Source organism: Vibrio salinus (assembly GCF_021272385.1).
Lineage (GTDB): Bacteria > Pseudomonadota > Gammaproteobacteria > Enterobacterales > Vibrionaceae > Vibrio > Vibrio salinus.
In genome coordinates this window covers 115084-230426 of sequence record NZ_JAJSDZ010000010.1, presented here as the reverse complement: position 1 = coordinate 230426, position 115343 = coordinate 115084, and the positions used below count along the sequence as shown (strand labels likewise).

At 42.4% G+C, this 115343-nt stretch carries 115 protein-coding genes (2 of these 115 only partly in view); 55 read left to right on the top strand and 60 right to left on the bottom strand.

Annotated elements, in window-relative coordinates; translation table 11 throughout:
- Positions 1 to 2209, bottom strand: the 5' portion of a protein-coding gene (locus LRQ06_RS14565; protein WP_232767583.1) for an EAL domain-containing protein. It extends 23 nt beyond the left edge of the window; 2209 of the gene's 2232 nt are visible here — the first part of the coding sequence; the start codon lies at positions 2207 to 2209; the stop codon falls past the left edge of the window.
- Positions 2210 to 2694: 485 nt separating this feature from the next.
- On the opposite strand from LRQ06_RS14565, the gene LRQ06_RS14560 reads away from it, so the two are divergent.
- Together LRQ06_RS14560 and LRQ06_RS14555 are read left to right on the top strand one after the other, a co-directional pair.
- Entirely contained in the window at positions 2695 to 3015 is a 321-nt protein-coding gene (locus LRQ06_RS14560; RefSeq protein ID WP_232767580.1) for a hypothetical protein, read from the top strand.
- 517 nt (positions 3016 to 3532) lie between these two features.
- On the top strand, positions 3533 to 4933 hold the full coding sequence (locus LRQ06_RS14555; protein WP_232767577.1) for a diguanylate cyclase: 1401 nt from the start codon (positions 3533 to 3535) through the stop codon (positions 4931 to 4933).
- A gap of 17 nt (positions 4934 to 4950) precedes the next feature.
- Here LRQ06_RS14555 and LRQ06_RS14550 read toward each other — a convergent pair whose 3' ends face one another.
- On the bottom strand, positions 4951 to 5517 hold the full coding sequence (locus LRQ06_RS14550; RefSeq protein ID WP_232767575.1) for a DUF2975 domain-containing protein: 567 nt from the start codon (positions 5515 to 5517) through the stop codon (positions 4951 to 4953).
- Between the two features lie 463 nt (positions 5518 to 5980).
- Here LRQ06_RS14550 and LRQ06_RS14545 point away from each other — a divergent pair, with 463 nt between their 5' ends.
- The 3 genes from LRQ06_RS14545 (at position 5981) to LRQ06_RS14535 (ending at position 8853) form a co-directional block, all read left to right on the top strand.
- Positions 5981 to 6673 carry an aspartate/glutamate racemase family protein gene (locus LRQ06_RS14545; protein ID WP_232767573.1) on the top strand — a complete coding sequence of 231 codons (693 nt, stop codon included), beginning with the start codon at positions 5981 to 5983 and terminating at the stop codon, positions 6671 to 6673.
- Between the two features lie 234 nt (positions 6674 to 6907).
- A complete protein-coding gene (locus LRQ06_RS14540; RefSeq protein ID WP_232767571.1) occupies positions 6908 to 7246 on the top strand; it encodes a hypothetical protein in 339 nt (112 codons plus the stop codon).
- Positions 7247 to 7449: 203 nt separating this feature from the next.
- On the top strand, positions 7450 to 8853 hold the full coding sequence (locus LRQ06_RS14535; protein WP_232767560.1) for a sensor domain-containing diguanylate cyclase: 1404 nt from the start codon (positions 7450 to 7452) through the stop codon (positions 8851 to 8853).
- 310 nt (positions 8854 to 9163) lie between these two features.
- On the opposite strand, the gene LRQ06_RS14530 is transcribed toward LRQ06_RS14535, so the two are convergent.
- Both LRQ06_RS14530 and LRQ06_RS14525 read right to left on the bottom strand, forming a co-directional pair.
- Complete coding sequence (locus LRQ06_RS14530; RefSeq protein ID WP_232767559.1) at positions 9164 to 10039, bottom strand: DMT family transporter; 876 nt, start codon at positions 10037 to 10039, stop codon at positions 9164 to 9166.
- A 106-nt stretch (positions 10040 to 10145) separates the two neighbouring features.
- Entirely contained in the window at positions 10146 to 11093 is a 948-nt protein-coding gene (locus LRQ06_RS14525) for a cyclase family protein (protein ID WP_232767557.1), read from the bottom strand.
- 264 nt (positions 11094 to 11357) lie between these two features.
- Here LRQ06_RS14525 and cyaB point away from each other — a divergent pair, with 264 nt between their 5' ends.
- Complete coding sequence (gene cyaB, locus LRQ06_RS14520) at positions 11358 to 11909, top strand: class IV adenylate cyclase (RefSeq protein ID WP_232767545.1); 552 nt, start codon at positions 11358 to 11360, stop codon at positions 11907 to 11909.
- Between the two features lie 121 nt (positions 11910 to 12030).
- Here the strand turns inward: cyaB and LRQ06_RS14515 are convergent, their stop codons facing one another.
- Together LRQ06_RS14515 and LRQ06_RS14510 are read right to left on the bottom strand one after the other, a co-directional pair.
- On the bottom strand, positions 12031 to 12813 hold the full coding sequence (locus LRQ06_RS14515) for a sulfite exporter TauE/SafE family protein (protein WP_232767543.1): 783 nt from the start codon (positions 12811 to 12813) through the stop codon (positions 12031 to 12033).
- Between the two features lie 313 nt (positions 12814 to 13126).
- Positions 13127 to 13855: an AraC family transcriptional regulator gene (locus LRQ06_RS14510; RefSeq protein WP_232767541.1), complete on the bottom strand. Its 729-nt coding sequence runs from the start codon at positions 13853 to 13855 to the stop codon at positions 13127 to 13129.
- A 100-nt stretch (positions 13856 to 13955) separates the two neighbouring features.
- Here LRQ06_RS14510 and LRQ06_RS14505 point away from each other — a divergent pair, with 100 nt between their 5' ends.
- On the top strand, positions 13956 to 14345 hold the full coding sequence (locus tag LRQ06_RS14505; RefSeq protein WP_232767538.1) for a nuclear transport factor 2 family protein: 390 nt from the start codon (positions 13956 to 13958) through the stop codon (positions 14343 to 14345).
- A gap of 112 nt (positions 14346 to 14457) precedes the next feature.
- On the opposite strand, the gene LRQ06_RS14500 is transcribed toward LRQ06_RS14505, so the two are convergent.
- Positions 14458 to 15396: a LysR family transcriptional regulator gene (locus LRQ06_RS14500; protein WP_232767531.1), complete on the bottom strand. Its 939-nt coding sequence runs from the start codon at positions 15394 to 15396 to the stop codon at positions 14458 to 14460.
- 134 nt (positions 15397 to 15530) lie between these two features.
- Here LRQ06_RS14500 and LRQ06_RS14495 point away from each other — a divergent pair, with 134 nt between their 5' ends.
- The 3 genes from LRQ06_RS14495 (at position 15531) to LRQ06_RS14485 (ending at position 17226) form a co-directional block, all read left to right on the top strand.
- Entirely contained in the window at positions 15531 to 16166 is a 636-nt protein-coding gene (locus LRQ06_RS14495; RefSeq protein WP_232767528.1) for a LysE family translocator, read from the top strand.
- 472 nt (positions 16167 to 16638) lie between these two features.
- Entirely contained in the window at positions 16639 to 16848 is a 210-nt protein-coding gene (locus tag LRQ06_RS14490) for a cold-shock protein (protein ID WP_232767525.1), read from the top strand.
- Positions 16849 to 17061: 213 nt separating this feature from the next.
- Positions 17062 to 17226, top strand: a complete 165-nt coding sequence (locus LRQ06_RS14485; protein WP_232767522.1) for a hypothetical protein — start codon at positions 17062 to 17064, stop codon at positions 17224 to 17226.
- A 298-nt stretch (positions 17227 to 17524) separates the two neighbouring features.
- Here the strand turns inward: LRQ06_RS14485 and LRQ06_RS14480 are convergent, their stop codons facing one another.
- Genes LRQ06_RS14480 through LRQ06_RS14470 form a run of 3 tightly spaced genes read right to left on the bottom strand, consistent with a single transcriptional unit; the run spans position 17525 to position 18734 of the window.
- The gene (locus LRQ06_RS14480) at positions 17525 to 18007 is read right to left on the bottom strand and encodes a DUF4865 family protein (protein ID WP_232767519.1); all 483 of its coding nucleotides are present in this window, start codon (positions 18005 to 18007) and stop codon (positions 17525 to 17527) included.
- Positions 18004 to 18408, bottom strand: a complete 405-nt coding sequence (locus LRQ06_RS14475) for a tautomerase family protein (RefSeq protein WP_232767516.1) — start codon at positions 18406 to 18408, stop codon at positions 18004 to 18006. The genes LRQ06_RS14480 and LRQ06_RS14475 overlap by 4 nt, the downstream gene beginning before the upstream one ends.
- Positions 18399 to 18734 carry a carboxymuconolactone decarboxylase family protein gene (locus LRQ06_RS14470; protein WP_232767500.1) on the bottom strand — a complete coding sequence of 112 codons (336 nt, stop codon included), beginning with the start codon at positions 18732 to 18734 and terminating at the stop codon, positions 18399 to 18401. The genes LRQ06_RS14475 and LRQ06_RS14470 overlap by 10 nt, the downstream gene beginning before the upstream one ends.
- 108 nt (positions 18735 to 18842) lie before the next feature.
- Here LRQ06_RS14470 and LRQ06_RS14465 point away from each other — a divergent pair, with 108 nt between their 5' ends.
- Complete coding sequence (locus LRQ06_RS14465) at positions 18843 to 19712, top strand: LysR substrate-binding domain-containing protein (RefSeq protein ID WP_232767495.1); 870 nt, start codon at positions 18843 to 18845, stop codon at positions 19710 to 19712.
- A 152-nt stretch (positions 19713 to 19864) separates the two neighbouring features.
- Here LRQ06_RS14465 and LRQ06_RS14460 read toward each other — a convergent pair whose 3' ends face one another.
- The gene (locus tag LRQ06_RS14460; protein WP_232767494.1) at positions 19865 to 22006 is read right to left on the bottom strand and encodes a methyl-accepting chemotaxis protein; all 2142 of its coding nucleotides are present in this window, start codon (positions 22004 to 22006) and stop codon (positions 19865 to 19867) included.
- Between the two features lie 388 nt (positions 22007 to 22394).
- Between LRQ06_RS14460 and LRQ06_RS14455 the strand changes: the two genes are divergently transcribed.
- The 3 genes from LRQ06_RS14455 (at position 22395) to LRQ06_RS14445 (ending at position 24581) form a co-directional block, all read left to right on the top strand.
- Positions 22395 to 23189, top strand: coding sequence for a helix-turn-helix transcriptional regulator (locus tag LRQ06_RS14455; RefSeq protein ID WP_232767493.1), 795 nt, complete (start codon positions 22395 to 22397; stop codon positions 23187 to 23189).
- Positions 23190 to 23262: 73 nt separating this feature from the next.
- Complete coding sequence (locus tag LRQ06_RS14450; protein WP_232768984.1) at positions 23263 to 23919, top strand: LysE family translocator; 657 nt, start codon at positions 23263 to 23265, stop codon at positions 23917 to 23919.
- A 116-nt stretch (positions 23920 to 24035) separates the two neighbouring features.
- Positions 24036 to 24581: a CD3072 family TudS-related putative desulfidase gene (locus tag LRQ06_RS14445; RefSeq protein WP_232767492.1), complete on the top strand. Its 546-nt coding sequence runs from the start codon at positions 24036 to 24038 to the stop codon at positions 24579 to 24581.
- 25 nt (positions 24582 to 24606) lie between these two features.
- Here LRQ06_RS14445 and LRQ06_RS14440 read toward each other — a convergent pair whose 3' ends face one another.
- Together LRQ06_RS14440 and LRQ06_RS14435 are read right to left on the bottom strand one after the other, a co-directional pair.
- A complete protein-coding gene (locus LRQ06_RS14440; RefSeq protein WP_232768983.1) occupies positions 24607 to 25389 on the bottom strand; it encodes a helix-turn-helix transcriptional regulator in 783 nt (260 codons plus the stop codon).
- Positions 25390 to 25403: 14 nt separating this feature from the next.
- Complete coding sequence (locus LRQ06_RS14435; protein WP_232767491.1) at positions 25404 to 25934, bottom strand: YbhB/YbcL family Raf kinase inhibitor-like protein; 531 nt, start codon at positions 25932 to 25934, stop codon at positions 25404 to 25406.
- Positions 25935 to 26164: 230 nt separating this feature from the next.
- Here LRQ06_RS14435 and LRQ06_RS14430 point away from each other — a divergent pair, with 230 nt between their 5' ends.
- On the top strand, positions 26165 to 27040 hold the full coding sequence (locus tag LRQ06_RS14430) for a DUF808 domain-containing protein (protein ID WP_232767489.1): 876 nt from the start codon (positions 26165 to 26167) through the stop codon (positions 27038 to 27040).
- Between the two features lie 14 nt (positions 27041 to 27054).
- Here LRQ06_RS14430 and LRQ06_RS14425 read toward each other — a convergent pair whose 3' ends face one another.
- The 10 genes from LRQ06_RS14425 to LRQ06_RS14385 form a co-directional block, all read right to left on the bottom strand.
- A complete protein-coding gene (locus tag LRQ06_RS14425; RefSeq protein ID WP_232767487.1) occupies positions 27055 to 28059 on the bottom strand; it encodes a substrate-binding domain-containing protein in 1005 nt (334 codons plus the stop codon).
- 9 nt (positions 28060 to 28068) lie between these two features.
- The gene (rbsK, locus tag LRQ06_RS14420; protein WP_232767486.1) at positions 28069 to 28986 is read right to left on the bottom strand and encodes a ribokinase; all 918 of its coding nucleotides are present in this window, start codon (positions 28984 to 28986) and stop codon (positions 28069 to 28071) included.
- Positions 28987 to 29115: 129 nt separating this feature from the next.
- Complete coding sequence (gene rbsB / locus LRQ06_RS14415) at positions 29116 to 29997, bottom strand: ribose ABC transporter substrate-binding protein RbsB (protein WP_232767484.1); 882 nt, start codon at positions 29995 to 29997, stop codon at positions 29116 to 29118.
- Between the two features lie 53 nt (positions 29998 to 30050).
- Positions 30051 to 31034, bottom strand: coding sequence for a ribose ABC transporter permease (gene rbsC / locus LRQ06_RS14410; protein ID WP_232767482.1), 984 nt, complete (start codon positions 31032 to 31034; stop codon positions 30051 to 30053).
- Positions 31031 to 32536 carry a ribose ABC transporter ATP-binding protein RbsA gene (gene rbsA / locus LRQ06_RS14405; RefSeq protein WP_232767481.1) on the bottom strand — a complete coding sequence of 502 codons (1506 nt, stop codon included), beginning with the start codon at positions 32534 to 32536 and terminating at the stop codon, positions 31031 to 31033. The genes rbsC and rbsA overlap by 4 nt, the downstream gene beginning before the upstream one ends.
- A 32-nt stretch (positions 32537 to 32568) precedes the next feature.
- On the bottom strand, positions 32569 to 32988 hold the full coding sequence (gene rbsD, locus LRQ06_RS14400) for a D-ribose pyranase (protein ID WP_232767480.1): 420 nt from the start codon (positions 32986 to 32988) through the stop codon (positions 32569 to 32571).
- Positions 32989 to 33259: 271 nt separating this feature from the next.
- Complete coding sequence (locus tag LRQ06_RS14395) at positions 33260 to 34309, bottom strand: AbrB family transcriptional regulator (RefSeq protein WP_232767479.1); 1050 nt, start codon at positions 34307 to 34309, stop codon at positions 33260 to 33262.
- Between the two features lie 28 nt (positions 34310 to 34337).
- Entirely contained in the window at positions 34338 to 34586 is a 249-nt protein-coding gene (locus LRQ06_RS21230; RefSeq protein ID WP_373054852.1) for an isochorismatase family protein, read from the bottom strand.
- Positions 34587 to 34721: 135 nt separating this feature from the next.
- Complete coding sequence (locus LRQ06_RS14390; RefSeq protein ID WP_232767477.1) at positions 34722 to 38171, bottom strand: acyl-[ACP]--phospholipid O-acyltransferase; 3450 nt, start codon at positions 38169 to 38171, stop codon at positions 34722 to 34724.
- A 294-nt stretch (positions 38172 to 38465) separates the two neighbouring features.
- The gene (locus tag LRQ06_RS14385) at positions 38466 to 39635 is read right to left on the bottom strand and encodes a pectate lyase family protein (protein ID WP_232767475.1); all 1170 of its coding nucleotides are present in this window, start codon (positions 39633 to 39635) and stop codon (positions 38466 to 38468) included.
- A gap of 603 nt (positions 39636 to 40238) precedes the next feature.
- On the opposite strand from LRQ06_RS14385, the gene acuI reads away from it, so the two are divergent.
- The gene (acuI, locus tag LRQ06_RS14380) at positions 40239 to 41225 is read left to right on the top strand and encodes an acrylyl-CoA reductase (NADPH) (RefSeq protein ID WP_232767473.1); all 987 of its coding nucleotides are present in this window, start codon (positions 40239 to 40241) and stop codon (positions 41223 to 41225) included.
- On the opposite strand, the gene acuR is transcribed toward acuI, so the two are convergent.
- Both acuR and LRQ06_RS14370 read right to left on the bottom strand, forming a co-directional pair.
- On the bottom strand, positions 41216 to 41875 hold the full coding sequence (gene acuR / locus LRQ06_RS14375; RefSeq protein WP_232767471.1) for an acrylate utilization transcriptional regulator AcuR: 660 nt from the start codon (positions 41873 to 41875) through the stop codon (positions 41216 to 41218). The two genes, acuI and acuR, sit on opposite strands and share 10 nt — an antisense overlap.
- Positions 41876 to 42028: 153 nt before the next feature.
- Positions 42029 to 42985 carry an AEC family transporter gene (locus tag LRQ06_RS14370; protein ID WP_232767469.1) on the bottom strand — a complete coding sequence of 319 codons (957 nt, stop codon included), beginning with the start codon at positions 42983 to 42985 and terminating at the stop codon, positions 42029 to 42031.
- 377 nt (positions 42986 to 43362) lie between these two features.
- On the opposite strand from LRQ06_RS14370, the gene LRQ06_RS14365 reads away from it, so the two are divergent.
- The 4 genes from LRQ06_RS14365 to LRQ06_RS14350 all read left to right on the top strand — a co-directional run bounded on the left by LRQ06_RS14365 (position 43363) and on the right by LRQ06_RS14350 (position 48573).
- Positions 43363 to 44748 carry an SLC13 family permease gene (locus LRQ06_RS14365; RefSeq protein WP_232768982.1) on the top strand — a complete coding sequence of 462 codons (1386 nt, stop codon included), beginning with the start codon at positions 43363 to 43365 and terminating at the stop codon, positions 44746 to 44748.
- A gap of 235 nt (positions 44749 to 44983) precedes the next feature.
- Positions 44984 to 46870, top strand: coding sequence for a methyl-accepting chemotaxis protein (locus tag LRQ06_RS14360; protein WP_232767466.1), 1887 nt, complete (start codon positions 44984 to 44986; stop codon positions 46868 to 46870).
- A 205-nt stretch (positions 46871 to 47075) separates the two neighbouring features.
- Positions 47076 to 47810, top strand: coding sequence for an IclR family transcriptional regulator (locus LRQ06_RS14355; protein ID WP_232767464.1), 735 nt, complete (start codon positions 47076 to 47078; stop codon positions 47808 to 47810).
- A gap of 7 nt (positions 47811 to 47817) precedes the next feature.
- Positions 47818 to 48573 carry a hypothetical protein gene (locus LRQ06_RS14350; protein WP_232767463.1) on the top strand — a complete coding sequence of 252 codons (756 nt, stop codon included), beginning with the start codon at positions 47818 to 47820 and terminating at the stop codon, positions 48571 to 48573.
- Between the two features lie 59 nt (positions 48574 to 48632).
- Here LRQ06_RS14350 and LRQ06_RS14345 read toward each other — a convergent pair whose 3' ends face one another.
- From LRQ06_RS14345 to glgX, 3 genes are all read right to left on the bottom strand, one after another.
- Positions 48633 to 49334, bottom strand: a complete 702-nt coding sequence (locus tag LRQ06_RS14345) for a DUF445 domain-containing protein (RefSeq protein ID WP_232767462.1) — start codon at positions 49332 to 49334, stop codon at positions 48633 to 48635.
- Between the two features lie 76 nt (positions 49335 to 49410).
- On the bottom strand, positions 49411 to 51240 hold the full coding sequence (locus LRQ06_RS14340; RefSeq protein ID WP_232767461.1) for an ABC transporter ATP-binding protein: 1830 nt from the start codon (positions 51238 to 51240) through the stop codon (positions 49411 to 49413).
- 105 nt (positions 51241 to 51345) lie between these two features.
- Entirely contained in the window at positions 51346 to 53316 is a 1971-nt protein-coding gene (glgX, locus tag LRQ06_RS14335) for a glycogen debranching protein GlgX (RefSeq protein ID WP_232768981.1), read from the bottom strand.
- Between the two features lie 272 nt (positions 53317 to 53588).
- Between glgX and LRQ06_RS14330 the strand changes: the two genes are divergently transcribed.
- A complete protein-coding gene (locus tag LRQ06_RS14330) occupies positions 53589 to 54833 on the top strand; it encodes a tetratricopeptide repeat protein (RefSeq protein WP_232767460.1) in 1245 nt (414 codons plus the stop codon).
- Between the two features lie 17 nt (positions 54834 to 54850).
- Here the strand turns inward: LRQ06_RS14330 and sstT are convergent, their stop codons facing one another.
- The 5 genes from sstT to LRQ06_RS14305 all read right to left on the bottom strand — a co-directional run bounded on the left by sstT (position 54851) and on the right by LRQ06_RS14305 (position 61361).
- On the bottom strand, positions 54851 to 56077 hold the full coding sequence (gene sstT, locus LRQ06_RS14325; protein ID WP_232767458.1) for a serine/threonine transporter SstT: 1227 nt from the start codon (positions 56075 to 56077) through the stop codon (positions 54851 to 54853).
- A gap of 324 nt (positions 56078 to 56401) precedes the next feature.
- Positions 56402 to 57331, bottom strand: a complete 930-nt coding sequence (locus LRQ06_RS14320) for a polyprenyl-phosphate transporter (RefSeq protein WP_232767456.1) — start codon at positions 57329 to 57331, stop codon at positions 56402 to 56404.
- Between the two features lie 102 nt (positions 57332 to 57433).
- Positions 57434 to 58183: a flagellar brake protein gene (locus LRQ06_RS14315; RefSeq protein ID WP_373054836.1), complete on the bottom strand. Its 750-nt coding sequence runs from the start codon at positions 58181 to 58183 to the stop codon at positions 57434 to 57436.
- A gap of 119 nt (positions 58184 to 58302) precedes the next feature.
- A complete protein-coding gene (locus LRQ06_RS14310) occupies positions 58303 to 59886 on the bottom strand; it encodes a GGDEF domain-containing protein (protein ID WP_232767455.1) in 1584 nt (527 codons plus the stop codon).
- Positions 59886 to 61361 (bottom strand): tetratricopeptide repeat protein, encoded by a 1476-nt coding sequence (locus LRQ06_RS14305; RefSeq protein ID WP_232767453.1) that lies wholly within the window; start codon positions 61359 to 61361, stop codon positions 59886 to 59888. The genes LRQ06_RS14310 and LRQ06_RS14305 overlap by 1 nt, the downstream gene beginning before the upstream one ends.
- A gap of 281 nt (positions 61362 to 61642) precedes the next feature.
- Between LRQ06_RS14305 and LRQ06_RS14300 the strand changes: the two genes are divergently transcribed.
- Genes LRQ06_RS14300 through LRQ06_RS14285 form a run of 4 tightly spaced genes read left to right on the top strand, consistent with a single transcriptional unit; the run spans position 61643 to position 65697 of the window.
- Positions 61643 to 62590: a YbgA family protein gene (locus LRQ06_RS14300; protein WP_232767451.1), complete on the top strand. Its 948-nt coding sequence runs from the start codon at positions 61643 to 61645 to the stop codon at positions 62588 to 62590.
- A complete protein-coding gene (locus tag LRQ06_RS14295; protein WP_232767449.1) occupies positions 62580 to 63395 on the top strand; it encodes a MerR family transcriptional regulator in 816 nt (271 codons plus the stop codon). The genes LRQ06_RS14300 and LRQ06_RS14295 overlap by 11 nt, the downstream gene beginning before the upstream one ends.
- Complete coding sequence (gene phrB / locus LRQ06_RS14290) at positions 63392 to 64807, top strand: deoxyribodipyrimidine photo-lyase (RefSeq protein WP_232767448.1); 1416 nt, start codon at positions 63392 to 63394, stop codon at positions 64805 to 64807. Before LRQ06_RS14295 ends, phrB begins: the two co-directional genes overlap by 4 nt.
- Positions 64807 to 65697, top strand: a complete 891-nt coding sequence (locus LRQ06_RS14285) for a L,D-transpeptidase family protein (RefSeq protein ID WP_232767447.1) — start codon at positions 64807 to 64809, stop codon at positions 65695 to 65697. Before phrB ends, LRQ06_RS14285 begins: the two co-directional genes overlap by 1 nt.
- Before the next feature lie 83 nt (positions 65698 to 65780).
- Here the strand turns inward: LRQ06_RS14285 and LRQ06_RS14280 are convergent, their stop codons facing one another.
- Positions 65781 to 66044, bottom strand: coding sequence for an Lpp/OprI family alanine-zipper lipoprotein (locus LRQ06_RS14280; RefSeq protein WP_232767446.1), 264 nt, complete (start codon positions 66042 to 66044; stop codon positions 65781 to 65783).
- 249 nt (positions 66045 to 66293) lie between these two features.
- Between LRQ06_RS14280 and LRQ06_RS14275 the strand changes: the two genes are divergently transcribed.
- On the top strand, positions 66294 to 67613 hold the full coding sequence (locus LRQ06_RS14275) for a DEAD/DEAH box helicase (protein ID WP_232767445.1): 1320 nt from the start codon (positions 66294 to 66296) through the stop codon (positions 67611 to 67613).
- Positions 67614 to 67696: 83 nt separating this feature from the next.
- Here LRQ06_RS14275 and LRQ06_RS14270 read toward each other — a convergent pair whose 3' ends face one another.
- The 8 genes from LRQ06_RS14270 to LRQ06_RS14235 form a co-directional block, all read right to left on the bottom strand.
- Positions 67697 to 68050, bottom strand: coding sequence for a hypothetical protein (locus tag LRQ06_RS14270; RefSeq protein ID WP_232767444.1), 354 nt, complete (start codon positions 68048 to 68050; stop codon positions 67697 to 67699).
- A gap of 68 nt (positions 68051 to 68118) precedes the next feature.
- The gene (locus tag LRQ06_RS14265; protein ID WP_232767443.1) at positions 68119 to 68460 is read right to left on the bottom strand and encodes a gamma-glutamylcyclotransferase family protein; all 342 of its coding nucleotides are present in this window, start codon (positions 68458 to 68460) and stop codon (positions 68119 to 68121) included.
- 26 nt (positions 68461 to 68486) lie between these two features.
- Positions 68487 to 68897, bottom strand: coding sequence for a C-GCAxxG-C-C family protein (locus LRQ06_RS14260; protein ID WP_232767442.1), 411 nt, complete (start codon positions 68895 to 68897; stop codon positions 68487 to 68489).
- Positions 68898 to 68922: 25 nt separating this feature from the next.
- Positions 68923 to 69573, bottom strand: coding sequence for an HD domain-containing protein (locus LRQ06_RS14255; RefSeq protein ID WP_373054835.1), 651 nt, complete (start codon positions 69571 to 69573; stop codon positions 68923 to 68925).
- 139 nt (positions 69574 to 69712) lie between these two features.
- Complete coding sequence (locus LRQ06_RS14250; RefSeq protein ID WP_232767440.1) at positions 69713 to 70579, bottom strand: metal ABC transporter permease; 867 nt, start codon at positions 70577 to 70579, stop codon at positions 69713 to 69715.
- Entirely contained in the window at positions 70579 to 71451 is an 873-nt protein-coding gene (locus tag LRQ06_RS14245; RefSeq protein WP_232767439.1) for a metal ABC transporter permease, read from the bottom strand. The genes LRQ06_RS14250 and LRQ06_RS14245 overlap by 1 nt, the downstream gene beginning before the upstream one ends.
- Positions 71445 to 72332, bottom strand: a complete 888-nt coding sequence (locus LRQ06_RS14240; RefSeq protein WP_232767437.1) for a metal ABC transporter ATP-binding protein — start codon at positions 72330 to 72332, stop codon at positions 71445 to 71447. Before LRQ06_RS14240 ends, LRQ06_RS14245 begins: the two co-directional genes overlap by 7 nt.
- Complete coding sequence (locus LRQ06_RS14235; protein WP_373054834.1) at positions 72325 to 73215, bottom strand: metal ABC transporter substrate-binding protein; 891 nt, start codon at positions 73213 to 73215, stop codon at positions 72325 to 72327. Before LRQ06_RS14235 ends, LRQ06_RS14240 begins: the two co-directional genes overlap by 8 nt.
- A 335-nt stretch (positions 73216 to 73550) precedes the next feature.
- Between LRQ06_RS14235 and LRQ06_RS14230 the strand changes: the two genes are divergently transcribed.
- The 11 genes from LRQ06_RS14230 to pstB all read left to right on the top strand — a co-directional run bounded on the left by LRQ06_RS14230 (position 73551) and on the right by pstB (position 84859).
- Positions 73551 to 73787, top strand: coding sequence for a FeoA family protein (locus LRQ06_RS14230; RefSeq protein WP_232767435.1), 237 nt, complete (start codon positions 73551 to 73553; stop codon positions 73785 to 73787).
- A gap of 21 nt (positions 73788 to 73808) precedes the next feature.
- Positions 73809 to 74039 carry a FeoA family protein gene (locus LRQ06_RS14225; protein ID WP_232767434.1) on the top strand — a complete coding sequence of 77 codons (231 nt, stop codon included), beginning with the start codon at positions 73809 to 73811 and terminating at the stop codon, positions 74037 to 74039.
- An 11-nt stretch (positions 74040 to 74050) separates the two neighbouring features.
- Entirely contained in the window at positions 74051 to 76393 is a 2343-nt protein-coding gene (gene feoB / locus LRQ06_RS14220) for a Fe(2+) transporter permease subunit FeoB (protein ID WP_232767433.1), read from the top strand.
- Between the two features lie 15 nt (positions 76394 to 76408).
- A complete protein-coding gene (locus LRQ06_RS14215) occupies positions 76409 to 76627 on the top strand; it encodes a FeoC-like transcriptional regulator (RefSeq protein WP_232767430.1) in 219 nt (72 codons plus the stop codon).
- 782 nt (positions 76628 to 77409) lie between these two features.
- A complete protein-coding gene (locus LRQ06_RS14210) occupies positions 77410 to 78405 on the top strand; it encodes a sugar ABC transporter substrate-binding protein (RefSeq protein WP_232767428.1) in 996 nt (331 codons plus the stop codon).
- 63 nt (positions 78406 to 78468) lie between these two features.
- On the top strand, positions 78469 to 79962 hold the full coding sequence (locus LRQ06_RS14205) for a sugar ABC transporter ATP-binding protein (protein ID WP_232768977.1): 1494 nt from the start codon (positions 78469 to 78471) through the stop codon (positions 79960 to 79962).
- Between the two features lie 71 nt (positions 79963 to 80033).
- Positions 80034 to 81083, top strand: a complete 1050-nt coding sequence (locus LRQ06_RS14200) for an ABC transporter permease (protein ID WP_232767426.1) — start codon at positions 80034 to 80036, stop codon at positions 81081 to 81083.
- 255 nt (positions 81084 to 81338) lie between these two features.
- Entirely contained in the window at positions 81339 to 82160 is an 822-nt protein-coding gene (locus LRQ06_RS14195) for a phosphate ABC transporter substrate-binding protein (protein WP_232767424.1), read from the top strand.
- 88 nt (positions 82161 to 82248) lie between these two features.
- Positions 82249 to 83202: a phosphate ABC transporter permease subunit PstC gene (gene pstC, locus LRQ06_RS14190; protein ID WP_232767422.1), complete on the top strand. Its 954-nt coding sequence runs from the start codon at positions 82249 to 82251 to the stop codon at positions 83200 to 83202.
- A gap of 5 nt (positions 83203 to 83207) precedes the next feature.
- The gene (gene pstA / locus LRQ06_RS14185) at positions 83208 to 84071 is read left to right on the top strand and encodes a phosphate ABC transporter permease PstA (RefSeq protein ID WP_232767420.1); all 864 of its coding nucleotides are present in this window, start codon (positions 83208 to 83210) and stop codon (positions 84069 to 84071) included.
- Between the two features lie 38 nt (positions 84072 to 84109).
- Positions 84110 to 84859 carry a phosphate ABC transporter ATP-binding protein PstB gene (gene pstB / locus LRQ06_RS14180; RefSeq protein WP_232767418.1) on the top strand — a complete coding sequence of 250 codons (750 nt, stop codon included), beginning with the start codon at positions 84110 to 84112 and terminating at the stop codon, positions 84857 to 84859.
- Between the two features lie 161 nt (positions 84860 to 85020).
- On the opposite strand, the gene LRQ06_RS14175 is transcribed toward pstB, so the two are convergent.
- Positions 85021 to 85203 carry a hypothetical protein gene (locus tag LRQ06_RS14175; protein ID WP_232767417.1) on the bottom strand — a complete coding sequence of 61 codons (183 nt, stop codon included), beginning with the start codon at positions 85201 to 85203 and terminating at the stop codon, positions 85021 to 85023.
- A 308-nt stretch (positions 85204 to 85511) separates the two neighbouring features.
- On the opposite strand from LRQ06_RS14175, the gene LRQ06_RS21120 reads away from it, so the two are divergent.
- The 3 genes from LRQ06_RS21120 (at position 85512) to LRQ06_RS14160 (ending at position 88265) form a co-directional block, all read left to right on the top strand.
- Positions 85512 to 86678 (top strand): GGDEF domain-containing protein, encoded by a 1167-nt coding sequence (locus tag LRQ06_RS21120; RefSeq protein WP_232767415.1) that lies wholly within the window; start codon positions 85512 to 85514, stop codon positions 86676 to 86678.
- A 74-nt stretch (positions 86679 to 86752) separates the two neighbouring features.
- Positions 86753 to 87592, top strand: coding sequence for an AraC family transcriptional regulator (locus LRQ06_RS21115; protein ID WP_232767414.1), 840 nt, complete (start codon positions 86753 to 86755; stop codon positions 87590 to 87592).
- A gap of 43 nt (positions 87593 to 87635) precedes the next feature.
- Positions 87636 to 88265, top strand: coding sequence for a LysE family translocator (locus LRQ06_RS14160; RefSeq protein WP_232767412.1), 630 nt, complete (start codon positions 87636 to 87638; stop codon positions 88263 to 88265).
- Between the two features lie 72 nt (positions 88266 to 88337).
- On the opposite strand, the gene LRQ06_RS14155 is transcribed toward LRQ06_RS14160, so the two are convergent.
- Positions 88338 to 88553, bottom strand: coding sequence for a DUF1127 domain-containing protein (locus LRQ06_RS14155; protein WP_232767411.1), 216 nt, complete (start codon positions 88551 to 88553; stop codon positions 88338 to 88340).
- A gap of 100 nt (positions 88554 to 88653) precedes the next feature.
- Here LRQ06_RS14155 and LRQ06_RS14150 point away from each other — a divergent pair, with 100 nt between their 5' ends.
- The 4 genes from LRQ06_RS14150 to LRQ06_RS14135 all read left to right on the top strand — a co-directional run bounded on the left by LRQ06_RS14150 (position 88654) and on the right by LRQ06_RS14135 (position 91088).
- Entirely contained in the window at positions 88654 to 89604 is a 951-nt protein-coding gene (locus tag LRQ06_RS14150) for a LysR substrate-binding domain-containing protein (RefSeq protein ID WP_232767409.1), read from the top strand.
- A gap of 37 nt (positions 89605 to 89641) precedes the next feature.
- Entirely contained in the window at positions 89642 to 89998 is a 357-nt protein-coding gene (locus LRQ06_RS14145) for a MerR family transcriptional regulator (RefSeq protein WP_232767407.1), read from the top strand.
- Positions 89999 to 90056: 58 nt separating this feature from the next.
- The gene (locus tag LRQ06_RS14140) at positions 90057 to 90437 is read left to right on the top strand and encodes a carboxymuconolactone decarboxylase family protein (protein WP_232767405.1); all 381 of its coding nucleotides are present in this window, start codon (positions 90057 to 90059) and stop codon (positions 90435 to 90437) included.
- Positions 90438 to 90665: 228 nt separating this feature from the next.
- Complete coding sequence (locus LRQ06_RS14135) at positions 90666 to 91088, top strand: DsrE family protein (protein WP_232767404.1); 423 nt, start codon at positions 90666 to 90668, stop codon at positions 91086 to 91088.
- A 164-nt stretch (positions 91089 to 91252) separates the two neighbouring features.
- Here LRQ06_RS14135 and LRQ06_RS14130 read toward each other — a convergent pair whose 3' ends face one another.
- Entirely contained in the window at positions 91253 to 92107 is an 855-nt protein-coding gene (locus LRQ06_RS14130; protein ID WP_232767402.1) for a helix-turn-helix transcriptional regulator, read from the bottom strand.
- 183 nt (positions 92108 to 92290) lie between these two features.
- On the opposite strand from LRQ06_RS14130, the gene LRQ06_RS14125 reads away from it, so the two are divergent.
- On the top strand, positions 92291 to 92926 hold the full coding sequence (locus tag LRQ06_RS14125) for an HAD-IA family hydrolase (protein ID WP_232767400.1): 636 nt from the start codon (positions 92291 to 92293) through the stop codon (positions 92924 to 92926).
- Positions 92927 to 92968: 42 nt separating this feature from the next.
- On the opposite strand, the gene LRQ06_RS14120 is transcribed toward LRQ06_RS14125, so the two are convergent.
- Together LRQ06_RS14120 and LRQ06_RS14115 are read right to left on the bottom strand one after the other, a co-directional pair.
- Positions 92969 to 93553: a VIT1/CCC1 transporter family protein gene (locus LRQ06_RS14120; RefSeq protein WP_232767398.1), complete on the bottom strand. Its 585-nt coding sequence runs from the start codon at positions 93551 to 93553 to the stop codon at positions 92969 to 92971.
- 39 nt (positions 93554 to 93592) lie between these two features.
- Positions 93593 to 93868 (bottom strand): DUF211 domain-containing protein, encoded by a 276-nt coding sequence (locus LRQ06_RS14115; RefSeq protein WP_232767397.1) that lies wholly within the window; start codon positions 93866 to 93868, stop codon positions 93593 to 93595.
- Positions 93869 to 94084: 216 nt separating this feature from the next.
- Here LRQ06_RS14115 and LRQ06_RS14110 point away from each other — a divergent pair, with 216 nt between their 5' ends.
- On the top strand, positions 94085 to 94474 hold the full coding sequence (locus tag LRQ06_RS14110; RefSeq protein WP_232767395.1) for an ASCH domain-containing protein: 390 nt from the start codon (positions 94085 to 94087) through the stop codon (positions 94472 to 94474).
- A gap of 52 nt (positions 94475 to 94526) precedes the next feature.
- Here LRQ06_RS14110 and LRQ06_RS14105 read toward each other — a convergent pair whose 3' ends face one another.
- The 5 genes from LRQ06_RS14105 to LRQ06_RS14085 all read right to left on the bottom strand — a co-directional run bounded on the left by LRQ06_RS14105 (position 94527) and on the right by LRQ06_RS14085 (position 97759).
- Positions 94527 to 94937 (bottom strand): DUF2000 family protein, encoded by a 411-nt coding sequence (locus tag LRQ06_RS14105; RefSeq protein ID WP_232767394.1) that lies wholly within the window; start codon positions 94935 to 94937, stop codon positions 94527 to 94529.
- A gap of 360 nt (positions 94938 to 95297) precedes the next feature.
- On the bottom strand, positions 95298 to 95693 hold the full coding sequence (locus LRQ06_RS14100; RefSeq protein WP_232767392.1) for a DUF2391 family protein: 396 nt from the start codon (positions 95691 to 95693) through the stop codon (positions 95298 to 95300).
- Positions 95694 to 95922: 229 nt separating this feature from the next.
- Entirely contained in the window at positions 95923 to 96309 is a 387-nt protein-coding gene (gene gloA2, locus LRQ06_RS14095) for an SMU1112c/YaeR family gloxylase I-like metalloprotein (RefSeq protein ID WP_232767390.1), read from the bottom strand.
- A 110-nt stretch (positions 96310 to 96419) separates the two neighbouring features.
- The gene (gene fabA / locus LRQ06_RS14090) at positions 96420 to 96911 is read right to left on the bottom strand and encodes a bifunctional 3-hydroxydecanoyl-ACP dehydratase/trans-2-decenoyl-ACP isomerase (protein WP_232767388.1); all 492 of its coding nucleotides are present in this window, start codon (positions 96909 to 96911) and stop codon (positions 96420 to 96422) included.
- A 38-nt stretch (positions 96912 to 96949) separates the two neighbouring features.
- The gene (locus LRQ06_RS14085) at positions 96950 to 97759 is read right to left on the bottom strand and encodes a helix-turn-helix domain-containing protein (protein WP_232767387.1); all 810 of its coding nucleotides are present in this window, start codon (positions 97757 to 97759) and stop codon (positions 96950 to 96952) included.
- Positions 97760 to 97872: 113 nt separating this feature from the next.
- Between LRQ06_RS14085 and LRQ06_RS14080 the strand changes: the two genes are divergently transcribed.
- The 7 genes from LRQ06_RS14080 (at position 97873) to LRQ06_RS14050 (ending at position 104832) form a co-directional block, all read left to right on the top strand.
- A complete protein-coding gene (locus tag LRQ06_RS14080) occupies positions 97873 to 98355 on the top strand; it encodes an NUDIX hydrolase (protein ID WP_232767386.1) in 483 nt (160 codons plus the stop codon).
- Between the two features lie 201 nt (positions 98356 to 98556).
- Positions 98557 to 99882 (top strand): MATE family efflux transporter, encoded by a 1326-nt coding sequence (locus LRQ06_RS14075; protein ID WP_232767385.1) that lies wholly within the window; start codon positions 98557 to 98559, stop codon positions 99880 to 99882.
- 25 nt (positions 99883 to 99907) lie between these two features.
- The gene (locus LRQ06_RS14070; protein ID WP_232767384.1) at positions 99908 to 100849 is read left to right on the top strand and encodes an ABC transporter permease; all 942 of its coding nucleotides are present in this window, start codon (positions 99908 to 99910) and stop codon (positions 100847 to 100849) included.
- The gene (locus tag LRQ06_RS14065) at positions 100849 to 101670 is read left to right on the top strand and encodes an ABC transporter permease (RefSeq protein WP_232767383.1); all 822 of its coding nucleotides are present in this window, start codon (positions 100849 to 100851) and stop codon (positions 101668 to 101670) included. Before LRQ06_RS14070 ends, LRQ06_RS14065 begins: the two co-directional genes overlap by 1 nt.
- 52 nt (positions 101671 to 101722) lie before the next feature.
- Positions 101723 to 103252, top strand: a complete 1530-nt coding sequence (locus LRQ06_RS14060) for an ABC transporter substrate-binding protein (RefSeq protein WP_232767382.1) — start codon at positions 101723 to 101725, stop codon at positions 103250 to 103252.
- Positions 103245 to 104054, top strand: a complete 810-nt coding sequence (locus LRQ06_RS14055; RefSeq protein WP_232767381.1) for an ABC transporter ATP-binding protein — start codon at positions 103245 to 103247, stop codon at positions 104052 to 104054. Before LRQ06_RS14060 ends, LRQ06_RS14055 begins: the two co-directional genes overlap by 8 nt.
- Positions 104047 to 104832, top strand: coding sequence for an ABC transporter ATP-binding protein (locus LRQ06_RS14050; protein ID WP_232767380.1), 786 nt, complete (start codon positions 104047 to 104049; stop codon positions 104830 to 104832). Before LRQ06_RS14055 ends, LRQ06_RS14050 begins: the two co-directional genes overlap by 8 nt.
- Here LRQ06_RS14050 and LRQ06_RS14045 read toward each other — a convergent pair.
- A complete protein-coding gene (locus LRQ06_RS14045; protein WP_232767379.1) occupies positions 104821 to 105729 on the bottom strand; it encodes a LysR family transcriptional regulator ArgP in 909 nt (302 codons plus the stop codon). The genes LRQ06_RS14050 and LRQ06_RS14045 overlap by 12 nt on opposite strands.
- Positions 105730 to 105850: 121 nt before the next feature.
- On the opposite strand from LRQ06_RS14045, the gene LRQ06_RS14040 reads away from it, so the two are divergent.
- Positions 105851 to 106468 carry a LysE/ArgO family amino acid transporter gene (locus tag LRQ06_RS14040; protein ID WP_232767377.1) on the top strand — a complete coding sequence of 206 codons (618 nt, stop codon included), beginning with the start codon at positions 105851 to 105853 and terminating at the stop codon, positions 106466 to 106468.
- A gap of 50 nt (positions 106469 to 106518) precedes the next feature.
- On the opposite strand, the gene LRQ06_RS14035 is transcribed toward LRQ06_RS14040, so the two are convergent.
- The 3 genes from LRQ06_RS14035 to LRQ06_RS14025 all read right to left on the bottom strand — a co-directional run bounded on the left by LRQ06_RS14035 (position 106519) and on the right by LRQ06_RS14025 (position 109102).
- Entirely contained in the window at positions 106519 to 107007 is a 489-nt protein-coding gene (locus LRQ06_RS14035) for an Lrp/AsnC family transcriptional regulator (protein WP_232767376.1), read from the bottom strand.
- Between the two features lie 55 nt (positions 107008 to 107062).
- Positions 107063 to 107722, bottom strand: coding sequence for a hypothetical protein (locus LRQ06_RS14030; protein WP_232767374.1), 660 nt, complete (start codon positions 107720 to 107722; stop codon positions 107063 to 107065).
- Positions 107723 to 107806: 84 nt separating this feature from the next.
- Entirely contained in the window at positions 107807 to 109102 is a 1296-nt protein-coding gene (locus LRQ06_RS14025; protein ID WP_232767373.1) for an aspartate aminotransferase family protein, read from the bottom strand.
- A gap of 288 nt (positions 109103 to 109390) precedes the next feature.
- On the opposite strand from LRQ06_RS14025, the gene LRQ06_RS14020 reads away from it, so the two are divergent.
- Positions 109391 to 110326 carry a 2-hydroxyacid dehydrogenase gene (locus tag LRQ06_RS14020; RefSeq protein ID WP_232767372.1) on the top strand — a complete coding sequence of 312 codons (936 nt, stop codon included), beginning with the start codon at positions 109391 to 109393 and terminating at the stop codon, positions 110324 to 110326.
- Between the two features lie 23 nt (positions 110327 to 110349).
- Here LRQ06_RS14020 and LRQ06_RS14015 read toward each other — a convergent pair whose 3' ends face one another.
- The 4 genes in view from LRQ06_RS14015 to LRQ06_RS14000 are tightly spaced (at most 22 nt apart) and all read right to left on the bottom strand, a layout consistent with a single transcriptional unit that may run on beyond the window.
- On the bottom strand, positions 110350 to 111819 hold the full coding sequence (locus LRQ06_RS14015; RefSeq protein ID WP_232767370.1) for an NAD-dependent succinate-semialdehyde dehydrogenase: 1470 nt from the start codon (positions 111817 to 111819) through the stop codon (positions 110350 to 110352).
- Positions 111812 to 112984: an acetylornithine deacetylase gene (gene argE, locus LRQ06_RS14010; protein WP_232767367.1), complete on the bottom strand. Its 1173-nt coding sequence runs from the start codon at positions 112982 to 112984 to the stop codon at positions 111812 to 111814. Before argE ends, LRQ06_RS14015 begins: the two co-directional genes overlap by 8 nt.
- Entirely contained in the window at positions 112984 to 114141 is a 1158-nt protein-coding gene (locus LRQ06_RS14005) for an NAD(P)/FAD-dependent oxidoreductase (protein ID WP_232767366.1), read from the bottom strand. Before LRQ06_RS14005 ends, argE begins: the two co-directional genes overlap by 1 nt.
- Positions 114142 to 114163: 22 nt before the next feature.
- Positions 114164 to 115343, bottom strand: the 3' portion of a protein-coding gene (locus LRQ06_RS14000) for an NAD(P)/FAD-dependent oxidoreductase (RefSeq protein ID WP_232767364.1). 215 nt of this gene lie beyond the right edge of the window; the window shows 1180 of its 1395 coding nt (coding positions 216-1395); the start codon falls outside the window, past its right edge — the gene reads right to left on this strand; its stop codon occupies positions 114164 to 114166.

The following is a 115343-nucleotide window of genomic DNA, read 5'->3' as shown; positions in this document are numbered from 1 at the left end:
GCCATACGAGCAGTTCATCGATGGGCATCGGTCTGGCGTAAAGGAATCCCTGACCTATATGGCAGCCCCGATCAATTAATTCCTGTTTTTGCAATTCAGTTTCGATGCCTTCTGCAATGACTGAAAAGCCAAATATAGAAGCCAGGTTGATAACCATCTCGACAACCTTCTGGCTGGCTTTATCTTTATCAAGATGCGTGACGAAAGCGATATCAATTTTAATCGTATCCGCGGCAAGTTGTGAAATATGAGATAGTGAAGAATAGCCCGTGCCGAAATCATCAATACTGATATGTATGCCGGCATCATGCAATTTTTCCAGAACCGGGTGTATATCCTGATACGATTCCATTGCCTGAGTTTCAGTAATTTCAATGTCGAACAGTTCTGAACTGATGTTTTCTGTTTCAATCAGATCCATAACTAGCTGAATATATTCCGGGTTAGAAATGTCTTTGACGGTAGCATTGAATGAGATAGGTAACTGATATCCTTCACGTTTCAGATGATGTATTGCATCGGCGACAAGACGGACGACAATTGGATCGATTTTGGAAATCAAGCCGGTTCGTTCCGCTAATGGAATAAACTCACCCGGTAATATGACTTTGCCGTTTTTTTTCCAGCGGATAAGCGCTTCAAGACCCACCGGATGATTATTGTGGATATCGACCTGAGGTTGGAAGGCAAGATAAAACTCCTGATTCTCAATAGCCGTCATTAAGTCGCTCAGGTATTGATAATCTCTGACCAGATGATCCCTGTACCCCGGTTGATAAGAAATGACACCATTCCCCTGTTGGCGGGCGTAACAGAGCAGACTTCTGGCAAGGTGAAGTTGCTGCAGTGCCGGTAAATCCTGAATCAGGGCCAGTTCTATTCTGGCAATCGTAAAGGAATAACGGATGGTGTAGCCGTTAATTTCGTAAGTCTGATTGATAAGGCTTATCAGGGTGGAATCCGTGGGGGCTTTTTGTTTGTTATACAGCACAGCGAAACCGTCAACACTTATCCGTGCTATGGCTAACGAGTGTTTTAACGTGTTGTTGATATTAAGGTAGATCGCTTTAATGGCTTCACATAAAGAGTGCTCATCAAAAGATAAAACGCGGGAATCGTACTGATCAATTTCCAGAATGATAAGTTCTGACTCATTTAAATCACTCGTATTCATTGTGTTCAGTTCCCGTAATAGCCAGTTACGGTTATTAATACGAAGTTCGGTATCCTGATAAGCAAGTTTTGACAGTTGATTCACCAGAGAAAGCTGCATAAATCCAGAGCTGATATTTTCACTGAAGACTTGTAAAAGGTGAATGTGGTAGTCACTCAGATTCTGTCGGGCTTTGACCAACACCATATAACAATAAGAGTGTTCGTTGTTTCCGCAGAAATAAAGTACGGAGCGGTTATGATTAAACTGATGGTTCTCTTCTCTTAATGCATGCTCGCATAGCTGACCGAATTCATCGCAAAGAGAGTCAGGCAGATGTTCGCCCGGTCTGACACCAGAGATGCCGACCCCGGCAATAAAAGACGCTTTCTCATAAGAATTGTCGGAGTCGACCTGTGCTACGCAAAGTGTCAGTTCATTTTTACCGCCAATCAGGTAACCGATTTCTTTTAAAACGACCTGTATAAACGATTTTTTGTCGTACTTACTTGCTAAGTGCCGGGATGCATCAACAACCATCTGCAAGCCAATACGGGCTTGTTCCAGTTCATACATCGAATGCCATGAACGTAGATTGGCCGCAATAACGGACTTCAGCGTATCGTGATCGATTTCGGATTTGTTCCAGTACTCATTGATATCATATTTATGCATGACTTCTTTTCGTGGGGCAACGCCTGGCTGGCCGGTCAGCAGAATGATCCGGATTAATGCATTGCCCTGTACATAACGAATGGTATCAACCAGTCTTAATCCGGCATCGTCTTGTTCCATAACCACATCCAGCAAAATGATAGCAATATCGTCATGCTGAGTCAGAACTCGTGCAGCTTCTGCTGCTGAGTTTGCTGTCAGTATTTCAACCGGTTTCCCTTTTATGACTAAATCACGCAGGCTGTAAAGCAGCGACTTCTGATAGTTAATGTCATCATCGACTGTTAAAATTTTACCTGGCTTGTACGAATCTGTATTGAACGGGCTTTCAGGTGGAATGTTGTCTGATTCTTCCTGAAAAACGAAGCGATCATCTGACATAATGAGTAAGCCTTAATTATATTTTTATGCCATCAGTTATGGGTCCCTTTTTGTAATGGGAGCAGAAACCAACTAACAACTTATAGTATAAATTTAGTCGTGCTTATATTTCGTTGCAAGATACCGGATGAGGAAATTGAAAAGGATTTCTGACAAATAACGATTCTATTTTTATTTCAGTCTGATTTTTAAGACAAATAAATTCAGAAAATTAGATATGGATATATCATAATAATTTTGTATTGATGCATGTTTTTGTATAGGGCTAATAAAAGGAAAAATAACGGTTTCCTTTTAAAGTGTGATGTTATTACTGTTATATCTCATGTTTTTCAGATAGTGGCCTTGAGCAGCGTAAGCGAATATGAAATCTTTATATTAAAGTTTCACTATAACCGGAAAGGAAATAAGGACAGTTTATCGGTATCAGAGAAAATAATCCGGCAAATTTTGCATAACAACTATTAGGCATGGGGAGGAACGTTATGATTCCATACGCAATAATAGGTATTCTGTTTGTCTTATATGTGCTGAGTGATGTCATGCCCAGTGTATTTGACCGTAAATGGGACGAACTGAAAGAAACATTACCAAGTGTGCTTTTTTTCCCATGTGTTGCTCTGGTTTTTTTATCTATTTCGTTGATTTTTGGTCTGACCAGCCCGCAAAGCTTTCCGGAAAAGATGACGTTAAATTATTTGTTTTATGATGCACATATTCTTATTTTATTGCCATCAACACTTATTTCACTCTTAATTTTGATTCCGTTGCATCACCACATAGAAAATTACTTTACTGATAAATGAAATCGGTTTGGTAAATCTCTGTTCTAACAAATGACAAAAGGACACACAGGATGAAAGCCTCATTTATTAAGATGAGGTTTTTTTATCAATGTGCATTACTAAGGTCTATTGATTTTTTGGGGTTAATTTTTGTTCACTCTGAGCGGGTTTGATTGCGGCACAGGGCATGTAGATTACAAATGGCCTGCAACAAAGACAAAGCCTGTTCAGATGACCCCTTCGCTGTAAAACAATCACTAAAAATCAGCAGACTCTAATGTTTGGCATAACATTTGATTTTTTGTAGAAATTAAAATTAAAGTTATCAGTAAAATGGCAGATATCAGTAATGGGTTCTTAAATAACCTTACCGTAATCAGGTGTTGGTTGTGGTTCAGATATTCGTCATTTATCTGTGAAATTTATAGTGTAAATTACTCAACCGTTGCTATTTGCTATGGTATGACTGTTAGTAGAGGTTTATAACGTGGGTCCAGACAATCAGGGAAGAGTGTTATTAACACTCAAGAAATGGCTCATGAGATCGTTTGATCTAAAAGTCTGGGCATTTATTTTTATATGGCTTGGCGTCTGGATACTCAGTTATATCGTTGAATATGTGCATCATGCCAGCGTCTGGTTTCCTCCGGCTGGTCTGACATTTGCGGCATTGTTGGTCATCGGAAAGCGTATTCTTCCCGCGCTGTTTATTTGTGCTGTCGTATCCACCATGTGGACAGGTGTGTTGTATCATCTTGATGAAACTGCCATTCAACTTATCGTTCCTGGGGCCGTTTTTGCTGTGACGCATATTACGCCTTATTATCTGGGCACGTTAATTCTTAAACGTCTGGCGCATATACCTTATAGCGACTTGCCTCGTCTGGTTCTTGCTTTTTTGGTGATTGCAGTTGTGTGCAGTTTTGTGACTGCTTTTCTTGTTCTCTGGGGATTGGAGTTAACCAATTTGATTCCGGAAGCAGATATAGCTGGTACGTGGTTACCTTTCTGGATTGGTGATATGACCGGTGTGATTGCATTAGGGCCTGTTTTTATAGGGCTTCTTTTGAAATATCATCCTGTGCCAGAGATTGATATCGGTGAACTCAGAACCATGTCAAATCCGGGTAATGTTAGTCAATTTGTTTGTAAACTTTTTCTGTGCGGTCTGCTCATTACCGCGATTATGTTCTTTTCTTATTATGTTCCGGTCAAAGAAAGCTATTTTGCTATTTTCTTTGTTCTGATTCCTATTATGTGGATTTCCTATACCGAAAGCCCAACCCGTATTGCTATTAGTATTGCCCTGTTTAGTACTTACGTCGTTTTTCTGGTGAACCTGCTGGGGCTGATGCAAAATGTGATGGTTTATCAGTTTGCTATCTGTTCTATATCGGCCAGTGCCTTTTTTTATATTTCCATTCCGACCCTGCTGGCTCACAATCAGGACTTACAACAGAAAACGCAGACGGATGCACTGACGGGGGTGGCTTCCCGGCATTATTTACTGGAGAAAGCCACAGTGTTGGTTAGAGAATGCCAGAACGCGAATCGTCCACTGGCTTTGATTATTCTCGATATTGATAAATTTAAACAAATCAATGATACCTTTGGTCATTCACGAGGTGATGAAGCGTTGAAAGAAGTCACGCTTCTTGTTCGTAGTCACCTGAGGGACGCTGATTTTCTGGCCCGTTATGGAGGCGATGAATTTGTTATTCTGCTTCCAGAAACGGCATTGCAGAAAGCCAGAAATATAACCGAACGAATATTAAATAATATTCTCCTTGCTAATATCCTTCCAAACCAATCTCTGAGCTGCAGTTTTGGGATTTCTGAACTGCGTGAAAATGAGGATTTCGGACAATTGTTTGAACGGGCCGATCAGGCTCTGTACCGGGCAAAAGAGTCCGGACGCAGTCAGGTTCAGTGTGGCTGATTGACTCAGTTCCGTTTTTAAACCGTGTAGGCATTTTCGTTAGCCAGTGCGTAGCCTTCTTTCATTACCCAGGAAATTATCAGACAAATACAACCTAAGACAAACATTAGAATATCGGTATCCTGAACCTGCATCTCGCAGACTCGTTTTCCTACAGGATTGTTAAACGACAAAATGACAGACATAAGAACTCCGTTAATAATGTCGCCAATAACCCAGTAAAAAATACTGTAGCTTAGCTTTTGATAGCATTTAACATTGTCGCGTATAAAAATTTCGCACCGTTCATAATTACGGAATAAATGAATGAGTACGGCCAATGAGTACATAACGATGGCATCTTTCAGCAGATCGGCTAATGCAGCTAATATCCGGGTTGTATAAGAGATCGGAAGAGTTGTGTAAGGCGCAGTCTCGATATCGACAGTAAAAAAACCACTGGATGAAATAAAGTCGTAGGGGGTTTTACTCACCATCCATGCATAACATGTGGTAAGCGGTATTACGATAAAAAGAACCTGAAAAATGATCCGGACGAAACGGCTTAATTTTGAAATATGGCTTGGGTTGTGTCTGTTGTGCATAATCGGTAATCCTGTTCTTTAAGATTTTTTGATTATAAACTTGAATGCACATTAATCAACAATAAATTATCGTTTTGCGATAATTTATTGTTGATTAAGATATTATTAAGAGGCTGTAATACCGTTTATTATTTGTTTTTTGTTATATGCTGACTTGGATGATCTGGCATTATTATGTATTTACGCCTTTCATACCTTCCGGGGTATAGCGATCACCTGCTGGCATAAAATCAGCTATTGCGGGTTGTAATTTAAGAGTGACTCGCACCTTAATTGGGTTGGGTTTTACAGATAAGACATTCTATGACTCCTATGGGAACGATCTACGATAGCTAAAAAGCCATAAGTCCGGCACCAAATCAGTTTGCAAAATAGTTTTAAAATAAGTCAAAAACGTACAATCTCTTTGATCCTAAAATATGAGTTAATACAGTTATCGGGTTTAATACGAAAAGGGAAATACATGAAAACGATTGGTTTGCTTGGAGGAATGTCGTGGGAATCCACACTGAGCTATTATAAATCAATTAATGAAGGAGTGAAAAAGCAGCTTGGAGGCCTCAATTCAGCGAAAATTTGCATGTATAGCGTCAATTTTGAAGAAATTGAAAAACTACAGCATTTGGGACGTTGGGATGAGGCGGCAAAAATCTTATCCGATGCTGCGGTTTGTATCGAAAAAGGCGGTGCTGATTTTCTTTTAATCTGTACCAATACAATGCATAAAGTAGTGCCGGTCATTGAATCAAATATTACCATTCCGATTTTGCATATTGCGGATGCGACGGCAGAGCAATTACTTTCTCAAGGCATTAAGAAGGTCGGACTACTGGGTACCTGTTTTACGATGGAACAGGATTTTTATAAAGGCCGCCTGACAGACAAATTTGGTATTGATGTGGTTATTCCGGAGGAAGACGACAGAATGAAAGTTCACGATATTATCTATCAGGAACTTTGCCGGGGGGAGATAAAGGAAAAATCCAGAACCGTTTATACTCAAGTTATTGATAAATTACGGGAGCAGGGGGCGGAAGCCGTGATTCTTGGATGTACGGAGATCGCCTTGCTTATACAGCAACAACATACGGATGTGCCTTTGTTTGATACCACAGTCATTCATTCAGACGCAGCGGTCCGGGAAGCAATCGCTTAAGGTATTTTCAGCTTTTATTTGCCCATTTCATTGGCGTCAGAGGTATACCTCTGACGCATCAAGCTTCTTCAGAAAAATTTTATCATCCGTCATGTTTTTATTATCTTCTGCATGACCTGCACTTGAGCATTACCACCATGTGACCTACGTTCTATATAGGTTATAGATGGATACGAAGTTAAGGATGACTACCTGGCTGTGCCTGTTTCATCTATCAGGGCACGAGGAGGCATTATGATTTACGTTGTAATAGGAGTACTGTTCGGACTTTGTGTATTGAGTGGAATTTTATCCAGTCTCTATGATCATCAGTGGGGAGAATTTAAAGACCTTCTGATTGGCTCATTGTTTTTCCCTTGTGTTCTGTTTGTATTTGTTTTTATCACTTACTTGCTGGGATTTTTTAATCCGGACTATAAACTGGACAATTTTCATCTGAGTCTGTTTTTCGATGAAAGCCATATTCTGATTTTGTTGCCATCCATTGTTATTGCGGCGGTTCTTCTGATCCCCGTCTATCGAATTACTGAGCGGATTTTTCCGGATCAAAAACGACGTTTTCATCGGCATTAAACTGTCTACCAGATCAATATTATTCTAAATTTTCAGATGTTTTTATAAAAATTATATTTATTATTGATAACTAAATTATTTGCCTGATGATATAATTGTTTTATTTTTTAAACAGTTAATTTTTACAGGATGAAATAAATATTATGCTGGATAAGTATCAGCCTTTAGCCCAGTTTCGGACGCGGACATTGTGGTGGTTCTGTTTGATACTATTTGTTGTTTTTTTTCTGATGAGTTGGAGTAGTTATCAGGTTGCTCAGAAATCCATTAACAGTCAGATTGAAAAAAATTCCTTACCTTTAACCAGTGATAATATTTATTCTCAGGTTCAGCATGATCTGATTGTGCCAACCTTTGTGGCTGCAACAATGGCACATGATACCTTCGTCAGAGATTGGGCACTACAAGGTCATCATTCAGAAGAACCGATCCAGCATTATTTGTCGGTAATTGATAAAAGGTTTGACACTTCCATTGCTTTTTTTGTAGTGGACAGAACGGGCTATATGTATCTGCCCGATGAAATTCACCATGTTTTGGATAAAAGTCATCCGAAATATGAGTGGTATCAGCAGGTAAAATCTTTACCTGAATCCGAGCCATATCTCGTACGTATTGGTGAAGATCCTGAACATACAGGTAAATATGATATTTTTATCGATCATAAAGTCTATGATTATAATGGAAATTTTATCGGGATTACCGGTGTCGGAATTTCGATGAAAAAAGTTCACAAAATGATTGCTCACTACGAACGCCTGTACAACCGGGTGATTTACTTTGTGGATCGTGATGGGAATCAGGTTCTGAGTGGCAAACCGTTTTATTCCGGTAAGCCGATACAGGATATTCCTGGCGTAAAAGAAATTTCGTCTAAATTGCTTTCTTCTCCGTCAGGAAGCTATCGCGTTGAGCGGGGAGGCGAAACCGTTTTTATCAATGCCCGGCTGGTGCCTGAATTCGGCTGGTATCTTATTGTAGAAGAAAATCTTCATCCTTCTCATCAGGCGGTATTTAAAACGTTTCTGATTAATATAGGTGTTGCATTTGTTGTGACGGTACTGGTGTTGTTTATCAGTATTCATACTCAGGGACGCTACCAGAAAAAACTGGCCGTGCAGGCTACATTGGATCCGTTGACCGGAGCTTACAACCGAAGAACAGGAGAAGAACTGTTTTTAGGAATGCAGTCCGAATGTCTGGATAACCTGAAACCAATGTCTCTTGTGATGTTTGATATCGATTATTTTAAATCTATAAATGACGAGCTGGGTCATGAGGCCGGTGATATTGCACTTACTCATTTGGTCGCTCATATTAAAACGCATATCCGTAATAATGATGCTATATGCCGTTGGGGTGGTGAGGAGTTTGTTTTATTACTGCATAATGTTGATCGTTCGGTTTCTCATGAAATAGCAGAAAGGATTCGGAAAAGTGTCCAGTTATTGCCATTTAATGCGGATGGAACGAATTTTCAGCTGACCGTGAGCGCTGGCGTTGTTGAAATGAAAGCACATGAATCGTTATCAGACATGGTTAAAAGGGCCGACAGTGCTTTATATGAAGCAAAAGAAAAGGGACGTAATCAAATTTGTTTAGCGTAAGAATTCTCTGTGAAAGCAAGGTTAGCTTCTGAAGATGCAAAATAGAAAACAAGATTTTTGCAAATTGAAATAATTTTGCATTTTGCAAAAAAAATAGGCAACAAAGAATAGTGCATTTTCGTATTATTAATAATAAGTTATTGATATTTAAGAGTGGCAAAAAGTTGGCACAGGAATTGTATGTGTAATAGTGACCCTTTTAAGCCGGGGTCACCTAGCCAACTGACGTTGTTAGTGAATTTTAATTGTTCACACTTTTCTGCCAATCTCGATTGTTGAGATTGGCTTTTTTTATGCCTGAAATATGCGGTCAGGTCCACATGACCAGAATAGCTGCCAGAGCAATCATAATGAGTCCCATACCATCTTTGATGCGGACTTTCTGTTTAAGCCAGAATACGGAAATGAGCATAGTGAAGAAAATCTCGACCTGTCCCAGCGTTTTTACATAGGGGACAGCCTGCAAAGACATGGCACTGAACCAGCCCATTGAACCAATGCAGCTACTCACGCTGGTCAGTATTGTTATTTTGGGTTTGGACCAAAGCACTTTCAGTGTTTGCGGATCTTGTATTAATAAATAACTGACTAATACCACAGTCTGGATAGTGATGACTAATAACAATACCCACGCTGCACAATGGGGAAAAGGCAGGCCGAGAGATAGACTGGCTTCCCGAATCCACAAAGAGGTTAATGCAAATGCACTACCGCTGCTCAGTCCCAGTAAAATCGTCGGCATTGATAACTGCCGGTAATTTCCCCGGGTGCTCATCAGAAAGATGCCGACGCCACCGATAAGTACACCGAGCCAGCCCAGTAAATTCAGATGTGTGCCGAAGAATATCATTCCCAGAATTGCCGCCACCAATGCTTCACTTTTTGCCAGTCCGGCTCCTACTGCGTAATTATTGAATTTAAATAACCGGACCATAAGTGCTGTTGCTAAGATTTGCATCATTGCTGCGCCGACGACAAATCCGGTAAACCGGAGACTGAACGTTGGGATCTCAGCAGGATCGACCTGATAAAGTATCCACAGGTACAGAGCGGCAATTGGACTTGCCCATAGAAAACGGGCCAGAGTGACGCCTGCTGTTTTCACATCGCCCGATAAGTGACTTTGAAACGCGTTTCGCCAGGATTGCATGAATGCGGCGAGAAAGGTGAAGAAAATCCATATCATGGTAAGTATTAAGTTTCCGGAAAAAGGGGAGCACTATACTACTATGAATTATCAGTAATAGGTTAATGAAAGGCTGTATTAAGCAGCCTTTCATTTGGGGTCTTTGCTATTCGGCTGTCGGGCGGAGTACGCCATTTTTGTCTCTTTTCAGAGGGTATGGTTGTGTTGGTAATGGTGCTCCGGATGCTTCGGTTACAGAAACGCCGTAAGGCCAGTCAGACGGAGCAATGGCAATGTATCTTGCATAACCGCCGGTACCGCCTTTCGGCTTGGCAAAACCGATGCTGATAAGTGCTCCTGACTCAGGAACTTTATCCAGATTGGCTACACCCTCGGCCTGAGCAAAATTGTTGTGCATCAGCCAGTATTCTCCTTCCAGATTTGGCGTGTTATCGGTATCGAGAGGTTCATGCCCATGAAACAATATATGCCTTTTAAGATGCAGGAATTTTAATGCATCTAAACTGACCGCCGGGAAAGGCGTTTCGTTGAACTTTTTAATATCTGACCAGCGTTTATACCAGTCTGAGCGAACCATTACGACAGAACCTGCCGGAATTTTCCCATATTTGTCTTCCCACTCTTGAATATCCGAAACCTGAAGAGCGTATCCCTGATCTTTAGCCACTTTTTTATGGATGTCGATGACAACAAGAGGTCGAACAGAAAAAGAGGCCGGAATATCACTGATTGTTGCACCCATGTTGTTCCAGTGAGCCGGCGGATCCAACTGAGTGCCATACTGGTCTGTCGTCAGTTCATAAGCCGTTGCAATGAAACCATGTTTTTTATAGGTAAACTCTTCTCCTTTTTTGACATAACCCTCGATATCATTTCCTGCTGTCGCTGGTTTGAATTTCGCGTTGCCAAATCCGGGCCAAACCGGTTGTACCGGCTCGAAGGCATGAGTCAAATCAATGTATTTGGCATTTTTTAATGTGTTTGAGTAAAACGTCCAAAGAGAGGACTGAGAGGATGGTGTTTCGCTGGCGTGGCTTGCAAAAACCGATAGCATAGCCAGTATGGATATAAATCCGGTGAGTATTTTTTTCATCTGCAACATCTCCATATGTTGTCTGTCCTTTATGTAAAAGGATGAAAGTCATTAAAAATAGAAGCGAGATCTGATTCACTTGATCTCAATCAAAATATTAGAGGAGATAAAGCATGAAAGCAATGGATATATAACCAGTTGTTCATTGGTTTTTTGTATTGTTTTATCCATTTATTCAGAAGCATTTTTTATAATTAAAACAATGATACAGATTGCATGATAGAATGCATTCATACTTAAACTGACAGTAAGAGTGATAAGTGAATGAGCTCCGATCATTTTAAAGGGAAATACGAAGTTGAATTAAAATTCAGGCTGCCATCACGTTCCGGTTTTTTACAGAAACTCAGTGTTATCCAGCATGAGGTAATGGTTCGGGATAATGTTGAAACTGACTGGTATTTTGATACAAAAGATCAATTACTTCTTTCTCAGAATAAGAGTGTCAGTATACGGGAGATGGAGCCTTCGGGCATTAAGCTATGGATAGTAAAAGGTCCGGAATCGGATCGCTGCGAAGCAACGGATATTACCAAATCCGATACTGCAAAGAGTATGTTGAAGACGATGGGGTATGAGGTCTTTTTAAAGGTGAAGAAAATTCGCAGTATTTTCTTTATTGGTAAATTTCATGTAACTCTGGATCAACTGGACGGCATCGGAGATTTTGCCGAATTTGCTATTATGACAGACGATGAATCAGCACTGTCCGGCTATAAAGCTGAGTTAGAGCAGTTATCTGAGCAGTTTGGTCTGAGCACTTCTGATATAGAAAGTAAATCTTATCGCTGTTTATGTATGGAACATTGTGCGTAAAATTATCAGTTATAGGTGTTGTGTCCGGTGACGGAATCTGAGCATTTGTATATCTGGAAAGAATGAAAAATGCCTATCGTATGACAGGCATTTTTTGTCTTTTTAAGCAGAGTATGAACCGCTACAAAAGAAACTTGTAACCTAAAGAAATCATCAACAAACTAAGGGATATTGAAATTGTCCGCTGGATGAGTTTTGGCCCATATTTCATTGCAGAAGAACTGCCAATATGGTTACCAAGCAAATTCATCGCTACCAGAGGAACTGCTAATCCATATAGCACATTACCGGCGAGCATGAAGGCACCTAACGCCCCGATATTTGAGGAAAAATTAAAGAGCTTTGAAGTTGCAGACGCAGATACCAGGTCAAATCGTAATAAATAATGCAGCGCCAGAATAAGAAAACTACCAGTGCCGGGACCAAAAAAACCGTCATAAAAACCGATAACAAACACAGCAGCTGGTACGCCAAACAGAATAACGCTTTTGGTTAGGTTATCTGTATCCTCCTGAGTCTTAACCCGTTTGGGGATGAAAGATAAAACAATACCAAAAGGCAGCATGAATAGAATGATTTTGCCTACAGTGTCTGGATCAAAGTACAAAATCGTTCGGGCTCCGAGATAAGATCCAAAAAGCCCGGCCGGGATGCCGGCAGCAACGGCTGACCATACAACCTTTCTGTTTTTCATAAAATTGCGTATAGCGGCAATAGTGCCTATGGTACTGACAATTTTTTCCTGACCAAGGGCCAGTTGTGGTGGCAAACCCGCAAGGATAAATGATGGGACCAGAATAAGGCCACCTCCGCCTGCAACGGAATCAATAAACCCTGCAGCGAACCCAGCCATCATTAAAGAGATTAATATAACATACGTAATATCGTGGCCGAACAATTCCATAACATTCCTTACTTACTGATTTATATATAAAATTTATTAAATTCCGGTTCTATCAAGTGTTTTAATCTTCCGGTTGGGCATATCTTAGTCTAATTTGACGTTTTTATTTAAATTAAACTATGTTAATTATGATATTAATTTTAAATGATATATGTCAATGTAAATTTAAGAAAAATAAAATGTGCAATTATCCAACGGGGTAAATTTTTCTATCAGCCTGGAATGAACATATTTCTTGAAGAGATGTTGATGAGTGAAAACAAGGCGGGTCACTTTGTTAAGTGTACTGAACAGAAGGCAGGAAATTACCGAACTACCTTCTTTTAGACTGAAATTTTCCGGGTGTTTCTCCAAAGCGTTGACGAAATGCATCAATGTAAGCACTTATGTTATTATAACCACTGAGTTCGGCGACCTCACTGATCAGCAATCCTTTCTGAAGCCATTGGAGAGACATAAGCACCTTTGATTGCTGCCGCCACTGACTAAAAGTAAGCCCTGTCTGCGTTATAAATATCCGGCTCAGTGTCCGGACACTTAATCCCCATTTATTTGCCAGTTGTTCCTGAGTCATGTGGTTAGAAGGAGACTGTAGTAATTCATCAGCGATGTTGCGTGCACGCCGATCAGAGGGAAAGGGTAAACCTACCGGTAATTCCTTTAACTTTGCTATTTCGTAGCCCACTAGTGCAGTTATGTGCATCGCGTAATCCCGGAAGGATTCTTCATCGCCGATGCAAGTTGTTTTATGTAAGAGGGACTGGATAAAAGGTGCCATGGGATAGATGCCAGGCTGCTCCGGACAAACGAGATTATCTTCATGACTGAAATGGATAACATAGCCTTGCACTTCCGCTAAAAATTTAGCTTTATGAGACAATTTCTTCGGAATCCAGCCTAAGGTTCCGGGAGTAACCGGCCACTGTTCATAACCGGTTTTTACTAAAACGACACCACTATTGACCCAAAATATCTGTCCTGTTGGGTGCTCATGCCAGGATGTTTCATATCCCTGATGATGATTCAATGCTTCTACATACATACAAATGGCTGATTAACCGTATTTGTTGTCCAGATACCGATAATACTCTTAACGAATGTTTCTGTATATTTTCAGAACCGATAATCATCAGATCAGAATAATGAATAAGAATACATTGGTTATTAATGCGTTAGAAGAAATTATATGCAATCCGGAACATGACGATAGTAAACTGAGACAGTATTTTTCTTCAGATTATCAGCAAACAATAAACGGGCACCACTTAGACTACAACGGGTTTGTTGAACATATGGCCCTTCTTAAGAATGAAACCAGACATATGAAACTCTCGGTTATTGCTTCTGCCGCAAACGGGGATACCGTTTTTAGTCATCATGAGGTAGCTGTAGAAAAGAAACAGGGGGGATATGCGTCATTTGAAGTGTTTGCTCATTTTACCGTCACCGGTGACAAAATTGTCAAATGCAGAGAGCTTACCCGTATGATAAGCGGAAATGACAATGACAGTGATTTGGGGTCAAGACGTTAATGATCTTGGACAGGGTAATTCACAACGAGAACGCACAGTCGTCCCTCTAGTGCTGTGGCTCATAATTGGACAGAAATACGTTAGTGATTTTGCTAAATTAGCCACTCATTTATTACTTCAAGTATGTTGATTGTAACCTGAAGTATTTATCCAGTTGAGCTTTAATCCCTTCTATTTCTATTTCCAATACTTCGATAAAGCTATTTGTAAATGAGTTTGAAGACTTATATGAAGGTATCACTAGGCTAATACTATACGGACATGAGAACGAAAGTGGTCGCATATGTAATGTGTTTCCAACATAATCCAGAGCAGTTAAAGGATTGACTATGGCAATTCCCATTCCTTTTCTGACAAAACTACATAAAGAGATCGCTGTCGGTGTTTCTATTACCTGCCGATATTTAACTCCCATTTTATTAAATTCTTCATCAAGTCTTGTCCTATAAGGATCATTAGCAGAAAAACAAATACAATCCATACTTTCAAAATCATGTATATCAATAATTGTTTTTTCCAATAAAGGATGTCCGGCGGGAAGAATACAGACCTCATTGATATTCAATAAATTACGCAGAGTGGTACCGGGAGGAGCAATTTCACCTTCAGTTAAACCCAAATCAAACTGTTGCGATGTTAAACACTGCTCTAAAAAAGGAGACTCTTGTACTGATATAGAAATACTAATATTTAGTCTTTTTTTTTCTAATCGTGAACAAGCACCAGGAAGAAGAGATTGTGCAAAATCAGGGAGGCATATTAACGACAATTTACCTGATGGATTTTCCCGAAGACTTTCTACCAGTGAATTAATATGTTCTAACCCTAAATAAGAACGTTTTACCTCATCGAAAAGAACATAAGCTGATTCACTGGGCTTTAGGCGACCGTTTACTCGTTCAAACAAACAGAATCCCAAAATTTGTTCCATTCGCGCTAACTCTCTACTAACGGTTGGTTGTGATGTATATAAAAGCTCGGCTGCTTTTGTAACTGTACCCGCAGTCATCAGAGCACGAAAAATTTCAAGATGACGAAAAGTCAGACTCATAAAACATATCAATAATGAATAGGTACTAAAAATATTAGCATTATACGAATAGTATTTATATGTATATTATCGCTGCATCCCCTAATACCTAAACAAATTAAGACATAATCTCGTCATAAAAATGGAGCTTGTAGATGTTTGATTATACCTTTTCGCATTGGTTTACTTTCCTAACTGCAGCTTTTTTATTGAACTTGTCACCAGGTCCTGATATGGCTTTTATACTAAGCCAAACAGTAAAAAAAGGAATGCCCGCAGGGTTTTGTGCCATGTTTGGTATCTGGCTTGGTGCAACTATTCACGTATTTTTCGCAGCGTTTGGACTGTCGATAGTTCTAGCCACTTCTGCTATTGCATTTTCAATAGTTAAATGGGTGGGTGCTATTTATCTTATCTGGTTAGGTATTCAGGCATTACGTTCAGATGGATCTCTTCTGTTAACAAATAACAAAGACAATCATAGTATGGCGAAAGTTTTTAAGCAGGGATTTTGGGTTGCTGTATTAAATCCAAAAGTCGCTATCTTTTTCTTGGCATTTCTTCCTCAATTTACAGTGGTTGGTGCAGGTCCCATTAATGCTCAGTTATTTTTACATGGAATATTAGTTATTGCGGTTGCTGCGTTAGTGGAACCACCCATTATATTGATAGGTGGAAAATTAAACTCCTATTTAAGTAACAACCGTAAAGCATCTAAATGGATGGATCGTTGGCTAGGTGGAGTATTTATCAGTCTAGGAATCAAATTAGCTCTCACAAGAAAAATATAAACACATACGGCTTAAACGTAATTTCACATGAAATAAATTTGGTCAATCGATGATTAATTGTAGATGGTTGCACTAAGGAGTAACACATTAAGGGGCAGAAATGTTTCAGACAGAGACGGATGAAACGAAGCTGGACGAAATCTTGCTAGGTATAAACTACTTCATCAAGTGAGTTCTTCTCAGCTATAACTGGCTATCATTTTGATAAATCGGTTCATATTGCGTGTACGGAGTCTACCCCATTCATTGTTAGGAAAAATAAAATAAAATAAAAATAAACCTATCTTTAATTATTTAAACCTGTATAGTTGCCCTTGCTCTGACAAAGAGTTGTTTTAAAGATAAAAAATATAAAGTAAGTTTTCAGCGTCATTCCTAGCAAGTTTTTCTCTGTATCTCCCTTAATTCTCTATCCCCAAAATAATACCTATGTTCAGTGCACCTTAATTTTAATTTTTATAAGGGGCATAATATGTCTAATCAAGTAATTGGTACAGTAAAGTGGTTTAATGAAACTAAAGGTTTCGGTTTCATTTCTCAAAATAATGGTGACGACCTATTCGTTCATTTTCGTAGCATCATTGGCGATGGGTTTAAAAAACTAGTTGAAGGCGACAAGGTTTCTTTTACCGTGGGTAACGGACCTAAAGGTCTTCAGGCAGAAAATGTAACGACTCTATAATAGTCTTACAAACTTTAGCTTCCTTATCATGCCTAAATCATTGATAAGGAAGTAGTAGCTCTGTTCAAGAGTTGTTTAAGATAAAAAGTATAAAGCCAGTTTTTCCAGCGTCATTCCTAGCAAGTTTCTCTCTGTAATCTCACTTAATTCTCTATCCTAAAATAATACCTATGTTCAGTGCACCTTAATTTTAAATCTTATAAGGGGCATAATATGTCTAATCAAATCGTTAATATTGAGAATAAAATCAATAGAATTAATAAAAATAAGCCTATTCAAAATAAAGAAACTTTAATCAATGAAAAAGTAAAAATGAATAGCCTTCTTCAAAGAATTGCCAATGGTGAAACTGGAGTTGTTTTGGAGGAATTACTTTGAGAAATAACGGTAGAAAGAAGATCTGGTTTAAGCTAAAAAAGTGCGAATCAAACACTAAAAAAAATTTATCAACTTGAATATACAGTTTGTAAATGGTTGCCAGATGGCGACCATTTTTCATTCTATGCCACAGCCAAATTTTTTGACTAAATATTGGCGTTATTGTCAACAGAAAAGTGATCGTAGGAGCCATACACCTCAACCACTAGCAAACTTTGGGGCAGAAATGAGCCAGCTATCCCTTTGTCTGGCTCAATAAAAAACGATTACAACTTTTAATTGTTTATTAAATTCTCTTCTAACCGCGAGCGATATAACCGATAGAATAAGTGTCGCCACTCATTTGTTCAGCAGATTCAGTTTGTATGAGCCACGAGACACTCACTGTTTCCCAAAAGGTATAATTCAGACCATGAATATCCGCATCCTGACAGGCTTGGTTGTTTATACACGCAAGCGAACATTCCGAATCTGGTATTGCTGGCTCACCATCGATAAACCACATATTAACTTCCGGTCGGCCAAATTGCTCACACAACCCTTTAAAACCATCACTTTGGAGAAATGAGACCATAGATGTATGATCCTGCCACACATAAAAAGGGGCGTAACTGTTTACCGGGTTTTTATAATTGTCAGCATCCTTACGGGAATAGAGATAGGCCTTAAAGATTAAGCCGGGATAACCATCTAGCAGGTAACCTTTTTCCCTGATGCGTGTTTCTATTTTCTCCATCGGATAGTCCGACGGGAGAACGATTTTATATTGCATTGCTATCATTTTGTTGTCTCCATTTCATCCTTCCATGACTGACCGGAAGAAAAAGACCAGTCTTCAGCTCCGTTGAATTGAAGAATGATCATAATATCTTCTTTATTAATCGATGTGTTTTCCTGAAGTTGCTCGCACAGCGCTTTGTACAGGGCTCGTTTTTGTTTATGGTCACGCGGTTTCCCGGCGAATATATGAAACAGAATTCCTGATTCGCTACGACTTTTAGCCAGATTTGGATAATACGGGTTAAAGACTTTCTGTTGTGGGGTATGAATGTCGAATATCTGAAAACAGTCTCCATCTGGTACATCAAAATGGGCTTCTAAACATTGCTGGAGAATATGCGAAATTTGATGCTGATGGGTTTCAAATAGTTCATTACCTATAGATATTCGTGTCATTGGCATAAATCATTCCTCCTGTGGCTCATGTCATTTAAACGTTCAATAGCAGAAGCCGTTACAGGCCAACCGGCATAAAACGCCAGATGGGTCATAGTTGCACTCAATTCTTTTACAGTAAGCCCATTGCCAATTGCCCGGACCAAATGACCCGGAAGTTGTTCCATACGATTCAGGGTCACTAATGCGGTTACTGTTATCAGACTTCGATCCCGGGGGCTTAGACTTTCATCACGCCAAACTTGTCCAAATAATACCTCTTCAGTTAGCTGATGAAATTGTGGAGCAATTTTGGCAAACAGTTCCATTAAGTGTTGCTCTTTTGTATCCATATATTTTCCTCAGTTGATTTAGTTGACCAGGAAAGAATAAGTTGATTTTTTAATTAAAAAAATCAAAACTATTTTGATTAATAATTTTGATTTTCAGGATAATTAAACATGAGAAGTCTGGATTTAGATGCATTACGATGTTTTGTCTTAGGAATTGAGCTGGGCAGTTTTGCAACTGCGGCTGAACGGCTAAACCGTTCTCCTTCTGCAGCCAGTGCTCAGTTAAAAAAGTTGGAGCAGCAGTGCCGCACTCCGCTGGTGACCAAAATTGGCCGACATCTGGAGCCGACGGACGCAGGTGAAATCATTCTGGCTTATGCCCGACGCATGCTTCAGTTAAATGATGAAGCTTTGAACCAGTTAGTAGGGAATTCACTGGCGGGGAAAGTTGTTTTTGGCTTGCAAGAAGATTTTAGTGATGTACTGTTGCCACAATTGTTAGGTACATTTTCTCGTTCACATCCACATTTACAATTGCAATCCATTGTTGGGCGTCATCAGGAGCTGATGGATGGTATCCAATCTGGTGAGTTAGACTTTTCTTTAGGTTGGGAAGGTGAAAAACCGGCACCCTATAGTGAGTTTCTGGCTGAGCTGCCACTGTATTGGTATGGGCCGGCAAACAAATATATTAAAGAATCCATTGATACCGCTAAACCTATACCATTAGTTATGCTTGATGGCTCATGTATCATCAGACAACAGGCTACAGCCGCATTAGATCGAAATGGAATTCCATGGAAAATTACTTTTGTTGGCCGAAGCCTGAGTAACTTATGGAGCGCTGTTGATGCTGGCTTAGGAATTACAGTCCGCTCTTCTTTCAGTCACCCGGATACGATCAGTAAGTTGGGCGGTTTACCGACCCTTGGAAAGCTGAAGTTGTGCCTCGATCGTAATCAATATAAGTTAGAGAAAGTTCAGAACCAGCTTTATGATGAATTAAAACAACAACTTCTGCACTATCTCGGAAAATAAACGAATTAAATCTCCACGAGCAAGGTAGACTCTGTGAAACTTACGTTCGGCGTAATACTCGATTTTCAGTCAAGTGATTAAGTTTTGTGGTATTAACATGTCTTTTGGAATTACGCTCAGGTCTGAATCAGACCTGAGCGTAAACAGAAAGATTACCGGATTTTAAACTGAGAAATGGATTCAATAAGCTCTTTAGCCCGGCTTTGTAATTCGTTCGCCGATGTTGCACACTCTTCTGAGATCTGCCCATTTTGTTGAACGACTTCATCGATTTGCTGGATACCAATGCTAACCTGATCGGATGCCGAGTTTTGTTCGTTGGCGGCTTCGCTGACTTCAACGGTTAGTTTGGCCACTTCGGTAATATCAGACAGGATTTTGTCCAGTGATGTTACCATCTCACTGGTGAGTTGAAGGCCTTTTTCAGTGTGTTCACTGGATTCATGTATTAATGCTGTGGTTTCATGAACGGCTTTGGCACTTCGTTGTGCCAGTTGTCTGACTTCGTCTGCCACGACGGCAAATCCACGGCCATGCTCACCGGCTCTGGCGGCTTCAATGGCAGCATTTAATGCGAGTAGGTTGGTTTGCTCGGCGATTTCTTCGATAGAGCTGATAATGTCCTCGATATTTTTACCGGACTCATCAATTTCATTCATGGCTTCTGTGAGCCGTTGCATCAGATGATGACCATTCTGAGCACTTTCTTCTGTCTCCTGAGCAAATTTATTCACATTGGAAACCTTATCCGCACTTTGACTGATCTGGGTGGAAATTTCATAAATCGATGCACTGATTTCGGTGACTGCCGAAGCCGACTGAGTGGCTCCGCTGGCCAGATTATGGCTTAAATCAGAGATTGCCATTGAATCCGTACCAATTTGGTTGGCATTGGTTTGTACTTCACCGATGACCTGATTCAGGTCGGTTAGCATTTTGTTCAGTGCATTACCCAGTACATCACTTTCAGAGGCCAGATGGGCTTTGACTGTCAGGTTTCCTTTTGATATTTCCTCTGCAACGTTGACATGATTGTTCAGGCTGTCGGCCATGCTGTCCAGCGAGGTGGCCAGCTCTCCGACTTCATCGTCGCTTTTGTAGTTTAACCGGGTATCAAATTTACCTTTATCGATCTCTTTCGCCATAGAAACGGCTTTCATGATCGGGGTCGCAATTTTATTGGCCAGCTGATACAGAACGATCATGGCGAAAATTAAGATAACCACAGCGATTAAGAGCTGATACCAGGTTGTACTGGCATTCTGCGCTTTCAGGGTTTGCTCTAATGCATATGCATCCCCGAGAACGACTTTAGTTGGGACGGAAATGATGATTGACCAGAACTGGCCTGTATCACCAAGAGTGATAGGAGCAACAGAGATAAACTTGCCATTAACTGAGGTATCGGAAATCGTTTTTGAAAGGTTATTTTTGACTGCTGAAATGATCTCTTTATTCAGGCTGTTATCGTTAAAAGCTGTAAAGCCAAGTTTATGGTTATTTCTATTGTCGGCTAACACATTTCCCGCCGATGTCAGAATTAATACATTTGACTGCCCGTCGTATAACTCTTTTGAAATCGTGCCTGCCAACTTGCTGATAAACCCTAAGTTATAATCAAGACCGATAATTCCCGCAAACTGATTATCGTAGATGACCGGTTCTGATATGGTGGCCAGCCATTTGGATTTGCCTTGAACAACATAAGGAATCGGAGCGACAATGCTGGAGGTTTTGGCTGACTTGGGTTTTTGGTACCACTGTCCTTTAGACAGCCCGTTTGGGTATTTTTGCGGTGAGTCGAAATCCACCAGAGTCTGCACTGAAATATTCCCGGAATCATTACGGGTCCAGTATGGAAGAAATCGACCATTTTTATTGTTGCCGTTTTCATTGTTTGTCTGTTTATGGTCCTGACCATCGAATGCATTGGGTTCCCAGGCACTGTATACGCCATTTAAATCTGGATTTTGTCTTAGAATGTTTTTTAAAATGGTATTCAGGGTTTTTCTTGATGTTATGCTGTCATGTGCCTCATTGCTGGAAGATAACGCGTTAGCTACAGACTTTGCCTGCAACATTCCATGGTTGATTTTCTGAGAAATTATACCAGCATACTGTTTGGTTATACCCCTTAACTCACTTTGAGTTCTTTGATCCAATAATTTTGAAACATTATTCAGAACCAGTGATTCTGTTTTACCGGATGAGTAAATCCCGGCTATCGTGAGGCACAGAGAAGAAACCAGTAAACTTAATCCACTAACCGTTGCGATTTTTGTTTTTATTTTCATATTTAATCCTGATATTCCGAAATCAGAGTGATCTTTTTGCTTTGAAATTATTGATAATGCTTATGAAACAATAAGCATCAAAGATCAGTTAAACTGATTGCTTAAGTAAGGTGGTATTATATTGTCCAATTGGATAGTAAATCAACAATTGACAATAAACTTAGAACTTCATGCAATTTAATCAAAATTAATGAAATATAATTCTGAATTTTAGAGGAATATTTATTAATGATTTTGTTATTAAAGTGCATGAGAAAAATCTCTTATTTGCTATCTGATAGGGGAGACGAAGACCGTTGGAGAGTGTATTTTTGATCGTTTTTTACAAGACAGGTCTGTACCCTTTCGATATGCTAACCAGAAGCCGTTATCACGTCATTAAAGTATTATGGATAAAATTCGCTATACAACGAGTCCAGACTGTGCCATCAATTTGATTGAAGCCGATTATCATGAGTTTGAATTTAATCGTCACTATCATCTTGATTTTCATATCGGGTTAATTACCGGTGGTGCCCAGCGTTTTTATCATAAAGGCTTTCAGCACAGCGTCGGTCATGGTGAAGTGGTGATCATGCATCCCGATGAGCTTCATGATGGTCGTGCGATGTTTGATTCCGGATATCAGGTCCGGGTATTCTCTATTCAGCCTAACTGGTTCAACGAAAACCTGATACTGACGAAACCATGCGATGTTTTAGGGTTCAACCGCCTGATAATCAGAGACAGTGATGTATTCCTGTCTTTGATTCAGTTGCATCAGAAACTGACTCAGCCCGGATTGTCTCAGCTCGCCAAAGATTGTTTGCCTTATGAAGGTTTTGCCAATCTTGTTCAGAATTACAGTTCAGTCAGAGAGAAGGCCGTTGTGCCTTTAGGTACTCAGTCGCTGGATACATTAAAAGAGTATTTGCTGGCGAATCTTGATCAACCGGTTCACCTGAAACAACTGGCCGGGTTGTGTGATTTGACACCGACAAAGTTACAACGCAATTTTAAAGCCCGAACCGGAATCACACCTTATGCCTGGCTGACCCGTTTACGTTTAGAGCAGGGAATGAAGTTGATTAAAGCAGGGATATCGGGAACGGAAGTGGCGCAACGGGTTGGCTTTTATGATCAGGCCCATTTTACCAAAGCATTTCGGAATACCTATGGTGTTCCACCATCTGCTATTAATTAATGTCAGGAATTTACAAGTGCCTTTTCGGTAAATTTTGCAGAATGTCCTTTTCTCAGGATATAGGATGTTTCCAATGCATGAAGCCAGTGCTCTTATCACTCTTGCCGGAATTCACTTTATTGCTCTGATGAGTCCGGGACCGGATGTGGCTCTCGTCGTTCAGAACTCAGCTAAATACGGTCGCCAGACCGGTTTATACATCGCGTTCGGGTTATCGGCCGGTATTTTTTTCCATTCTCTTCTTTGTCTGACCGGGGTTAGCTATCTGGTTCATCAGCAGCCGGTTTTATTTGCCATACTGCAACTTTTCGGGGGGAGTTATCTGGGGTATTTAGGAATCGGTGCTCTAAAAGATATTCTATTTCAGTGGCATCAGAAAGAGAAAGTGTCTTCAGACGAACCGACACTTCTGCTATTCAATAAACGTCAGGCATTTTCCCGAGGTTTTATGACGAACATTCTCAATCCTAAAGCTCTGGTCTTTTTTGTCAGTCTGATGTCGGCATTAATTCCTGCCGGAATGTCATTGTTCAGTAAGGGCTGCGCATTACTGATTCTCTGGGGACTGGCTCTTTTATGGTTTGCTGCGCTGAGCTGGATCCTTTCGACGCAAAAAATGCAGTTAAAACTTCAGGCCGTCAGCCGTTATATCGATTTACTGTGTGGGATTATCTTTTCTCTGATTGGCGGAGGTATTCTATATCAGTCCGCGGCTGGTTTACTGAGTTGACTGGCATTCACATGATAAATGGCTGACAGATATGAGCATTTCCGTTTTGACTTGAAAATTTTTATGAATCATTATGCGTTTATCTCAGGGAATAATACGAATAACGGACGGCAAACATGTTTGAGGATAACAGAAGTAAAAAATTGGTTTTAGTATCACATTGTTTATTAAATCAAAATTCAATTTCTGATGGAACAGCAGATTATCCGGGGATTTTTTCAGAAGTGATGAATAAGTTGGCGGAATATCATGTGGGAATCATTCAGATGCCATGTCCCGAGCTAATGTGTCTTGGTCTGGACCGGGGAGATGTTGACGGTGGGAATCGCAGTGTTCTAGAAGAAAACTCACGGATACGTAAGCAGCTTTTAACGGAATCCAGTCAGAAAAAAATCCGGACTCTTGTTGATAATGTGTTTTTTCAGATCAGCGAATATTTGAAAAACGGGTTTATTGTTCAGGGGATGATCGGCGTGAATCGTTCCCCAAGTTGTGGTGTTAACTCGACTTCTGCTAATAATCAGGAAATTGAAGGCAGGGGGGTGTTTATTCAGTCGCTTATGGATAAGTTTGCTCAGGAAGGTATTCATATTCCGGTGATCGGGGTAAAAACGTTCATGCCGGAAGCCGCACTTAAAGAGGTTGATTCACTTTTGAGCTGAAATGTGGTGAAACAGCAGAGTTTTTCTACCGGACGTATACAGTTCGCATATAGCTAACCGGGGTTAAACCAAAGCGGTCGCGAAACCGCTGACTGAAGCGTTCTTCTGACTGATAACCGCACATCTGAGCGAGTTGTATGACTGTCCATTGTCTGGCTTGCATCAGATTTAATGCATGAGTCAGGCGAACTTCAGTCAGAATATCCCGGAACTGTGTCCCTTCTTTTTTTAGTTTTCTGATTAATGTTGCTCTGCTCATAGAAAACGTAGTTGCAACGGATTCCAGTGAATGAGCGTCACCGGGACATTGGGATAAATACTGAGAAATCTGATGTCTGAGCGGTGTACTTTTTTGCGGAAAGAGAAAATGCAGAATTCCGTTTTCTGCCAGTTGCTGAAAAAGAGGCATCAGCCAGTATTGTTGTGTTTCCTTACTCATGGTGGATAAGTTTATGGAAGCTAAAAGGTGTAACGTTTCCTGCAGTGATTGGGCACCGGAAAGAACCGGTTCTTCTAAGCTGAATGCATTTTGATCACTTAACTGAATGAGCTTTTCCGGAGGTAAACAGTGGAAGCTCAACATACGGGAAAGAAACGGTCCTTTGTCCGGTACGTTTTCAAAACTCAGGTCAGAAGCAGCACGACACAAAAGAAGACTCGTGCCGGAAAGCGTGACAATCTTTTCTTTCCAGAACAGTCTTTTGTTTCCCGATAGTATCTGAATCAGTCCCGGGGAATGAATCGTCACGTTTCTGAGCCGTTGTAACTGCTCGGCCCGGAATGTTGTTATCTGAAAGGCTGGACCCATCATTCCCCCTGTGATTATCGGGTGTAAGTTGACGTTAACGTTGCTTTATCCAGAGCCTGACTGTTCAACGTAAAACCAATAACTGCTGCCGGCGTGTTTTTATCGAAGTTCAGTACTTTAGGTAAAGCCCAGACGGTAAACTGATAGCGGTGCATTCCATCGCCTTTGGGAGGGCATGCTCCACCAAAACCGGTAAAGCCATAATCAATCCGGTTTTCTTTCCCGCCGAGTTTTTTGATATCTGCTCCCCGGGGAATTTCAGAAATAGTGGCGGGAAGATCGGTGACAATCCAATGCCAGAAGCCGCTTCCGGTTGGAGCGTCAGGATCATAAGCCGTAATGGCAAGCGTTTTGGTCCCCGCCGGAACGTCTTTCCACATCAGCTGTGGTGATAAATTCTGACCGTTACATCCCCATCCGGAGAACTCGAATGTTTTTGCCATGGGATGTCCTTCCTGAATATCATTGCTGGTAACCTCCAATGCGCCCGCTGTCCCGGCAAAAAGGAATCCGGCGGTGAAAAAGGCATAAGTGAGTGCTTTCATTATGTTATTAACTCCTGTTTTTGTCAGAGTGTTTAATTTAGCGGTTAACCAACGAAGCGGTATGACATAAAGTATCATATTTTTCTGATTTTGGTGTTAGAGTGATACTTTATGTATTTAATTTGTTGATATTCACGTTACTGAGAATGCCGGGCGGCAGGAACTTATCAACTTTTCCCGGTTGAAGTGTTACATTGCACATTGACTCAAAACAAAAAGAGAGACTTTTTATGGCCGGAGCCAGCTTACTTACTCTTTTGGATGATATCGCTGTGCTGACAAAAATAGCAGCAAAGAAAACCGCTGGCGTGTTAGGGGATGATCTGGCACTGAATGCTCAGCAGGTTACGGGCATGGCAGCAGAAAGAGAACTTCCGGTTATATGGGCTGTTGCTAAAGGTTCATTACGAAATAAGGCCATATTGGTTCCTCTGGCCCTGTTGTTTAGTACTTTTTTACCCTGGGTTATCATTCCTCTCCTGATGATTGGGGGCCTGTATCTGTGCTTTGAAGGCGCGGAAAAGGTATTCGACAGTTTTCTTGCCGTTGCGAATGTGCAGAGTTCTGAGACGGTGGCGGAAACAGATGATACTTCAGATGATGAAGTGGAAAATCAGAAAATTCAGGGGGCAATCCGGACCGACTTTATTCTCTCGGCAGAAATTATTGTTATTGCTTTAGGAACGGTTCAGCATCAGCCGGTTTTAAATCAGATTGTGGTTTTGTCGGTGGTGGCGGTGGTGATGACTGCCGGGGTTTACGGCATCGTTGCCGGTATTGTTAAGCTTGATGATTTGGGATTTTTTCTGGAAAAATACTCCGAAGGGAAAGGCTTTTTTCATTATACCGGACAGCAGTTGATGACATTAGCACCGAAACTGATGAGTGTTCTGACGGTTGTCGGTACTGCCGCGATGTTTCTGGTTGGTGGAGGGATGGTTGTGGAACATACCCCGGTTCTGCGCCACGTAACAGAAAGTGTGTTGTCCGATGTGCCGGGATATTTCGATTATACGCTTTCTTACGTTTTACGGGGTGTATTTGGGGTCATTGCCGGTTTGATTCTGGCATTGCTGGCTTCTCTGGTTAAAAGATACAGATCCTAGGTTGTCTGCCTTTTCTAAGTTAACTTCCGGACGGTATTTCTTTCGATTAATGTGGGTTCCAGTTCAATGATGGTATCCGGCAGGCCGGGTGTACTCAGCCTTTTTATCAGTGTTTCTACCGCTGCCTGGCCCAGCCGGTATTTAGGCTGGTGGATCGTGGTCAGAGGCGGAGTCATAAAATTGGCAATGTGGATATCGTCATACCCTATGATGGAAATGTCTTCCGGAATTTTAATATTCAGCTCATGGGCGGCTTTAATAACCCCCATTGCCATCATATCATTACAGACAAACAGCGCTGTTGGTAAGTCGGGTTGTCTGACTAACGTTTTAAACGCATCGTAGCCACCCTGACAGAAAAAATCGCCGTGAGCGATCCAGTTCTGATTTACCGGCAGCCCTGCGTCTTGCATGGCTTTCTGAAATCCCTGATCGCGAACTCTGGCCTGGTGGTGATTAAGAGGGCCAGTAATACAACCGATAGATTTGTGGCCGGAATTAATCAGATATTTTGTGGCGATATAGCCGCCACGCAGTGAGTTGTCTTGTATTTTGTCACAGGAGAATGGAATCGGCCCCCAGTCCATAATAACAGTGGGAATATCCGGATACCGTTTTAACAGTTCCAGCTCATTATCGGTGAAGGAAGGGCACATTAATATCAGTCCGTCGACCCGTTTTTGTAATAGAGTATCGATGGATGTCTTCATCCTGACATGATCATCTTCAGTATTGCATAAAATAAGATGATATCCTTTTTGATAACAGTTACGCTCAACACCTTTCACCACTTCTCCAAAAAATGGGTTAGTTGATGACGTCATCAGCATACCGAACGTATGAGTTCTGTTCACCTTAAGGCTTCGGGCCAGTGCTGAAGGTGCATAGTTCAGTTCTTTGGCTACCTTCAGAACCCGGCTGGATATCTCATCACTGACAAAACGGGATTTATTGATAACATGGCTAACCGTTGAGGTGGATACTCCGGCTATCCTTGCAATGTCTTTCATGGTTGCCATGCTATTCTCCTAATGTTCAGAGAGAAAACGATCGACTTCTTCCCGGGTAGGGATCGACGTTTGTGCTCCGTGTTTGGTGACTGACAAAGCCGCAGCAGCATGAGCAAAGCGAATCGATTCCTGAAGGCTTTTACTTTCCAGTAAACCAGTGACAAATGCACCATTAAAGGTATCGCCTGCCGCTGTGGTATCGACCGCGTGAACTTTAAAACCTGAAACAATGTGCTGTTCACTGTCTGTACTCAGCCAAACGCCTTTGGCACCTAATGTAATCAGTACCATTTCAATGCCTTTGTCATGCAGTTGGTTCGCGGCTTTCTGTGCAGATTCTTCGTCGGTGACTTTTATCCCCGTTAAAATCTCTGCCTCTGTCTCATTGGGTGTAATGATGTCTACCAGGGAAAGAAGGTCATCCGGCAGAGGTTTGGCCGGTGCCGGGTTCAAAATAACTTTTGTATTAGCAGATTTTGCTACATTGGCGGCAAAACGGACACCATCCAGAGGCGTTTCCAGTTGCATCAGAAGATGTTCTGCCTTTTCAATCAGATGGGCACTTTTCTTTACCAGATCCGGATCTAATCTGTTATTAGCCTCAGGAGACAAACAGATGCAGTTTTCACCATCTTCTGAAACCTGAATCATTGCAATACCGGTCGGACAGTTTTCGATGATATTGACGGCTTCGGTATTAATGCCATCTTTTGCGAAGTCCTGACGTATGTTGATGCCAAAAGCATCGTCACCTACTGCTGCAATAAAGGATGTGGGGGTACCTAAACGGGCTGCGGCCACCGCCTGATTGGCTCCTTTTCCTCCAGGAATTACAGTATAATTGTGACCGGTCAGAGTTTCTCCAGGTTTAGGAAAAGTTGGAATTTGCAAGACATGATCTGCATTAACGCTACCGAGTACAGCGAGTTTATTCATAGCTTTTTAACCTTATTGTCGCAATTGTCGCAGGTAAGATAGTTTTATTTTTTTCTTTTCTGAAGAAGAATAAAAAATAAAACTATCTCCACTGTCCGGAAATGATTGCCGGACAGTGGAGAGATTGTGTTATTGCTTAGTTACGATTTTCAGTGGAACAGGAATGTTTTTCTGTACAGCTTCACCTTTCAGAACTTTGTCGGCAGTTTCAACACCCAATGCACCGATTAATTCTGGCTGCTGGGCGATTGTAGCTGCCATTTTTCCGCGGTTAACCGCTTTAATGCCGTCATCTGTACCATCAAAGCCGACGATAGTAATTTTTTTACCGGAAGCCTGTACGGCACGAAGTGCGCCAAGCGCCATTTCATCATTCTGTGCAAACACCGCCTGAACATCCGGATTAGCTGCCAGTAGGTTTTCCATGACATTCAGACCTTTTGTACGGTCAAAATCTGCAGGTTGGCTGGCAAGAAGCTGTAATTTGCTGTTGTCCACTGCCTGCATAAATCCTTTGCCGCGTTCGCGGGCTGCAGAGGTACCGGCAATACCTTCCAGTTGAATCACTTTTGCATTTGGTGCGACATGGTCAATAATGAATTTGCCTGCCATTTCACCACCGGCAACGTTGTCGGATGCAATGTGGCTGACGACTTTGCCGCGGTTTGTGCCACGGTCAAGCGTGATGACCGGTGTTTTGGTCTGGTTGGCAATACGGATTGCATTGGAAACCGCATCTGAATCTGTTGGGTTGATCAGAATCGCTTTTACACCACGTACAGTTAAGTCTTCAACGTTAGACAGCTCTTTACTTGGGTCATTCTGAGAATCCAGAACGATCAGTTTATAGCCGAGTTCTTTGGCTTTGGCTTCGGCACCATCTTTCATTGAGACAAAAAATGGGTTATTCAAAGTTGATAGAACAATCGCAATGGTGTCTTGTGCTTTCGCTGTTACCGACATGGTGGATGCTAATAGAGCAGCAGACATGATTGTGGCAATTTTTTTCATCGTTTATTCCTCATTGAAGGGGTAAGCCATTAAGTTATATGGGTTAATCAACGTTATTTGTTTTTGTTGTCTACCAGTACTGCAAGGAAAATGACTAAAGCCTTTGCGATCATCTGGTAGTAGGATGTTACATCCAGAAGGTTTAATGCGTTGTTCAGGAAACCAATGATCAACGCACCAATGAGTGTCCCGGTAATTTTACCTTTACCTCCCATCAAGCTGGTTCCACCGACCACAACGGCTGCAATTGCATCGAGCTCATAGCCCATACCCGCCGTTGGCTGCGCAGACGATAATCTTGATGTGACAACAATTCCGGCCAGTGCAGACATGAATCCACCAATGGCGTAGACACCGAGTTTGACCCGATCAACATTAATACCAGACAGTCGGGTTGCCGATTCATTACCACCAAGGGCGTATACATAACGACCAAAACGGGTATGATTCAGAAGATACCAAGCACCGACAAAAACTATTGCCATTAACCAGACAGGAACGGGGATGCCAAAAAGATATCCGGTACCGAACCAGGCAAAAGCATCTGCGGCATCGGTAAATCCGGTAGAGATAGGACGCCCATCGGTATAAACCATGGTGACACCACGCAATAGTGTCATTGTGACTAACGTTGCGATAAAGGGCTGAACTTTGCCCTTAGCAATGGCAAGGCCACTAATTCCCCCTAAAACTGCTCCGGCAGCCAACGTAATGATCAGGGTTATAAAAACAGGCCATTCCATCTGAACCATCGTTGCAGCAAAAGCGCCACACAATGCCAGAACGGAACCGACACTAAGGTCAATACCGGCCGTTAAAATAACCAACGTCATACCAACGGCAATAATGGCATTAACGGATGTTTGTCTTAAAATGTTGAGAATGTTGTCAACCGTAAAAAAATTCTCATTTAAAAATGAAACGACAACAATAAGAAATAACAAAGCAATAAGTGATTTTTGTTCTATTAACCACTCTTTGCTAAACAGTTTCTTTTCGTTCAGAGCGTCGCTTGTGTTGACGGATTTTGTACTCATGCGGCTACCTCATTTGCTTGTTTGCCTACAGCACAGGCCATAATTTTTTCCTGATTGGCGTCGTGAGCGCTAAATTCGCCCGTGATCCGGCCTTCATGCATGACTAAAATTCGATCACTCATACCTAATACTTCTGCCATTTCGGAAGAAACGAGGATGATGCTCATTCCCTCGGATTTAAATTGATTAATTAAGTGGTAGATTTCTTTTTTTGCCCCGACATCGACCCCTCGGGTGGGTTCATCCAGAATAAGCACTTTAGGCCGGGTCATTAACCCTTTGGCAATGGCTACTTTTTGCTGGTTGCCACCTGACAGGTTACCGATAATCTGCTCCCGTCCGGGGGTTTTTATGTTGAAGAGTTCGATAAAATCTTCGACAGCGGTGGCTTCTGTGTTGTGCTGAATCTGTAATCCTTTCGATAGCTGGGTTAAAGCGCATAAAGACATGTTTTCTTTTACCGATAATCCAAGTACCAGTCCGTCACCTTTCCGGTCTTCAGAAATGTAGGCGATGCCTTCCGATAAACCATCTTTGGGGCTTTTGGGTGAAATGGGTTTATTATTAATGATGACTTCACCCTGATCCCGGTGAAGGGCACCATATATCACTTTCATCAGTTCGGTCCGGCCTGCTCCCATTAACCCGGATACACCTAAAATTTCACCCTGATGTAATTTAAAGCTCACGTCATGAACGCCGGAACCGGATAAGTTCATGACTTCCAGACTGACCGGGCCTTTTTCAATTTCAACTCTTGGATATTGTTCTTCCAGTTTCCGTCCTACCATCATTTCTATAAGACCGTCTTCATCAGTGTCGGTTACCTTACATTCTGAGATAAAGCGTCCATCCCGCAGGACGGTGATATCATCACAGATTTCGAAAATTTCTTTTAGCCGGTGAGAAATATAAACAATGCCATGCCCCTGAGACCGGAGTTCATTGATGACACTAAATAAGGACTGAGTTTCGGTATCGGTCAGTGCATCTGTCGGCTCATCCATGATAATCACTTTGGCATCAAAAGAGAGCGCTTTAGCGATTTCAACCATTTGCTGCTCACCGAGACTTAAGCTGCCAAGTAATTCATTGGAACTGTGTCTGACATTCAACCGGGCCAGTAATTTGTTGGCTTCCTGGTACATAGTTTTCCACTGAATTTTTCCCAGTCCATTGACAAATTCTCGTCCGAGGAAGATGTTTTCAGCAATGGTGAGTTCAGGAATTAAATTAAGTTCCTGGTGGATAATACTGATACCGGCTTCCTGTGAGTCCCGGGTTCCACGGAATTTCACTGGTTGTCCCTGATATTGAATACTGCCGGAATCCAGTTCATAAATGCCGGTCAGTACTTTCATCAGTGTTGATTTGCCGGCACCATTTTCTCCCATCAGAGCCATTACCCGGCCCGGATAAACATTTAAGCACGCGTTATCTAGTGCTTTTACGCCGGGAAAGGCCTTATCAATAGCATTAAGCTGTAAAATTGGCTGAGTCATAGAATTTCCTCAATACAACATCTCCGGCGCATTTAAAATACAACGCCGGACTTGAAGATTACGTTTGCGTAAGCGGTGAATTCTCCTGTTCTTACAATCGCTTTACTGCTTTGCGTTAATTGTTTGAATTCTTCGTGGGAGACATAGCTGATATCAATCGCTTCACCGGTTCGTTTTTCTTCGCTATCAATGACATTCATTAATAGTTCATGGTGTTCTGGGCTGACTTCTTTGAATTCCCGAGCCAAAACAATGGCCTCAACTTTCATCTCAGTCATAATGGTCTGAACCGTGCGGATGAAGTCCGGTACTCCATGACATAAGGCCAAATCAATTCTCTGAACATTATCCGGAACAGGAAGACCGGCATCAGAAATTGTGATTTCATCTGTGTGACCAAGCCGGGAAATGAGGTGGGAAACTTCAGAGTTTAATAATGTGCCTTTTTTCATTGTCGTCACCTTAAATTACAAAGAATCAGTCTCACAACCGTTATTTTGTGGTATGAACGTTGTGATCGGAAAACTCATCGAAACGTTTCGATGAATAATCTTTGAAAGAATATTAATTGGCTATTTAAGTTGACGGAATATGTGAAAAAGATCTTTTTCTTAATAATTGTATTCTTAAATATGTTACGAATGTCACAAGATGCGTTGAAATAAAATAGATTTTCAAGGCCGGTTTTCCGGCAAATGGATGTTAAGTCCTTGGTGTCATTTTTTAATGAAGAATGTATTTCATCGATATCCAACGGGCAATCAGAGGCCCCAGACTCATGACAGCAAAAAAGCGGGCTAGTTGCATTGCCATGACAAAAGGAACATTCGCATTAACCGAGGTAGAAATAATGGCAACGGAATCGACACCTCCCGGGCTGGTTGCCAGAAATGCAGAGATGAAGCTGACATCAACAAGCAGAGTAATGATATAAGCCAGAATGACATTCGCTGTCAGTAATACAAAAATTGAGGAAAAGATGATTGGCAATAAATGTAATACGTGCCGGAGGACTTCTTTGGTGAAACGAAAACCAATTCCCCAGCCAAGCAATGCGTAAGCGAGCGTAAGTACAGTCATCGGAAGTGGCGTAGGGATAGGATGAATAAGATTGAATACAAATCCGAGTACCATGGGAGTAATTAAAGCACCTCCGGGTAATGCAAACCGTTTTCCGATGTAAACACCGGTAAGGATGAGTAGGGTTTTGATCAGGATATCCAGATTCAGAGGAAGCGCTAACCAATCAATTATCGGCTGCCCGGTCTCGGTTGCGTTTGCTGCAACCCGGGCTACAAACATTGTAGCTAAAGCACAACAGACGACACGGCTGTATTGCATAAAGGCAACAATTCTCATATCTGCGCCGTATCCTTCGCTCATCAGGGTCATGGCACTGGCTGCTCCGGGTGATATTCCCCATACGGCTGTTGAGCCGGGAAACCGTTTCGCATGAGCGACATACCAGCTGACGATGGCAGATACCAGTAATGTTGATAGTGTTCCGAATAAAAAAATTGGCCATTGATGAACAAATGCCTGCCAGGCATGGGTCGGTAAATGTTCCATGATCATCATGCCAACAAAACCTTGCGCCAGAGCGAATACCCGCCGGTTTAAGCGAAATTTTAAACCGGACGATGCTAATGTCAGTGCAGCTATCATTGGGCCGAGCATCAATGCTGCCGGTAGTTTAAATTGTTCCAGAATAATAACGTTGATAAGGGAAAAAAGCGTTAATCCTATCCATTTACAGGTTGTGACAGCATTCATACAAATATTAACATCAGTGGTGTTGGGGTCATAACTCTAAGAGCAGATTGTGAGTTTGGGTTACCCGTGATATTTCAGAAAATAGGTGAGTAAAAGTACTTTGGTGCCGCTTGGTGTTTAGAACTGAGCAGGCAAATTCAACAACAATCATATTATACTTAAATTCCCAACCGTAGCGAACTGCTGATTCTACGCCCATGTTGATTACAATTCCAGCAATGACAATGTTGTCAATATTTTTCTTCTGATATGTAAATCCATTTCGGTACCGGCAAATGTGCTCTTCAGGCGTTTTGCGATGGAGGCGATTGATTGATTAGGTCTCATACCATTAGTTTTGACAATGTTACAGCATTGACGTTTCGGGTGAAAATAGAGGATGCAGTATAATGCATCCTCTTTATCATTTTCTTCAGATATATTGATATGCCAGTTTTTTTGCAAGAGAGAAATCAACTTTTCCGCTTCCGAGTAAGGGGATTTTTTCTATATTAAAAATTTGACTAGGGATCATTAAATTTGGCATCCCGTTCTTTTTAAGTATTTGCTTGAGTCTGGATGGTTCCTGTTGGCTTTCAACCAGTAAAACAATTTGTTCACCTTTCTTTTCATCTGGCAGATTCACCGCAACTAGCCCTAAATCGTCTTCGCCCAAAAGTTCTCTGGCTGTTTGCTCAACAGCACCCAAACTGACCATTTCTCCTCCTAGTTTGGCAAAGCGGGAATAACGGTCAACAATGGTTAAGTAGCCATCATTATCGATGTGGCCTTTATCGCCGGTCTTATACCAGAGCATGCCATCCATATTGACCAGAACCGAGTCTGTTTTTTCCGGTTCATTCAGGTAGCCTTTCATGATTTGAGCGCCGCCGACCAGTATCAGACCATCTTCTCCTGTCGGTAAGGTGTCAAGAGACACCGGGTCAACAATACGGAAGGTGGTACCCGGTAAAGCTAAACCAACAGTACCTTCTTTTGTCGCTTCCTGAATGCAGTTTTGTTTTCTGGCAAAATGGCCCGGTAAATTTACGCTGGCAACGGGAGTCGTTTCCGTCGTGCCGTAACCTTCTAACACAGGAACCATGAACTTAGCCTGAAATGCTTCTTTTACTGCTTTATCCAGTTTTTCTGCGCCGGAGACGATGACCCGCAGAGAGTTAAGCATTAGTGGCTTAATTTTCTTGTTTCGTTGATACATCCTGAGAAACGTTGAGGTTGCACACATGAAAGTGGCTTCGTATTTAGCAACCGCTTTAGCAATATTAAAACCATCTGTCGGGTCTGGGTGGCATATCACAGGGATCCCTTCCATAAGAGGCAGCATGCCGGTGACGGTTAAACCAAAAGCATGGAACAGGGGTAGTGTTGCCATGACGCGATCATTTTCCCGGACATTAAGGACATCCGATACCTGACGTAAATTCGCCATGATGTTTTTGTGTGTCAGCACCACGCCTTTGGGTTCACCTTCACTTCCTGACGAAAACAAAATAGCGGCATTTTCATTCCTGTTTTTACGCGGGCAGAACAAGGACTGAAGGAGTCTGGCCGGCAGTAACCATGTGGTCAGAAAAGCACGTAATTTTTGTCCTTTGCTGATTGTCCCGGCCATGTCTTCCAGATACAAAACCTGGGTATTGTCCAGAATTTCCGCGCAGTTTATACCTCTTTTCTCCAGTTTCTCAATAAACTTTCTTGATGTCAGTATGCTTTGAATCTGAGCTTTATTCCGGGCCGCCATGATGGCATCAACCGACGACGTGTAATTGATGTTAACGACCGTTTTGCCTGTCATCATCGCCGCAATATTGGCCATTAACCCGGCACTGGTGGTGGGGAGTAAGAGCCCGATATTTTCACCCGGCATGGATTTGATGTGTTTTCTGGTGATCAGACAGCCAGCCAGAAAACGATGGTGCGTTACCGGTTTACCGTTACTGTCAACGACAGCCCATTTGGCCGGTTTCGCTTTGGCCGTTTTAATGAAAGTCCTGGGCAGTGTATCCAATGTATCGGCGTAATCATTCCAGGTCGATACCGACATTTCGAAGACTTTCTGTTTTACCTCTGCTGCCGTGGAATGTATGTCCATCGACGGGCCGAAAGCGATGGTAATGTCCCTTTTGATACCGCTGCGGCGTAGTTTGTGGAGCTTTTCGGAAGAACGTGAGAACTTGCTGCCCCACATTCCCCGCAGATAAAACGGGATGATGACGCCTTCGGCCTGACGGCAGGCACGTTCGAACCCTTTTTTAAACTCTCCCAGTTGTCCAAGGTGACTGATCCGGCCCTCGGGGAACAGACAGACCGTTTCTCCCTGATTGAGCAATGACGTGATCTGCGCCAATGCCTGTTTGCTTTGTCCTGGTGAGATCGGGATGACTTTAAACAGATCAAAGAACCATTTCAGATACCAACGTTGATAAATCGTTCTGTCCATCACAAAGTAGACATGGCGTGGCACCGACATTTGTATGATTGCCCAGTCAATCCAACTGATGTGGTTACCCAGCAGTAAGGTTCCCTTACCGGATTCAGGCAGGTGCTCGAACCCCAGTATTTTGAGCCGGTATTTAAAGCCAACTAAGCGACTCAGAATGGTCCGGATGAATACCTGCGGCATGGTGACGACGGTCAAAATGGCGACGATCGCACTCATCACAAAAATACCCCAGAGAATGGTGGTGACGCTCATCTTGGTGGTCGCAAAAGCAACGGTCATCGCCAGAAATAGCAACATGCCAATGTTTTGGATAAAGTTATTGCCGGCCAGTATTTTTCCCAGGTGGGCTTCACCTGCATGAAACTGAATGAGCGCGTTAAGCGGTACCAGCATTAGCGATCCACCAAAGCCGACCATGAAAAATAATCCGGCAAGCAAAGTCAGAGAATGGGTGAGCGGCAGAAAGAATAAAGCGATGCAGACCATGATGGCACCGGCTGGAATTAACGATAAGTTGATGTGTTTGACCGAGTGTGAAGCGGCGAAATACGAACCCAACATCAGCCCGATAATGGCCATTGCGATAATACATTGAATCGTAAATGTGTTATCGATAAGCAAGGTTGTTTTTGCGTAGGAAGGGAAGGTGGCAATCATCACCTGACAGATGGCAAGAAACAGCGTTAATCCGATAACCGGCTGCCAGAGGGTTTTTTCCTTGAACAGAAGTTTCAGGTTATTGGTTAAGGTTTTGCCGGTAAGGTAGTTTTCCCAATCGAAAGAGCCGGTTTGGTGGTTCTGGGTGTTATCAGGCAGTCTGAAAGCCAGAAAAGATTCCAGTAGTGATCCCGCAATTAAAAACCACCCAAGATACGACACATGACGGATGACCTCTGAAGGGACATAGTGATTTGCTTCCGGCAGGGCAAATTCAAACAGCGCTGAGAAAGCCGCGCTACCCGCCAGAATGGCAATCATGGATAGACTTTGCACCCATCCGTTGGCTGAGCTGAGGTTTTCAGAGCCGACTAACTCCCGGATATAACCATACTTGGCAGGTGAGTAAATCGCGCTTTGCATCGACAAAACCAACGTCAGCGCAAAGGCATAATAAAATTGTCCGGTATAATAACAGACAGTAATCAGGCTGGTGATCAGCACGGATGCCATCGCACTGATTTTCATGACTTTGGTTTTTGAGTATCGATCAGCAAAGTAACCCGAAGGCGTAAAAAGTAAGACGAACGGGAGTAAAATAAACGCATTAACAATGGCCATCAGCACAACCTGTTCGTTTCCTGAGAAGCTTTTAAACAGCGTATTTTGAATGATGATCTTATGTCCCAGATCAACAAATGCATTGATGAACGCGACTGACAAAAAAGCCAGAAATCCACGTTTTTGGAGTAATGTATTCATGGTTACCTACTAATAAAACAGTGTTCAAAATAAGTGTGATTACTGTAATTGAACACTGTTCAATTGTAAAGTGCCAATTTTGAATTTGATCAAAAGAGATCGGGCAGACAAGGAAAAACCGATTAATACCGGCGTGTTTTTACTTATGACTGGATTGATCAGGGAAGGTTAAAACGGAGAAACATGGGTCTGCTAACTTTTTGAAAACAGGCTATTCAATCTGGTAAATAAATATAAAAGTCAACAGACCTAAGAACTATATTTACCAGATTGATAAATATAGAATTACTAAACTTACAGTGTTAATTTACCGACCCCCGCATTTTTGTTTAAATACGAGACTAAGCTGCCGGTTGAACGTAACGAGTAGCTGTACGGAACACTCCAGCTGATATCGTTGCCTGGAATTTTAGAGCATCCGGAAAGGTCCAGTGAATCTCCGTTTAAGGTTGAGCCTTCATCATTCAATGTACTATTTGATTTTTTGACGTCAACGATTTTGCATACATTCGAATCGCTTAAGTTATCGATATTAAAGACATTGTTTTCCGATAGTATTGAGCCTTTATAGCCAAGTCCATAAGACGCTTTATAGGCATAAGTACTGGCTGTGTAGTCACCTTTAAATAAGTTATTGTATGAGTGAATTTTACCGAACCGGACACGGGGAGTCCGTTGTTCAACCTTGCTGAAAATATTGTAGGCCAGTGTTACTCTGAGATGTCCGCTGTCTTCTTTATTGTTACTGGCACTGTGTCCTATCAGCATGGTTTTATCGTGGTTTTTGAATACGGAATTGGTGATACTAATGTAATCACTACCGTGTTTTATATCCAGTTCGCCGTCATGCTGAACGTATGTCCAGCCGTCTTTTGTGGTGTATTGATCATCAGTAAATGAGCCATCATCAAATGTCATATGGTCCACCCAGACATTGGATGATTTGATGATATTCATGCCATCCCACTCGGCATTCCATCCGTCTCCGTCTTCAAATTCAGGGTCTACATCGACCGGGGATTCGACGTATAAGTTCCGGACGATAACGTTCTCGACCTTTTTAATGATTAGTGAGCCATTTGTGATACCTGATTTACTTGTAATTCCGATAATGGTGGTATTGGAAGGAACTTTTAGCTGAGAACGTTTTTTCTGATCTTTTTTACTGGAGTAATCGGTTCCGCCACTGACATCAATGATTCCTTTAATCTGGATGATCCGGGGCTCTCCTGAGTTTTCCGTTAATGCAGATTTAAGTTTACTAATGGTGGAAACGGTATAGATATTGTCACTTGTAGCATTCTGGCCACCGGTTGTTCCACCATTTTGTGTGGCGTAACCAATCGTTGCAATTTCCAGAGCTACATTACTGCTAAGAGAACCGGCCTGAACCGGTACCGTTGCTATACCTGTAAGAATCAGGCTAAGAGCCAGGTTTATGGATGATTTACTGAATGTTTTCATTTTATTCTCTTATTAATATTGTGAATAAGGGTTACCAAAAAATAGTCTGTCTTTATTTTTTATTGAGTCCTTATATTAAAGACGGAGTTTTGTTTTTAAAAATAAATTAACGTTATGTTATTGTTATTTATTGTCATGAATTTGTTTGTAAATAAATGGCGTTTTTATTAATAATTATCGGAATTTTAATTAATTACTATCATTTTATTTTTTTTGATATTAATTTTCTTATATTCAAGTGGTTATGTTTTTTTTAGGTGGTTTTTTTATCTATCTTACTATTTATTATTGATATAAGAAATAATAATTAATGTGTTTGAGTATCTACTTATTAGGCGTTTTTGGTTGGAATTAAGCAATATTAATTTAATGATAACAATTGCATTGATTATTAATTAACGATGGATAACTGATTAGTTAGTATATTTAAATATATTTTCGTAGGTGATACATACAGCGAGTATCAACAGATCGAAACTTCCCTTTGACGTACGTCAAGATAATCCATTTTTTGCTTACTAACATACATGAATCTTGTTGCAAGCAGAGACAATTGTGTTTAAATTATATTTTATAGACGATCGGTCATAAATGAGAAAGATGATGTTTAAAGCAATAGTTATCAATAAGCAGGATGAAGATTATACGTGTACTTATCAGGAACTGGAGGATAGCCAGTTTCCTGATGGAGATGTTACGGTGAAGGTTGAATATTCAAGCCTGAATTATAAGGATGGGTTAGCTGTAACTGGAGTATCACCGGTTGTCCGTCGCTTTCCTATGGTACCCGGAATTGATTTTGCCGGCACGATAGAACGTAGTGAACATCCTAAGTGGCAACCGGGTCAGAAAATTTTCATTAATGGCTGGGGACTTGGTGAAAAATATTGGGGAGGACTGGCACAAAAAGCAAAAGTAAATGGTGACTGGTTACTTGCCATCCCGGATGGAATGACCAGTTATGAAGTGATGTCTGTCGGAACGGCGGGTTATACGGCAATGTTGGCAATACAGGCTTTACAGAGAAATGGTATTACACCCGAATCCGGTTCAGTATTGGTAACAGGGGCGAATGGTGGTGTAGGCAGTTACGCTATCGCTTTTCTGGTAAAACTGGGTTTTCATGTCGTGGCATCCACCGGTCGTATTGAGGATTCCGAACGACTGAAAAAGCTTGGTGCTGAAGAAGTGATAGATCGTTCTACCCTTTCTGAAAAAGGCCGCCCTTTGGGTAAAGAAGTATGGAGTGCTGCCATTGATACGGCAGGGAGTTATACATTGGCAAATGTTTGTGCCGGTATTCGGTATGGTGGGGTAGTGGCAGCCTGCGGACTGGCGCAGGGTATGGACTTCCCTTCTACCGTCGCGCCATTTATTTTGCGGGGTATCACTTTGGCTGGTATTGACAGTGTTATGTGCCCTATAGAAAAACGTCAGGCAGCATGGCAACAGATTGCTAAACTTATGGATCCGGAACTGATCGAATCCATAACTACCTGTATCCCGTTTGCAGACGTTGTTGACTATGCGAAACGATTTCTTGAAGGACAGGTGAAAGGGCGTGTTGTTGTTGATATTCCTCAGTCATGAGTGGTATCTGATTTAACCTTCACCGCTTGGGAAAAAAACGACCAGAATTCGTCTAATGGTGCGGTAGACCGGAAGAGTTTTGCTCTCATTACGGCACCTTCCCAACCACTCCAGAACTGAGATGCGTAGAATTCAGTTTCAATATCGGGTTTTATCTGGAGTGTCTTTTGTCCTTCAGTTAAGCAGTTTTTTACTTTGCTTTTCCAGTCAGAAATCGCTAACTGTAATTGTCTGGCGCATGCTTCGGATAACTGGGGCGACTCCTGCATCATATTACCAACCAGGCAGCCTCTCTTAAAATTGAATTTTGTCATACCAACTTTGGCATCTTCAACGAACAATTCTATTCTGTCGAGTGGGCAGACATCCTGCCGGGAAAAGTGTTTTTCCAGTTTTTTGGAAAAGTAACGTCCATATTCAGCAACCACTTCCTGCCCGAATTCTTCTTTATTCTTGAAGTAATGGTAGAAAGAGCCTTTGGGGACGCCAACCCGTTTGACGATGGTATCGATTCCGGATGACATAAATCCGTTTTCAGTAATTAATTCAACACCACTGCGTAGTAATGCTTTTTTGGTGTCTGCGAAACCTCGCTCCGTTTTTGGCGGGCGTCCTCGTTTACGTTTTGGGGCGATATTAGTTTCTGCCATGAGTCATACTCGGGGATGTTTTCTTACAGGTTTCTTATTTTATACCTAAATCATATTAAAGGGCATGATTCAGGCGGTTTGCTCTGTGTAGCCTGACATCGGGTAAGAGTCGATGTCAAACATTCGGCTTATCCGGACGGACAGTCCGGGATCTTATATCAGCCCCAGAGTCGATAAGGTGAATACACCGACAGTTGTTGTGAACAGTGATAAAATTGTGGTAACGACGATAATATTGGCTGCCATAACATGGTTTCGTCCCATTCCTCTGGCCATGACATAGCTGGCTGCAGCTGTCGGTGTCGTACTTGTCAGCAGTATAATGGCCAGTTCTTCATTTCGGAACCCGTAAAAATAGCCAATAGTTGTCATAAACACCGGACAGGCGATCAATTTCAGAAACGTTGAAACCCAGACAGAAGATTTGTCATTGCTGAATGCGGTTAAATCCAGTGAACCTCCGGCACAGATGAGCGCCAGAGGAAGAGTCATGTTTGCAAAGTATTTACCGGCATCCAGAGCAATGGATGGTAACGTTAAAGAAAGTTGTGAAAACGCGATGCCGACAAGAATCGCAATAATCAGAGGGTTTTTTGTCAGTGTCTTTGTCACTGTTGTAACGGTTTTTAATCCCACGCCTTCGTTTTTTGGACTCAAAATGATGACCGCCTGTATATTGAATAACAGGGTCATTCCTGCAACGTACAGTGCGGCATGTGCGATGCCCTGACTGCCATATAAGTTAGCGACGTAGGCCAGTCCGACAATGGCCGTGTTCCCACGATAAGACCCCTGAATAATGACATCGATGTCCGGGTTTGTTGGCTGGACAGTTTTAATAAGGAGCCAGGTGAGGATAAAAAAGGAAAAACTGGCACTGACCCCGTATAAAACCATCTCGCCGCTTTCCAAAAGATTATGATTTGAACTGATGACACTGAGAAATAATAAAGCGGGCAGCGTCACCCTGAAAACCAGCTTTGAAGCAACTTCGATGAAGTGATCGTCAATGAGGCGGGTTCGTTTAAAAAACATACCTAAAAACAACATTAAGCAGATAGGGCCGGTCACTTTTGTGGAAAAAATAAATTGCTGCAGGAGCGTTTCCATCAGAATCCTTATTTTACTAATTTATGTTACATGGGTCATGACATAGCCAATTGTTATCAGCTAAATATAAAAGGACAAGCTAGGGTCTGTTGACCTTTGATGGTTTATTTTTGTTCAGATGAATCCTTCGGGCAGCGTTTGATGGTGATTTATTCAGCGTTGGGTCATGATTCATGTAGATGACTACACTTCACATGCCAGCCTTGCCTAAATCACCATCAACTTGCTGCAAAAACCATCACTAAAGGTCAACAGACCCTAAGGTTTTGATTCGGTTAACAGATTCCATTTTATAAGTATGTCATTAATTGAGTATAAAAATTAAAGTCAGCTCATAGCCGTCAGGCAAAAAAACCAATAAAGGAATGTTCCAGATGATACCTAAAAATGATAAGGTCCCTTTACCGACCAACACCCGAGAGTGGTTTCTTCACCGCAATAGCCTAATCATTATTGCAGACATTATTCTCTTCTCAGTGTTATACAATTTATTACCGTTTGAACACGATATCGTACTGGGTCTCAGTATTCTCGCTTTTATTGCTATATTGTGGCTGACGGAAGCACTTCACGTCACGGTGACGGCACTGCTTGTCCCTATCTTAGCGGTTTTCTTTCATATTTTTAATACCAAACAGGCCTTAAGTAACTTTTCTAATCCTATTATTTATCTGTTTCTTGGTGGATTTGCGCTTGCTGCGGCTATGCACCATCAAAAACTGGATAAAGTGGTCGCAGACAAGGTTTTGATTCTGGCCCGTGGCCGGATGCTGACCGCGGTGTTTTTATTGTTTGGTGTAACTGCCCTGATTTCCATGTGGATTAGTAATACGGCAACATCGGCTATGATGATGCCGCTGGTTCTCGGTGTATTAAGTAAGGTGGATGCAGAAAAAGAACACAAAACCTATGTATTTGTTTTGCTTGGGATTGCATACAGTGCCAGTATCGGAGGGATTGCGACAATTGTGGGAAGCCCTCCTAATGCCATAGCCGCGGCGGAAGTTGGGTTAACATTTACCGACTGGATGAAGTTTGGTTTGCCGGTGACAATCATTTTGCTACCGATAGCGATATTTGTACTTTACATTATGTTAAAGCCCAATCTGAGAGGGCATTTTGAATTAAACCATGAACCTGTGGAATGGGACAAAGGTAAAGTCGTTACTCTGGGAATTTTTGCGCTGGTTGTTTTTCTTTGGATTTTCAGTAAACCGATTAACAGCATGTTAGGTGGCTTTAAATCGTTCGATACGTTAGTTGCTATGGCGGCTATTGTGATGGTCAGCTTTGCACGGGTAGTGCACTGGAAGGAAATAGAAAAAACGGCGGATTGGGGGGTTTTACTGCTGTTCGGTGGCGGTATTTGTCTGAGTAATATTCTTAAAGAAACCGGAACCAGTGTATTTATTGCTCATCAGCTGAGTGATTTGGTTGCTCATTATGGCTTGTTTGTTATCGTTATTTCGATTGCTTTCTTTGTTGTATTCTTAACTGAGTTTGCCAGTAATACTGCCAGTGCGGCTTTACTTATCCCTGTATTTGCAACTGTTGCGGAAGTCTTTGGGGTAAGCCCGGTTATTTTATCCGTACTGATTGCTGTTGCTGCATCCTGTGCTTTCATGCTCCCGGTTGCAACACCTCCGAATGCCATTGTTTTTGGAACAGGACATATTAAACAATCAGAAATGATGCGGGTCGGCATTGTTTTGAATGTCATTTGTGCCAGTATTTTGTCTGTTATTGCTTATACGTTCTGGTAATCAAGTGTGGATTTGGTTCGAATAAAAACATAAGCCTGGAATGATATTCTTTATTCCGGGCTTTTTTTTATTAATTGTGTGATGAATCTCTATTAATTCACAGTGTAAAATTATTTTATCTTAAGTTTCATGGTCATATGCCGTTAAATTTTTATGAAACATAACACATAAAACATTTGTTTCAATTATGTAGGCATCTAATCTAAACGTTTCATAATAATAATGGATAGACCCCATGTTAAAAAAATTGTCTTTGAAAAATAAGCTGGCTATTTTAGCCAGTCTGGCAATCGTAATTAGTACCGTTATTGTCGTTACGATTTCTTTCCGTTCAGCATTAAATCAACTTAACCGGTCTGTTGAACAACGGTTAAATAGCGCATCTTTGTCTTATAATCAATATGTGATTGACTGGTTTAAAGCGAAGCAGAAGGTTTTGACGTCTTTTTCCTTAGACATGAAAGAAGACAATATTCTTACCCACCTTAAGCAGGCCAGAGATTCTGGTGGTTTTGATAATGTATTCCTGGCATACCCGGATGGTTCTGAGAAAAATGCAAACGGAGTTGTTCTTGCTCCAGATAATAATGATCCACGAAAATGGGGCTGGTACATTAATGCGATGGCCGATAAATCCAGCGTTTTTATGGATAATCCAACAGTTGCTTCCGCAACCGGTAAAAACGTTGTTTCGCTGGGGAAACATATTGATTTGTTTGGGAAATCGTTAGTGCTTGGTGCTGATGTTGAAATTACCGATATTATCAATACGATGAAACAGGTTATTTTACCCGGAACCGGGTATATCTTTATTGCAAATGATAAAGGTAATATTTTTACCCACGAAAATTCGGATTTATTAAACAAGAGTGTCAGTGAACTCGGAATTACTTTTGCCGATATTAAAAGGTCTCAGTCGATTGGTCATGATATAAAAGTGTCGAAGGATGACGGCACGTATGTTTTGTTTGCAAAATCAATAAAAGGCACGCAGCTGACGACGGTTATTATTATCAATGACGATTCGTTGGTTGGTCCACTATACAGCACGCTGTATAGTCAGCTAATTGTGATTGCGGTTTTGATTTTGGTGTGTATTGTCGTTTTCAATATCCTTTGCAATATTTTATTTAAACCACTACGAAATGTGGCTTTTGCATTAGAGGAAATTTCATCTGGTAGTGGTGATTTAACTCAGCGCATTGAAGTTGACAGTGAGGATGAAGTGGGTCTTCTTGCTTCCGGTTTTAATACTTTTGTGATGAAACTACAGACGCTCCTTATTGAAATCAGAGAGCAGGCTGAAGGGTTGACTCAACAGTCTGAATCGAGCGCTGAAAGGGCAAGCAATTCAGTAAAAGAATTGTCCACTCAGCAACAGGAAGTGACAATGGTGGCGACTGCAGTGACGGAAATGGCATCGGCGACACAGGAAATTGCATCTCATGCCGAGCAAACGGCAAATGCCGCTCAGGAATCATCGGAAGCAACCAGTCAGGGGCGAACTTTAGTATTAGATACTAAGCAGTCAATCAACAGTCTTGCCGAAGAACTGACTCAGGCCAGTTCAGTGATTTCTGAATTGGACCAACATGCCCAGGAAATTTCTGCTGTCCTTGCTACGATTCAGGGAATTGCTGAGCAGACTAATTTACTGGCGTTGAATGCGGCTATTGAAGCGGCCAGAGCCGGTGAACAAGGGCGTGGTTTTGCTGTAGTAGCGGATGAAGTCCGGGTGTTATCTCAGCGTACTCACACATCTACAGAAGAAATTAAAGGGACGATTGAAAAACTTCAGGAAATAACACAACGTGCGGTTGGTATTATGACCAGCAGTTCTGAGCTTGCTGATAGCAGCGTTAGTGATGCAGACAAGGCGGCTCAGGCTCTGGAGGAGATCAGTAATGCTGTCATATTAATTAGTGATATGGCGACTCAAATTGCTACAGCGGCAGAAGAGCAGACTCATGTGACCGGAGAAATCACTCAGAATATCACGTCAATCAGAGATGTGACAGAGCAGCTTGCATTGGGCTCTGATGATAGCCAACAACAGTCGGTGGCCCTGAGAACCTCAGCAAACTCATTAAATGAGAAAGTCGGAGTGTTTAAACTCTCTTGAACGACGTATTCTTAATAAAACATCAGGCAGGGTTTAAAGGCGGTATCTTCGGATATCGCCTTTTCTATTGGAATTCGCTATTTATTTCCTGTTTGTTAGCGTTATTTTCTCAAAAAATAAGAATCCTGTAGCTTGAATTGCTGTATTTTCCCGTTTAATAAGAATTATAGTTGAAGCATTACGGAAAGAAGGATACAAAAGAAAAATGAACGACAGTGCTGTAGTGTCCAGTCATGTTAACGAGAAGACATTTCAACTTTTAATGCAGGTTGCTGTAAACGACGAGCCCGTTACAGCAAAAGTATTAAGTGAACAACTAAGTATGCCTCTGAGTAGTCTGTACAGACATTTAAAGCTGCTTAAAGAGTGGAATATGGTTGAGGAGAGTCCTTATGACAAGACACTTGTTGTCGGCGCTGCCGCTCTTCTTTTAATGAGGAGTTATCAGACAAGTTCTCATAATCTTGATGCAATAGATTTGGTATTAAGTCGTTTACAGAAACAGACAGGAGAAATGGCGGCTTACATGGTTCCTGTTGGTTACCGGGCTCTGTGTGTCAGCCAGAAAGAAAGTTTACAGGCACTCCGTTGCAGCTACGTCCAGGGGCAAAGTCAACCATTGCTTCGGGGTGCCTCTTCTAAAGTGATGCTGGCCTATTTACCTGAAAAACGACGTGAAAAAATACTGAACCATTTTCATGAGCATGAAAATTCTGATTACTGGTCAGAAGAAGTTCAAAAAATACGAAACCGGGGGTATGCGTTCAGTAACTCTGAAGCTGATCCGGGGGTTTCCGGTATTAGTGCGCCTGTGATGAAAGGCAATAAACTGATGGGAGCTGTCTCTTTGATGTCGCCCGCTCACAGGATTAAATCGAATAGATCCAAAATGACTCTTTATGTTTTACAGGCGGCGAGAGCATTGTCGTTAGAAAGGTGATGATTGCATGTTCAGTTTTTTTAGACGTCGGGTGGTTTCTCAGTTGCAAGGATATTACCGGTATCCGTTTATTTTTATGACAGCCTGTAAGTGGGTAGCTCCGATGTCTCAGGCTAAGTTTGAGTTGTTTCAGCAAAGTCTGGATAATTTATTTAACTGGTTGGAAAATAAAGATGTTCCTAAAGGTCATTTTATTTCTGACCAACAAATCAGTTCCGGACTATTACAGACTCTGAAAAGAGGGTTAGGGTATCAGTTGACCCCTGTGGTGATTGCTAACTCTCTCGACTTGTTAATTGACATCTATCCGACAGTAACCGTTGAATCTGCCAGGACAGGTATTGTTCATATCGGTTGGTATAACCAGTTTAATATTCAGGAGCAAAATCAGCACCTGGATGTTTTTACGTCACTTGAAAAATGCTATCCCGGCCTTGATGTGCTGAATGTCGGAACGTCACAACAGGAGTGGCAATCAAAAGAAGCGCTTGTATTTAATGAAACCGTCAGCGACTTTATTTCGAAACACGAACAGATAATGGTTTCTTTCGATTTGTCATCTATGATGCAAAATTCTGAAATCAATAATTACAGTCAAATTGACAGTGACATTAAACGACTGCTGGGTTTATGTGTGAAATTCGAAAAATTGCGGGTGATTCTGTTAGTAGCAGGCAGTGACCGGGCACTTTATTCCAGAAAAACAAAAGTGATTTATGAGGGGTTGAAAGAACTGGCCGGACAGCAACTGATGCACGCATGAGTACGATTTCCCTTTACATCGATACGAATAAAGGGAAATCGGTCATGAATGACTACCGGCTACAGGGATGCGGCAATAATGCCGATAATTCCGCCGAAAACACCTCCCCATACCACTAACCAACCGAGGTGTTCACGGATCATTTTAGCAACGATTTCTTTCACTAACTGAGGTGTTAATTCATTCAACCTCTGATCGATGATGGCTTCAATATTAAGCTGCGCATCATCCAGAACGGAAGAAGAGCTGACCTGTTCTTTAATGGCATCTTTTACGCTGTCGCTTTGGCTTAGTTCAGCGATAGACGTTTGTATCTTCTGAATAAAGGATTCTTTCAGTGGTTCAAGTGCTTCGGTACCACCAAACATAGACAGCATGCCACCAAAGGAAGATTCCTTAATGGTTTCAACCAGAGAGTCGAACGTCGGATTAAAGTCAACATTTGAAACGATCGGGGCTAAATCAAAACTGTTTGCTGAATTGAATTCCTGATTCATGAATTTTTTAATGTTTTCCTCGGTGAAAAACTCTCTCATCATCAAAGATTTTATTGCGGCTTTGAATTCTTCGAACCGGTTCGGGATAACACCTGAGCCGTACAGTCCCGGTACTTTTTCAAATAACATATGAATAGCCAGCCAGTTTGTTACGGCCCCTGAAAAGGCGAACAAACCGGCATTGTATACAATATGATTGTCCGTTTGATAACCAATTCCGATCAACAGGACGGAAATGAAATTGGTGATAATACTTTTATTCATAAATGTGGAAACTGGTGTAATAAATAACCCCGATTTTATGTAAAAAAAACCGGGGTGAAAAGAAAATTATCCGCTTCTAGTTTGTAGCAATGTATCCACCGGTCTGATGGGCCCATAAATGCGCATAAATGCCATTTTTATCTATCAGTTCCTGATGTGTACCTTCTTCAACAATCTTGCCTTCATCCAGAACAATCAGACGATCCATTTCTGCGATGGTGGATAACCGGTGAGCAATTGCAATGACTGTTTTCCCTTCCATTAACTGATATAAGCTTTCCTGGATGGCAGCTTCTACTTCTGAGTCCAGAGCCGATGTGGCTTCATCCAGAATTAAAATAGGCGCATTTTTTAATAATACCCTTGATATTGCAATACGCTGGCGTTGTCCGCCAGAAAGTTTCACTCCACGTTCTCCGACCTGGGCATCGTAGCCTTTGTTACCATACGGGTCGGTCAGTGTCGAAATAAATTCGTCTGCATGGGCTTGCCGGGTTGCAGTATACAGTTCTTCATCAGATGCATCAGGATTACCGTATAGAATGTTTTCTTTAATTGAACGGTGGAGTAGTGATGTGTCCTGTGTGACCACTCCAATGACTTTTCTTAAAGATTCCTGAGTAACCTGATCAATGGGCTGTCCGTCAATACAGATTTTGCCTTCTTTTATTTCATGGAAACGTAAAAGCAGATTGACCAGTGTTGATTTCCCGGCTCCCGAACGACCGACTACTCCCACTTTTTCTCCGGGTTTTATTGTCAGAGAAAGATGGTTGATAACACTGATATGTTCACCATAATCGAAACTGACATCATCAAAGGTAATTGACCCCAGTTTTACAGTCAGTTCGGAGCTATCTGATTGATCCTGAATCTGAATGGGCTGTGAAAGCGAATTCATACCATCGACAACCGTCCCCATGTTTTCGAAAAGGCCACCGATTTCCCACATAATCCATTTGGACATTCCATTGATACGTAAAGCCAAAGAGATGGCAATGGCAATGGCACCAATAGAAATTGCAGAATATGACCATAAATAGATTGAAATTGCGGCAATCGAAAACAGCAGCATGTAGTTGGCAATTTCCACCCATATATTGAATCCGGTCACCAGACGCATTTGTGAATGTACGGTTGTCAGGAAGCCTTCCATGCTCTTTTTGACATAACTGGTTTCTCGTTGGTGGTGTGAAAATAGTTTTACCGTCTGGATATTGGTGTAACTATCAACAAAACGGCCTGTCATGGTTGAACGGGCGTGAGCCTGAAGAGACGAAATGTCTTTTAACTTAGGTACGTAGTAGAGTTGAATTCCGATATATGCGACAAGCCAGGCAACCATCGGAAGCATGAGTCTCCAGTCAGAATCCCCCAAAATAAAGAGTATGGAAACAAAGTAAACACTGACAAAAACGAACACATCGACCAATTTCATCACTGTTTCCCTGATAGCGAGAGAGGTCTGCATTACCTTGGTAGCAATGCGGCCGGCGAATTCATCCTGATAAAAAGACAAACTCTGCTTTAGCAAGTAGCGGTGAGCCAGCCATCGTATTGACATCGGATAATTACCCAGCATTGTTTGATGAACCAACAGAGAATGAATTCCGATAATGGCCGGCATGATAATTAATATCAGTATGGACAAGCTAATCAAAGTCCACTGATTATCGGCAAAGAATGTTGCCGGGTTGCTGTTTGATAGCCAGTCAACCAGTTTTCCCATGAATCCAAATAAGCCGACTTCGACAATAGCAATGATGGTACTGAGTAAACCAATATAAATAAGAGGACGGATGAATCCTTTTGTGTAATACAGACAAAATGCCCACAAAGAGGATGGTGGTTGATTCGGTTCTATATTAGGAAAGGCTTGGGTCAGCTTTTCGAATTGTTTAAACATGATCACCCTTTTTACAACAAAAGAAGCCCATCTTCTCTAAAAGAAGATGGGGAAATTGATGGGGAAGAATTTTGGCGTGTTTACCGTTCAGAAAGCCCAGACACGCTATTTGTTCTTAGCATTATAGTAGAGAATGGCCATCGACATTTTTGGCAAAAGGTACTCTTTTGAAGCCTTGTTAAGGAGAACTTCTTCACCATTTGTGTCACAGACTATATCCCATTCGCCTTTTTTAGGCAAAGCCGGAAGTTTGAACCGTGCAACAGCTGGTGTTGGGTTGACCAGATAAAGAATCTGTCGGCCGGATTTGTTGATGCCCAGATTAAGAGCCACACAAGTCCTTTTATCCCAGTCGGAACCTGACATATCGGAACCATCAACTTTTCGCCAGAAAACCCGGTTAGAATTCCGGCTTTTACCGCTGAAAGCATCGATAAATGGAACCATAATGTTGTGACGGGCTTTGAGCATTTTGCTTAGCCACTTTTTAAATGAAGCGGCTTGTGGCGTCAGAGACCAGTTTAGCCAGCTTGTCTTACTATCCTGACAGTAGGCATTATTGTTCCCACCTTGTGTATGCGATAAAACATCGGCACTTAATATGTGAGGGATGCCAAATGAAAAGAGCAGTGTCGCCATGAAGTTTCGTTTTTGAAGTTCACGCCTTTTGATAATGGCCAGACTTTTTGTTGGTCCTTCTTCACCGTTGTTATCTGAGCGGTTATCCCCGTGCCCGTCCCGGTTTTGTTCTCCATTATCGTCGTTATGTTTGTGTTTGTAAGACACCAGATCCTGTAGAGTGAAACCGTCGTGGTAAGTAATATAGTTGACCGTGAGTTTGAACGGCCAGTTCGATGCACTGTAAATATCCCGGGAACCCATTAATCTGGTGGCAAAATCTCTCAGGAAGCCGTCATCGCCTCGCCAGAAACTTCTTGCTATGTCTCTGAGTTTGTCATTGGTTTCGTTCCATCCAAATGGGAAGTGTCCGACCTGATAGCCATTCGGGCCGATATCCCAGGGTTCTGCTATCAACTTAATGTCTTTTAATATCGGGTCCTGAGCGACAGCCATAAAGAAACCGGAGGTCTGAGAAAACTGTTCTCTCTGTCTGCCTAACGTTGCCGCTAAATCAAAACGAAAACCATCAACTTGATATTCGGTTACCCAATGCCGGAGTGTATCCATAACCAGATTCAGTGTCGGTTGATAGGATAAATCTAGAGTATTCCCACAACCGGTAAAGTTGATGTAGTTCTTTCCTGACAGAAGATAGTATTGCTTATCGAGTCCTTTGAGATTGAATATCGGCCCATCATCGCCGCCTTCTGCTGAGTGGTTATAAACCACATCAAGAATGACTTCAATCCCGTGTCGGTGTAATTCTCTTATTGTGGTTTTTAGCTCTGAAACCGCATCATTGACCGCATACCTTGGATCGGGGGCCATAAAAAGATAAGGGTTATATCCCCAATAGTTTACCTTGCCCGCTTTTATCAGGTGAGGTTCTGCCATACACGCAGCGATAGGTAATAGCTGCAGTGTCTGAATGTGATTATCTGCATAGAAGCTTAACATTTCATCGCTGACAAGGCCCAAATATTTTCCTTTAATCCGGGAATTCATTTTTGGGTGTAAAAAGGTTAGCCCTTTTACGTGTGTTTCGAAAATAACGGTTTCTTCTCTGGGGATATTAGGTTTGGAAACGTCCTGCCAATCAAAATCATCTTCGGTAACAATGCATTTTGGTAATGTAAAACTGGTTTTTTCGTTGTAGGGTTCTTGGTACGTTAGTTCACCATCAATTGCTTTTGCATAAGGATCAGAAATGAGTTGTGAGCGGCCTTTTTCATTTTTGATTATATAGCCGTATTTTTGACCTGCTTTTATGCCATTGACAAATGTGTATTGTACTCCTGCGTAGCTGTGGTCCAGTTCAATTACTTTGTAGTCACTATCGTTATCAAATAAAGCCAGCTGGATCTCATTTTGTGCAGGAGAGTAAATAGAAAAACAGCAACCATTTTCAGTTAAGGTTGCACCCAGTGGATATGGTTGAGCATTATTTTTTATCATTCCGTGCATAAATTCTAACTTTCTGATTAAAAAAACGACTTATTCGTTTCTAGTAAAAAACTTTGTTGGAAAAGGGTCAAGTGTTAATTGTGATAAAGCAGAGGTTGATACCTATTGTACCTATTGTCTGTTGTATATGAAGGGTACAACTGATTTGTTCATCACATTGTGAGGATAGGTTATATAATGTAGAGAGTAAAACGATATGACAGAGATAAAACCATGTTATGATGATTTTTGTAAAGCCAGCCAGATTTTTAGAGCCTTAATGAATGAATGTACTAGGTATTTTTATCGGAATCGCCGGAGTGCTATTGGTGGTGATCGTATCGTGGATGATTGCGCTGTCAATAAAGCAGAATCGGATTCAGACAGAACGTAAAAAAAAGCAGGACAGGCGTCGTCTTCAGCATGAGCACAACCGTCAGCAGGAAAAACAGCAACGCCGCGAAAAGGCCGAAAATGGACATATTCCGACCATACTTTTTTTAGCGAAGGAAGCGGAGCGTACCGATTGGCGGGAATCGTTTTACTGGTATGAGAAGGCGGCTAACCTTGACAATATTATGGGTATGTATGGGGTTGTCCGAATGAGCAGACATTTAGATAATGATCTGATTGTCGGAGAAAAAGCGCGTTTCTGGCAAACCTATATTCAGGGAATTGAAGGTGATAATCCTTCACTTTTGGCCGCTGGGAAAGCGTGGATTCATGGATTGGGTATCTCAGCCAATCTGGAAAAAGGGTTGGAAGTGGTCGAAAATGCGGCAAGAAAGAATTACATCCCGGCAATGATATACCTTGGTGACTGGAATATCGCGAAGGATAATCCTAACCAAAAGTCTGAGGATTCTAATTATTGGTATGCCAAAGCGGCTAAGTTAGAGGACCCGGAAGCGATGATGAAGCTGGGGATCAATTATCTAAGAGGGGTAGGAACACCTCCGGATCACAACAAAGCATGTTATTGGCTGGAAAGTGCTGCTGAGACAGGATATCCGGAAGCGATGTATCATGCAGGTGATGCCTGGATCGATCATGGTTCCCACGGGAATGCAATTGCTTATATCTGGCTATTTCTTGCAGCCTATTTCCATAACGAACCGGCCCGGATTCTCAGAGATGAAGTCGGTAATAAAGTTGGTGTGGATTCTATTATTGCGTTGCAGCGGTTTGCTAAGCCTCTTATCACTAAAATTCAGACTGGCACAGTTGGTAAGCATTTGATCATTCGTGCATTGAACAAGCTTTACAAACGTGATGTTCCGGTTTTTTCTCATAACCAGTTTCATGAAGAGCAGTCTGTATCGGACAGTTGTGATGAATTGGTGAATGAGATTAAAACGGCGCCATCTGATTCACCTGAAGCATCGGCTTTTAGTTACAGTGGAACTTACACAGAAGATAATTCTTTAAATTTTACACAGCAAATTGAAGAATCAAATGTAGAAAGCGATGAAGGTAGTAATAAGAAAGAGGGAAGTAGTAATGGAACTACTGCTCCGAAAGAGGAGTAGTTCCATCAAAAGAAGAATTAAGCGTCTTCTTGTTCTTTGTTTTGCTCGGCGATACACGCTGCTGCAGTGAAGATAACGTCAGTTGAGCTGTTTAATGCAGTTTCAGCTGAATCCTGAATAACACCAATAATGAAGCCAACCGCAACAACCTGCATTGCGATATCATTTGATATACCAAACAATCCACACGCAAGAGGAATCAGAAGCAGTGAGCCGCCTGCGACACCGGATGCGCCACAGGCTGACACCGCGGCGATAACACTCAGAAGAATAGCGGTCATGAAATCGACATCAATTCCAAGAGTATGAACAGCTGCCAGTGTTAAAACCGTGATGGTGATTGCTGCTCCCGCCATGTTAATGGTTGCACCCAGAGGAATAGAAACAGAATAGGTGTCTTCATCAAGCTTGAGTTTGTCACACAGTTCCATATTAACCGGAATATTGGCAGCGCTTGAACGGGTAAAGAAGGCAGTAACACCACTTTCGCGAAGACACTGAAATACCAGTGGGAACGGGTTAGCTTTGGTTTTTACATAAACCATAATAGGGTTAATGACTAATGCAATGATGATCATTGAACCAAGTAAAACAAATAGCAGGTGTGCATAGCCAATGATGGATTCAAAGCCCGTAGTTGCAAATGTTTTTGATACTAAGCCAAAGATACCAAATGGTGCCAGACGAATGATGAATCGCACAAGTTGAGATACACCATGGCTTACGTCTTCCAGTACGTGTTTAGTTGGAATGGAGCCGTGTCTGAGAGCAATACCAAGGCCGATAGCCCAGGCCAGAATACCAATATAGTTCGCATCAATAATGGCATGAATAGGGTTATCGACAATCTTGAAAACCAGCGTGTGCAGGACTTCGGTGATACCTTGTGGTGGTGTTGCCCCTTCAGCTCCGGTAACCAGGGTTAATGTTGTTGGAAATGCAAAGCTAAATGCAACAGCAACTAATGAAGCTGCAAGCGTACCGATAAGATACAGTACAATGATTGGGCGCATATGAATTTGCTGGTTTTTCTTCTGGTTTGCGATCGAAGAAATGACCAAAACAAACACGAGTACGGGAGCTACAGCTTTCAAACCTCCCACAAATAAGCTACCTAGGATGCTTACTTTTAGAGCTGCTGTCGGTGCTATTGTTGCTAAAAGCGCACCTAATATAATTCCCACAACAATTTGTAGAACTAAGTTACCCCGGGCAAAACGCGCGAGAGGATTGTTGTTTTGCATACTTATTCCTGAATAATAATTTGATCAAATTTTTATGTTTTAGCCAGATTTTATCTGGAGACGACAATATTAGCTTCACCATATATTGTGTCTATCATTATTTGAAGAAAGGCATAAAAAATTGATTGAGCTCTGCTATATAGAGTGATTTTTCGTCTTTTGTTAAATTTTTGTTTATATTTGTTTGTTTAATGTTTAGTTAAAAATACCAACGTTAGGGAGAAATACAGAATAGGGTAAGCTTTATTATCCAGCAGAATGATCGTTTCAGGTTTTGAATGATTTGGGCAGAAAGTACGTTTCTGCCCAATCTATTCGGGGTGGCTAATGGTGTTTAGTGGTCGTTCTGGTTGCAAATTTTTCTAATGCCAGAACAAAAATAATGGCAGATAGCATCAAAGCGACGGCCAGAGCGAGCTGAGGTGAATGAGAGGTGATTTGCTCATAATCGAAAGGGTTTAGATTCTGCTGAAGCAGAGGCACTTTTTCTCCGTGAGAATTGATACGCCAGGTCAGTGTTTCTTTCCATGGCCAGATTTTGGGTAAGGTACCTATCATCAGCCCGGTCAGAGTTGTTAACGTAAAATTTCTGGCATGTCTGAGTAACCAGGACAAAATATGGGAAAAGGTCAGCAATCCGATGATACATCCCAGAGCAAATAAGCTTAGCGTGATGACATCTGCGTCTTTAACTGCCGATAAAATTGTGGCGTACATTCCCATCATTAGCAGAATAAAACTGCCGGAGATACCCGGTAAGATCATTGCACAGATGGCAATAGAACCGGCAAAAACAATATTTACTGATGTTGCCGACAGATGAAGAGGTTGCAGGACCGTAATGGAATAAGCGAGGGCAATGCCAATAAATAGCCCGATAAGAAGTAATGGGTTATTTTTATTGATTTGTTTGGCAATGTGCAGGACAGAAACCAGAATTAATCCGAAAAAAAATGACCAGATAGGAATCGGATGAACTTTTAGCAGCCAGGAAATGAGTTTTGCCAGCGTTGCCACACTGGTTAAAATACCGGCCAGAAGACAGATTAAGAATTTAACATTGATGTATTCTAATGTTGCTGAAAAGCCGTTTTTTTTCCAGTAGCGGATTAGAGTTGGATTTATTCTACGGATACTCTCCAGCAGTGTGTCATAAACGCCGGTGATAAATGCAATGGTTCCTCCTGATACTCCAGGGACCACATCGGCTGCACCCATTCCCATTCCTTTCAGGAAGGTAATTAAATAGTTCATATAAGTTATTACCGTTAATTTTTTTGCAGTATATCTAAAAAAGGATTTGCATAGGATGAATTTTGTTAAAGATTTGATTCAGAATTGAGACAAATTTTGAGTTTATTTTTCACTTTGCAGCGTTAATTTTGTTCCGTTGAAACGAAGCTGGTTTAGTAACTGCCGGACATTTTCTTTACCGGTCTCAGAAAATTCCAGTCCATAGCGAGCGTAATGAACAGATCGTTGTAAATTGCAGATCTTTCCTTCCAGAATACCGAAAGAATTACGACCATTTTCATCGGTATAAATTTCGATTGAAACAATGTCATCCACTAAGAATGCCCGCCCGATCGGTCTGGTGAAAAAACGGCAACCGTTTTTTGATATATCCCTGATCTCACAGTCCATTCTGTTTTTGCCAAGGCTGACTTTTCCGAACAACTGGACTTCGTAACGCGGTTCTTTTCGAAGTTGCGTAATCTGCATTGTATTTGGAATAGAAAACATGGCCAGAGGGATTGGCTCATGAAGCACGTGTAATAATTGGCTGCGAAAGTGTATCAGTGCTCCCTCTCCTCTGGGAGAGATAGCCCTTACATTTGTCCAGAAACCTTCCTGAAAGAAGTAATTAAAATCATCATCAGAAATGTTGGGAATTTCGGCCAGTATGTAGGTATCGGAATGTGTGCCAATGAATGCGGTTCGGCATATGAATTTTGTGCCGACTGGAGCTGTGATATTAAGAACCAGCTCGCTGCCGTGCTCAACTAAAGCTAAGGCATCTGTACTATTTAGTGTTGACACGGATTTAGGTTGGCGGGGAGATTTATTACCGGCCATGGATTCTTCGACTCTTGCCACTTTCGACATTCCTGTTAACAATCATTTTTGATATTGTTATTTTTTTAATTACTTATAATTTATACAAAGTATAAGTGTTTTAAAATATCATTTGCTAGAAAAAAGTGATTTTAACGCTAAACTGACGGCTATTCTTCTACACACACCTGATTCCGGCCGTTTGCTTTAGCACGATATAGCGCTTTATCTGCCCGGTAAAAAGTTCTTTGTGTATTTTCCCCATGTTTATGTAGAGTGATGCCAATACTGACCGTCAGTCCTCTTTCACCCAATATCTCGGCCCAGTTATAACTGTAAATTTTATCTCGATAGTGATCTGCATGCATAAGTGCTTTATTGATATCGGTGTTCTCCAGAATAACCAGAAATTCTTCTCCACCGAACCTGACACAAGATGCTCCATGAAATTTAAAATAGTCGGCAATTTCCTGAGATACATGGATAATTGCTTTGTCCCCAACAAGATGGCTTAGTTCATCATTGATAGATTTAAAGTGATCAATATCGATAATTAGAAATGCAAACGGGATCTCATGCAAAAGTAAATCTTTTAATTTGGCTTCCAGCCAGCGTCGGTTATGCAAACGAGTCAGTGGATCGGTAAATACGTCCTGCTGAAGTTGGGCTACTTCGTTTTTATGGTGCTCAGTTGTTTCTTTGAGCTCTTTATTTTCGATTTCTGATAAGATCAGTTTAAGCTGTAATTCAAATTTTGAAATTCGCTTTAACTGACTTGCGCCTAATTCGCCAATAGGTATTTTGGACATTAAATCCGATTCAATGTGGAACATTTTCTTTTGATATTTTAAGGCATTATCAAAAATTCCCTGCTCTTCAAAAATATCAGCCAATCCAGAATATAACGCTTTAAACATATAAGGAGGTGCTGAAGTGTCGGTTTTTTTCAATTTGTTCATGAGCAGCATTTCAGCCAATTCATACTGGCCTGTTTCCCTAAAGCATTTGGCTAATTCGATAGTGACCCAAAATGACAGAGAAGGATGCTGGTGGCTGGAGGTTGAGTTACTGACAGAGGATAATTTTTTAAGGGCCAGATCAACGTTACCCTGTGCCAGTTCCATTCGGGCTTCATGGTAAGTTACTTCCCCTGTATAAAATTTGTCACTGACCAGAATACTCAAATCTTCACATTCCATGATCAATTCTTTAGCGGCTGAAAAACGGCGTAACGCTACATAGCTGTCTAGTATTCCAATTTTATATTGTAACCGTAAAGAACGACTGGATATCGCATGGTCTATACCATCAACTTTTTGGAAAAAACGCAGAGCCTGATTATGATCACCGTATATCTGACAGAGTTTTCCCATTCCTAATACGGCAGTGGCGTATTCATCAATAAATCCGTTTTCAATGGCAATGTTCGTAATGGCCACATACTGAGTCAGGGCATCTTGATATTTTCCACTCTGAATAAGTCGGTCACACAAGGTGAGTTTGATGGATAACACTAATTCTGCATCTTGTGGTAACCGAAGAAGATTGATCGCAGACTCTAGTTCATCCATGCATTGTTGATATTGTTTCAGAGATGCCCGATACTCAGAACTGATTACCCAGCATTGAGCTTGTGCTAGGGGTGTCTCCGCAATGTGGGTTCGTACATGGGACCAGAAAAGAACCGCTTCTTCCCCGCTGACGGAAGTAGCTTCTAGTCCTGTGTCTTTAATTTTTTTGAGCAGTTCTTCCATTAGATATCACCTGTTACAGGAATTTGTTCAAGTTGTTCAAGTGTAAATGGGAAACTTAAAATATCATATTGTGAAAGTTGCGGTGGTTTATCATAGAGTCCCTGCCTTTCCCATGGATACAGGTTTATCATGGCCGTCAGTATTCGGTACAATTCTTTAGTTTCCAGATTTTTTTCATCGATAAGTAAACCCAGTCGTTCCGAACTTAAGCGGGAGACTAAATCTTTCGGTGTGCACAATGAGTGTGTCAGTTCAGTACAGATATCAATGTAATGAGAATTTGGGTGATAAATAACGACTACACTGTTGTCCGAATGGTTTAGCTTGGTTTTGCACATAACCAGTTGTTCCCACCAATACGTTTCAGAAACAACATTGGAAAAGTGTTTTTCCGGGTTATATTCATATTGTCCTCGTACCCGGTTGATTAATTTTCTGGCTCTCTGTTCAAGCTGTTTTTTTAGTCCACGAGACTTATCTGTACTTTCATGGTCTTTCTGTCGTTTAATTTGTTCTATTGAGTAATGGCGATATTTTTTAAACGCGTTCAACGCCAGTTCATAATTCTGTTGTTGTTCGGCAATTTTACTTTCTTGGAAGTAAATCTGAGCAAACAATACGGCGCTATGCTCAGTGTCAGTGTCCACCGAAGATTCAGCTGAATTCAGTAAATCAGTGGCTTTATCCAGATTGCCCCGAATTAGTTCCAATCTGGCTAAATTAATAAAAGAATGTATTTGTACCCAACTTAAATTATTGTTTATTGCCAATTCATGTGCTTTTTGTGTCGCCTCTTCCGCGTCTTCTAATCGCTCCAGTCCAAGTAGTGCTAATGCCCGGAAATCCCAAATCTCGGCCAGAAGAAGTTTATTACTACCATCTTCAAAGACGAACTGAGCGGCATCCAGAACTTCCAGCATTTCAACATAATCTTTAAGAAGGTAGAGATCCCAGGCCCATAAAACTCTTGCTTTTCCTTCCAGTTCGGTTGAGCGGGTTTTATTTGCAACCTGTACTGCCAGACGATGAGTGTTACAGGCCAGCTCAAGTTCTTGTGTTTGGCGCCAAATTTCACCCAAGCCAAGAAGGCATAGAATTTCAACATCAACATTTTCTTCCAGAGCGGCTTGTTCCAGTGCTTTTATCCAATGTTTTTGAGCAGTAAACAGTTTTCCTTCAGTAAAAAAGTGCCATCCCTGTAAGTGCAGAATGACAGGTAAGAAATCATCATGATCGAGCTGATTTTGATATACAAAAGCATCCTTAGCGTATTTCAGCCCCATTTTTGGTTTTTTTAAATAAATCGCACAATGGGACATAACAATGAGACATTCTATACAACCATGGGCGTAATCTATTTGTTTTGATCTTGCCAGACATTGTTCAGCGATCACCAGAACGTCATCAGGCTCTGATTTTAAGCGAGATTTCAGCTGCGCTATTTCTACTTCCAGAAGATATCGACTTTTATCCAACTTATTAGCCCTATACTGAGTTCCTGTCTGAATAGTATATAAGCAAATACTAAGCCAGTTAATTTATTGAACAAGATAATGGGAGTTAAAGTGGTAGATAAATTTATAATATTATGATTTGCACTGCTTTTTCCATTTATGTATTGGTAACAATTATTTGGTCAAATATTTGACAGTGAATAAAAAATGACTCTGTTAATAATAATTTTATAGCTTCTTTCAATTTATATGGCTTAGTCTATACTTGTTATACAAATATTATTTTTGTATAAGGTTGGGCGATGAACAAAATTCCGGTGGGTATCAGCTCTTGTGTTCTGGGCAATAATGTTAGGTTTGACGGTGGTCATAAGAAAAACCAGTTTGTGACTTCTGAGCTTAAGCCGTATTTTAATTTTTTTCCGGTTTGTCCTGAGGTAGAAATGGGTTTACCGGTTCCGAGGCCAACGATTCGATTAACGAGATTAGATGGGGAAGTGCGTTTAACAGAAACGAAAGATTCATCCTCTGATCATACTGAACGGTTAATTATGTTTACTGCGGAGAAGCTGAACGCTCTTGATTCATTAAATCTTTGTGGCTATGTCGTCTGTGCGAAATCTCCAACGTGTGGGATGGAAAGAGTCAAAATATACACGGAAAATATGGCCGAGAAAAACGGAATCGGCCTTTATACTCAGGCCTTGATGGAACGTTTCCCCTGGTTGCCGGTTGAGGAAGATGGCCGTCTGAATGATGCTGTACTGAGGGAAAACTTTGTATCCAGAGTTTACCGTCTTCATGATTTCAGGCAGAGTGTTGAGCCGGATCCTACGGCAAAAAGAGTGATTGATTTCCATAGCCGTTACAAGCTGACGTTAATGGCTCATCACCCGCAAAGTTATCAGTCGCTCGGGAAAATGGTAGCGTCGATTAGCGATTATGACATTAACGATTTTGTCGCAAAATATCGGGAACAGTTTATGGCGGCACTGTGCCACAGGGTCAGCCGGAAAAATAACACGAATGTATTGATGCATATACAGGGGTATTTCAAACGCACACTGACAAAAGAGCAAAAGTCGGAATTAGCAATGTTAATTGATGATTACCGTATGGGTCATCAGCCTCTGCTTGCTCCGCTCACACTTATCAAACATTATCTGAACATGTATCCTGATCCCTATTTGCAACATCAGAAATTTTTAGAACCTTACCCTCAGGAGTTACGTTTACGTTATGGTTTATGAACAGCAGCTTTATTCTATCCGGGAAGTGTCAGAAATTACCGGTGTGAAACCTGTGACCTTAAGAGCATGGCAGAGACGGTATAATCTGGTTCAGCCAAAGCGGACGGAGAAAGGACATCGCTTATTTTCCGAAGAAGACCTCACCCGTATACAAGAAATTCAGAGTTGGTTAAATAAAGGTATTTCGATAGGAAAAGTTGCTGAGTTGCTGGACAAGAGTCAGACAATTGAAGCGGTTAGCGTGGACAACGTTCATCCATATCTGGATGAGTTTGAACCGGTACTGGAGGCGTTAACTCAGCTAAAGCGGCGCAGACTTGTTCAGATGATCAATTCCGTTTTAAAGGAATATCCGTTGGATATTGTGATGGAGCGTCTTATTTTTCCTATTCTGGATGCGTTGGATAAGATGAAAAGTTCGGTCAGAAGTATTAGTAAAGCTCTGTTGCAGAGCGTTTTGATCAGTAAACTGTCCATGATAATGGAGTCTGAAAATCGGGTTTCCCGGAAAGGTAACTGTCTGTTTATTAGTCTGGATCCGGCAGGTAGCCTCTACGCGTGGCTTAAAGCATCACTGATTGTAAATGATGGGTACGCGCTTACCTTTCTTGATGGAGTTGAGGATTTGGCCGGACTAAATAACGAACTGTTGTCAGAACCCTATGACCGGGTGATGATTTTTGCCAATAAAGCGTTGAATGATATACAGCTTGCTCATATTAAGAGAATTTCTGAATCTGCGACGGGCTATGTAGAATATTCTGATGTTATTTGCAGGCTTCACTTGTTGGGAGAATCATCATGAAACTGGTGTGGCTGCGAACTGACTTGAGAGCGCTGGATAATACTGCTTTAAATCAGGCCCTTAATGGCAACGATCCGGTTGTTGCTCTCTACATTGCTACTCCCGGACAATGGCATTCTCATACTAAAAGCAGGAAACAGGCGGATTTAATTTACCGTCGTTTGTTTGAGTTACAGAAAGAGCTGGCAGCACTGAACGTTCCTTTGCTTTATGCTGAAGTGGATACTTATGATGACAGTATTACAGTACTTGAAGATTGTCTCGCTGAATTTGGTGTGAAAGACCTGTTCTTCAATTACGAATATGAAATGAATGAGCGTAGGAGAGATGAATTTATTGAGGGATGTCTTAAGACGAAAAGCATTCGCGTTCACGCTTTTCATGATAAATGTATGTATCCTCCGGGAACTGTTCTGAACAAGCAAAATGATTACTTCAAGGTTTTTACACCATTTAAAAAAAGCTGGCTGAGTCGTTTCCAGACTCCTTCCGTTATTCAACCATCTCCTGCTTCTTATCGTGACCTTTCTTCGGAGCAGACATCGTGGCTTCTTTCATCAGCATCCTGTTTTTCTTATCCAAGAGAATCAAGTGATGACTGGACGGTAAATTATAGGGACATCGAGCATAAGCTGGATGTCTTTTGTGACGGGAAACTGCGTGATTACCATAAAAAGCGGGACTTCCCGGCTGTAGATGGCATCAGCCGGTTATCTCCTTATCTGGCTATTGGCGCATTATCGGTCCGACAGTGTTTAGCCCGGGCCGGTTCTTTTCCGAAAGAGAATCTTTCAGACGGGGCTGAAGTTTGGATCAGTGAGTTAATCTGGAGGGAGTTTTATCAGCATTTGATGGTTTTTCGTGAAGACCTTTGTACCGGAAAAGATTTTCATGCATGGGGGAAGAGAATCATCTGGCAATATTCTCCCGGGCACTTAAAAAAGTGGCAGAGTGGTGAAACCGGATACCCCATTATTGATGCGGCAATGAGGCAGCTTAATCAGACTGGCTGGATGCATAACCGGTTAAGAATGATCGTGGCCAGTTTTCTGATTAAAGATCTTCACATTAACTGGCGTGCCGGTGAGACTTATTTTATGGAAAAACTGATTGATGGGGATTTCCCTTCAAATAATGGCGGATGGCAGTGGTGTGCTTCCACTGGTTGCGATGGTCAACCTTATTTCCGGATTTTTAATCCGGTTTCTCAAAGTAAAAAATTTGATGCAGAAGGCTTATTTATTAAGAGATGGATTCCGGAGTTGGCACATGTTCCTGCGCAATATATACATGAACCCTGGAGATGGAAAGGTGCGACAAATTTATCCTATCCCTCTCCCATTGTTGATCATGGCGAAGAGAGAAAGGTAACCTTAGAACTATACCGAGTAGCCAAGGATACCTGTCAGTGATGATCCGAGTTTTTTGTTTTCTGTTATTGTCTGTGTCGACTTGCTATGCAAGAGTTTATGAACTTCCTCCTGAAGGCAGCTCTCTGGTAGGAAATATTGAATACCATGAGGTCATAAGAGGGGAGACCATTGCTGACATTGCCGATGATTATGATGTGGGTTTTCTTTCTGTCATGGCGGCAAATCCGGGAGTTGATCCTTTTTTGCCCAAGCCCGGTACTGTGCTTGTGATGCCGACTCAAATCATTCTTCCTCAGGTCCCGAGAAAGGGCATTGTTGTTAATCTGGCAGAACTTAGATTGTATTTTTTTGATCCGGACTCTGACCGTGTTTATGTCTTTCCGGTGGGAATCGGCCGGATTGGACGGGATACACCGGAAATGGATACTTATGTCAGTCAGAAAAGACCCAATCCTACCTGGACGCCTCCGGATTCCATTCGCAAAGAGTACCTGAAAAAAGGGAAAACATTACCTGATGTCGTTCCGGCCGGTCCGGATAATCCTTTGGGGAAATTTGCACTTCGTCTTGCTTACGGAAAAGGGGACTATTTAATCCATGGGACAAACAAAGATTTTGGTATCGGTTTAAGAGTCAGTTCAGGGTGTATGCGAATGAATCCTGATGATATTGACTGGCTGTTTCATCATGTGAAAGTCGGAGAGAAAGTGAAAGTGATCGATGAGCCGGTCAAAGTGACGTTGGAACCGGACAGAACCGTGTATCTGGAAGCTCACGAACCATTGACCAGAAGTGATGGCAGTAAAAAACGGTTGTTGGTTCCTCAGACGCTTCGCTGGTGGCTGGATGAGAATCAGCTAAGTGATGATTTGGCAAAAGCGGTGATTATTTCCCAGAATGGTATCCCTAAAGAAGTGGCTCACCACTAAGGTGAGATGGTAGGCAAGAAAAAGGCCCTTGAAAGGCCTTTTTATGCCGAATACGGCACAAGTCAGAGATTGCTGAGAAATGGTTATTTTGTATAGCTTTGCGCGATATTATCAATCCGCTCGTTAGCCCGCTGCGCTTCTTCTTGTGCAGCTGTAACTGAATCTGCAGTCTGATTCAGCTTATCACTCATTTTCGCCTGAGATGATTGTAGCGCAGAAACCTGATTACTTAGTGTGTCGACTTTATTGCTTAACTCATTTAGCTGACTGGTTGTTGTTTGATCGGTATTCGCACAACCTGCCAGAATAAAAACTGAAGATACCGCTACAAGGACTAATTTGTTCATCGTGAACTCCTTAAATACTGTGTTTGAGTGAACTCTCAGTGTGATGCTCTTTTTTGAAAAGACGTGTATTACTAATATTAACACTAAATGGCTGATATGAAAGTCAGAGGAACTTTATGAGCCAGTCAGGGCCTGTAACTTTAGTCAGAGACACACTTTCTTTAGGTATCTTTTACCGAATTAGGTTATTATACCGCGTTCGGTACTACTACTGTACGACACCAGCTATCTTATTTAACGGAGTTAACATTGCAATTTAAAGACTTAGGCCTGGACAACCGTCTGTTAAAAACATTGAGCCATTATGACTTTCGTCAGCCAACCGAGATCCAGCGTATGGCTGTACCGGTGGTTATTGCAGGTAAAGATCTGCTGGCATCATCTAAGACAGGGTCAGGTAAAACATTAGCATTTGTTTTGCCAATGCTTCATAAGTCTTTAAAAAATAAAGCGTTTTCTTCTAAAGATCCCCGTGGAATTATTCTGGCCCCTACCCGCGAACTGGCAAAGCAGGTTTATGGAGAGCTTCGTTCGATGCTGGGTGGATTGTCTTATAACGCGGCTTTAATTGTTGGTGGTGAAAATTTTAATGATCAGGTTAAGGCTTTGAGCCGGTATCCGAAATTTATTGTTGCGACTCCGGGACGTCTGGCCGATCATCTGGATCATCGTTCACTCTTTTTAGATGGTCTGGAAACACTGGTACTTGATGAAGCCGACAGAATGTTAGACCTTGGCTTTGCCCCTCAGTTACGCCGCATTCATAAAGCCGCAAAACATCGTCGTCGTCAGACACTGATGTTTTCTGCCACACTTGATCACGCTGAGGTGGTGGATATTGCAGGTGAAATGCTAAATGATCCAAAGCGAATCTCGGTCGGCGTTTCGAATGAAGAGCACAAGGACATTACGCAGATGTTTTATCTTTGTGATCACCTTGACCACAAAGAGGCGATACTGGAGCGCATTCTGGCAGAAAGTGATTACCGCCAGCTGATTATTTTTACCGCGACCCGTGCTGATACGGAGCGCCTGACAGAAAAACTGAATGAGCAAAAGCTGAAGGCGGTTGCATTAAGCGGCGAATTCGCTCAGACCAAACGAAATACGGTGATGAGTCAGTTTGAACGGGGAGTGTTTAAAATTCTTGTCACTACCGATGTTGCATCGCGGGGACTGGATATTGCATCTGTGACTCATGTCATCAACTTTGATATGCCGAAACATACAGAAGAATATGTTCACCGGATTGGCCGTACCGGACGTGCCGGTAATAAAGGTAATGCCGTTTCTTTGGTTGGACCCAAAGACTGGGACAGCTTTAAAAGGGTTGAAGCTTATTTACAGCAAGAAATTACGTTTTCCGTTCTTAAGGGGCTAAAAGGCAAGTTTAAAGGGTTGAAACCGCGGAAACCGGTGCGTAAAAAGACCGTCAATAAGAAAAAACACGTTAATCCGGTTAAGAAGAAAGCCGGTGCCAAACCGGCCAAAAGAGATAAGAGCTTTTATCAGAATGTGCCGGTGGGTGACAGCGTTTTTGTCCCGGTTAAGAAAAAAAAGGATGACTGATCTCATCCGGTTTAATGGAAAAAGAACGACTGGTGGTCGTTCTTTTTTGTTTTCAGCCCGGTCTGTCTCTCATTAATTCAACATCATAAAATGCGGAAACCGGCTTCTTTTATCTCATGGTCAATTTCTTCAAGGCTGTAGATGGCTAAAAAATCTCCGGTTACCTTGGTGCTTGTTTGTTTCCAGATAATATTCACATATCCATCGCGGCGCAGCACGCCCAGTATTTGTCGTTCGGTTGACAGAGAAGTCAGAAACTCATTTTCTTCCCATTGTTTTTCCACATTCAGGCGGTTTTCAGGACAGCTTGCTTCTTTTAATGTTTGATGTTTTAAAAATAAAGCCCAGTTTTTCTCATTTGAACCTTTGATAACATCATCTATCATCGGTTTAGAAATACGAATGATCTCAGAATCGGATAGTTCCATTAAGCGCATGTCGGACTCCTTTACTCAAGGTACGATTTGCTCTGGCCCTTTTATTAAGTGTTTTTGGGGCCTGAATCTCAGCGATCTGATTGGCCGGCATAAATCCAGGCTGATGCACCAGACTGAAAGTTTCCTTTAACCCGGGTATACTCATCTACTTCGTAGTCGTCTGCCTGAGCCAGTTCTTCTTTGGTAATCTGGAAAACTGTTCCTTCCACCTGATCAGAATTGTTGCCAGTATATTTGAGTATTGGGTGTATATCTGTTCCGCTTTTCGCAATCACATCTTTATCTTTGATTTGTATTTCAGACAGAACGTAACCGAGTAATATGTCTTTTGAGCCGGTCAGAAGCCGGCCGAAGGTCTCTTTTTGAACCGTTTCCAGTTGAAGAGTACCGTACGAAAATAGTTTTTCCATTTGTCTATATGATCCTTTTATCGGAGTTAATCATCTTTTCGTTCTTTCATTATTTCATCCAGAATTCTTCCGCCAGATCGGATTAATTCGTGGCATCCCTTTTCTTCATCCCGGTGATTCTGTTTCAGACAAAAACAATTGGTTGACCGGTATTGGGATTCAAACTTATCAATGGCCAGTTTTATCTTGTCTTTCATTTCAGGGCTGGTATGCCCTCTTTCTTCAGCATACCTGGCACTCAATGCCATCACCATTCCGGTGACGACACCGCAGGCATTTTCAACACCCATACCGCCACCGAATCCGGCAGCAAGACGGATGGCATTCTCATCCAGCCCCAATCGATAGGTATCATTTGCGCCTTTTAAAATGGTTTCGGAACAATTCAGATCATGTTGTTTCTGAAATCCCTGCTCGATGAGTTCTTGTAAGGTCATGATGTGCTTCCTTGTCTGTTTTTGTTTATTCATTGTATTCATCATTGATTTCCGTTTTCAATTGTTTCAAAAAAGACTCAATGAAACGGGTTCGTACCGCGGCTTCTTCCCGGGCCGACTCGGTGTTCATTGTGTCTTTCAGCCGAAGCAATTTTGAAAAAAAATGATCAATCGTAAACCGGTTATCATCAGCGCCGCGGGTTAAACAAAATGGATCATCGTGTGAATACAAAGGCCGGTTTAATTGTGAGCCAACCTGTAGGCATCTTGATATTCCGATGGCGCCTAAGGCATCGAGCCGGTCCGCATCCTGAATGATTTTGGCTTCCAGTGTCTTTGCTTTTATGTTTGCACTATAGCTATGAGCTTCAATGGCATGATAAATCCCATCGAGATATTCCGGAGGATAATTCAACTGTTTCAGGAATTGTACGGCTTTCCGGGCTGCCAAAGCAGAGCTCAGGTGTTTTCCCGGGTGGTTTTTATCCAGTGACACACAGTCGTGCAGGTAGGCGGCCGGAATGACGATTTCTTTTACGGCTTTTTCCCGGGAACATAAAGCTCTGGCGGTTTTAACAACCCGTAACACATGGTTAATATCGTGCGCCGGGTTGTGATGCATTTCTTGCTGAATGAAGTGTTGTAATTGCTGTTCTGTTTCTTTATCCAAAACCAATGGGGTTACCTCCGGTTTCAGGGGCGGTGAGAATATAGGATGCGGGATTTATAAAACAGGGTCAATAAGGAAAGAGTGGAGAAATAGGAAGGCTTATTTCCCCACAGATTGGATTTTAACAGATTGTGTTCCAGAACGATCAGGCCGGTTTAACTGAACGAATGGCTTTTCTGTGACGCCTTTGTATCCGGCGAAGATGAGAAAGGCTCAACGTGATCACAAACAGACCGGCCTGCACAAGGACAATACAGGCTCCGGTGGCACCATCAATATGGAAACTGATTAAGGTTCCCAGCAGGATGGAACTGACCGAGACGGCACAGGCAACGAGCAGCATTGAAGTAAATCGTTTTACTATTAATAAAGCGGTAATTCCGGGAGAGATGAGAAGTGCAACAACCATAATTACGCCGACCGCCTGAATGGCGGCAACCACGGTGAGTGAAATCATGATCATAAAACCGTAGTGAATCAGTCTGACCGGTAATCCAATCACCCGGGCATGACTGGCATCAAAACAGTAGAGCATCAACTGTTTATGAAAGAGCACGATAATCAAAAATACCAGAAGAGAAATCACAATCGTTTGATAATACTCGCTGTTATTAATGCCCAGCATATTGCCAAACAGGATATGCAGAAGATGCTGATCAGTTTCGATTTTAGTAAACATAACCAGACCCAGAGCTAACATTCCCGAATACACCACTCCCAATACGGTGTCTTCTTTCAGCCGACTGTTATTTTTGATGTATCCGGTTTGCAGGGCACATAATAAGCCAGATAAAAAAGCGCCGACGGGTAAGGCAATCTGAAGGACATAAGCGATAACAATACCCGGTAATACTGCGTGAGAAATGGCGTCCCCCATAAGAGACCAACCTTTTAATACCAGATAACAGGAAAGGACGGCACATACCAGAGAAACGCATAATCCGGCAATGAGTGCTCGTTGCATAAATTCATACTGATAGGGTTCGAGTAGCCATTGATACAGTGAGTCCATTAGTGCACCCCGAGCATTTTAATCTGTTTATTGTGCCGTTTCTGAGCAGAGCTTTTAAGCAGTCCGTATTTGGGTGCGAAAAAGAAGGCACAAAGGAACGTGATTGTCTGAAGAACTACAATGACACCACCGGTGGCCCCATCCAAATAATAACTCAGGTAAGTGCCCATGGCGGAAGTGATGAATCCGATAACCGTAGAGATGATCAGAATGATGCCAAACCGGTCTGTCAACAAATAAGCGGTTGCCCCCGGAGTAATGACCATAGCAATAACCAGAATAGCTCCGACTGTTTGTAAGGAGGCGACGGTACAGGCGCTTAATATTGTAAAAAAAATGATTTTTAAAACGATTGGTGAAAGGCCGACAGAGCTTGCCTGGTTTTCATCGAAAAAGGTCAGTAAGAGGTCCTTCCAGATAAACAAAAGTACGATGAGGGAAACCACGCTAATGATTACCATTTGAATAAGGTCTGACTCTGTGACAGAAAGAATGTTACCCAGAATGATGGACTCAACATTGATGGCGGTAGGGTTTAGAGAAATCAGTAACAGACCGAAGGCAAAAAAGGTCGTAAAAATAAATCCGATGATGGCGTCTTCTTTCAGATGAGAGACATATCTCAGCCCGGCAATTCCGATGGATGCCAAAAATCCGGCAACAAATGCACCGATAGAATAAGGAAGTCCCAGCGCATAAGCGATGGCGACCCCCGGAACGACAGAATGGGATAAGGCATCTCCAATAAGAGACCAGCCTTTTAGCATCAAAAACGCAGATAGAAAAGCGCAGACGGCCCCAACCAGTGATGCGCTGAGCATGGCATGTTGCATGTATTGATAATGAAAAGGCTGAAGAAGAAGTTCTAGCATATGTCATCCTCGCTTTTTTGATTATCTGTGATGATTTGGGACGGTTTCATTCCCGAGCCATAAAAGACAGCGGGCTTTTCATGGTCAGAGAGAATGGTAATCCCACGATCATCGTTATCATTGTGCAACGTTTTGCCTAATATGCCGACTTGTTTCAGCACTCCGCCGAAAGTGGCTTCCAGATTCTGTTGAGTAAACGTATTACTGGTTTTGCCTGCGGCAATGATCCGGCGGTTAATAAAGATAACATCGTCGCAGTAGTCCGGAACAACCCCCAGATTATGGGTGGAAACCAGAACAAGATGTCCGGCATCCCTCAATTCTCTGAGTAAAGCGATAATGGCTTCTTCTGTTGTAAAATCGACACCGGTAAAGGGTTCATCCAACAGTATTATTTTACTTTCCTGAGCCAGTGCCCTTGCCAGAAAAACCCGTTTTTTCTGACCACCGGACAGCTCGCCTATCTGACGATCTTTTAATTCAAAAATGCCCATTTTTCTCATAGAACGCTCAATAGATGCCAGATCGTCAGAGCCGGGACGACGGAAAAAACCCATGTGCCCGTAGCGTCCCTGTAATACCACATCTTTCACCAGAATCGGGAAGTTCCAGTCGATGTCTTCACTTTGAGGGACATAAGCAATTTGATTGAATTTTAATGCCTGATTTACCGGCCGCCCGGAAATCTGAATATCGCCATCGGTTGTTTTTACCAATCCCATCAGACATTTGAATAAAGTGGATTTTCCACCACCGTTTATGCCGACCAGTGCACATATGGTTCCTCCGCTCAGAGAGAATGAAACATCAGTGATAGCTTCAACACCATTGTTGTAGGTGACCCCCACCGAGGACACATTGATATTAACGGTTTCAGTCATACTGCAGTCCTTTTATGATGGTTGCGGTGGTTACTTTCAGCAGATCCAGATAAGTCGGTACCGGACCATTCTTTCTTGATAGTGAATCAACGTAAAGTACGCCGCCATAGTGGATATTCGTTTCATTCGCTACCTGCTTTGCAGGCCGGTCAGAAATGGTACTTTCACTGAAAATGACATGAATATCGTTATTTTTTACGGTTTCAACGACTTTTCTTACCTGTTGTGGTGTTCCTTGCTGATCGGCATTGATTGGCCATAAAAAAGCTTCATTTAATCCATAGTCTTTCGCCAGATAACTGAATGCCCCTTCACTGGAGACCAACCAGCGCTGAGATTTAGGAACCAAACTGATTTGATGGCGTATTTCATTATCCAGTGCTTTGACTTTCGCAATATATGAGCTGGCATTCTCTTTATAGTGTTGTGCATTAGCCGGATCGTACTGAATAAAACTGTCTCTGATGTTTTTAATATAAATAACGGCATTGGTTGGAGACATCCACGCATGTGGGTTTGGCTTTCCGGCGTAAGGACCTGCGTAAATAGAAAGTGGCTGGATACCATCAGACACAACAACGGATGGAATATCGTGCAAATTGGCAAAGAAACGGGTAAACCAACGTTCTAAATTCAGTCCGTTCCACAGGATAAGGTCTGCAGACTGGGCCCTGACAATGTCTTTGGGTGTTGGTTGATAGTTGTGAATTTCGGCCCCTGGTTTGGTAATAGATACGACATCAGCAGCGTCTCCTGCCACATTTTGAGCGATATCCTGAATGATGGTAAAGGTGGTGGCGACTTTCAGCCGGGCCTCTGCCTGAAATGGAGACATAAGCATAAAAAGACACAGCAGACTAAAAGTGTAAGGGTAGAATTTCATATTTGGTGACCTTCGCTTATGTTTTTCTGAGTTTATTACCATTATCATGCAAATAATTTCTTACTTGCTAATGATAATCATTATCATTAATTTGATATTAGCAGTTCAATTCTGAAAAAACAATTTTCTTTGAACTTCTGTTAATAATTCATCTAAAAATAATAATCCATTGATTAATAAATGCTTTTCATTTTATTAATCAAATCTTCGACGTTTTTTAATAGCATTTGTCAATAAAATAAGCGTTTAACAGCCTATTTATGATTTAAATCAAAAATAATATTCATAAAAAGAGTACAAATAAAAATTATTATCATTACTTTTATTGTGGTTTTATGGCTGAAGTAGTTCCTCTCTGCCAGGCCGATATGAATCGGCTGCTGAAAGTCGTGCGTATTGAAGCAACTCAGAAAGAAGTTGTGAGTAAGCTGAAGGATTTAAACATCAGAAGAGGTAGCAAAATTAAGGTATTTCAACTGAGTAAAAATTCACCACTCATGCTGGCGGTTGGTGACGCAAGAGTGGCAATCGATTACAAGTTGTCTTATGCGATTTTTGTTTGTAATCAATGAATAAATGTTGAGGAAATTAATGTGAATACATTGCCAGGAATTAAGTTAGGTGGGAAAGGCCGGGTTTCCGGCTTCGAAGCGGGATCTAAGTCTTATCGCAGACATTTGCTTTCATTAGGTCTGACGCCGGGAACAGAGTTTCAGGTAACCCGGATTGCTCCTTTGGGTGATCCGATAGAAATAAGAGTACGCGGAACCGCGATCAGTTTAAGAAAGCATGAAGCTACGGTCGTATTAGTTGATGAGATTTGAGGTAGAAATCAATGGAAGTAAGCAAATCTTCTTTCTGTATTGTTGGTAACCCAAACTGCGGGAAGACAACATTATTTAATGATCTGACCGGCAGTCGTCAGACGGTCGGTAACTGGCCTGGTGTGACAGTTGATAAGAAAACCGGTTTTGTTCATCTGGAAGGTCAGTCGGATCAAGAAATCGAGATTGTCGATTTACCCGGAGTGTATTCGTTGTCGTGCGATGGTCCACAGTCGGAAGACGAACAGATCGCCCGTGATTACATTTTGTCTGAACAGTCTCAGTTAGTACTTAATATTATTGATGCATCCAATTTAGAGCGCAATTTGTATCTGACGTTACAGTTGATCGAAATGCAGGTGCCGCTGGTTGTGGCTGTCAATATGCTGGATATTGCAAAAAAACGTCATCTTGATTTGGATTTGGACAAACTTGCCGATCAACTTGGTTGCCCGGTTGTTGGTATTGTTGCCGCAAAAAGCAAAGGCATTAAGGCGTTGAAAGCCAGCTGTCAAAAACAACTGAATAATCCTCAGCTACCTTCGTTAGATTTTCAGTATGGCGGACAGTTGGATGAGGCCGTACATCAACTGACCCAGGTTATTGAAGGCCACCAAATGTCTCATGCCCGTTGGCGCGCTATTGAAGCACTTGAGTTTGGTTCAACGCAGGAGCTTACTCAGGATATAGAAGAATGCCGGGTAAAATTACTGGATGTTTTCAGTGATCAACAAAAAGATGAGATTGATATTGAAATGGCCGACTCCCGGTATCAGTTTATCGAAACATTATCTGGTTCTGTAATCACCCGAAAAGGCATTGTTTCTCAGACGATAACGGACCATATCGATAAAATTGTACTGAACCGGATTTTAGGGATTCCGATTTTTCTGGTTGCAATGTATCTGATGTTTTTATTTACCATTAATGTAGGCAGTGCATTTATCGACTTTTTTGATATCTTTTTTGGCACGGTTCTCGTTGATGGTCTTGGTGCATTAATGCGTAGTATGCACTTACCTGAATGGCTTACAGTGATTGTCTCTGATGGTATTGGCGGAGGTATTCAGACTGTGTCTACCTTTATTCCTGTGATTGGCTGTCTGTATCTGTTTTTGTCATTTCTTGAAGATTCCGGTTACATGGCCCGGGCCGCGTTTGTTATGGACAGGATGATGAGAGGAATTGGCCTTCCTGGTAAAGCATTTGTGCCGTTGATTGTCGGTTTCGGCTGTAATGTGCCAGCTATCATGGCTTCCAGAACATTAGAGAATCGTCGTGACCGTATCCTTACTGTGATGATGGCACCGTTTATGTCCTGTGGGGCAAGACTGCCGGTTTATGTTTTATTCGCAACGGCATTTTTCCCTCGTAACGGACAGAATCTGGTCTTTGGCTTATATATTATCGGGATTATTGCGGCTTTAGTGACCGGATTGTTGCTAAAAAGAACGGCTTTAAAAGGAGAGACGTCCTCTTTTGTTATGGAGTTACCGCCGTACCACATACCGACGATTTCTGCGATTTTAATCCGTACCTGGGAAAGACTGAAAAACTTTGTTCTGAGAGCCGGAAAGCTAATAGTCATCATCGTCACTATTTTGAGTTTTCTGAATTCGATTGGTACCGATGGCTCATTCGGTCATGATGACAGTCCGGATTCAGTGTTATCAAAAATCGGTCAGACTATTACTCCAGTGTTCTCTCCTATGGGGATGGATAAAGATAACTGGCCTGCGGCTGTTGGTATGTTTACCGGTATCTTTGCAAAAGAAGCCGTTGTCGGAACGTTAAATTCATTGTATTCATCCCTTGCTGATCAGCAGAATTCAGCAAATAGTGTGGCTGATAATGATGGGGGTGTCGATGTTATCGGTGGTATCGAAGAAGCGTTCGCAAGTATTCCGGCTAATCTGGCGGATCTGGGATCTGCGCTTTCCGATCCTTTGGGGCTTGATGTCGGTGATGTTTCCGATACGAGTGCAACGGCTCAGGATCTCGAAGTTGAGGTGACCTCTATTGGTATGATACAGAACCTGTTCCACGGAACATTAGGTGCATTTGCTTATTTAATTATGGTTCTTCTTTATATTCCGTGTGTTGCAGCAGTTGGTGCAATATGGCGTGAAGTTGGTGCTAAATGGACTGTCTTCGCCAGTCTCTGGACGACAGGTTTGGGATATAGTGCGGCTGTCTGCATTTACCAGATTGGTACCTTCACTCAACATCCGGTTTCATCTGCTGCTTATATTTGTGTCGTTCTGGCATTGATGGGTGCTCTTTTGTTATGGATTACTAAGTCTGATCACAAGCACGATGGTACGTTTATGGGTAAAGGTCCGGTATTAGACTAAAGGGAGGAAACGCTTATGAGTTTATCTGAGTTGCGGGACTACGCGGCAGAACGTGGTGATATCACGTTAAAAGAACTGTCCGTCCATTTTAATCTTTCACCCGGACACATACAAAATATGATGTCAGTATGGATACGAAAAGGGGTTTTTTCAGAAAATAAACCACAATCGAAGTGTTCATCTTGCTCCTGTGAATGTGCTGAAGGTGAAACGGTTTATCATTTGAATCGTTAGTGTCTGGTAAATGGTGTGGTGAAACCTGTTTTTATATGGTTTTTCCATACCATTATCTTGATAATCTTATACATTTCGTTTTTTCTTCGTATATTCCTTACCTGGCAGGGGTATCTTGTCCAACCTTTCTGTAAGTTTGTAAGTCGGTTTTATCTGAAAACTACATATACCTATCCGATAAATTTCTCTGCCTCGATGAATAATGCCTAACTTTTTTTGCTTTAAAACCCTATGAAATACATTGATACGCGGGGTTTTATGTAACGGGTTGAGCATTGTGTCGGATTTTTAAAAGCCTGTTTAAATCACATTATGAGAACAAAAAATAGAATGAGGAAAATTTAATTTATTTACAAGTTTGTTTCTAAAATTACAAAGTTAATTATAAATAATTACATTTTTCCAGTATTTTTTATATTAAGGTTAATTTTGTTGTTAATTTACAATATTTTTTTGGTTTTTTGTTCTTTTATGAATAAAACACTCATTTACCAAATTAACAAAATGATAACCTAAAAATAAATAATATGATTTAAAATCAATCATTTAAAATGAAATAAAACTCATCCCCTCAATAATAAGATCAATTTAACACTTTTAACAATATCAATACATGCGGGGTAGTTATCTTGATTTTAAGCATATATATTTCATGTGAATCAAAAAGAGAAATTTTATTTCAATCTTGTAATGATTTTGGTGCGATGAAATATCGGTATTCTATGTATAGGAGCGACAGACATCGTTTCTAGTCAGCGATAAAACGAGAAAGGAGCGGCAATATGCCTAACTTAAAGAACAATCATAAGATTCTGAATAGGTTTAAGTCTGTCAAAAAATCTCTGGTAAGAGGGACCGTGGCAGCAATGGGGATACTGGCATTAGCTGGCTGTGGGCAGGATGATAAAAAAGCAGATGTAACGAATATTGGTGTCTCGATAGCAAACTTTGACGATACTTTTATGATATCGATTAAAGACGCCATGGTGAAGTACGCTGATGAAATGGGAGGCAAAGTAAAATTAACAATTGTTGACTCAAAAGAAGATACGGCGAAGCAGCTCGGTCAGGTTGAAAATTTCCTGGTACAACAAATGGATGCTGTCATCATTGTTCCGGTGAATACGGATGCAACGAAACCAATTACGGATCGGGTTTTAAAAGCGAATACCAAATTGGTGTACGTTAACCGCAAACCGGATTATCTGCCTGATGCGGCTTACTATGTCGGATCGAACTCAATTGCATTCGGTGAAGAGCAGGCGAAGTACGTCGATAAAATTACCAAAGGTGGCAATATCGGTATCTTAGAAGGAGCACTGACTGACGAAGCCGCGATTTTCCGTACTAAAGGTGTGGAAGATTATTTTGCTGATAAACCAGATTATAAAGTAATTCGTAAACAGACAGGGAAATGGAGTCGAGCTCTGGGACTTTCTATTGTTGAGAACTGGCTGAGTTCCGGTGATGAAATGAACATTATTATTTCTAACAATGATGAAATGGCGATAGGTGCAAGTCAGGCTTTGAAAGCGGTTAATAAGCTGAAAGATACTGTGATCGTCGGAGTTGATGCTACTGCTGATGGTTTGGCTGCCATTGAGCAAGGCAATATTAATGCGACAGTTTTTCAGGATGGTGTAGGTCAGGCCCGAGGCGCAATTGATGCAGCACTTGATGCAATCAAGGGTAATAAAAGAGAACAAATTACATGGATTCCTTCTGAGTTAGTTACTCCAGAAAACATTAAAGAGTTTAGAGAAAAGCATAAAATTTAGTTTTTTCTTTTGGCCCTGCATTTTTCAGAGAGAGGGTGTGGGGCTTTTTTGGAGTTGAATATGATGAATGATGTATTGTTGGAAATGCGGGATATCCGAAAAACATTTCCTGGTGTTGTCGCGCTGGACAAAGTGCAGCTTACTCTTCGCAAAGGTCGTGTAGTTGCACTTATGGGGGAAAATGGAGCGGGTAAGTCCACCTTAATGAAAGTCTTATTCGGTATCTATCAACGTGATAAAGGTACTATCCGTTACAAAGGAGAAGAAGTTAGCTTTTCTCAGGCCAAGGAAGCATTGGAAGCCGGTATTTCAATGATTCACCAGGAACTGTCTCCCATTCTACACAGAAGTATTGCCGAAAATATCTGGTTGGGACGTGAACCACTAACTGGTCCACTACAACTGATTGATCATAAAAAGATGAATCAGGATACGAAGGAATTACTTGATGAACTGGACCTACATCTTGACCCACAAACGTTAATGGTTGATCTGAGTGTTGCCATGATGCAGATGGTTGAGATCGCCAAGGCCATTTCTTACAACTCAGAAATTATTATTATGGATGAGCCTACTTCGGCCCTGACAGATAAAGAAGTGGATCATTTATTTAAAATTATTGAAAAGCTCAAAGCAAAAGGCTGTGCCATCGTTTATATCAGCCATAAGATGGATGAGATTTTTAGAATTTGTGATGATATTACTGTTTTTCGTGATGGTACGTATGTTGGTGAACGGGAAGCAAAAGATACCAATAATGAAGAGCTGGTTCAGATGATGGTGGGTCGTGATCTCGGTGATGTTTTCCCTCCTCCGACCGCCAAGCCTGGTAAAAAGCGTCTGGAAGTTAATAACCTTCAGGTTGAAAACGTTCTGGAAAATATCAGTTTTGATCTTCATGAAGGAGAAGTTCTTGGAATTGCTGGTTTAGTCGGTGCGGGCAGAACGGAACTTATAGAGACATTATTTGGCGTTCGTACTAAAACTGGCGGCGACATTAAAATTAATGGTGAAATTGTAGATATCAGTTCACCTCAGGATGCGATAAAGCACAAAATGGCATTTCTTACCGAGGACCGACGCCAGTCAGGGTTGTATCTCATGCTGGACATTTTTGCTAACACCTCAATCGCACATCTTGATGCTTATCGTAATAAAGTCGTAAATGTTCTCGATGTTCGGAAAATGAATCGTGACAGTAAAGAGCAATGTCAGACATTGAAGGTAAAGACCCCTCATATGTATGAAGCAATTGATAATTTAAGTGGTGGCAATCAGCAAAAAGTGCTTTTGGCGCGTTGGATGCTGACTAAGCCTGACATCCTGTTTCTGGATGAGCCGACCCGGGGTATCGATATTGGTGCAAAGTCAGAGATTTATAAATTAATCCGACTCCTTACCGGTATGGGGAAAAGCATTGTCATGATTTCTTCAGAACTGCCTGAAGTTTTAGGTATGAGTGATCGTATCTTAGTCATGCACGAAGGGAAGCTCAAAGGAACATTAGATAGTAGAGAAGCATCGCAAGAGAAAGTGATGTCTATCGCCCTTAATTAATCGAGATAAAAATTGCGCTTTAAAATCTGCGTTTATCTGGCGCTGAACGCAGATCGGAGAAGGAAAGAATTATGATTGCAAAACCAACTAAAGACAATGCGAATAAAACGCCGGCAACACCTCCAACCGAAGAAGGTAAATCATCACGTAATAATATTGGGAAGTGGGTGACGAAATACGCCATTTATGTTGTTTTCATTGCTATGTGTATCGCAATGTCGATCATGTCACCGGTATTTCTCAGTATTACAAACATATTAAATGTTGTAACTCAGATGGCGAGTATTGGTCTGTTGGCATTAGGGGTGACTATCGTCATTATTACCCGGGGTATCGATTTGTCGTCTGGTTCGGTGTTGGCTGTGGCTGCTGTGGTTTCAGCAAGTATGGCTCAGACTCTGGACTGGAGTATGAGGATGTATCCGAATATGCCTGAATTGCCTATTATTGTGCCGATTCTGGCAGCATTGGCGGTTGGTACGTTATGTGGTTTTATTAACGGCGCATTGATTGCTTATACTGGTATCCCTCCTTTTATTGCCACGTTAGGTATGATGATCATTGCTCGTGGCGCTGCACTGCTTTATTCAGATGGACGCCCTGTCAGTAGTCTGATTGATTCTTATCAGTGGATTGGTCAGGGATCCGTTCTAGGTATCCCGGTTCCTGTATGGATCTTTGCGATAATGGCTGTGGTGTCATATATCCTTCTTAATTATACAAGATTTGGTAAATATGCCTATGCGATTGGTGGTAATGAGACGGCTGCCTATGTTTCGGGAATCAATGTTAATAAATATAAAATTCTTGTTTATAGCTACGCTGGTATGCTGGCTGGTATTTCAGCTCTTATTCTTGCAGCAAGAATTAACTCTGGTCAGCCAGGCCTGGGTTTGATGTACGAGCTGGATGCGATTGCGGCTGCAACCGTGGGTGGTGTTTCTCATGCTGGTGGGATTGGTACGATTCAGGGGACCATCGTTGGTACGATGATAATGGGTGTTCTTCAGAATGGTCTCGATCTGTTAAATGTTTCCGCCTACTGGCAGCAGATAGTAAAAGGTTTGGTTATTGTTGTCGCAGTTATGTTTGATATGAGAAGACATAAAAAAAGCTCTTAGTTAATCATATATATTACGAAAAAAGAATGTCCTGATAAGGGCATTCTTTTTTTATTACAGAAATGTCAAATAATTTATTTTAATTATTAAATGATATAGTCGAATTCATTTTGTTAATTGTATCACTTATTTTTATTAAAAATGGATTTGTCATACATGCTTAAACATATTGAAACACAACTGTCATAAATCCTCCCTAAAGTGAGCATCGTTGAGTTAAAACACAAAGGCAATAAGCCACTTAAGGACTTAGTGATGAAAAAAACATTTATCGGTGCAATCGCTCTTTTCAGTGCTCTATCAGTTAACGTTGCTTCAGCAAAAGAAACGATTTCTGCTGTAGGTTCAACCAGTGTCACTCCTCTTATGGAAGTTTTTGGTGAAACGTACATGAAAACAAATTCTAATGTTTTCATTGAAGTACAGGGTGTTGGTTCCAGTGCTGGTATCAAAGCTGCGAAAAATGGCAGTGCAAGTATTGGTATGGCTTCTCGTGATTTAAAACCCGCAGAAGAAGAACCATCATTAGTTGAAGAAGTTATCGCCCGTGATGGTATTGCGGTTGTTGTGAACCCAAAAAATGGTGTAAAAGGATTAACAGCTAAACAGGTTGCAGAAATCTACAAAGGTGAAGTGACAAACTGGAAACAGGTTGGTGGTAATGATAAGCCAATCGTTGCGATTACGCGTGATTCGGCATCCGGTACCCGTGGTGCTTTTGAAGACATCATGAAGCTGAAAAAGAAAATCAATGGTAAGAAAGTATCTGCTATTTCACAGCGCGCTCAGGTTGCAAACGGAAACGGTGGTTTGAAAACTATGGTTGCTTCAAATCCATACGCTATCGGATATATTTCTCTGGGTACTGTTGATTCATCTGTTCATGCCCTTTCTATCGACGGTGTAAGTGCTTCAGTTGCGAACGTGAAAAACGGTTCTTATAAAGTCGCTCGCCCATTCCTTATCCTTTACAAAAAAGGCAAGCCTTCAGCAGAAACTCAGAAATTCCTGGACTGGATGTTAAGCAAAGAAGCTCAGAAGATCGTAAGTCAGAAAGGCTACATCTCTATCAAGTAATACTTTTTTAGAATCTGCTCAGCTAATGAATGATGTATTAGCTGAGTATTCTTTTTCTTATTTAAATTCCCAGTAGTTTGAGAATTTTATGACCATCGCAATGACCAATAGTGAAAATTCTATGAACGGTAGTAGACAGCAAATTAGTCCAATTTCTGCCGACACAAGTCGTCGACTACGCAAAAAAAAGCGTATTGATTGGAAAGAAAGATTATTTCACTCTCTATTTTTAACCAGCGCAGTGATAGGGATCGTCTCCCTTTTTATCATTGCTTACTTTATCGTGAAGGAAAGTCTTCCTGCATTTGAAGAAGTTGGTGTTACTGGTATCGTACTTGGTACTGAATGGTTACCGCCAGCTTTATATGGTGTCGCAACCATGATTGTTGCTTCTGTCGCTTCAACATTTGGTGCGGTACTTCTTGGGGTACCTATCGGTGTACTGACCGCGATATTTATTGCAGAAATTGCCCCCAAACGTCTTGCTGATATTATCAGACCTGCCGTTGAGCTTTTAGCTGGCATACCTTCGGTGGTTTATGGTTTCTTTGGCCTGGTCATCATTGTGCCTCTGATTCAGCAAATTTTTGATGTTCCGGCAGGGAATACCATCCTGGCAGGAATGATTGTGCTGGGAGTGATGATTTTACCTACGGTAATTACCGTCTCTGAAACCTCTATCCGTGCAGTGCCACCTTCTTTCAGAGAAGGTTCTCTGGCTCTTGGTGCTTCGAATATTTTTACTATTTTTAAATTGCTGGTACCGGCAGCCCGGTCAGGCATTATGACCGGAGTTATTCTGGGTATCGGTCGAGCATTGGGTGAAACCATGGCCATTATTATGGTAATGGGAAATGCACCGGCAATGCCGGGAAGTATTCTGGATTCAGCCAGAACGCTGACAGCCAATATTGCCATCGAAATGTCTTATGCAAGTGGCGTTCATGCTAACGCGCTGTATGCCACCGGTGTGGTGTTGCTTGTATTTATCATGATGTTAAATGCAGCACTGTTGTATCTGAACAGACAAAAAGCGAGGTAAACATCATGAATCGGGCTAAATTAAAGAAACAGCGCCAGTTTAAAGATGGTGTACTCAACGGTTTTATCTGGTTATCGGCTGCGATTACCGTTGGCTTCCTTTTTTGGATCATCTGGTACATTCTTTCGAATGGGCTTCAGTATGTAGACTGGAAATTTATTACCGACAGCTATACACACACTGGTGATGAACACGGTATTTTCCCTATGATCATTTCGACGATTTATATGGTGATTGCATCAATAGCGGTTGCTGCACCATTGGGGATTATGACGGCAATTTATCTGACGGAATATGCCAAAGTCGGCAGTCGTCTTGTAAAAGTCATTCGATTCTGTACTGAGTCGTTAGCCGGGATACCATCAATTATTTTCGGTTTGTTCGGAATGACATTTTTTGTTGCGATTCTGGGCTTTGGTTTTTCTATTCTGTCTGGTGCATTAACGTTGAGTATTCTGATTCTCCCGGTGATTATCCGGACAACGGAAGAAGCACTAATGGCAGTACCTGTGACGTATCGTGAAGGCTCTTATGGCTTGGGTGCTTCAAAAATCTACACTATTTGGCGTTTGATTTTACCAAGTGCGATACCGGGGATCCTGACTTCCATCATTTTGAGTATCGGCCGGGTAATTGGGGAATCAGCACCGGTATTTCTGACTGCCGGAATGGTCGCCCGCATCCCTGATTCTATTATGGATTCCGGCCGGACACTGACAGTTCACCTTTATAAATTAACAACAGAGCTGTTTACCGTTGAAGAGTGGAATCAGGCTTACGGTACAGCAACAGTTCTTATTGTCGTTGTGTTGCTTATCAATATGGTTACAAAACTGATAGCCAAACGCTTTAATACAGCAACTTATTAATTAGACGACCTGTTTAAAATAATTTCGAGATGCAATATATGAATAAGTTTAACATTGAAAATTTAGATCTTTTTTACGGTGAGAATCAGGCGCTTAAATCCATTAATCTGCCCATTCCTCAACGTCAGGTTACCGCGTTAATCGGTCCTTCCGGTTGCGGAAAATCAACGCTGCTTAGATGCCTTAACAGAATGAATGACCTGATTGAAGGCGTGACTATCACCGGAAAACTGGAGATGGATGGCGAAGACATTTATGGCAATATTGATATTGCTGATCTTCGTATCCGCGTTGGAATGGTATTCCAGAAGCCGAATCCGTTTCCGATGAGTATTTATGAGAACGTGGCTTATGGTTTGCGGGCTCAGGGAATTAAAGATAAAAAACACATTGATCAGGTTGTCGAAAAGTCGTTACGCGGCGCCGCGCTGTGGGATGAAGTAAAAGATCGCCTGAAATCTCATGCTTTCGGTTTGTCTGGAGGCCAACAGCAACGTTTATGTATTGCTCGTACAATTGCAATGGAACCGGATGTTATTTTGATGGATGAGCCAACTTCAGCACTGGATCCGATTGCGACGTATAAAATTGAAGAGCTGATGGAAGAGCTTAAAAAGAACTATACGATTGTTATCGTGACTCACTCGATGCAGCAGGCCCGCCGAATTTCTGACCGGACTGCCTTTTTCCTGATGGGAGAGTTGGTTGAACACGACGATACCTCGGTAATTTTCTCTGAACCGAAAGACGACAGAACCCGTGGTTATGTGAATGGAGATTTTGGTTAATAACAGATAATAATAAGCGATGGTAAATTATTGCCCCTTATCTCGAGGGGCCTTTTTTTATCTGTTGCAAGGTAAATTATTTGGATTTGATTGCAGATTCTTCTCCTATACGATGTTTATCGTATAGGAGAAGAATATTACGGTTTTTTACCGGTTATTGCCTAAAGTTGAGAGAATGGTTCTCCCTTTGAAGGCTCTGAACTAATTTGAATGTGAGTAAATGCTCCGCCGGAAGGCAAAATGTCAGACTGATACATCGTCTGAGCCAGAAAACGATAAGAGGCACAAGCAGCAAATACCAGCAGAAGCAAGTATAGATAATTTTTTATATGAGTTTTTATCATCGTAAGCCGTCCTATTTCTTAGATTCATAGGTCTTTATATTTCCAGCCGGTCTCACGGTTTCAACGTACTGAAACCGGGAAAATATGTTCCGTGCGCAGCTTTCAGTACGTATCGGTGAAGCTTTACAAAAGCGGATGCTTAAGGTGTATTACGTACTATTAGCTGTGCTTTAATATCAGCATATAAATGAAAAAAACTTTTTGGTCTGGCTCCCGAAAATACAATCCAAGTAGTGATATGCATCTAATGGATTGATTTTTTTGTTGACAAATATATAATTAATTTTTCTTAATTATCAGGCATATTGGTGACTGATAATGTTATGAGTGGAATATCCATCTCTGCCCGTGAAACCAAATTTATGAATAATATAAGCAGTCAAGTTTGGCTCTCTAAATGTACCTCATTTATTTCTGGTGATTTTGACCAACCCACTTTCCACCGGGTTCACCATATTTTATTGTTTGTTACCTTTATCTTCCTTTTATTCTCAGAAGTGTTTAATTTTTATTTTCTGGATATCTCTTTTATATATCAAGCCATGTTAGCTGTTTTGGCTATGGGCCAACTTTTTATATGGTACTTCTCCAGATTTAAGCAGCGCTTTAAATCAATGGCTATTCTGTACGTGGTTATTATGGCGGGTATTGGTTTGCCTGCCAGTTGGTTTTTCAATGGTGGTTCTCAGGGACCAACTCTTGCTTTTATTTATATATTAGTGATTTATTCCGTGGTTATTTTATGTGAAGTGAAATATCTGAATGGCTATACTGTACTGATCATGGTTTTACTTCCTGTTATTTTTTATCTTGGTGAATATTATTTCCCAGCTTCGGTTTCGGGGTATACCAATCCGGAGCAGAGAGTTGCTGATCTTATTTTTTGTAATGTTGTATCAGTTCTTGTGTTAGTAACGATTATGTTGACTTATACCCGTACGCTCAAAAAAGAAGTTCAGCGGGCCAACGACTATTCCCGACAGTTGCAGATAGTCAGTGAAACGGATTCATTAACGTCACTGAAAAACAGGATTTATTCCGTTAATGCTCTACAACTTGCGAAAAAAGCCAATAAACCATTTAACATTATTCTTCTGGATATTGATCACTTTAAGAACATCAATGACACCTACGGGCACGATGTTGGAGACGTTGTTTTAAAGAAGATTTCTGATATTTTAAAAAACTTCAGTCGGTTTAATGGTGCGTTAGTCAGTCGTTATGGTGGTGAGGAATTTCTTGTGGTGACTTTTTTTCAGACTTTTGAGCAGACAATGCGCTTAGCTGAGAGTTTACGGATTGCTGTGAATGGCATTAATTATTCGTTGTCGGAAAAGGTGACGATCAGTCTGGGAGTCGCAAAATCAATGGACAGTGAAGATTATCTGACCGTAATAAAACGGGCTGACAGGGCTCTGTATGAATCCAAACATCGTGGGCGTAATCAGGTTTCCACAATTGAAGAGGCTGTATAATTGTCATTTCCCGGGGTAAAGTTGTCAGGTCTTTTCGATTTCTTGATATAGCGGGATATGCCAGAGGGAATATTGTGACTTATTGTGTTCGGGATGTGAATCAAAAGTTCTGGAGCAGCCGATGCGCACCACATGTGACTGTCCGGTTAACACAGGAGAGTACACAGCGTTATAAAGCGCATTGTCATTCTGAACTTTCCATCGGTATTATCGAATCCGGAGAAACCTGTTTATCCATGGATGGGGAAGACGTTGTCCTGGGTAGAGGTGACGCTGTTCTGATCCTGCCGGAGAGAGTTCATGCCTGCAATCCGGTTAACGGTAAGCCCCGTACTTATTATATGTTGTATATTGACCGTTGTTGGTGTTGCGATGTGCTTTCGGGTTTTTTTCATCAGAAAGTAACGCACTTTCAGTGTGACCGGTCATTACGGTTACCCAGTGAAACCGTGCTGAAACTGCATCGGGTTATCAGTGCGCTGATGGTCAGTTCGTCTGAAGCGCTGATTACAGAAATGAATGATATTTTGTTTTCTGTTCTGTGCTCTTATTGTGTTCCGGTCCGCTTCTTCGTAAATGACATGTGCCTTGCTTATGAAGTCAGGAAACGCTTACTGGACAGTTTTGGGCCGTCTGTTTCCATTGACGAAATTGCCCATGATTTAGGTTATTCAACGGAAACCGTAATACGACACTTTAAACGGCATTTTGGTATTACTCCTAAATCTTTTCTGAATAATTATCGGGTTGAGAAAGCCAAATCATTAATCCGGAATGGAATGACAATTGTTGATGCAGCACTGGAAGTTGGTTATTCCGATCAGAGTCAGTTACACCGGGCTTTTGTTCATTATACGGCGGCAACACCGGGCCAGTTCCAGAATATAAGATCAATTTTTGACAATAAACAGTGACGTAAGAGACCTATAGTCAGGATTTTGGTTATAGGAGTTTCTGATGTCTGCTTATGTTTTGTTACCAGCCGCATTTCCTGCTTTGGTATTCGCTCATTTTGTTGCCTTACTTAGTCCGGGACAGGATTTTTTTCTTATTGTGGCTCATTCAGTCAGATACCGGTTGCGTGGCAGCCGTTATATCTGTGTCGGTATTGCCATCGGGAATGCTGTGTACATCGCCATTGCGATTCTGGGCTGGACAACCATTCGTTCCAACACGGTTATCTTTTCTGTCATTGAAACTCTGGGTGCTATTTACCTGGTGTGGATTGGTTTTAAACTCATGAAAAGTCAGCCTTATGAGACGATCTCCGATGCTGAAGTCCTGAAACTGGCCCCATCGGTCACCAGACAGCTTTTACTGGGATTGAATTCAGCCCTTCTGAATCCTAAAAATGCTCTTTTTTATATGAGTTTGATGGTAGTGATTCTCGGCCGGGAAGTGTCGGTGTTGCAGCAGGTATCCTGTGGGGTATGGATGTTTCTGGCGGTGTTGTTATGGGATCTCTTTATTGCAGCAATAATAGGGCGACCCCGGGTTCAGACTTATCTGAAACAATGCATCCATCTTATCGAAAGAGGTGCCGGTTTTGTGCTGATTTGCTTCGGAGTCAGCCTTTTTCTATCGTAATCAACCGCATTTGCTTTTTATCATTATCACTTTGGTTATGGTCATCTTCCGGTCTGGAAATCATAACCGAAGTTACTTCCAGAAGGGCTTACCCACTTCTTCTCGTACGCTTTTTTTATCGATTCCGATATCTTCCAGAAGATGATCCGGTAGATCTTTCAGATGTTTTCTGGTTCTGAAATTTTGCCGCCAACTCTGAATTTTACGTAATATTTTCTTACCTGTTGAAACCGAAGGACAATCCCGTACTTCTATGCCATATTGTGGGTACTTTTCTAAAGTATTCATACAATCTCCTTTGATTACTGTTCGGTACGTGATACATAATTAACCACAGGCAAGGAAGTTACAAACGATAGAATTTGACATTCAGATAAGGAAAACTTAAGTGAAAGAAACGCTACCTCCACTTCGGTGGTTGTATTATTTTTATGTCGCAGCGGAGCATGGAAGCTTCAAAGTCGCATCAGAGCAGTTGTTTGTTACTGCAGCAGCGATCAGTCAGCAGATTCGTCAGCTTGAAGAATGGTTAGAGTGTGAGCTTTTTATCCGTCAGCACCGTAATGTGGAACTGACTCCGGAAGGGGATATGTTGTTTGATTCGGTTCAGAAAGGATTTGCTCATATACAGGATGGAATTCGTGCTATTAATCAGGACACGACACCGAACCAGTTGTCGATTTCCGTTCAGCCGACATTTGCCCAGTATTGGCTGATTCCAAGAATCAAGCATTTCCGTGCTCTGCATCCTCATTTGTCTCTGATGATTGATCCGACCAATAAGGTTGTAAATTTTCGGGATAATCCGGTTGATATCTGCATTCGTCATGGAGTCGGTAATTACAAAGACTGTGAGGCGGTCTGGTTAATGGACGAAATCATTTACCCGGTATGTCACAAGCATTATCAGCAGGAAAAACAACTGTATGATCTCAGTGATTTGAAGAATGCGGATTTGATAGAAGATATTTCTCCGGATAAAAACTGGACATCCTGGTTACAGACAATGAACCAGCCGGTGGGGAAAGTTTCACTGAAATATGAAGGATCTCAGTTTGTGATGGATGGAGCGTTGGCTTCGCAGGGCGTAGCTCTGATTAAGCACAGCATTGCCCAGCGGTACATTCAGGATGGTCAACTGGTCCGTATTGGTAACAAAGCAGTGAAAAACCATTATAGTTATTATCTGTGCGCTCCCCGGAGTCATATGAACCGCGAAAAAATTCAGACATTCATTGAATGGATTCAGTCTGAAGTTCAGAGTGTTCAGCAAAACGATAAAGAAGGGATTAACCTGCTTGATTTAAAACCGGATAAGTATGGTGTGATTGATTTGTGACCGCCATCATCAGATGGCGGATGAACGGAGAGAAAAGGTGAATATTCAAACGTTTTCGCAACGGGTTGGTGTATCGGCTTACACGCTCCGTTACTATGAAAAAATTGGTTTACTGAGAGACATTAAGCGGGATGCCAGTGGTCACCGGAGTTTTATGCCGGGTGATATTGAATGGGTAAAATTTATTGTCCGGTTAAAAGAGACCGGGATGCAGCTTGAAAAAATTAAAGAGTATGCGGATTTACGGGCGATTGGTGATGAAACACTTTCACAGCGTAAGGAATTGCTGGAAGAGCATCGTATCCGGCTAAATAAGCAAATTGAATTGCAGCAAATGCACCTTGAAGCACTGGATTTAAAAATTGCTTTCTATGATGAGAAAATTTCTTCTTGACTTAGAGTTCACTCTAACCTGTAACCTTCTGTTATCAACTTAATCGGAGGGTACAGAAATGGGTAAAACAAGATATGAGATCGGATTTGAGCAATTATCAAAAATTGATGGAGAAGCGGGACATAAAGTGATTGATAGTCTGAAAGATATCTGTCCGGATTTGGCAAAATTTACCATTGAGTATCCTTTTGGGGATATTTACAGCCGTGAAGGGCTGGATTTGAAATCCAGGGAGATTGCGACGATCGCGGCGCTTACTGCCTTAGGAAATTGTCAGCCTCAGTTAAAAGTTCACATGCATGCTGCCTTAAATGTGGGTTGCAGTGAAGAAGAAATAAAAGAAGTGGTTCTTCAGATGTCGGTATATGCCGGATTCCCGGCCGCGCTAAATGGTATGTTTGCTTTTAAAGAGGTGTTGGCAGAACATCAGGCCAATTAACGGATGTGCAGTGTGTTGAAAGAGGCTGATTTAGCCTCTTTTTCCGGTATAAAGTATGCATCGCGTTCAGAGGTTCAATCTCTATCCTTATCATTAGCAACATGCTTATTCTCTGACACCTGTCTTAATAAGAAACATCAACTCGTCATTACTGGACATGTCCGGTTTTTTGTCAACTAGACTTGAAAGGAGATAAAAGTCTTATTAATCCTACGCGAGGGAAAATATATGCGATGCTTCAAACTCTGCTTTATGTGGACGGTATTACTGTTCTTTGGTGTTACTTCTACATTCGCTTTGGCTGGAAACACGGATCCTTTGTTTATTAATCTAACCAGTGAGAATAGCCACCGTTCGCTAATGGCGATTGGCTTTGGTCTTGCCCAGCAGAAACGAGGGCACGAAGTGACTATTTTTCTAAATGACACCGGAGTGAAAATTGCTTCTAAGCAATATTCAGAGAGCTATAAAAAACAGCAGGATTTACTGCGTCAAATTGTTGCAGATAGTGGTAAAGTCATTGTGTGTCCGACTTGTATGAATCATTACGGAGTGAAAGAAGATGACCTGATTACCGGATTAAAAAAAGGGAATCCGGATATGACGGGAGCTCAGCTATTTAAAGAGAATACGAAGACCATGGCCTGGTAGCCTGCAACTCTCTGAAAAATAATTGCTAACTCATATAGAGTAAAAATAGGAGCCAGCGTCGGATTTGCTGGCTCAGCTGTATGCAGAAAAACCGGTAATCAACCTGATTTTTTGTAAGGCGGGAACATTTTATAAGACTTGTAGTTAGTTATAATAACGTGCAGTCAATTTGAGAATTTAGTCCTGTATTCGACAGGGGTTAAACCTTTATAGGCCTTGAATAGTCGATTGAAATTCGAAATATTGTTATATCCGACACAATGACATATATGGCTAACATTCAAACTGGACGTTTCCAACAGGTTCGCAGCATGACTTAACCTTATTTTCTTCAGTCTTTGACTAAATGTTTCTCCAAAATGCTTTTTAAAGATTCGATTCACTGTTCGCTCACTGCAATAAACGTGGTTCGAAAGGTCACTAAGCGAAATATCTTTTGAATAATTTTTATCGATATACTGAGATAGTGCTTCAACTCTGTCTTTTTCACATTCAAAGAAATCACTCTGAAGTGAACTGAGCCGAATTTGCCCTTTGTCTTGAGTGATTAAAGAGAATACCCGGAATAGGACAGATAATTGCTCAAGACTTGATGTATTGTAGTCTATCTGATTTATTACATCTTTTGCTTCAAATGCGGCCTGTTGAGAAAAGAGTATCCCTTTATTCTTATTACCGAATACATTTGCCAGTTTTCTCATTTCACTACAGTGGACCAACATATGAGACATCCACTCTTTTTCGATCCATAAGCAGTGTCTCTCTGGCAACTTGCCTTTGATATTCAAAGTTAACCCTCTTAGATCGTGAGGGATATTGGGAGGGATCAAAATAAAGGAGCAGGGAAACACTTCTATATCTACGCTTCCAACGGTAATCATTCCCTGATAATTGAATAGTAAAAGTAGTTCGTACTCACGGTGAAAGTGTCGCTGTGTTAAAGCCGTCGTTGATATATCAAAATAATGCCGCCATGAGTAACCCGGCCTGATCAGTGTTTTCGTTGGGATAGGTTTCATTTTGTGCTCATCTAATCTTATGCACCAAATCAAAACAGAGTCGTCGTGATAGTATCAGTATTCGTCTACATAGTGTAACTGAAACTCCATTTTATCGATAATAATACAAATATGAGCTTAGCTAAACTCCACTAAATTTTTCATTTTAAATTATATATAACAATTAGTTAATGAGGTTTTGTGATGAAAAACTATGAAGGAATCATCTTTGACATGGATGGTACTTTGGTTAATTCGAAAGATGCCGTAGAAAAAGCGTGGAGCATATGGGCTGGCGGGCATAATATCGATGTGAATAAGATCCTGGCGGTTTCTCATGGCCGCCCAAGTGACGAAGTGATCAGGGAAATAATGCCTCACCTCGACATCAAAGAAGAAGTGGCTAAGTTAGAGACGATAGAATTAGAAAATGTCGAATCGGTGAGACCCATTTGTGGTGTTATTAAGTTTTTAAGACAATTACAGTCTGAAGAATGGGGGATATTTACTTCTGCCCCCAGAGCGCTGGCTATTAAAAGACTGAGAGCAGCATCCATTCCTGTTCCTGACATCCTTGTGACGGTTGAAGATGTGGCTAATGGCAAACCACATCCTGAAGGATATAATCTGGCCGCAAACAGATTAGGTGTGGAAAGCAGTAAATGCTTAGTTTTTGAGGACGCCGATGCCGGTATTCTGTCAGCTATCAATGCAGGATGTGATGTCATTAAAGTATTAGCAGCGGCACCCAATGATCTTCCTGTGGATAATTGCATTTCTGTTGCAGATTACTTTGATGTGTCGGTATCTCTTAATGGCCGATTAATCTCTTTACAGTAACGATTTTTTCAGGAGCAGAACTCCCCATTTTTTTACCGGGGTTCAGCTCGTAAACAGATAGATAAGTACCATAGTTAATGCCGCGATTGTCAGCGTTTTTACCCCACTAATGAGCCAGGTTTCTCCGGAGAGCCGACCAAGAAATACGCCAAACATAAATATAATAAAGATGGCGACAAAGACCGCGATTTGCAAAGGAGGAAGCAATAGATCTATCCCCAGATTTGATACCCACAGAGGAGTAATGATCAGCAGCGAAATAATCAGGGGCGCGGAGCCGTTCACTATTGCGATAAAAATGGGCACCCAGCGCGCTGCTTCGGCATGGGCGCCTTCTTGCAATTTTATGAGCATTGCATCCTGAAGGTTACTCAGGGCAAGACGAAGTTCCGCCTGCTCACTGACATAGGCACTGCTGGTTCCACTGACTGCCAGAGCGATGGTTGCGCCCATACAGGCATTAATAATGACTTCCAGACTGGCGGGTGAGCTGAACAGGAAACCGATAATGATTCCGAGCATAGTAAGCGCACCATCAAAACCATTGACCACAAAATACCGTCGCATGATCCCCTGAGAATTTGTGATCTGCAGATAAAAGTGAATTTGGTGAAATGGTTTCAGCAATTTAGCGCCTTCCATATTGAACCGGTTAAGAACAGAAAATTACCCGTGCACCGCCGCGTTGTCATTTTGCACTTCCACAACATCAACACTGTGTAACGAGCTGCTCATCTTGGTAATGACGGCCTGAATGGCATCAAAGTCCAGATCATAACCTTCTATTGACACTTCAATGGTTTCGGTGTCCTGATCCACTTCGATTACAGACAAACTCACCGCGTAATCATCACCAATCTCCGCTAATCTGGTGCAAAACTCTAATGCCGAAGGCTGGTGAGGTTTGAGAACATCCAATACTAAACGCTTAACTAACACCATATAACATTCTCTTGTTTCGCTGTTATCCCGGGAGCGCTGGGAACAGACTTAAGTCTATGATAAGAAATAGAACATTTTCAGGTTCGTTCAATATGAGTATAGTAGAATTTTTACCCGGAAAACCCCGGGGCATCGCATTCTGTCAGTGTAGGCATTACTTTTTTAAAGCAAAGCCCATATAATTCAACGTTAATTCATTTTACCCCGTTGCCGAGCATGACAAATTACACTCTTGAAATATATAAAGCGCCTCTCGAAGCCATCAAAAAAGGCGCAAAAAAGATAGAAGTCAGGACGAATAATAGTTACGAATCGATTCGTTATGATGGACTGGAACAAGGCGATACGATTGCTTTTCAGGTTATCTCGGGCCCTCCGTTTACCGGGCTGGATGTTATTGAACCCGATGTGCTCATCGTCGAAGTGGTTGATGTCAGGCATTACCCTGACCCCAAGGCACTTCTGCTCGCAGAAAAACGGGTGGGTCTGGAGAACCTATGTGAGACCCTGGAAGAGCAAATCGATTTGTTGTACAGCTTTCATGAGTATCAGGATATGATTCCGGTTCACGGTATTTTTGCGATTGAAATAAAACCGCTAGGTTAACGCTGAATCATGCATCTTCAGGTCGCTTGGTTATACAAGTATTTATTAACGGTCAGTCATGCAATTTAGCGCCTTTAAAGACTTTATCCACCAGCTTTTTATTTCCGCACATTGCCAGCCCAACTAATGGTAATTGATCGGTTGGGTACTGGCTGACCGTTTGCCTGTTTGCTTCGTCATGTCCGGAAAAAAACATATCTTCAATAAAAATAGCGACCTTCGCCTGTTCGCGATTGGCGCGTCGGATAAATGTGGATAGCTTTTCCCGGTTGGCCTTGAGTACCATAATCGGTTGTATACAAAGCGGTAAATATTCGCTACCTGACGCATCTCGATAATACTTCCCTGTATTCACTTCCGGGCCACTGGTTACCCCACCAGAAAGAAAACTGATGACATTCAGCTTTTGCCAGGTTGGCAGATCATCAGCAACAACAATGGCAAACTTAGTATCAAACTGCATAATAGTCCTTGTAATTAAAAATTAGTAAAGTTTTCTAATGAATATTTTCATTTAAATAGAGAAAGAACTTAAACCACTGATAAATTTCAGGAATGGGTTGAGAGTGCTCTTTTTCTCTTTGCTTTTAAAGTTAGTATGAAAAGTACAACAAAAGAAAAATAGAATAAAATTGCGGTTTTTATGCTCTGATAATACGTTTGGAGGGCTGGTTTGGAGGAAAAATAAATACTTGTGGTCAACTGTTGTGCATTACTGAAAATTGACCAATTCATTTGTTTAAGTTTTTGCTTTTATAGATGTGGCCATTCAATGTGGTAGTCGGTACCAAAATTATCTACTGAAACTATAGTGTTTTGTTAATTACTCTTTGTCAAAACTATCAACCACTATTGCTCCCATAGATGCAGGCATTGAAATAATGATCACTCGCTTTAATGCAACTAGTGGCTCTGATAATAACGGTAGCTTATTGATACAAAATAGAACGAACAACACAACCATTGCTGTCATTAAGTAGGCAGTTAGGATACGTAGAATGAAAACTAATTTGCGTTCAGAAATATTACGTTGAAAGACACTTTCAAAGGTGTATAAAGTAAGAAAAACAACTGAAAGTCCGAATAACATAAATAGGTTCAACGCAGGTAAGGTCTCAGCCAAGCGCCAAGCTTCTGCAGAAAATGAAATTGGCACAGCAAGAGCAAATGCCCCGACAAATATTTGGCTTGCGTCCTCAAAATTAAAACTATATTTCACCTTGGCCTCCCGCAATTCACATAACTTTTTATTAGTCGGCGGACTTATGTTTCTACCTGTCCCACTAATCGATGACTTTCTAATTCACTAAATTATAAAATAAAAAGTTCTAATAGATGTTGCCACAGCTTCTAAAATTCTCCTATTTTCAAGTCGTTGGTGGAGAACAGTGCTATGCAATAGGTTTTGCGGGCAAGAATGAAGCAGGTTTCTTACCCATTAAATGCTTTTATTTTTCATATAACTCTAAGGGCAGACCGTCAGGATCTTTGAAGAAGGTGAAGGATTTGCCTGTGTATTCATCAACACGGATCGGTTCGACATCAACACCTTTAGCCTGAAGCTCACTGACGGCGGCTTCCATTGAAATAACGTTAAAAGCCAAATGTCTTAACCCCTGAGCTTCCGGTGTAGTTACTCGTGGTGGTGCAGAAGGGAAAGAAAACAGCTCGATTTGCCTGCCGTCTGGCAGAGCTAAATCTAATTTGTATGAATGACGATTTTCCCGGTAATGCTCAGCCACAACCTTAAGCCCTAAGACCTCAGTATAAAATGCTTTAGAGCGTTGATAATCGGAGCAAATAATTGCCACATGATGAATACTTTCTAAAAACACATTTTTCTCCCAACCCGATTAAACGGCACTGAAAACATAGCACAAATCTAATGGGTACAAAATGCGACGACTTGATTTACCAAAACATTGAACGGAAAGGGGAAAAATTATTATTGATTGATTAGTCCGACTTTCAGGTCAGTCGCCTGATAAATAATATTTCCGTTCTGAATTACGACACCATCAGCGATTCCCAATGGCATCGGTTTTGCAAAAACTCTTTTTATATTCAGCTGGTACTGTATTTCATCCGCGTCCGGGTATATTTGCCCCATAAATCTAACTTTTCCTACACCCAGAGCACGTCCTTTTCCCGGCAGGCCTGACCAACCAAGAAAAACGCCCAGTAATTGCCATAATGCATCAAGTCCTAAACATCCTGGCATGACTGGATCGCCTTTAAAATGACAGTCAAAAAACCAATGATCAGGTTTTATTTTCAGTTTGGCATCCATTCTTCCTTTTCCGAAATTTCCTCCCGAATGGGAAATGTCAGTAATTTCATCAATCATTAACATGTAGGAACTCGGTAGCTGAGCATTTCCTTCTCCGAAAAATTCCCCTTTTGATATGTTTAACACATCTTTATTTGATAACTGCATATTGTTCTCCGGCTGATAAGCAAATGCAGTGTGACAAACTATGGATTTCCAGAATTGTAAAAATCGGACCTAAATCGTTCGAAAAATTCATAAGGACTGATAAGGAAGTGTTTTTTGAAATCATTTAACAGGTGGGATTGGTCAAAATATCCTAATGACAACGCCAAATCCGGAGAGGTATTTTTTAACCTAAAGAGCTGTTGACTTGCATATTGTAGCCGGATTGTTTGCATAAACTGTTTTGTATTTAACCCTGTATACATCTGAAATAACCGATTCAAATGTCGGGAACTACATCCCACGTCAGTGGATAATGAGCTTATCCTTTTATCTCCCCGGCACTGATAGATACTTGATAATGCATGGTTAAATTTTTCAGATGACTTTGGTTTGATCAGTTTTAAAAGCCATTCCTCACAAATAGAGACTCTTTTCTGGAAACTTGAGGTTTGAAATATTTGCTCAGAAAGCGAGTGATAAGCGGAAGGTAATAGGTCTTGAATATTGATTAGCTGTTCTGTCATTTCAGAGAGAGCAACGTTGATAAAATTCGTCATCATTCCGGGATAAAACCGAATTCCAAAATATTGACCCGGCTGAAAAAGTTGTACATTAAATAGTTTTGAATGAGGACCACCCAGCTTTGCACTGACTGGAGAAATAAAAATTGATTGCGTACCATCAGGAATAACGAAATAGGGTGTTGGTTTTTTTGCAGTAATTTGCAAATAAGAGTAAACAATACCTTTTAACTTTCCTGATGCCGGTATTTGCTTTAAAGATAATCCGAACTTTACCAATCCTGTCTTTGTTAATGTTGGTTGAAATGGTTGGTAAAAATGGCTCATTACTTTCACTATTCAAACTATTGTCTGTGGTAATAACACATATTGACGTATGAGGCGTTTTTAAGCAAATGAACCGCGCGAACGGTTGAACAAATATTATTGGAGATAAATAAATGAGAGCCCCATTTCAGGTACTGGTTTTTCCGTATCACATCGTGGACGATGAAGTGCGTTTTTTGATTGGGCGCAGAAAAGACAATGGACTATGGCAGGCGGTTTCCGGTGGCGGGGAAGATAATGAATCGTTGCTCGATGCGGCAAAGCGAGAGTTGATGGAGGAGACTCAGCTAACCGGATGTCACTGGCAGCAGTTAGACGCCATGTGCATGCTTCCTAAAATTTTTTATGCCGGTAATGAACATTGGGCGGAACATCCATTTGTGATTCCGGAATATGCGTTTTCCGTTCAGGTCAGTGGTAACCCCCGTTTATCCTCAGAACATACCGGGTTTCGTTGGTGTGATTTTCAGGAAGCCAGTGAGCTTCTGGAATATGACTCAAATAAAATTGCCTTGTGGGAGTTAGGTGAAAGACTTAAAAAATGGGTCGAATTTGAGCGGCAGGCTTGTTCGTATGACAGAAGCCGTACACAGTAATGTATCGGAGGTAACGAGTGATAGCATCCTGAATCAAGCAAGAGAGCCTGCCCGGTTATTGTTTAAACTTATAAATGGCATTGATAAGTTGAATGATAAAATCAAAATGATACACTTATAAAATAAAGGCGAATTAGAACTATTCTTATTTACCGATATGTTATAACATAATCAGTGCCTTATTATTCAGTTTGTTTATGTATGAGTCTGACGCACAAAGATTATTATAAAATCGCCATTCCTTTTATTATTTCAACAATCACTCAGCCCTTATTAGGTGCGGTCGACACGGCTGTGATCGGCCGGTTGGGGGTGACAGAGTTTGTTGGTGGCGTTGCTATCGGTACAGTAATTATGAATACATTGTACTGGTTGTTTGGTTTTTTTCGTGTCAGTACTACCGGACAAAGTGCTATTGCCATGGGGAAAAATTCCGATTCAGACCGGGCCAGCAGTTTCATCCGTCCTTTTATTCTGGCTGGGGTGGTCGGGCTGATTTTCATCCTGTTGCAACCCCTCATTTGGCGGGGAGCCTTTCTTATCATTGAACCCGATCCTGATGTCGCAGCTTCCAGCCGTACGTATTTTGATATCTTAATCTGGGGAGCCCCTTTTGTTCTGCTTAATTACACTGTTATTGGCTGGTTAATGGGGCAGGCCAAAGTGAAAGAAACGTTGTTAACTCAGGTTGCCGGAAATGTACTCAACATTTTTCTGGATACAGTTTTTGTCTTGTGGTGCGACTTTGGTGTTGCCGGTGTTGCTTATGCCAGTCTGATTGCTCAACTCTTTACCTTTGTGACCGGGATGGTTTTGGTTATTCGTTCAAGTCATTTTTCCTTTCTTCGTTATGTGGGGTTTGTCCGTCTTCGCGGGCAAGATGTGAATGTGATCCTATCTTCTAACACAGATTTACTGCTGCGCACGGTATGTATTCTGGTGTTTTTTAATATGATGGCGAGAATCGGTTCCGGGCTGGGTACTGATGTGCTGGCAACGAATGCCATTTTGTTGCAGGTGACCTTTGTCGTCAGTTATTTGTTTGATGGTGTAGCGAATGCATCCAGTGTTTTTTCCGGGCAAGCGGTGGGCGAAAAAAATACGGATTTACTGCAGGATGTTCTACGCCTGAATTTCCAGTGGACCACCTTGTTTGTGTTGTTGAGTACGGCGGTCATTTTTCTGTTTCAGAACGACATTGTTTTGTTGTTTACCCGCATACCGCAGCTTGTCTCTTTTTATCAGGACATGTCGGTTTGGTTACTGATATTTCCTCTGATTTCGGGGTATGGATTAACGATTTATGGCATTTTTACCGGCTCTGGTACTACCCGTCCGGTACGCAATTCCAGTATCGCAACGTTGGCTGTGTTTTTAATAGTGCTTCCGTTTTCAGTGGATTTGTGGGGAAATCATGGCCTGTGGGCGGCCTTTACCCTGTTTTACATAGGCCGATTTGCGTTTCTTTATCCGTTTATCTCTCAGATTAAAGAAAAATGCACCGGGACAGGGGCCATCAAAGAATGACGTATTTATCAGACAGGTCGGGGTCATGCGAAAGGCGATTCTGAAAAAACTGACAGAGTTAGTATTGGTTATACTGGCCGCAACGTTTCTGACGTTTTTTCTTACCTGGCTGAGCCCGGGCGACCCGGCAGAAATTTATTTTGAGTTCAGGGGGATCTCGCCAACGCCTGAAATGCTGGCGGCCATGCAAGCGAAAATGGGGTTAACGGATCCGTTTATTGTTCAGTACTGGCATTGGCTGGAAGGTATCCTGACGTTAGACCCCGGGGTATCGCTGAGAACCGGCGAACCGGTATCCGATATGATCCAGCACCGGTTTTTGATGACGTTCCGACTTTCGGTCGTTGCTGTCGGGTTGATGCTGGTTTTTTCCTTTGGACTGGCCATTCTCGCATCGCTGAAAGAATCCAAACCAACCGACTACATTATTCGCCTGTTTTCGTTTGTCTGTGTTTCGGTGCCCGATTTTTGGCTCGGGCTCATCTTAATACTGAATTTTATTGTGTATTTCCATTGGTTTAAATTGACCGATCCGTCTGCGCCGGGCAGTGTGATTCTGCCGGCTCTGACTTTGGCAATTCCACTCATAGGCCGTTATTCACGGCAGATACAGGCCATGATCAGCGAAGAGATGACCAAAGACTACGTGATAGGAGCGCGGGCGAGAGGGTGTAAAGAAGGCGCTATTATTGTTTTCCATATTCTGCCGACCATTCTGGGGGGGCTGATCACCTTATTCGGGCTTTCCTGTGCCTTATTGCTGGGGGGGACGGTGATCGTTGAATCCATCTTCTCATGGCCGGGATTGGGGAGCATGGCCATTGACGCCATCACCCACCGGGACTACCCCGTTCTACAGGCTTACGTACTCATTATGGTGTTTATCTATGTCAGTATTAATTTCATTGCCGACCTGATTGCAGAAGCGTTCGACCCGCGGCTGGCATTGACCGGGGGCGGGAAATAATGGAAAAGCGTGTCGTGAATAAAAAAACACAGTTCATTTGTGCGGCAATGCTGGCCGGTTTATTGGTGATAATGGCGTTTATTGCGCCCTGGTTTGCGCCTCATGATCCCCTGGAAACCGATTTTCTGCACATTCTTGAACCGCCGGGGCTGTTATATCCTCTCGGAACCGATCAGGTTGGTCGGTGTATTTTATCCCGTCTGTTGTATGGCGCGAGAATTTCACTGGGAATGACGTTCGGCATTCTGATCATCATTTTTGTGCTGGGAATGTTGATTGGTATTGTGGCCGGGATGCGCAGCGGATTTTTGGATACCGTGATCATGCGTATCGCCGACACTATTCTGGCGTTCCCTGATTTGGTCTTTGCCATTGCGGTCATCGGGTTACTGGGGCCTGGCATCATTAATACGATTGGGGCGCTTGCCATTATCTGGTGGACCAAGTTTGCCCGGCTGAGCCGCGTTCTGGTCCGGACGGCCGTTCAGAGTGACGCTTTTCTTGCCGGCCGCATGGCCGGAGCCGGACCGGTGAAACAGATCCGGTATTACATCCTCCCGTCTATTTTTCCTCCGTTACTGACCCAGCTCAGTCTCGATATCGGCAACATGATGCTTGCCCTTGCCGGATTGTCGTTTCTGGGACTTGGCGTTCAGCCTCCAACCCCGGAGTGGGGAAATATGTTAAGTGAGAGCCGGGAGTACCTGCAAAGTGCACCGTGGCTGATTGTGTATCCCGGTATAGCAATATTTATCGTGGTGGTGGTCTTCAACATCTTAGGAGATTCCACGCGTAAGTACTTAGACCCCGGCCGGCATTAGGTCTGCAGTCCCTGATGCTTTCCGAACATCTTAATCAATAAGAGTGACTGAAATGAAAATAATAACGCCAATAATGATGATTCTGACGCTGATATTTTCAGTAAGTCAGGTTCAGGCAGAAGAACCTAATAAAACCGTTAACATCGCACTATTCTGGCTCGATGGAGATATTGAACCGACAACGGCCTGGCATGGCTGGACACTGGCACATTGTGGCGCCGGTGAAAACCTGGTGCAGATAGATGAAGATCTTCACTTTAAACCAGTCATTGCCAAAAGCTGGAAGAAAGTTGATGATTTGACGATGGAGTTCACTATTCGTGACGGCGTTACTTTCCAAAATGGCAGGGCTGTTGATGCTAATGCTGTGAAAGCGTCTCTGGAGAGGGCTCTGGCGATGACAGACCGCAGAGATATGTTGGTTCCGGTCGATAAAATTACTGCGGAAGGTAACAAGCTCACCATCAAAACATCCCGGCCTTACGCTATCTTGCTGAACGTTCTGGCGGATCCGGTTTTTATCATCGTTGATGCAAAAGCCGCTGCCAGTAACCCGGACGGCTTTAAATATCAGCCGGTGACTACCGGTCCGTTTATGGTGAAAACGTTCTCTGCTGAAACCGGACTGACGCTGGAAAAATATTCCGGCTACTGGCAGGGTGAACCACATGTTGACCGGGTAAACGCGAAATACATTCCGGATGCCAGTACCCGGGCAATGGCACTTCAGTCGGGTGAGCTGGATTATTCGTCTCAGATTAGTGCTGCGGATCTTCCCGTACTTAAAAAAGATAAAAATCTGAATGTGGTAACCGGACCGAACTTACGGATCTTTTTTGTCCGGGCAAATTTTGCTCATCCATGGATGAAAGTACCGGCATTCAGAAAAGCGCTGCGTTACGCCATTCATAAAGATATCTACGCGGAAAAAATCGCCAATGGCATTCCGGCCAGAGGGCCTTTCAATGATCTTCTGCCGTTCGGTCATCAAGGCGGTGATGCGTATCCTTATAATAAAGAAAAAGCCATTCAGTTACTGGATAACGCCGGCATCGTCGATACGGATGGTGATGGTATCCGGGAATGGAAGGGCAAAGATATTGTTCTGCAATACATTAGTATGACTAACCACGGCATTCAGGCGAAAAATATTGGTATTGCCATGCAGTCTGAGTTGAAAAAAATCGGAATCGGTATGCAGGTCAAACAGATGGAAAACTTTGCGGAAGCCTCTAAGCAGGGCGCGTACGATTTTCTGTTTGAACGGTGGACATCGGCCCCGACACTGGATCCGCAGTATTTCCTAGAGTCGAGCTTTAAGACCGGTGCGCGTGGTAACTCGGGTCACTATAGCAATCCGAAACTGGATGCGCTTATCGATGAGCTTGATCACACACAGGACAAAAATCGCCGCAATGAGCTGGGTGCTCAGGGTGCGCAACTGCTGATGGACGATGTCGCTTCCATCTTTTTGTACTACCAGAAAGGCAATATTGTGTATAACCGACGCATTTCCGGTGTTCACCGGTTTGTTTCTGAATTGTACTACATCGATGACAGACTGAAATTTTCTGATGAATGAGTCATCTCAACCGGTTCTTGTCGATGTCCGGTCTCTGACGGTCCGGTATCCCGGAGGGCATGATGCGCTCCGGGACGTCAGTCTGAGAGTCCGCCGGGGAGAGATACTTGGCATCGTCGGGGAAAGCGGGTCCGGAAAAACGACACTGATCCGGACTCTGATTAATCTGCCCGGAGCCGGGGCCATGATGGAAAGCGATGGTTTGTCGTTTTCCGGTCAGGATATGACCACGCTGTCGGCGGAGGCGTGGCGGCAGTTACGTGGCGGGCGGATTGCCATGATTTTCCAGAACCCCGGAGCCTCATTAAGTCCGATGGTGACGGTAGAAAGGCAGTTTACAGAAGCGATCCGCAACCACAGAAAAATCACCCGTCGGGAAGCCAGAGACATTGCCCTGACCGAAATTCAGAAGCTCCGTCTGGATGACCCCGAAGCGGTTCTGGCCTCTCGCCCATGGCAGTTGAGCGGTGGCATGAAACAGCGGGTGGCGATTAGCATGTCACTGGCCATGAAACCGGATTTGATTCTGGCCGATGAGCCGACGTCGGCGTTGGATGTCACCACTCAGGAAGTGGTGATGAAAGAGTTGAACGAGCGAAGGCGCCATGACGGTACGTCCGTGATTGTGGTCAGCCATAATATTTGTGCCTGTGCTTCTGTGGCCGACAATCTGTTAGTCATGAAAGAAGGTCGGGTTGTCGATTATGGCCGTGTCAGAGAGATCCTCTCCCGTCCCGATCATACCTACTCTGGTCAATTATTAAGAGCCGTTCCGCATTTAAGGGCAATGAAACATGAATGAAAAGCCGCCTCTGTTATCGATTAACGATCTGACTCAGTCGTTTGAAAAAAATGGCCGCCGGATTCCGGTTCTGAAAGACATTAACCTCGATATTCATGCCGGAAGTAGTATCGGTATCGTCGGGGAAAGTGGCTCAGGAAAATCAACGCTGGCCAGACTGATCTGTCGTATTCACCAACCGGATTGCGGGCAGGTTCTGTTGCATGGGAAGGACATCGGTTCGGTAAAAATGAAAGACTATTACCGTCAGGTTCAAATGGTATTTCAGGACCCTTTAGCCAGTTTTCCACCCAGAATGAAAGTGAAAGCGTATCTGTTGGAGCCGTTTTATAATTTCAGAATGCTGGACGGAAGAGACCCGGGCGCGCTGGCCACATCGCTGCTTGCCAGAGTCGGCCTGCCGGATACGGTGCTTTCCCGCTATCCGAATCAGCTTTCCGGCGGACAGCTTCAGCGGATTGTGTTTGCCCGGGCGACGGCGGTGCACCCATCTCTGCTGATTTGTGATGAAGCCACGTCGGCACTGGATGCAACGGTGCAGAAGCAGGTTCTGGATGTTTACCACGATCTGAAGAAAGAAATGGGGTTTGCCTGTCTTTTTATTACCCACGATTTGGCTCTGGCTGAAACCGTTTGTGACACAGTTCATGTGATGGATAACGGGCGTATCGTAGAAACGCTTGTTACGGGTAACCTGGCGGAAGAAGCGTCTCATCCCACGACCCGCCGCCTGATACATTCCTGTTGTACGCTCTCCGAGGTCGTTTCACCCGTCTGAATGTTGTAGTTCAGAATATGAAGCCGAATAAAATACCTGAGTGATCTGAGAAAGAATTTTGGAACGTACAGCGGCATGTTGCCAGTACAGCGGTTCTTCAAGCCACGTATCCGGGGCAAGGTTAACCACTTTCCCTTCCCGGACGGCATTATCCAACAGACCTTCCGCCGCCATTGTCCAGCCCATATGTTGTGCGGCGGCATCGACTAAACCACCGGAACTGGGCAGGTACTGAATGTTGGCCGGTGTGATACTTTTGTTTGTGATGGCTTTCATAAATCGCATTTGCAGGGGATCCTTCCGGTTATAGATAAGAACCGGAGCCTGCTGAAAGGCCGCTGCCGTCAATCCCTGCTTAAAATAGTGCTCGGCAAAGCGGGGAGAGGCGATAGCGCAATAGCGCATTTTCCCCAGAGTGTGAACCGTGCAGCCTTGCAGTGGTGTTTTTTCCGACGTGATGGCGCCAATTACCGAGCCGTTTTTTAGATGATCTAATGTGTACTCCTGATCATCGATGCGGATATCAAACCGATTCCCATAGTGCTGGTTTAACTCCGCCAGTGCGGTGATTAACCAGGTCGAAAGGGAGTCTTCATTTACCGCGATCGGCAGTGGATGAGAGCGGGGCAAGTTGTCTTGCTCCGGGATAAAATCTGCCAGCACTTCTGCTTCCAGAAGAGACATGGGTTTGACCCGGCTTAAAAGCCGCTCTCCGGCCGGGGTCGGCTGGCAGGGGGACTGGCGGATAACCAGAAGCTGTCCTATCCGGTCTTCCAGTGTTTTGATTCTTTGTGATATGGCAGAAGGTGTGACGGACAACCGTTTTGCGGCACCTTCAAAACTTTCCTCTTCAATGACGGCAATAAAGGCGGCGACCTGGGGTGACAGCAAACTCATCAGAATATCCAGTTTAGAAAATCTTAATTACATTAAGTTTATATCAATTTTCTAATTATAAAAATACCCGCATAATACCGCTCAGGTAGTTTAAATGATGTAAATAATCAAAGGGTTTCTTATGCTTGCTTCTTCTATTGTGACCGGGTTTACCACCGGAGCCGGCCTGATTGTGTGTATCGGGTCTCAGAATGCGTTTGTTCTCCGGCAGGGGCTGATGCGCAGTCACACCGGTGTGGTTGCCTCGGTATGTATTCTGAGTGATGTGCTACTGATACTGGCTGGTATTTCCGGTCTGGGGTTTATCGTCAGTCACTTTCCCGGAATCATTGAATTTGTCCGTTATGCCGGTGCGCTTTTCCTTGGCATGAATGCCGTAGTGGCAGCCCGGCGGGCCTGGAGTAGTCAGGGAGTTCTGAACCCTTCGTCTGACCGTCATCATTCCCGCAGACAAATATTATTAACCAGTCTGGGGTATACCTGGCTTAATCCTCATGTTTATCTCGATACAGTGTTTATGCTGGGCAGTTTGTCTCTGCATTATGAAGGAACCGGAAAATGGCAGTTTGGGGTTGGAGCGATGCTGGCCAGTGTCGTCTGGTTTATCTCCATCTCATACGGAGCAAAAATACTACTGCCTTTGTTTCGTAGTGAAAAAGCGTGGCGTCTTCTTGATGTGTTGATCGCATTGCTGATGGGCTATTTCTGCCTTTCTTTACTGCTTATACCGGTGAATTAGAGCCAATGAACGATGATCGGGCCTTTCGTTTCAGGCCCGGTTTGTTCTGATCAGTATTTTAGAAGGTTCTGAATAGGCATATCTTCTTTTATTACCGGGGATTTTATAACGATATAACTGAAATACTTTGAAATGCCGATGTTGTTGTCGACTAGATTTTCAATGACTTCCTGATAATGAGCGATATTTCGGGTTACAAAGCGAACCAGATAGTCGTATCCGCCGCTGATAAGGTGGCATTCCATGACTTCTTCTACTTTCTTCATCGCTGTTTCGAACTTAATGAAGTCCTCACGCTTGTGACCGTTAATGTAAACTTCCGTGTAGACATTAACGTATTCGGTGATCTTAGCCAGATTGAGAAAGGCTTTATAATTATGAATGAACCCGCATCGTTCCAGTCTTTTTACTCTTTGTAAGCATGGACTTGCCGACAGTCCCACAGCGTCAGCCAGTTTGACATTTGTCATTCGTCCGTTTTTCTGTAGCTGAGTTAATATATTTATATCTATGCGATCGAGCTTTAAATCTGAATCCATAACTATCATCCTTAATATATTATTTTTGTGGACTAGGTATGGAATAAAAGCATAATTAGTGCCATGAATTTCTGATGGCGTTCTGGTGCTCGACAACCAGACTGGCCAGCGTATCACCATGGGAATCGGAGTTTTGTTTAAACTGATTCCGGTGAATAATTTTCGTGTTCGGAAACGGGTTTGTTTTTGCAATATCCGGTGTGGTAATCAGCAGACAGGAAGACACATCGATTTCCCGGAATTTCAGCTCATCAATTAATCCGTCTTCTTTATCATTTCGGATAATTAAATCATTAGATTGAATATCTAAATCATTGATTATATATGGAATATCTTCCGGTTCTCGGTCGCAGCGGATTAAAATTTTAAAAAATTTCTTCAGATAATGGAGTGCACCATAGGCATCTTCATACAAAGGCCAGTGTTTCATTGCCCGGCCGAACTGAAACGTTCTTTTCCAGTTGAATGAAATCTGATTTTGTTCCATTAATGCCTGAAAAGTAAAGCAATGCAAAGCGCAAAAACCATTGTCTGTCAGAGAATCGGATTTATTATGGTAGTGTTCCATATAGTCCCGGATCAGGGATTTTTTAAAGGGGATATTCTGCGGCAGATTCTGCTGTAATTCGTAAATTTTATTGAGAATTCCCTGATAGTGATTAATTAAAATACCGTCACATTCAATAATAATTGTCTTAAAATTGGTGATATCCATGAGTAGGTCCTTCTGTATTTGTGCACTAAAAAATACACATCCTGCACTATTATTGGTCCTGCAATAACAGGACCAGTGATTTCCTTATGCAAATACTTTTTGGCAGGCCTTATCAAACATGCCCAGTGCTTCGGTTAATAATGTTTCCGGAATATTAACCGGTGGCAGAAAACGGATGACGTTCCTTTGGGTACCGCATTTGATAACCAGCAGTCCCTGATTCCGGCATTCGTCAATGAGGGCCTGAGTAAGCCGGGCATTTTCATCGGCGATGTCGTTTTCAGAGACAATTTCGGCCGCCAGCATGAATCCCAATCCTCTTACATCGGCAATATTTGAGAACCGGTTTTTCAGAACACGAAGTCCCTCTGCAAAAAAGTGTCCTCTCTGGCGGGCTAACGACAATAATGAGTCGTCTTTCATGTAGAGATCAATAACAGCAGAAGCTGCTGCGCAGGCGATGGCATTTCCGCCATAAGTGCCTCCCAGACCACCCGGAAGCGGACCGTCCATGATCTCTGCTTTACCGACAACGGCGGAAAGCGGGAATCCGCCAGCCAGACTTTTTGCGGTGGTAACCAGATCGGGTTGAATACCGGAATGTTCGTAGCCAAACATTTTTCCGGTACGTCCGAACCCGGCCTGAATTTCGTCCATAATAAGGACAATGCCGTGGCGGGCTGTCAATTCACGAAGTGCTTTCAGGAAAGAATCCGGTGCAGCCAGAAAACCACCGTCTCCCTGTACGGATTCAACAATGATGGCGGCAACCCGGTCTGGTGTGACCTCGCAGGCGAAAATGTCTTCAATTGACGCTAAGGCATCTTCAACGGTTATATTTCTGAATTCATTCGGGTAGGTCGCATGATAAATTTCCCCGGCCATAGGTCCGAAATTCTGTTTATAGGGAGAGCTCATCCCGGTTAAGGTACTGCCCAGAAGCGTTCTGCCGTGAAATCCACCTTTAAATGAAATGACGGCAGGACGGTTGGTGTATCCGCGGGCAATCTTAACGGCATTTTCAACGGCTTCTGCTCCGGATGATAACAGTACGGTTTTGTAATGCTCGCCTTTTCCTACCAGTTGATTGAGCTTTTGGGCAACATCGATGTAGGGTTCATAGACCGTTACCTGAGCGCATGGATGCGAGACTTTGGCCAGTTGTTCAATGACGGCATTGGTGACATTGGGGTGATTGTGTCCGATATTTAGAACACCGATGCCACCGACAAAATCAAGATAGCGGTTACCATCGACGTCCCACAGTTCCGCTCCGGATGCTTTTTCTAAAGCGACCGGATGAGCATTAATAAGACCTCTGGGAACATGCTGTTCCTTTTCGTTTAACAGAAGCTGAGAACGGCTGTTATTTGTATTCATGATGTTACCTTTCCGTAGTAATCGAAATTCCTGTAAAAAAAGTAACATTTTTAATCAGTTTTCGAGGCCAAATTAAAGGCAATTACCTCCATATTTGACTGTTTTTGATGCAGCAAACAGCAGGTTTTGTGGTGATGGCAGACAATGCTGTTTCAATCTTGGATTCAGAGAAAATGTGCTGAATGATTTCTTTTTTGAGTGGGCTTTCTATGGCAGGTTTGAACAAAAATATCATTTCTGCATAAGCAAGATGATAATAAAAACTGACAGGGGAGAAGGGAGCAGAGTATGGATAAGCCTGTAACCGTTTTATATGACTCGGAAATCAGCAGAGGACAGTTCTGGCAGGAAAAAATTGGAAAATACTATCCGGATGTCCGGTTTTATGTCTGGCCTGAACCGGTTGATTTAGATAGTGTGGATGTACTGGTTGTATGGAAAGTATCGTCGGATCTATTGGAAAAATTACCAAACTTAAAGGCCATTTTTACGGTCTCTGCAGGTATTGATCAGATAGATTTTGCGGTCATTCCTGAACGGGTGGATATCGTAAGAATGATCGACGAGGATTTATCTGATCAGTTGGCTGAATATGCAGTGATGTCTGCGTTAATGATCTATAGGGATATGCCCGGCTGCCAGAAAAATCAGAAAGTAAAGCAATGGTTGCCGTTTAACGTTCCTTTGGCAAAGGAATATCATGTCGGCATTATGGGGCTCGGTCAACAGGGGCTGAAAATTATTGAGCGGTTAAAACCTTTTCACTTTAAATTGTCTGGCTGGTCTCGTTCAATGCACACTATCGAGGGTGTCTCGTGTTATAACGAAGCGACTCCGGATGATTTTTTAGCGTCTTTGAATGTGTTAATTTGTGTGTTGCCTCTGACGGATTCCACCCGTGGCATTTTAAATACATCACTGTTTGACATGTTACCGGAAGGAAGCTCTGTTATTAATATCGGTCGTGGTGAGCATCTGGTTTCTGAGGATCTTATTAATGCGTTAGACAGACATCACCTGCGGTATGCCATTTTGGATGTGTTCGGTCAGGAACCGCTGGCGGATAATGATCCCCTCTGGAGCCATCCGGATATTACAATAACACCACATATTGCCGGTGTTACAAGACCTGAATCGGGGTTTGAGTCGTTTATAAAAAGCTTACGAGCCTGGTGTAACGGGGAAAAGCCAGCAGGTCTGGTATTGCGGAACCGGGGATATTGATTCCGCAACAGGTTGAGGCGGTATCAGAGGCCGCCGATGTGCCAGGACTTCAATTCCAGATATTCTTCAATACCCAGATTGGATCCTTCCCGTCCCAGTCCGGACAGCTTAATTCCGCCGAACGGGGCACTGTCCATTGATATGACACCGGAGTTTAAACCGACCATTCCAAATTCAAGTGCTTCGCCGACGTGCCAGGCCCGTTTCAGATTCTGAGTGTAATAGTAGGCGCCCAGTCCGTATGGGGTACTGTTGGCGATTTGAATGGCTTCGTCGTCAGAACTAAACCGGAATAACGGAGCTAAAGGACCGAAAGTTTCTTCCTTAGCAACCAGCATATCGGTTGTGACATCCGTCAGGATGGTTGGCATAACAAACTGACTTGTCGTATCAGGTACTTTACCATGAACGATTTTTGCGCCTTTATCAGTGGCATCATCAATATGACGTTTGACTTTTTCGACAGCTGCTATATTGATTAACGGGCCGATGGTGACGCCTTCTTTCAGCCCGTCTCCCATCTTCAGGCCGGATACCGCATCGGTCAGTGCTTTTGTGAATGTTTCGTATATTGCATCATGAACCAGAATCCGGTTTGCACAGACACAGGTCTGTCCGGCATTACGGAATTTACTTGCCATTACGCCTTCGATTGCCTGCGGAATATCGGCATCATCAAAAACGATAAACGGCGCGTTGCCGCCAAGTTCCAGACTTAATCGTTTGACTGTCGGCGCGCTTTGAGCCATTAACAGACTTCCTACCCGTGTTGAGCCGGTAAAGGTGATTTTTCTGACAACCGGGCTGGCGGTCAGTTGTTCTCCGATTCTGGCGGCGTCACCGGTGATCACATTAAATACACCGGCAGGAATTCCTGCCTGTTCGGCCAGAACACCAAGCGCGAGGGCAGTCAGAGGCGTCAGATCAGCCGGTTTTACGATAATGGAGCAGCCGGCGGCAATGGCGGGCGCACATTTACGGGTGATCATTGCGGCCGGAAAGTTCCAGGGCGTGATCGCAGCGCAGACACCAACAGGTTGTTTAATGGTCATTACCCGTCGGTCGGTTGATGGGTTTTGATGGGTTTCACCGTGAACGCGTCTTGCTTCTTCAGCAAACCATTTTATAAAACTGGCTGCGTAGGCAATTTCGCCTTTTGCTTCCGGTAAAGGCTTCCCTTGTTCCAGAGTCATGATCAGACCTAAGTCATCCTGATTTTCCATCATTAACCGGTACCAGTTCATCAGCATGGCAGCCCGTTCTGATGCAGAGGTTTTCTTAAAACTTTTCCAGGCGGATTCAGCCAGTTCAATTGAAGAGACTATCTGGTCATCGGATAAGTCGGGAACCGTAGCAATCACCTCCTGATTGGAAGGGTTAGTGACTTTGATCGTTTTTCCGTCATTAGATTGGTACCAGTGACCATTGATATAGGTTTTATCGGTTAATAATGCCGGGTTGTTTAATTGGTTTAAAATAGATTCGTTAATCATGTTCACTCCGTTGAAAACATGTTTCCTGAACGAGCTTACTCAGTAAGTCATCGCACTGTTGTAGTTGAGAAAGAGAGACGTATTCATCCGGCTTGTGCGCCTGATCGATGGAACCCGGGCCGCACACGACGACCGGTGCGTCTAAATAACTGGAAAATAAGCCGCCCTCTGTGCCAAATGCTACTTTCAGTATCTGACTTTGTTCCGAGAGTGCGGAAAGGGTTTGTACGGCAGGATGTTCCGGGGTGGTATCAAGTCCCGGATAGTCAGTTAAACATTCAAACTCGATCCCGGCTTTGGAATCAGGATTGTCCGTTTGAGCCTGATGAACCAGAGTTTTAGCCTGATCAAAAATGGCATTAAGAGAGGATTTAATATCGTCGCCCGGCAGATGCCGTATTTCAAATTCAAACTGACTGTGGCCGGGTACGATATTTAATGCCCTGCCACCATTGATGGTTCCGACATGAACCGTTGAATATGGAATGTTATAGTCATTGTCTCTGGAGCCGCTTTCGATCAGTTGGGTTTGCAGCGCCCGTAGTTGTGCAATGACGTCACAGGCAAGATAGATGGCATTGGTATGAAGCGGTGCCTGTGATGAATGCCCTTCATCGCCGTGGCAGTGAGTGCGGTAGGCGGTTTTGCCTTTATGACCGGTTGCTATGTTCATGCTGGTGGGTTCGCCTACAATACACAGATAGGGTTCAACATGAAGCTGTTTCAGTTGTAATAACAGATCTTTCACTCCCAGACATCCCAGCTCTTCATCGAAACTGATCGCGATGTAAACCGGGCGGGTCAGTGGCTGGTCAGCAAAAGTGAGCAGGGTGTTTAATGCACTGGCAATAAACCCTTTCATATCACAACTTCCCCGGCCATATATTCGGTTATCTTTTTCTGTGCCGGTGAAAGGCTCTGTTGTCCAAGGCTGCCCCTGAACCGGAACCACGTCTGAATGTCCGGAAAGAAGAATTCCGGGCTTATCAACCGGCCCGACAGAAGCAAACATCGCTGCTTTTGTTTTATCTTCATTAAACACGATTTCTGACGTAATGCCTTTTTCTGCCAACAGGTGGCGGATAAAATGAATCAGGTCTAAATTAGACTCTGATGAGACGGTTGCGTAAGAAATGAGTTCTTTCAGTAGTTCTTTTGTTTCCATCAGGCACTTCTTTTTAAAGATTGATGAGTGAACCGTTCAATACTGAACGGTTCGATATGAGTCGTTGTTGAACCCGTGGCGATCAATTCCGCCATCACATCACCCACACCTGGCCCTAACTGGAATCCGTGACCACAAAAACCGAAAGCGTAGTACAAACCTTCAGTCGTTGAACTGGTTCCCATAATCGGCAATGAGTCCGGTAAATAACTTTCAATACCACTCCAGCTGCGGATGACATTGATATTGCTTATTTGTGGTACCACTCTGGCCATTTGTTGCATTTGGTAGATTAAGGCTTTGGGCTCAAATTTTGCGGTTCTGTTTTCCATATCCGGTAAAGACCGGTGACAGCCTCCTATAATGATGTTCCCTCTTGGAATCTGACGAAAATACAGAATTTCTTCTTCAATTGACGAGTAAACACCAATCACTGTTTTAAAGCGGTAAGGTAGCGGCTCCGTGACACTCATCTGCGGGCCTCTGGTATAGAGAGGGACAGGTTCGCCCATCTGGTTTGATAATCTTTCGCCCCAGGCTCCGGCAGTGATAAGTAATTGTTCCGAGCGAAACTCTACGCCTTCTTTCGTGAAAACACTAAAGCCGGATGGGATTTTTTGGATAGATTTGACTTCGACATGTTCCAGAACCGTTGCCCCCTCTCGTTTAGCGGCCCGTGCGAATGCCGGAGCAGCCAGTCTTGGGTTGGCATGTCCGTCGAATGGCGCATAAGAACCGGCAACAACTTCCGGCCCGAGATAGGGGAAACGCCGGCGAAGTGTATCACCGCTGAGAATTTCCAGCCCAAGTTCTTTTGCTTCCGGAGCCTGAGCATAGGTTTCCAATGCTTCAATTTGCGATTCATGATAACAGATTCTCATGTGCCCGCTTGGGATAAATTCCAGATCATCGTCAATCAGTTTCGGAAGACGATCCCATAAACGACGGGAACGGTTAGCCAGATCGAGTTGTTTCAGGTGACGTCCCTGACGGCGGACATTGCCAAAGTTGACGCCACTGGCGTACTGGCCGATTTTGTCTCTTTCCAGCAACAGAACCCGGAGTCCCCGTCTGGCCATAAAAAAGGCACTGGATGCTCCCATGAAGCCGCCACCAACAACGATGACATCATACTGTGGAATGGATTGTGTGTTCATTCGTATTCCTTTACGTTGTGGGTCAGAGTTGTGCATCCTGGGGGGCGTCTGCTACGTACACATTAATCGGGATGGGTTTAACCGGTGCCTGAGAGCGCTGCCGTCCACTTTCTTTAAGTGTCTGGTGTTTTAGCCCGGTAATGATGTGCGCATTAATGTGTGAACAGTAGCGTCCCTGACAGCGTCCCATTCCAACCCGGCTGAATGATTTTGAACGGTTTACTTCGGTCGCTTCTTTACTTTTTACGCTCAGTGCCACTTCTGCTTTGGAAATCATTTCACAACGGCAGATGATCGTATCATCCGCCAGTTCATCAATTAACTCTTCAGGCCAGGGGAACGCTTCCAGAAGTCCGTCACCGAAGCGTTTTAACTGTCTGAAACGAACCAGCAGTTTATGTAACTGTTTTTTCTGTGAGGACGACAGCGGATTGATTTCGCTGATCACAGATAGTGCCGTCAGTTTTCCGGCAACTTCTGCCGCATCGGCACCGAGTATTTTGCAGCCGTCTCCGGCGCTGAAAATGTGTTTCTGAGACGTTCTTCCCATGTCATCGACCGTGGGTAGCCACAATGCGCTTTTATCATGGAAACTGAATTTGCATCCGGCCAGATCAGCCAGCTGTGTTTCGGGTTTGATATGAAAGCCAAGTGCGACAGCATCGCAACCAACATGGATAAGCGCGCCCTTTTTATCGCGTATTTCTATGCCGGATACGGTGTCATCCCCGCATATCTTTTCCGGCCGTATGTTGCTCAGAATAGGGATGCCCGCTTTACGAAGCGCTTTCATCATTTTCAGTCCTGTCCACAACGCTTTGGGTTTAACGAGGAGTTTTTTTAGTGCGCCGATTCGGGATGATAAACCTGAGGTATCATAAACTCCGGCAACAGAAGCGCCAGCTTTCATATATTGATAAGCGACCAGATAGAGTAATGGACCGGTTCCGACAAATGCTACATGGCCACCAACAGAACATGCCTGATGTTTTAACGCAATTTGTGCACCTCCCAGAGAATAGACGCCGGGTTTTTCCCATCCTTTTACCGGCAAAACCCGGTCAATGGCACCGGTGCACAGAATCAGGTAATCAAAATGAATTTCAACCGGATTTGCCTTCTGATGCGCATAAAGTGTGTTATGTTCGATTGCCCATACCGTGGTTTCCGGAAAATATTCAATATTATCTTCAATGTTGTCG

Coding starts and splice junctions, on each gene's coding strand:
- LRQ06_RS14270 (WP_232767444.1), bottom strand. CDS start 68,050: ATGCGCTTAATGGAACTATCCGATTCTGAGATCATTCGTATTTCTAAA.
- LRQ06_RS14560 (WP_232767580.1), top strand. CDS start 2,695: ATGATTCCATACGCAATAATAGGTATTCTGTTTGTCTTATATGTGCTG.
- acuR (WP_232767471.1), bottom strand. CDS start 41,875: ATGGCAGAAACTAATATCGCCCCAAAACGTAAACGAGGACGCCCGCCA.
- LRQ06_RS14340 (WP_232767461.1), bottom strand. CDS start 51,240: ATGTTTAAACAATTCGAAAAGCTGACCCAAGCCTTTCCTAATATAGAA.
- LRQ06_RS14450 (WP_232768984.1), top strand. CDS start 23,263: ATGCATGAAGCCAGTGCTCTTATCACTCTTGCCGGAATTCACTTTATT.
- sstT (WP_232767458.1), bottom strand. CDS start 56,077: ATGCAAAACAACAATCCTCTCGCGCGTTTTGCCCGGGGTAACTTAGTT.
- LRQ06_RS14210 (WP_232767428.1), top strand. CDS start 77,410: ATGCCTAACTTAAAGAACAATCATAAGATTCTGAATAGGTTTAAGTCT.
- LRQ06_RS14250 (WP_232767440.1), bottom strand. CDS start 70,579: ATGGACTCACTGTATCAATGGCTACTCGAACCCTATCAGTATGAATTT.
- LRQ06_RS14230 (WP_232767435.1), top strand. CDS start 73,551: ATGGCTGAAGTAGTTCCTCTCTGCCAGGCCGATATGAATCGGCTGCTG.
- LRQ06_RS14040 (WP_232767377.1), top strand. CDS start 105,851: ATGCTTGCTTCTTCTATTGTGACCGGGTTTACCACCGGAGCCGGCCTG.
- LRQ06_RS14030 (WP_232767374.1), bottom strand. CDS start 107,722: ATGGATATCACCAATTTTAAGACAATTATTATTGAATGTGACGGTATT.
- LRQ06_RS14155 (WP_232767411.1), bottom strand. CDS start 88,553: ATGAATACTTTAGAAAAGTACCCACAATATGGCATAGAAGTACGGGAT.
- LRQ06_RS14490 (WP_232767525.1), top strand. CDS start 16,639: ATGTCTAATCAAGTAATTGGTACAGTAAAGTGGTTTAATGAAACTAAA.
- LRQ06_RS14245 (WP_232767439.1), bottom strand. CDS start 71,451: ATGCTAGAACTTCTTCTTCAGCCTTTTCATTATCAATACATGCAACAT.
- LRQ06_RS14260 (WP_232767442.1), bottom strand. CDS start 68,897: ATGACCTTACAAGAACTCATCGAGCAGGGATTTCAGAAACAACATGAT.
- rbsC (WP_232767482.1), bottom strand. CDS start 31,034: ATGAGTACAAAATCCGTCAACACAAGCGACGCTCTGAACGAAAAGAAA.
- LRQ06_RS14025 (WP_232767373.1), bottom strand. CDS start 109,102: ATGAATACAAATAACAGCCGTTCTCAGCTTCTGTTAAACGAAAAGGAA.
- LRQ06_RS14525 (WP_232767557.1), bottom strand. CDS start 11,093: ATGAAAAAAATACTCACCGGATTTATATCCATACTGGCTATGCTATCG.
- LRQ06_RS14045 (WP_232767379.1), bottom strand. CDS start 105,729: ATGAGTTTGCTGTCACCCCAGGTCGCCGCCTTTATTGCCGTCATTGAA.
- LRQ06_RS14085 (WP_232767387.1), bottom strand. CDS start 97,759: ATGAGCCATTTTTACCAACCATTTCAACCAACATTAACAAAGACAGGA.
- LRQ06_RS14065 (WP_232767383.1), top strand. CDS start 100,849: ATGGAAAAGCGTGTCGTGAATAAAAAAACACAGTTCATTTGTGCGGCA.
- LRQ06_RS14115 (WP_232767397.1), bottom strand. CDS start 93,868: ATGGTGTTAGTTAAGCGTTTAGTATTGGATGTTCTCAAACCTCACCAG.
- LRQ06_RS14280 (WP_232767446.1), bottom strand. CDS start 66,044: ATGAACAAATTAGTCCTTGTAGCGGTATCTTCAGTTTTTATTCTGGCA.
- LRQ06_RS14130 (WP_232767402.1), bottom strand. CDS start 92,107: ATGAAACCTATCCCAACGAAAACACTGATCAGGCCGGGTTACTCATGG.
- LRQ06_RS14140 (WP_232767405.1), top strand. CDS start 90,057: ATGGGTAAAACAAGATATGAGATCGGATTTGAGCAATTATCAAAAATT.
- LRQ06_RS14540 (WP_232767571.1), top strand. CDS start 6,908: ATGATTTACGTTGTAATAGGAGTACTGTTCGGACTTTGTGTATTGAGT.
- LRQ06_RS14315 (WP_373054836.1), bottom strand. CDS start 58,183: ATGTCGAAAGTGGCAAGAGTCGAAGAATCCATGGCCGGTAATAAATCT.
- LRQ06_RS14105 (WP_232767394.1), bottom strand. CDS start 94,937: ATGCAGTTTGATACTAAGTTTGCCATTGTTGTTGCTGATGATCTGCCA.
- LRQ06_RS14240 (WP_232767437.1), bottom strand. CDS start 72,332: ATGACTGAAACCGTTAATATCAATGTGTCCTCGGTGGGGGTCACCTAC.
- LRQ06_RS14295 (WP_232767449.1), top strand. CDS start 62,580: ATGGTTTATGAACAGCAGCTTTATTCTATCCGGGAAGTGTCAGAAATT.
- LRQ06_RS14285 (WP_232767447.1), top strand. CDS start 64,807: ATGATCCGAGTTTTTTGTTTTCTGTTATTGTCTGTGTCGACTTGCTAT.
- glgX (WP_232768981.1), bottom strand. CDS start 53,316: ATGATAAAAAATAATGCTCAACCATATCCACTGGGTGCAACCTTAACT.
- LRQ06_RS14075 (WP_232767385.1), top strand. CDS start 98,557: ATGAGTCTGACGCACAAAGATTATTATAAAATCGCCATTCCTTTTATT.
- LRQ06_RS14200 (WP_232767426.1), top strand. CDS start 80,034: ATGATTGCAAAACCAACTAAAGACAATGCGAATAAAACGCCGGCAACA.
- pstB (WP_232767418.1), top strand. CDS start 84,110: ATGAATAAGTTTAACATTGAAAATTTAGATCTTTTTTACGGTGAGAAT.
- pstC (WP_232767422.1), top strand. CDS start 82,249: ATGACCATCGCAATGACCAATAGTGAAAATTCTATGAACGGTAGTAGA.
- LRQ06_RS14310 (WP_232767455.1), bottom strand. CDS start 59,886: ATGGAAGAACTGCTCAAAAAAATTAAAGACACAGGACTAGAAGCTACT.
- LRQ06_RS14060 (WP_232767382.1), top strand. CDS start 101,723: ATGAAAATAATAACGCCAATAATGATGATTCTGACGCTGATATTTTCA.
- LRQ06_RS14505 (WP_232767538.1), top strand. CDS start 13,956: ATGAATAAGAATACATTGGTTATTAATGCGTTAGAAGAAATTATATGC.
- rbsK (WP_232767486.1), bottom strand. CDS start 28,986: ATGAATAAACTCGCTGTACTCGGTAGCGTTAATGCAGATCATGTCTTG.
- LRQ06_RS14515 (WP_232767543.1), bottom strand. CDS start 12,813: ATGGAATTGTTCGGCCACGATATTACGTATGTTATATTAATCTCTTTA.
- LRQ06_RS14215 (WP_232767430.1), top strand. CDS start 76,409: ATGAGTTTATCTGAGTTGCGGGACTACGCGGCAGAACGTGGTGATATC.
- LRQ06_RS14015 (WP_232767370.1), bottom strand. CDS start 111,819: ATGATTAACGAATCTATTTTAAACCAATTAAACAACCCGGCATTATTA.
- LRQ06_RS14055 (WP_232767381.1), top strand. CDS start 103,245: ATGAATGAGTCATCTCAACCGGTTCTTGTCGATGTCCGGTCTCTGACG.
- LRQ06_RS14125 (WP_232767400.1), top strand. CDS start 92,291: ATGAAAAACTATGAAGGAATCATCTTTGACATGGATGGTACTTTGGTT.
- LRQ06_RS14480 (WP_232767519.1), bottom strand. CDS start 18,007: ATGATAGCAATGCAATATAAAATCGTTCTCCCGTCGGACTATCCGATG.
- pstA (WP_232767420.1), top strand. CDS start 83,208: ATGAATCGGGCTAAATTAAAGAAACAGCGCCAGTTTAAAGATGGTGTA.
- LRQ06_RS14330 (WP_232767460.1), top strand. CDS start 53,589: ATGAATGTACTAGGTATTTTTATCGGAATCGCCGGAGTGCTATTGGTG.
- feoB (WP_232767433.1), top strand. CDS start 74,051: ATGGAAGTAAGCAAATCTTCTTTCTGTATTGTTGGTAACCCAAACTGC.
- LRQ06_RS14425 (WP_232767487.1), bottom strand. CDS start 28,059: ATGGCAACCATGAAAGACATTGCAAGGATAGCCGGAGTATCCACCTCA.
- rbsB (WP_232767484.1), bottom strand. CDS start 29,997: ATGAAAAAAATTGCCACAATCATGTCTGCTGCTCTATTAGCATCCACC.
- LRQ06_RS14390 (WP_232767477.1), bottom strand. CDS start 38,171: ATGAATACATTACTCCAAAAACGTGGATTTCTGGCTTTTTTGTCAGTC.
- LRQ06_RS14035 (WP_232767376.1), bottom strand. CDS start 107,007: ATGGATTCAGATTTAAAGCTCGATCGCATAGATATAAATATATTAACT.
- argE (WP_232767367.1), bottom strand. CDS start 112,984: ATGGAAACAAAAGAACTACTGAAAGAACTCATTTCTTACGCAACCGTC.
- LRQ06_RS14530 (WP_232767559.1), bottom strand. CDS start 10,039: ATGATATGGATTTTCTTCACCTTTCTCGCCGCATTCATGCAATCCTGG.
- LRQ06_RS14355 (WP_232767464.1), top strand. CDS start 47,076: ATGAACGACAGTGCTGTAGTGTCCAGTCATGTTAACGAGAAGACATTT.
- LRQ06_RS14195 (WP_232767424.1), top strand. CDS start 81,339: ATGAAAAAAACATTTATCGGTGCAATCGCTCTTTTCAGTGCTCTATCA.
- rbsA (WP_232767481.1), bottom strand. CDS start 32,536: ATGACTCAGCCAATTTTACAGCTTAATGCTATTGATAAGGCCTTTCCC.
- LRQ06_RS14460 (WP_232767494.1), bottom strand. CDS start 22,006: ATGAAAATAAAAACAAAAATCGCAACGGTTAGTGGATTAAGTTTACTG.
- LRQ06_RS14470 (WP_232767500.1), bottom strand. CDS start 18,734: ATGGATACAAAAGAGCAACACTTAATGGAACTGTTTGCCAAAATTGCT.
- LRQ06_RS14160 (WP_232767412.1), top strand. CDS start 87,636: ATGTCTGCTTATGTTTTGTTACCAGCCGCATTTCCTGCTTTGGTATTC.
- LRQ06_RS14455 (WP_232767493.1), top strand. CDS start 22,395: ATGGATAAAATTCGCTATACAACGAGTCCAGACTGTGCCATCAATTTG.
- LRQ06_RS14385 (WP_232767475.1), bottom strand. CDS start 39,635: ATGAAAACATTCAGTAAATCATCCATAAACCTGGCTCTTAGCCTGATT.
- cyaB (WP_232767545.1), top strand. CDS start 11,358: ATGAGCTCCGATCATTTTAAAGGGAAATACGAAGTTGAATTAAAATTC.
- LRQ06_RS14135 (WP_232767404.1), top strand. CDS start 90,666: ATGCGATGCTTCAAACTCTGCTTTATGTGGACGGTATTACTGTTCTTT.
- LRQ06_RS14020 (WP_232767372.1), top strand. CDS start 109,391: ATGGATAAGCCTGTAACCGTTTTATATGACTCGGAAATCAGCAGAGGA.
- LRQ06_RS14485 (WP_232767522.1), top strand. CDS start 17,062: ATGTCTAATCAAATCGTTAATATTGAGAATAAAATCAATAGAATTAAT.
- LRQ06_RS14440 (WP_232768983.1), bottom strand. CDS start 25,389: ATGGGTCCAGCCTTTCAGATAACAACATTCCGGGCCGAGCAGTTACAA.
- LRQ06_RS14345 (WP_232767462.1), bottom strand. CDS start 49,334: ATGAATAAAAGTATTATCACCAATTTCATTTCCGTCCTGTTGATCGGA.
- LRQ06_RS14320 (WP_232767456.1), bottom strand. CDS start 57,331: ATGAACTATTTAATTACCTTCCTGAAAGGAATGGGAATGGGTGCAGCC.
- LRQ06_RS14370 (WP_232767469.1), bottom strand. CDS start 42,985: ATGGAAACGCTCCTGCAGCAATTTATTTTTTCCACAAAAGTGACCGGC.
- LRQ06_RS14445 (WP_232767492.1), top strand. CDS start 24,036: ATGTTTGAGGATAACAGAAGTAAAAAATTGGTTTTAGTATCACATTGT.
- LRQ06_RS14300 (WP_232767451.1), top strand. CDS start 61,643: ATGAACAAAATTCCGGTGGGTATCAGCTCTTGTGTTCTGGGCAATAAT.
- LRQ06_RS14070 (WP_232767384.1), top strand. CDS start 99,908: ATGCGAAAGGCGATTCTGAAAAAACTGACAGAGTTAGTATTGGTTATA.
- LRQ06_RS14435 (WP_232767491.1), bottom strand. CDS start 25,934: ATGAAAGCACTCACTTATGCCTTTTTCACCGCCGGATTCCTTTTTGCC.
- fabA (WP_232767388.1), bottom strand. CDS start 96,911: ATGCAGTTATCAAATAAAGATGTGTTAAACATATCAAAAGGGGAATTT.
- LRQ06_RS14110 (WP_232767395.1), top strand. CDS start 94,085: ATGACAAATTACACTCTTGAAATATATAAAGCGCCTCTCGAAGCCATC.
- LRQ06_RS14395 (WP_232767479.1), bottom strand. CDS start 34,309: ATGAATGCTGTCACAACCTGTAAATGGATAGGATTAACGCTTTTTTCC.
- LRQ06_RS14205 (WP_232768977.1), top strand. CDS start 78,469: ATGAATGATGTATTGTTGGAAATGCGGGATATCCGAAAAACATTTCCT.
- LRQ06_RS14350 (WP_232767463.1), top strand. CDS start 47,818: ATGTTCAGTTTTTTTAGACGTCGGGTGGTTTCTCAGTTGCAAGGATAT.
- LRQ06_RS14080 (WP_232767386.1), top strand. CDS start 97,873: ATGAGAGCCCCATTTCAGGTACTGGTTTTTCCGTATCACATCGTGGAC.
- phrB (WP_232767448.1), top strand. CDS start 63,392: ATGAAACTGGTGTGGCTGCGAACTGACTTGAGAGCGCTGGATAATACT.
- LRQ06_RS14050 (WP_232767380.1), top strand. CDS start 104,047: ATGAATGAAAAGCCGCCTCTGTTATCGATTAACGATCTGACTCAGTCG.
- LRQ06_RS14465 (WP_232767495.1), top strand. CDS start 18,843: ATGAGAAGTCTGGATTTAGATGCATTACGATGTTTTGTCTTAGGAATT.
- LRQ06_RS14265 (WP_232767443.1), bottom strand. CDS start 68,460: ATGGAAAAACTATTTTCGTACGGTACTCTTCAACTGGAAACGGTTCAA.
- LRQ06_RS14175 (WP_232767417.1), bottom strand. CDS start 85,203: ATGATAAAAACTCATATAAAAAATTATCTATACTTGCTTCTGCTGGTA.
- LRQ06_RS14500 (WP_232767531.1), bottom strand. CDS start 15,396: ATGAGTCTGACTTTTCGTCATCTTGAAATTTTTCGTGCTCTGATGACT.
- LRQ06_RS14005 (WP_232767366.1), bottom strand. CDS start 114,141: ATGAACACACAATCCATTCCACAGTATGATGTCATCGTTGTTGGTGGC.
- LRQ06_RS14235 (WP_373054834.1), bottom strand. CDS start 73,215: ATGAAATTCTACCCTTACACTTTTAGTCTGCTGTGTCTTTTTATGCTT.
- rbsD (WP_232767480.1), bottom strand. CDS start 32,988: ATGAAAAAAGGCACATTATTAAACTCTGAAGTTTCCCACCTCATTTCC.
- LRQ06_RS14555 (WP_232767577.1), top strand. CDS start 3,533: ATGAGATCGTTTGATCTAAAAGTCTGGGCATTTATTTTTATATGGCTT.
- LRQ06_RS14550 (WP_232767575.1), bottom strand. CDS start 5,517: ATGCACAACAGACACAACCCAAGCCATATTTCAAAATTAAGCCGTTTC.
- acuI (WP_232767473.1), top strand. CDS start 40,239: ATGTTTAAAGCAATAGTTATCAATAAGCAGGATGAAGATTATACGTGT.
- LRQ06_RS14545 (WP_232767573.1), top strand. CDS start 5,981: ATGAAAACGATTGGTTTGCTTGGAGGAATGTCGTGGGAATCCACACTG.
- LRQ06_RS14510 (WP_232767541.1), bottom strand. CDS start 13,855: ATGTATGTAGAAGCATTGAATCATCATCAGGGATATGAAACATCCTGG.
- LRQ06_RS14475 (WP_232767516.1), bottom strand. CDS start 18,408: ATGCCAATGACACGAATATCTATAGGTAATGAACTATTTGAAACCCAT.
- LRQ06_RS14495 (WP_232767528.1), top strand. CDS start 15,531: ATGTTTGATTATACCTTTTCGCATTGGTTTACTTTCCTAACTGCAGCT.
- LRQ06_RS14360 (WP_232767466.1), top strand. CDS start 44,984: ATGTTAAAAAAATTGTCTTTGAAAAATAAGCTGGCTATTTTAGCCAGT.
- LRQ06_RS14430 (WP_232767489.1), top strand. CDS start 26,165: ATGGCCGGAGCCAGCTTACTTACTCTTTTGGATGATATCGCTGTGCTG.